The sequence below is a fragment of the Priestia sp. YIM B13486 genome, assembly GCF_042787865.1.
GTDB classification, from domain to species: Bacteria; Bacillota; Bacilli; order Bacillales; family Bacillaceae_H; genus Priestia; species Priestia megaterium.
Genome location: NZ_JBHZOZ010000002.1, coordinates 115,343 through 230,685, shown reverse-complemented (window position 1 = coordinate 230,685; position 115,343 = coordinate 115,343). Strand labels below are relative to the sequence as shown.

The 115,343-nt window shown below is 37.7% G+C and carries 126 protein-coding genes and 1 riboswitch (2 of these 127 running past the window's edge); of the genes, 26 read left to right on the top strand and 100 right to left on the bottom strand.

Features of this window, described 5'->3' with window-relative positions:
• Window positions 1-969, bottom strand: the 5' portion of a protein-coding gene (locus ACFX4G_RS05385) for a glycosyltransferase family 2 protein (RefSeq protein WP_377573178.1). It extends 135 nt beyond the left edge of the window; 969 of the gene's 1,104 nt are visible here — the first part of the coding sequence; its start codon is at window positions 967-969; its stop codon lies beyond the left edge, outside the window.
• Window positions 970-1,105: 136 nt separating this feature from the next.
• Here ACFX4G_RS05385 and ACFX4G_RS05380 point away from each other — a divergent pair, with 136 nt between their 5' ends.
• On the top strand, window positions 1,106-2,617 hold the full coding sequence (locus tag ACFX4G_RS05380) for a phytoene desaturase family protein (protein WP_377573175.1): 1,512 nt from the start codon (window positions 1,106-1,108) through the stop codon (window positions 2,615-2,617).
• 31 nt (window positions 2,618-2,648) lie between these two features.
• On the opposite strand, the gene ACFX4G_RS05375 is transcribed toward ACFX4G_RS05380, so the two are convergent.
• The gene (locus ACFX4G_RS05375) at window positions 2,649-3,401 is read right to left on the bottom strand and encodes an SDR family NAD(P)-dependent oxidoreductase (protein ID WP_013082864.1); all 753 of its coding nucleotides are present in this window, start codon (window positions 3,399-3,401) and stop codon (window positions 2,649-2,651) included.
• A 220-nt stretch (window positions 3,402-3,621) separates the two neighbouring features.
• On the opposite strand from ACFX4G_RS05375, the gene ACFX4G_RS05370 reads away from it, so the two are divergent.
• Window positions 3,622-4,995, top strand: coding sequence for an MATE family efflux transporter (locus ACFX4G_RS05370; RefSeq protein WP_377573172.1), 1,374 nt, complete (start codon window positions 3,622-3,624; stop codon window positions 4,993-4,995).
• An 86-nt stretch (window positions 4,996-5,081) separates the two neighbouring features.
• Here ACFX4G_RS05370 and ACFX4G_RS05365 read toward each other — a convergent pair whose 3' ends face one another.
• Window positions 5,082-5,360 carry an AbrB/MazE/SpoVT family DNA-binding domain-containing protein gene (locus tag ACFX4G_RS05365; RefSeq protein WP_025752053.1) on the bottom strand — a complete coding sequence of 93 codons (279 nt, stop codon included), beginning with the start codon at window positions 5,358-5,360 and terminating at the stop codon, window positions 5,082-5,084.
• A gap of 374 nt (window positions 5,361-5,734) precedes the next feature.
• On the bottom strand, window positions 5,735-6,115 hold the full coding sequence (locus tag ACFX4G_RS05360) for a replication termination protein (RefSeq protein ID WP_013056721.1): 381 nt from the start codon (window positions 6,113-6,115) through the stop codon (window positions 5,735-5,737).
• Window positions 6,116-6,343: 228 nt separating this feature from the next.
• On the opposite strand from ACFX4G_RS05360, the gene ACFX4G_RS05355 reads away from it, so the two are divergent.
• Entirely contained in the window at window positions 6,344-6,778 is a 435-nt protein-coding gene (locus ACFX4G_RS05355; protein ID WP_013082862.1) for an Hsp20/alpha crystallin family protein, read from the top strand.
• A 42-nt stretch (window positions 6,779-6,820) separates the two neighbouring features.
• Here ACFX4G_RS05355 and ACFX4G_RS05350 read toward each other — a convergent pair whose 3' ends face one another.
• Together ACFX4G_RS05350 and ACFX4G_RS05345 are read right to left on the bottom strand one after the other, a co-directional pair.
• Entirely contained in the window at window positions 6,821-7,582 is a 762-nt protein-coding gene (locus ACFX4G_RS05350; protein WP_016763846.1) for an anti-sigma factor, read from the bottom strand.
• On the bottom strand, window positions 7,579-8,145 hold the full coding sequence (locus ACFX4G_RS05345) for an RNA polymerase sigma factor (protein ID WP_162214104.1): 567 nt from the start codon (window positions 8,143-8,145) through the stop codon (window positions 7,579-7,581). Before ACFX4G_RS05345 ends, ACFX4G_RS05350 begins: the two co-directional genes overlap by 4 nt.
• Window positions 8,146-8,294: 149 nt before the next feature.
• On the opposite strand from ACFX4G_RS05345, the gene ACFX4G_RS05340 reads away from it, so the two are divergent.
• The gene (locus tag ACFX4G_RS05340; RefSeq protein ID WP_013082859.1) at window positions 8,295-8,693 is read left to right on the top strand and encodes a thiol-disulfide oxidoreductase DCC family protein; all 399 of its coding nucleotides are present in this window, start codon (window positions 8,295-8,297) and stop codon (window positions 8,691-8,693) included.
• A gap of 159 nt (window positions 8,694-8,852) precedes the next feature.
• Here ACFX4G_RS05340 and proC read toward each other — a convergent pair whose 3' ends face one another.
• Genes proC through ACFX4G_RS05320 form a run of 4 tightly spaced genes read right to left on the bottom strand, consistent with a single transcriptional unit; the run spans window position 8,853 to window position 11,627 of the window.
• A complete protein-coding gene (gene proC / locus ACFX4G_RS05335) occupies window positions 8,853-9,656 on the bottom strand; it encodes a pyrroline-5-carboxylate reductase (protein WP_377573169.1) in 804 nt (267 codons plus the stop codon).
• A gap of 3 nt (window positions 9,657-9,659) precedes the next feature.
• Window positions 9,660-10,322, bottom strand: a complete 663-nt coding sequence (gene bshB2 / locus ACFX4G_RS05330) for a bacillithiol biosynthesis deacetylase BshB2 (protein WP_013056715.1) — start codon at window positions 10,320-10,322, stop codon at window positions 9,660-9,662.
• A gap of 23 nt (window positions 10,323-10,345) precedes the next feature.
• A complete protein-coding gene (locus ACFX4G_RS05325; protein ID WP_013056714.1) occupies window positions 10,346-10,693 on the bottom strand; it encodes a YojF family protein in 348 nt (115 codons plus the stop codon).
• Window positions 10,694-10,739: 46 nt separating this feature from the next.
• Window positions 10,740-11,627, bottom strand: coding sequence for a 5'-3' exonuclease (locus ACFX4G_RS05320; protein WP_377573166.1), 888 nt, complete (start codon window positions 11,625-11,627; stop codon window positions 10,740-10,742).
• Between the two features lie 243 nt (window positions 11,628-11,870).
• Here ACFX4G_RS05320 and ACFX4G_RS05315 point away from each other — a divergent pair, with 243 nt between their 5' ends.
• On the top strand, window positions 11,871-12,182 hold the full coding sequence (locus tag ACFX4G_RS05315) for a hypothetical protein (RefSeq protein ID WP_016763842.1): 312 nt from the start codon (window positions 11,871-11,873) through the stop codon (window positions 12,180-12,182).
• 50 nt (window positions 12,183-12,232) lie between these two features.
• Here the strand turns inward: ACFX4G_RS05315 and ACFX4G_RS05310 are convergent, their stop codons facing one another.
• Both ACFX4G_RS05310 and panE read right to left on the bottom strand, forming a co-directional pair.
• On the bottom strand, window positions 12,233-13,033 hold the full coding sequence (locus ACFX4G_RS05310; RefSeq protein ID WP_043982045.1) for a GIY-YIG nuclease family protein: 801 nt from the start codon (window positions 13,031-13,033) through the stop codon (window positions 12,233-12,235).
• Complete coding sequence (panE, locus tag ACFX4G_RS05305; RefSeq protein ID WP_025752046.1) at window positions 13,033-13,962, bottom strand: 2-dehydropantoate 2-reductase; 930 nt, start codon at window positions 13,960-13,962, stop codon at window positions 13,033-13,035. Before panE ends, ACFX4G_RS05310 begins: the two co-directional genes overlap by 1 nt.
• 253 nt (window positions 13,963-14,215) lie before the next feature.
• Here panE and ACFX4G_RS05300 point away from each other — a divergent pair, with 253 nt between their 5' ends.
• Window positions 14,216-15,136 carry a CobW family GTP-binding protein gene (locus tag ACFX4G_RS05300; RefSeq protein WP_025752045.1) on the top strand — a complete coding sequence of 307 codons (921 nt, stop codon included), beginning with the start codon at window positions 14,216-14,218 and terminating at the stop codon, window positions 15,134-15,136.
• A 32-nt stretch (window positions 15,137-15,168) separates the two neighbouring features.
• On the opposite strand, the gene ACFX4G_RS05295 is transcribed toward ACFX4G_RS05300, so the two are convergent.
• Window positions 15,169-15,327 (bottom strand): hypothetical protein, encoded by a 159-nt coding sequence (locus tag ACFX4G_RS05295; protein WP_013056708.1) that lies wholly within the window; start codon window positions 15,325-15,327, stop codon window positions 15,169-15,171.
• A gap of 297 nt (window positions 15,328-15,624) precedes the next feature.
• Between ACFX4G_RS05295 and ACFX4G_RS05290 the strand changes: the two genes are divergently transcribed.
• The gene (locus ACFX4G_RS05290; protein WP_013082852.1) at window positions 15,625-15,951 is read left to right on the top strand and encodes a MerR family transcriptional regulator; all 327 of its coding nucleotides are present in this window, start codon (window positions 15,625-15,627) and stop codon (window positions 15,949-15,951) included.
• Window positions 15,952-16,042: 91 nt separating this feature from the next.
• On the opposite strand, the gene rarD is transcribed toward ACFX4G_RS05290, so the two are convergent.
• The 14 genes from rarD to ACFX4G_RS05220 form a co-directional block, all read right to left on the bottom strand.
• Window positions 16,043-16,969 carry an EamA family transporter RarD gene (rarD, locus tag ACFX4G_RS05285; RefSeq protein ID WP_377573162.1) on the bottom strand — a complete coding sequence of 309 codons (927 nt, stop codon included), beginning with the start codon at window positions 16,967-16,969 and terminating at the stop codon, window positions 16,043-16,045.
• 135 nt (window positions 16,970-17,104) lie between these two features.
• A complete protein-coding gene (locus ACFX4G_RS05280; RefSeq protein WP_013056705.1) occupies window positions 17,105-17,674 on the bottom strand; it encodes a cob(I)yrinic acid a,c-diamide adenosyltransferase in 570 nt (189 codons plus the stop codon).
• Window positions 17,671-18,096: a bifunctional adenosylcobinamide kinase/adenosylcobinamide-phosphate guanylyltransferase gene (locus ACFX4G_RS05275; RefSeq protein WP_043982040.1), complete on the bottom strand. Its 426-nt coding sequence runs from the start codon at window positions 18,094-18,096 to the stop codon at window positions 17,671-17,673. Before ACFX4G_RS05275 ends, ACFX4G_RS05280 begins: the two co-directional genes overlap by 4 nt.
• A complete protein-coding gene (locus ACFX4G_RS05270) occupies window positions 18,048-18,662 on the bottom strand; it encodes a histidine phosphatase family protein (RefSeq protein WP_013082848.1) in 615 nt (204 codons plus the stop codon). Before ACFX4G_RS05270 ends, ACFX4G_RS05275 begins: the two co-directional genes overlap by 49 nt.
• Window positions 18,620-19,393 (bottom strand): adenosylcobinamide-GDP ribazoletransferase, encoded by a 774-nt coding sequence (gene cobS / locus ACFX4G_RS05265; protein WP_097823626.1) that lies wholly within the window; start codon window positions 19,391-19,393, stop codon window positions 18,620-18,622. Before cobS ends, ACFX4G_RS05270 begins: the two co-directional genes overlap by 43 nt.
• Window positions 19,390-19,950, bottom strand: coding sequence for a bifunctional adenosylcobinamide kinase/adenosylcobinamide-phosphate guanylyltransferase (locus tag ACFX4G_RS05260; protein ID WP_043982037.1), 561 nt, complete (start codon window positions 19,948-19,950; stop codon window positions 19,390-19,392). Before ACFX4G_RS05260 ends, cobS begins: the two co-directional genes overlap by 4 nt.
• Window positions 19,947-21,026, bottom strand: coding sequence for a threonine-phosphate decarboxylase CobD (gene cobD, locus ACFX4G_RS05255; protein WP_043982036.1), 1,080 nt, complete (start codon window positions 21,024-21,026; stop codon window positions 19,947-19,949). Before cobD ends, ACFX4G_RS05260 begins: the two co-directional genes overlap by 4 nt.
• The gene (gene cbiB / locus ACFX4G_RS05250) at window positions 21,001-21,987 is read right to left on the bottom strand and encodes an adenosylcobinamide-phosphate synthase CbiB (RefSeq protein ID WP_043982034.1); all 987 of its coding nucleotides are present in this window, start codon (window positions 21,985-21,987) and stop codon (window positions 21,001-21,003) included. The genes cobD and cbiB overlap by 26 nt, the downstream gene beginning before the upstream one ends.
• Window positions 21,988-21,991: 4 nt before the next feature.
• The gene (locus ACFX4G_RS05245) at window positions 21,992-22,600 is read right to left on the bottom strand and encodes an adenosylcobinamide amidohydrolase (RefSeq protein ID WP_025752037.1); all 609 of its coding nucleotides are present in this window, start codon (window positions 22,598-22,600) and stop codon (window positions 21,992-21,994) included.
• Between the two features lie 88 nt (window positions 22,601-22,688).
• Complete coding sequence (locus ACFX4G_RS05240) at window positions 22,689-23,648, bottom strand: ABC transporter substrate-binding protein (RefSeq protein ID WP_014460464.1); 960 nt, start codon at window positions 23,646-23,648, stop codon at window positions 22,689-22,691.
• Between the two features lie 258 nt (window positions 23,649-23,906).
• Window positions 23,907-24,039: riboswitch (cobalamin riboswitch) on the bottom strand.
• A 90-nt stretch (window positions 24,040-24,129) separates the two neighbouring features.
• Window positions 24,130-24,444: a thioredoxin family protein gene (locus ACFX4G_RS05235; RefSeq protein WP_013056696.1), complete on the bottom strand. Its 315-nt coding sequence runs from the start codon at window positions 24,442-24,444 to the stop codon at window positions 24,130-24,132.
• Window positions 24,445-24,632: 188 nt separating this feature from the next.
• Complete coding sequence (locus ACFX4G_RS05230) at window positions 24,633-25,235, bottom strand: YpjP family protein (protein WP_025752035.1); 603 nt, start codon at window positions 25,233-25,235, stop codon at window positions 24,633-24,635.
• 383 nt (window positions 25,236-25,618) lie between these two features.
• Complete coding sequence (locus tag ACFX4G_RS05225) at window positions 25,619-26,395, bottom strand: class I SAM-dependent methyltransferase (RefSeq protein WP_377573803.1); 777 nt, start codon at window positions 26,393-26,395, stop codon at window positions 25,619-25,621.
• 134 nt (window positions 26,396-26,529) lie between these two features.
• Complete coding sequence (locus ACFX4G_RS05220; RefSeq protein WP_013056693.1) at window positions 26,530-26,967, bottom strand: BrxA/BrxB family bacilliredoxin; 438 nt, start codon at window positions 26,965-26,967, stop codon at window positions 26,530-26,532.
• Window positions 26,968-27,208: 241 nt separating this feature from the next.
• Between ACFX4G_RS05220 and ACFX4G_RS05215 the strand changes: the two genes are divergently transcribed.
• The gene (locus ACFX4G_RS05215) at window positions 27,209-28,093 is read left to right on the top strand and encodes a polysaccharide deacetylase family protein (protein WP_377573157.1); all 885 of its coding nucleotides are present in this window, start codon (window positions 27,209-27,211) and stop codon (window positions 28,091-28,093) included.
• Window positions 28,094-28,125: 32 nt separating this feature from the next.
• Here ACFX4G_RS05215 and ACFX4G_RS05210 read toward each other — a convergent pair whose 3' ends face one another.
• The 6 genes from ACFX4G_RS05210 to ACFX4G_RS05185 all read right to left on the bottom strand — a co-directional run bounded on the left by ACFX4G_RS05210 (window position 28,126) and on the right by ACFX4G_RS05185 (window position 34,994).
• Window positions 28,126-29,250, bottom strand: a complete 1,125-nt coding sequence (locus ACFX4G_RS05210; protein WP_377573153.1) for a conserved virulence factor C family protein — start codon at window positions 29,248-29,250, stop codon at window positions 28,126-28,128.
• A gap of 63 nt (window positions 29,251-29,313) precedes the next feature.
• Window positions 29,314-31,212, bottom strand: a complete 1,899-nt coding sequence (locus tag ACFX4G_RS05205; RefSeq protein WP_377573149.1) for an ABC-F family ATP-binding cassette domain-containing protein — start codon at window positions 31,210-31,212, stop codon at window positions 29,314-29,316.
• The gene (locus ACFX4G_RS05200) at window positions 31,193-31,846 is read right to left on the bottom strand and encodes an HD domain-containing protein (protein ID WP_043982025.1); all 654 of its coding nucleotides are present in this window, start codon (window positions 31,844-31,846) and stop codon (window positions 31,193-31,195) included. Before ACFX4G_RS05200 ends, ACFX4G_RS05205 begins: the two co-directional genes overlap by 20 nt.
• Before the next feature lie 124 nt (window positions 31,847-31,970).
• Entirely contained in the window at window positions 31,971-32,447 is a 477-nt protein-coding gene (locus tag ACFX4G_RS05195) for a glutathione peroxidase (protein WP_025752029.1), read from the bottom strand.
• Window positions 32,448-32,508: 61 nt separating this feature from the next.
• Window positions 32,509-33,027 carry a hypothetical protein gene (locus tag ACFX4G_RS05190; protein ID WP_043982023.1) on the bottom strand — a complete coding sequence of 173 codons (519 nt, stop codon included), beginning with the start codon at window positions 33,025-33,027 and terminating at the stop codon, window positions 32,509-32,511.
• A gap of 278 nt (window positions 33,028-33,305) precedes the next feature.
• Window positions 33,306-34,994 (bottom strand): formate--tetrahydrofolate ligase, encoded by a 1,689-nt coding sequence (locus ACFX4G_RS05185; protein ID WP_377573145.1) that lies wholly within the window; start codon window positions 34,992-34,994, stop codon window positions 33,306-33,308.
• Between the two features lie 352 nt (window positions 34,995-35,346).
• Between ACFX4G_RS05185 and metA the strand changes: the two genes are divergently transcribed.
• Window positions 35,347-36,258, top strand: a complete 912-nt coding sequence (gene metA / locus ACFX4G_RS05180) for a homoserine O-acetyltransferase MetA (protein ID WP_028408808.1) — start codon at window positions 35,347-35,349, stop codon at window positions 36,256-36,258.
• 184 nt (window positions 36,259-36,442) lie between these two features.
• On the opposite strand, the gene ACFX4G_RS05175 is transcribed toward metA, so the two are convergent.
• The 5 genes from ACFX4G_RS05175 to ACFX4G_RS05155 form a co-directional block, all read right to left on the bottom strand.
• Complete coding sequence (locus ACFX4G_RS05175) at window positions 36,443-36,805, bottom strand: hypothetical protein (RefSeq protein ID WP_377573142.1); 363 nt, start codon at window positions 36,803-36,805, stop codon at window positions 36,443-36,445.
• Between the two features lie 51 nt (window positions 36,806-36,856).
• Complete coding sequence (locus ACFX4G_RS05170) at window positions 36,857-37,270, bottom strand: hypothetical protein (RefSeq protein WP_377573139.1); 414 nt, start codon at window positions 37,268-37,270, stop codon at window positions 36,857-36,859.
• Between the two features lie 129 nt (window positions 37,271-37,399).
• On the bottom strand, window positions 37,400-37,984 hold the full coding sequence (locus ACFX4G_RS05165; RefSeq protein ID WP_377573136.1) for a replication-relaxation family protein: 585 nt from the start codon (window positions 37,982-37,984) through the stop codon (window positions 37,400-37,402).
• Window positions 37,920-39,281 (bottom strand): FtsK/SpoIIIE domain-containing protein, encoded by a 1,362-nt coding sequence (locus ACFX4G_RS05160; RefSeq protein ID WP_377573133.1) that lies wholly within the window; start codon window positions 39,279-39,281, stop codon window positions 37,920-37,922. The genes ACFX4G_RS05165 and ACFX4G_RS05160 overlap by 65 nt, the downstream gene beginning before the upstream one ends.
• Window positions 39,282-39,639: 358 nt before the next feature.
• Window positions 39,640-40,461: a ParM/StbA family protein gene (locus tag ACFX4G_RS05155; RefSeq protein ID WP_377573130.1), complete on the bottom strand. Its 822-nt coding sequence runs from the start codon at window positions 40,459-40,461 to the stop codon at window positions 39,640-39,642.
• Window positions 40,462-40,693: 232 nt separating this feature from the next.
• On the opposite strand from ACFX4G_RS05155, the gene ACFX4G_RS05150 reads away from it, so the two are divergent.
• Window positions 40,694-40,948 (top strand): helix-turn-helix transcriptional regulator, encoded by a 255-nt coding sequence (locus ACFX4G_RS05150; protein WP_377573127.1) that lies wholly within the window; start codon window positions 40,694-40,696, stop codon window positions 40,946-40,948.
• Between the two features lie 91 nt (window positions 40,949-41,039).
• On the opposite strand, the gene ACFX4G_RS05145 is transcribed toward ACFX4G_RS05150, so the two are convergent.
• The 15 genes from ACFX4G_RS05145 to ACFX4G_RS05075 form a co-directional block, all read right to left on the bottom strand.
• On the bottom strand, window positions 41,040-41,150 hold the full coding sequence (locus ACFX4G_RS05145) for an SHOCT domain-containing protein (protein ID WP_377573124.1): 111 nt from the start codon (window positions 41,148-41,150) through the stop codon (window positions 41,040-41,042).
• Between the two features lie 187 nt (window positions 41,151-41,337).
• Complete coding sequence (locus ACFX4G_RS05140) at window positions 41,338-42,633, bottom strand: cellulase family glycosylhydrolase (RefSeq protein ID WP_377573121.1); 1,296 nt, start codon at window positions 42,631-42,633, stop codon at window positions 41,338-41,340.
• A 142-nt stretch (window positions 42,634-42,775) separates the two neighbouring features.
• Complete coding sequence (locus tag ACFX4G_RS05135; RefSeq protein ID WP_377573119.1) at window positions 42,776-43,498, bottom strand: peptidoglycan-binding domain-containing protein; 723 nt, start codon at window positions 43,496-43,498, stop codon at window positions 42,776-42,778.
• Window positions 43,499-43,537: 39 nt separating this feature from the next.
• Complete coding sequence (locus ACFX4G_RS05130; RefSeq protein WP_377573116.1) at window positions 43,538-44,077, bottom strand: glycoside hydrolase family 25 protein; 540 nt, start codon at window positions 44,075-44,077, stop codon at window positions 43,538-43,540.
• 44 nt (window positions 44,078-44,121) lie between these two features.
• On the bottom strand, window positions 44,122-44,361 hold the full coding sequence (locus tag ACFX4G_RS05125) for a phage holin (protein WP_377573113.1): 240 nt from the start codon (window positions 44,359-44,361) through the stop codon (window positions 44,122-44,124).
• Between the two features lie 11 nt (window positions 44,362-44,372).
• Complete coding sequence (locus tag ACFX4G_RS05120) at window positions 44,373-44,651, bottom strand: hemolysin XhlA family protein (RefSeq protein WP_377573109.1); 279 nt, start codon at window positions 44,649-44,651, stop codon at window positions 44,373-44,375.
• A 162-nt stretch (window positions 44,652-44,813) separates the two neighbouring features.
• Entirely contained in the window at window positions 44,814-45,944 is a 1,131-nt protein-coding gene (locus ACFX4G_RS05115; protein WP_377573800.1) for an acyltransferase family protein, read from the bottom strand.
• A 131-nt stretch (window positions 45,945-46,075) separates the two neighbouring features.
• On the bottom strand, window positions 46,076-47,443 hold the full coding sequence (locus ACFX4G_RS05110; RefSeq protein WP_377573106.1) for an O-antigen ligase family protein: 1,368 nt from the start codon (window positions 47,441-47,443) through the stop codon (window positions 46,076-46,078).
• Window positions 47,444-48,585: 1,142 nt separating this feature from the next.
• Window positions 48,586-48,840 (bottom strand): hypothetical protein, encoded by a 255-nt coding sequence (locus tag ACFX4G_RS05105; RefSeq protein ID WP_377573103.1) that lies wholly within the window; start codon window positions 48,838-48,840, stop codon window positions 48,586-48,588.
• Window positions 48,841-48,852: 12 nt separating this feature from the next.
• Window positions 48,853-49,230, bottom strand: a complete 378-nt coding sequence (locus ACFX4G_RS05100) for a hypothetical protein (RefSeq protein WP_377573100.1) — start codon at window positions 49,228-49,230, stop codon at window positions 48,853-48,855.
• Window positions 49,231-49,397: 167 nt separating this feature from the next.
• Window positions 49,398-51,143: a phage tail protein gene (locus tag ACFX4G_RS05095; RefSeq protein ID WP_377573096.1), complete on the bottom strand. Its 1,746-nt coding sequence runs from the start codon at window positions 51,141-51,143 to the stop codon at window positions 49,398-49,400.
• 14 nt (window positions 51,144-51,157) lie between these two features.
• Window positions 51,158-51,988, bottom strand: coding sequence for a phage tail family protein (locus ACFX4G_RS05090; RefSeq protein WP_377573093.1), 831 nt, complete (start codon window positions 51,986-51,988; stop codon window positions 51,158-51,160).
• Entirely contained in the window at window positions 51,985-53,337 is a 1,353-nt protein-coding gene (locus ACFX4G_RS05085) for a VldE C-terminal domain-containing protein (protein WP_377573090.1), read from the bottom strand. Before ACFX4G_RS05085 ends, ACFX4G_RS05090 begins: the two co-directional genes overlap by 4 nt.
• Before the next feature lie 20 nt (window positions 53,338-53,357).
• Window positions 53,358-54,104, bottom strand: coding sequence for a phage tail protein (locus ACFX4G_RS05080; RefSeq protein WP_377573086.1), 747 nt, complete (start codon window positions 54,102-54,104; stop codon window positions 53,358-53,360).
• A 219-nt stretch (window positions 54,105-54,323) separates the two neighbouring features.
• Window positions 54,324-54,707, bottom strand: a complete 384-nt coding sequence (locus ACFX4G_RS05075; protein ID WP_377573083.1) for a hypothetical protein — start codon at window positions 54,705-54,707, stop codon at window positions 54,324-54,326.
• Window positions 54,708-54,788: 81 nt separating this feature from the next.
• Between ACFX4G_RS05075 and ACFX4G_RS05070 the strand changes: the two genes are divergently transcribed.
• Window positions 54,789-55,145: a tyrosine-type recombinase/integrase gene (locus ACFX4G_RS05070; protein WP_377573080.1), complete on the top strand. Its 357-nt coding sequence runs from the start codon at window positions 54,789-54,791 to the stop codon at window positions 55,143-55,145.
• A gap of 320 nt (window positions 55,146-55,465) precedes the next feature.
• Here the strand turns inward: ACFX4G_RS05070 and ACFX4G_RS05065 are convergent, their stop codons facing one another.
• Window positions 55,466-56,182 (bottom strand): hypothetical protein, encoded by a 717-nt coding sequence (locus tag ACFX4G_RS05065; protein WP_377573077.1) that lies wholly within the window; start codon window positions 56,180-56,182, stop codon window positions 55,466-55,468.
• 103 nt (window positions 56,183-56,285) lie between these two features.
• Between ACFX4G_RS05065 and ACFX4G_RS05060 the strand changes: the two genes are divergently transcribed.
• Entirely contained in the window at window positions 56,286-56,531 is a 246-nt protein-coding gene (locus tag ACFX4G_RS05060) for a hypothetical protein (RefSeq protein ID WP_043982015.1), read from the top strand.
• Window positions 56,532-56,541: 10 nt separating this feature from the next.
• Here the strand turns inward: ACFX4G_RS05060 and ACFX4G_RS05055 are convergent, their stop codons facing one another.
• The 5 genes from ACFX4G_RS05055 to ACFX4G_RS05035 all read right to left on the bottom strand — a co-directional run bounded on the left by ACFX4G_RS05055 (window position 56,542) and on the right by ACFX4G_RS05035 (window position 58,867).
• Complete coding sequence (locus tag ACFX4G_RS05055) at window positions 56,542-56,739, bottom strand: hypothetical protein (protein ID WP_028408811.1); 198 nt, start codon at window positions 56,737-56,739, stop codon at window positions 56,542-56,544.
• 345 nt (window positions 56,740-57,084) lie between these two features.
• A complete protein-coding gene (locus ACFX4G_RS05050) occupies window positions 57,085-57,336 on the bottom strand; it encodes a hypothetical protein (protein ID WP_034275938.1) in 252 nt (83 codons plus the stop codon).
• A 21-nt stretch (window positions 57,337-57,357) separates the two neighbouring features.
• Window positions 57,358-57,558: a hypothetical protein gene (locus tag ACFX4G_RS05045; protein ID WP_225049698.1), complete on the bottom strand. Its 201-nt coding sequence runs from the start codon at window positions 57,556-57,558 to the stop codon at window positions 57,358-57,360.
• Between the two features lie 625 nt (window positions 57,559-58,183).
• Window positions 58,184-58,372: a hypothetical protein gene (locus ACFX4G_RS05040; protein WP_014460480.1), complete on the bottom strand. Its 189-nt coding sequence runs from the start codon at window positions 58,370-58,372 to the stop codon at window positions 58,184-58,186.
• Window positions 58,373-58,456: 84 nt separating this feature from the next.
• Complete coding sequence (locus ACFX4G_RS05035) at window positions 58,457-58,867, bottom strand: hypothetical protein (protein ID WP_028408813.1); 411 nt, start codon at window positions 58,865-58,867, stop codon at window positions 58,457-58,459.
• Between the two features lie 160 nt (window positions 58,868-59,027).
• On the opposite strand from ACFX4G_RS05035, the gene ACFX4G_RS05030 reads away from it, so the two are divergent.
• Both ACFX4G_RS05030 and ACFX4G_RS05025 read left to right on the top strand, forming a co-directional pair.
• Window positions 59,028-59,759 carry a polysaccharide deacetylase family protein gene (locus ACFX4G_RS05030; protein ID WP_074896013.1) on the top strand — a complete coding sequence of 244 codons (732 nt, stop codon included), beginning with the start codon at window positions 59,028-59,030 and terminating at the stop codon, window positions 59,757-59,759.
• Between the two features lie 464 nt (window positions 59,760-60,223).
• Window positions 60,224-60,388: a hypothetical protein gene (locus ACFX4G_RS05025; RefSeq protein ID WP_013056680.1), complete on the top strand. Its 165-nt coding sequence runs from the start codon at window positions 60,224-60,226 to the stop codon at window positions 60,386-60,388.
• A 122-nt stretch (window positions 60,389-60,510) separates the two neighbouring features.
• Here ACFX4G_RS05025 and ACFX4G_RS05020 read toward each other — a convergent pair whose 3' ends face one another.
• Window positions 60,511-61,206 carry a peptidoglycan-binding protein gene (locus ACFX4G_RS05020; RefSeq protein WP_230185265.1) on the bottom strand — a complete coding sequence of 232 codons (696 nt, stop codon included), beginning with the start codon at window positions 61,204-61,206 and terminating at the stop codon, window positions 60,511-60,513.
• Window positions 61,207-61,328: 122 nt separating this feature from the next.
• Window positions 61,329-62,078, bottom strand: a complete 750-nt coding sequence (locus tag ACFX4G_RS05015) for a Cof-type HAD-IIB family hydrolase (protein WP_043982008.1) — start codon at window positions 62,076-62,078, stop codon at window positions 61,329-61,331.
• Window positions 62,079-62,323: 245 nt separating this feature from the next.
• On the opposite strand from ACFX4G_RS05015, the gene ACFX4G_RS05010 reads away from it, so the two are divergent.
• Window positions 62,324-63,166 (top strand): sulfurtransferase, encoded by an 843-nt coding sequence (locus ACFX4G_RS05010; RefSeq protein WP_043982006.1) that lies wholly within the window; start codon window positions 62,324-62,326, stop codon window positions 63,164-63,166.
• 75 nt (window positions 63,167-63,241) lie between these two features.
• On the opposite strand, the gene ACFX4G_RS05005 is transcribed toward ACFX4G_RS05010, so the two are convergent.
• The 4 genes from ACFX4G_RS05005 to ACFX4G_RS04990 form a co-directional block, all read right to left on the bottom strand.
• The gene (locus ACFX4G_RS05005; protein ID WP_162214088.1) at window positions 63,242-63,886 is read right to left on the bottom strand and encodes a FusB/FusC family EF-G-binding protein; all 645 of its coding nucleotides are present in this window, start codon (window positions 63,884-63,886) and stop codon (window positions 63,242-63,244) included.
• 135 nt (window positions 63,887-64,021) lie between these two features.
• Window positions 64,022-64,291 (bottom strand): CD3324 family protein, encoded by a 270-nt coding sequence (locus ACFX4G_RS05000; RefSeq protein ID WP_043982002.1) that lies wholly within the window; start codon window positions 64,289-64,291, stop codon window positions 64,022-64,024.
• 375 nt (window positions 64,292-64,666) lie between these two features.
• Window positions 64,667-64,795, bottom strand: a complete 129-nt coding sequence (locus ACFX4G_RS04995; protein ID WP_013056674.1) for a YuzL family protein — start codon at window positions 64,793-64,795, stop codon at window positions 64,667-64,669.
• 64 nt (window positions 64,796-64,859) lie between these two features.
• Window positions 64,860-65,540, bottom strand: a complete 681-nt coding sequence (locus ACFX4G_RS04990; RefSeq protein WP_162214087.1) for a class I SAM-dependent methyltransferase — start codon at window positions 65,538-65,540, stop codon at window positions 64,860-64,862.
• Window positions 65,541-65,644: 104 nt separating this feature from the next.
• Here ACFX4G_RS04990 and ACFX4G_RS04985 point away from each other — a divergent pair, with 104 nt between their 5' ends.
• Both ACFX4G_RS04985 and ACFX4G_RS04980 read left to right on the top strand, forming a co-directional pair.
• On the top strand, window positions 65,645-65,869 hold the full coding sequence (locus ACFX4G_RS04985) for a DUF3892 domain-containing protein (protein WP_043981998.1): 225 nt from the start codon (window positions 65,645-65,647) through the stop codon (window positions 65,867-65,869).
• 12 nt (window positions 65,870-65,881) lie between these two features.
• On the top strand, window positions 65,882-66,028 hold the full coding sequence (locus ACFX4G_RS04980; RefSeq protein ID WP_377573072.1) for a hypothetical protein: 147 nt from the start codon (window positions 65,882-65,884) through the stop codon (window positions 66,026-66,028).
• Between the two features lie 303 nt (window positions 66,029-66,331).
• Here the strand turns inward: ACFX4G_RS04980 and ACFX4G_RS04975 are convergent, their stop codons facing one another.
• The 3 genes from ACFX4G_RS04975 to ACFX4G_RS04965 form a co-directional block, all read right to left on the bottom strand.
• The gene (locus ACFX4G_RS04975; protein ID WP_014460489.1) at window positions 66,332-67,207 is read right to left on the bottom strand and encodes a helix-turn-helix domain-containing protein; all 876 of its coding nucleotides are present in this window, start codon (window positions 67,205-67,207) and stop codon (window positions 66,332-66,334) included.
• A 394-nt stretch (window positions 67,208-67,601) separates the two neighbouring features.
• The gene (gene ribD, locus ACFX4G_RS04970; RefSeq protein WP_237074828.1) at window positions 67,602-68,693 is read right to left on the bottom strand and encodes a bifunctional diaminohydroxyphosphoribosylaminopyrimidine deaminase/5-amino-6-(5-phosphoribosylamino)uracil reductase RibD; all 1,092 of its coding nucleotides are present in this window, start codon (window positions 68,691-68,693) and stop codon (window positions 67,602-67,604) included.
• Window positions 68,690-69,439: a GTP cyclohydrolase II gene (locus tag ACFX4G_RS04965; protein WP_170943785.1), complete on the bottom strand. Its 750-nt coding sequence runs from the start codon at window positions 69,437-69,439 to the stop codon at window positions 68,690-68,692. The genes ribD and ACFX4G_RS04965 overlap by 4 nt, the downstream gene beginning before the upstream one ends.
• A 356-nt stretch (window positions 69,440-69,795) precedes the next feature.
• On the opposite strand from ACFX4G_RS04965, the gene ACFX4G_RS04960 reads away from it, so the two are divergent.
• Window positions 69,796-70,119: a winged helix-turn-helix transcriptional regulator gene (locus ACFX4G_RS04960; protein ID WP_014460492.1), complete on the top strand. Its 324-nt coding sequence runs from the start codon at window positions 69,796-69,798 to the stop codon at window positions 70,117-70,119.
• Between the two features lie 123 nt (window positions 70,120-70,242).
• Here ACFX4G_RS04960 and ACFX4G_RS04955 read toward each other — a convergent pair whose 3' ends face one another.
• Together ACFX4G_RS04955 and ACFX4G_RS04950 are read right to left on the bottom strand one after the other, a co-directional pair.
• The gene (locus ACFX4G_RS04955; protein ID WP_162214085.1) at window positions 70,243-71,451 is read right to left on the bottom strand and encodes an MFS transporter; all 1,209 of its coding nucleotides are present in this window, start codon (window positions 71,449-71,451) and stop codon (window positions 70,243-70,245) included.
• Window positions 71,452-71,785: 334 nt separating this feature from the next.
• Complete coding sequence (locus ACFX4G_RS04950) at window positions 71,786-72,841, bottom strand: tartrate dehydrogenase (protein ID WP_043981992.1); 1,056 nt, start codon at window positions 72,839-72,841, stop codon at window positions 71,786-71,788.
• 208 nt (window positions 72,842-73,049) lie between these two features.
• On the opposite strand from ACFX4G_RS04950, the gene ACFX4G_RS04945 reads away from it, so the two are divergent.
• Complete coding sequence (locus tag ACFX4G_RS04945; RefSeq protein WP_043981990.1) at window positions 73,050-73,718, top strand: GntR family transcriptional regulator; 669 nt, start codon at window positions 73,050-73,052, stop codon at window positions 73,716-73,718.
• 150 nt (window positions 73,719-73,868) lie between these two features.
• Here ACFX4G_RS04945 and zwf read toward each other — a convergent pair whose 3' ends face one another.
• Both zwf and ACFX4G_RS04935 read right to left on the bottom strand, forming a co-directional pair.
• The gene (gene zwf / locus ACFX4G_RS04940; protein ID WP_162214084.1) at window positions 73,869-75,368 is read right to left on the bottom strand and encodes a glucose-6-phosphate dehydrogenase; all 1,500 of its coding nucleotides are present in this window, start codon (window positions 75,366-75,368) and stop codon (window positions 73,869-73,871) included.
• Between the two features lie 125 nt (window positions 75,369-75,493).
• Entirely contained in the window at window positions 75,494-76,405 is a 912-nt protein-coding gene (locus ACFX4G_RS04935) for an AEC family transporter (RefSeq protein WP_043981988.1), read from the bottom strand.
• 256 nt (window positions 76,406-76,661) lie between these two features.
• Here ACFX4G_RS04935 and ACFX4G_RS04930 point away from each other — a divergent pair, with 256 nt between their 5' ends.
• Window positions 76,662-78,179, top strand: coding sequence for an alpha/beta hydrolase (locus ACFX4G_RS04930; RefSeq protein ID WP_377569530.1), 1,518 nt, complete (start codon window positions 76,662-76,664; stop codon window positions 78,177-78,179).
• A 257-nt stretch (window positions 78,180-78,436) separates the two neighbouring features.
• Here ACFX4G_RS04930 and ACFX4G_RS04925 read toward each other — a convergent pair whose 3' ends face one another.
• Window positions 78,437-79,126: a DUF421 domain-containing protein gene (locus tag ACFX4G_RS04925; RefSeq protein WP_230184772.1), complete on the bottom strand. Its 690-nt coding sequence runs from the start codon at window positions 79,124-79,126 to the stop codon at window positions 78,437-78,439.
• A gap of 135 nt (window positions 79,127-79,261) precedes the next feature.
• Between ACFX4G_RS04925 and ACFX4G_RS04920 the strand changes: the two genes are divergently transcribed.
• Window positions 79,262-79,891 carry an NUDIX hydrolase gene (locus tag ACFX4G_RS04920; RefSeq protein WP_377573797.1) on the top strand — a complete coding sequence of 210 codons (630 nt, stop codon included), beginning with the start codon at window positions 79,262-79,264 and terminating at the stop codon, window positions 79,889-79,891.
• A gap of 4 nt (window positions 79,892-79,895) precedes the next feature.
• Here the strand turns inward: ACFX4G_RS04920 and ACFX4G_RS04915 are convergent, their stop codons facing one another.
• From ACFX4G_RS04915 to ACFX4G_RS04900, 4 genes are all read right to left on the bottom strand, one after another.
• Entirely contained in the window at window positions 79,896-80,294 is a 399-nt protein-coding gene (locus tag ACFX4G_RS04915; RefSeq protein ID WP_043981982.1) for a PaaI family thioesterase, read from the bottom strand.
• 113 nt (window positions 80,295-80,407) lie between these two features.
• The gene (locus ACFX4G_RS04910) at window positions 80,408-82,561 is read right to left on the bottom strand and encodes a DNA topoisomerase III (protein WP_377573068.1); all 2,154 of its coding nucleotides are present in this window, start codon (window positions 82,559-82,561) and stop codon (window positions 80,408-80,410) included.
• Window positions 82,562-82,820: 259 nt separating this feature from the next.
• Window positions 82,821-84,119 (bottom strand): arsenic transporter, encoded by a 1,299-nt coding sequence (locus tag ACFX4G_RS04905; protein WP_377569528.1) that lies wholly within the window; start codon window positions 84,117-84,119, stop codon window positions 82,821-82,823.
• A gap of 15 nt (window positions 84,120-84,134) precedes the next feature.
• A complete protein-coding gene (locus ACFX4G_RS04900) occupies window positions 84,135-84,485 on the bottom strand; it encodes an ArsR/SmtB family transcription factor (protein WP_013056623.1) in 351 nt (116 codons plus the stop codon).
• A 295-nt stretch (window positions 84,486-84,780) separates the two neighbouring features.
• On the opposite strand from ACFX4G_RS04900, the gene ACFX4G_RS04895 reads away from it, so the two are divergent.
• Complete coding sequence (locus ACFX4G_RS04895) at window positions 84,781-85,323, top strand: hypothetical protein (protein ID WP_322551975.1); 543 nt, start codon at window positions 84,781-84,783, stop codon at window positions 85,321-85,323.
• Between the two features lie 210 nt (window positions 85,324-85,533).
• Window positions 85,534-86,235 (top strand): hypothetical protein, encoded by a 702-nt coding sequence (locus ACFX4G_RS04890; protein WP_377573065.1) that lies wholly within the window; start codon window positions 85,534-85,536, stop codon window positions 86,233-86,235.
• Window positions 86,236-86,379: 144 nt separating this feature from the next.
• Here ACFX4G_RS04890 and ACFX4G_RS04885 read toward each other — a convergent pair whose 3' ends face one another.
• Window positions 86,380-87,156: a YibE/F family protein gene (locus tag ACFX4G_RS04885; RefSeq protein WP_043981974.1), complete on the bottom strand. Its 777-nt coding sequence runs from the start codon at window positions 87,154-87,156 to the stop codon at window positions 86,380-86,382.
• Window positions 87,153-88,145, bottom strand: coding sequence for a YibE/F family protein (locus tag ACFX4G_RS04880; protein ID WP_377569526.1), 993 nt, complete (start codon window positions 88,143-88,145; stop codon window positions 87,153-87,155). The genes ACFX4G_RS04885 and ACFX4G_RS04880 overlap by 4 nt, the downstream gene beginning before the upstream one ends.
• A gap of 551 nt (window positions 88,146-88,696) precedes the next feature.
• Between ACFX4G_RS04880 and ACFX4G_RS04875 the strand changes: the two genes are divergently transcribed.
• Window positions 88,697-89,263, top strand: a complete 567-nt coding sequence (locus ACFX4G_RS04875) for a peptidoglycan-binding domain-containing protein (protein ID WP_377573062.1) — start codon at window positions 88,697-88,699, stop codon at window positions 89,261-89,263.
• Between the two features lie 224 nt (window positions 89,264-89,487).
• Here the strand turns inward: ACFX4G_RS04875 and ACFX4G_RS04870 are convergent, their stop codons facing one another.
• From ACFX4G_RS04870 to ACFX4G_RS04855, 4 genes are all read right to left on the bottom strand, one after another.
• Window positions 89,488-89,808, bottom strand: coding sequence for a 2Fe-2S iron-sulfur cluster-binding protein (locus ACFX4G_RS04870; RefSeq protein ID WP_034264498.1), 321 nt, complete (start codon window positions 89,806-89,808; stop codon window positions 89,488-89,490).
• Between the two features lie 141 nt (window positions 89,809-89,949).
• Window positions 89,950-90,129 (bottom strand): hypothetical protein, encoded by a 180-nt coding sequence (locus tag ACFX4G_RS04865; protein WP_013082801.1) that lies wholly within the window; start codon window positions 90,127-90,129, stop codon window positions 89,950-89,952.
• A 292-nt stretch (window positions 90,130-90,421) separates the two neighbouring features.
• Window positions 90,422-91,729 (bottom strand): MFS transporter, encoded by a 1,308-nt coding sequence (locus ACFX4G_RS04860; RefSeq protein ID WP_097823661.1) that lies wholly within the window; start codon window positions 91,727-91,729, stop codon window positions 90,422-90,424.
• Window positions 91,730-92,058: 329 nt separating this feature from the next.
• Window positions 92,059-92,616 (bottom strand): YdhK family protein, encoded by a 558-nt coding sequence (locus ACFX4G_RS04855; RefSeq protein WP_034652802.1) that lies wholly within the window; start codon window positions 92,614-92,616, stop codon window positions 92,059-92,061.
• A 228-nt stretch (window positions 92,617-92,844) separates the two neighbouring features.
• On the opposite strand from ACFX4G_RS04855, the gene ACFX4G_RS04850 reads away from it, so the two are divergent.
• A complete protein-coding gene (locus ACFX4G_RS04850) occupies window positions 92,845-93,273 on the top strand; it encodes a hypothetical protein (protein WP_097823663.1) in 429 nt (142 codons plus the stop codon).
• Window positions 93,274-93,411: 138 nt separating this feature from the next.
• Here the strand turns inward: ACFX4G_RS04850 and ACFX4G_RS04845 are convergent, their stop codons facing one another.
• The 17 genes from ACFX4G_RS04845 to uxaC form a co-directional block, all read right to left on the bottom strand.
• Window positions 93,412-95,829 carry a heavy metal translocating P-type ATPase gene (locus ACFX4G_RS04845; protein ID WP_097823664.1) on the bottom strand — a complete coding sequence of 806 codons (2,418 nt, stop codon included), beginning with the start codon at window positions 95,827-95,829 and terminating at the stop codon, window positions 93,412-93,414.
• 85 nt (window positions 95,830-95,914) lie between these two features.
• Window positions 95,915-96,121 (bottom strand): copper chaperone CopZ, encoded by a 207-nt coding sequence (copZ, locus tag ACFX4G_RS04840; RefSeq protein ID WP_013082796.1) that lies wholly within the window; start codon window positions 96,119-96,121, stop codon window positions 95,915-95,917.
• A 14-nt stretch (window positions 96,122-96,135) separates the two neighbouring features.
• Window positions 96,136-96,468 carry a metal-sensitive transcriptional regulator gene (locus tag ACFX4G_RS04835; RefSeq protein WP_097823665.1) on the bottom strand — a complete coding sequence of 111 codons (333 nt, stop codon included), beginning with the start codon at window positions 96,466-96,468 and terminating at the stop codon, window positions 96,136-96,138.
• Between the two features lie 113 nt (window positions 96,469-96,581).
• Window positions 96,582-97,262: a response regulator transcription factor gene (locus ACFX4G_RS04830; protein WP_097823666.1), complete on the bottom strand. Its 681-nt coding sequence runs from the start codon at window positions 97,260-97,262 to the stop codon at window positions 96,582-96,584.
• A 1-nt stretch (window position 97,263) separates the two neighbouring features.
• Complete coding sequence (locus ACFX4G_RS04825) at window positions 97,264-98,640, bottom strand: sensor histidine kinase (RefSeq protein WP_097823667.1); 1,377 nt, start codon at window positions 98,638-98,640, stop codon at window positions 97,264-97,266.
• A 377-nt stretch (window positions 98,641-99,017) separates the two neighbouring features.
• A complete protein-coding gene (locus ACFX4G_RS04820) occupies window positions 99,018-99,437 on the bottom strand; it encodes a universal stress protein (protein ID WP_097823668.1) in 420 nt (139 codons plus the stop codon).
• Between the two features lie 226 nt (window positions 99,438-99,663).
• On the bottom strand, window positions 99,664-99,861 hold the full coding sequence (locus tag ACFX4G_RS04815; RefSeq protein WP_013056608.1) for an IDEAL domain-containing protein: 198 nt from the start codon (window positions 99,859-99,861) through the stop codon (window positions 99,664-99,666).
• Window positions 99,862-100,211: 350 nt separating this feature from the next.
• On the bottom strand, window positions 100,212-101,708 hold the full coding sequence (locus ACFX4G_RS04810; RefSeq protein WP_377573055.1) for a CoA transferase: 1,497 nt from the start codon (window positions 101,706-101,708) through the stop codon (window positions 100,212-100,214).
• A gap of 243 nt (window positions 101,709-101,951) precedes the next feature.
• A complete protein-coding gene (locus ACFX4G_RS04805) occupies window positions 101,952-102,197 on the bottom strand; it encodes a DUF2164 domain-containing protein (protein ID WP_013082790.1) in 246 nt (81 codons plus the stop codon).
• Window positions 102,198-102,314: 117 nt separating this feature from the next.
• Entirely contained in the window at window positions 102,315-103,679 is a 1,365-nt protein-coding gene (locus ACFX4G_RS04800) for a glycoside-pentoside-hexuronide (GPH):cation symporter (protein WP_043981959.1), read from the bottom strand.
• Window positions 103,680-103,774: 95 nt separating this feature from the next.
• On the bottom strand, window positions 103,775-105,724 hold the full coding sequence (locus ACFX4G_RS04795) for a beta-galactosidase (RefSeq protein WP_377573052.1): 1,950 nt from the start codon (window positions 105,722-105,724) through the stop codon (window positions 103,775-103,777).
• A 610-nt stretch (window positions 105,725-106,334) separates the two neighbouring features.
• Window positions 106,335-107,732 carry a glycoside hydrolase family 28 protein gene (locus ACFX4G_RS04790; RefSeq protein WP_377573049.1) on the bottom strand — a complete coding sequence of 466 codons (1,398 nt, stop codon included), beginning with the start codon at window positions 107,730-107,732 and terminating at the stop codon, window positions 106,335-106,337.
• Between the two features lie 42 nt (window positions 107,733-107,774).
• A complete protein-coding gene (locus ACFX4G_RS04785; RefSeq protein ID WP_043981957.1) occupies window positions 107,775-109,265 on the bottom strand; it encodes a UxaA family hydrolase in 1,491 nt (496 codons plus the stop codon).
• Window positions 109,266-109,277: 12 nt separating this feature from the next.
• The gene (locus ACFX4G_RS04780) at window positions 109,278-110,741 is read right to left on the bottom strand and encodes a tagaturonate reductase (protein WP_237074816.1); all 1,464 of its coding nucleotides are present in this window, start codon (window positions 110,739-110,741) and stop codon (window positions 109,278-109,280) included.
• 116 nt (window positions 110,742-110,857) lie between these two features.
• Entirely contained in the window at window positions 110,858-111,871 is a 1,014-nt protein-coding gene (locus ACFX4G_RS04775) for a LacI family DNA-binding transcriptional regulator (RefSeq protein WP_377573045.1), read from the bottom strand.
• A gap of 102 nt (window positions 111,872-111,973) precedes the next feature.
• Window positions 111,974-113,356 (bottom strand): glycoside-pentoside-hexuronide (GPH):cation symporter, encoded by a 1,383-nt coding sequence (locus ACFX4G_RS04770; protein ID WP_043981954.1) that lies wholly within the window; start codon window positions 113,354-113,356, stop codon window positions 111,974-111,976.
• A gap of 47 nt (window positions 113,357-113,403) precedes the next feature.
• Entirely contained in the window at window positions 113,404-114,825 is a 1,422-nt protein-coding gene (uxaC, locus tag ACFX4G_RS04765) for a glucuronate isomerase (RefSeq protein WP_323618776.1), read from the bottom strand.
• A 509-nt stretch (window positions 114,826-115,334) separates the two neighbouring features.
• Between uxaC and ACFX4G_RS04760 the strand changes: the two genes are divergently transcribed.
• Window positions 115,335-115,343, top strand: partial view of a twin-arginine translocase TatA/TatE family subunit gene (locus ACFX4G_RS04760; RefSeq protein ID WP_162214069.1) — the 5' end (the start) only. Its footprint extends 186 nt past the window's final position; 9 of the gene's 195 nt are visible here — the first part of the coding sequence; the start codon lies at window positions 115,335-115,337; its stop codon lies beyond the right edge, outside the window.

Below are 115,343 nucleotides of genomic sequence, written 5' to 3'. Positions count from 1 at the left end.
TAAGCACAAAGAAAAAAAAGTAAACGAACCTATTTTCCTTAAGCTATTAAATAAGAGGCTTACATAGCAAATATAGCTGCTAATTGCCAAGCCTGCATGTTGATTCCATAGAGTAGGTAAAAAAAGGATATAATTAATCATACTAGTAAGCCACAAGCTTACTAGAAATAAATAAATGGCTTCCGTTTTCCCCGCACCTGAAGCAAAACTTTTACTCCACCCTCTTATAAGGCTTTTCATACCATTTGGATACATGCGCATGGAAAGAGCTCCCTGTCCACTCATACACGTAATAAATTCACCTTGTTTGTTCATTTTCTCAACCAGCGCCATATTTTCAACCACTTCTTTTTTTATCCCTTCGTGGCCTCCGCTTTGAAAGTAGGAGGCTGCGCTGCAAAGCAAGCACTGCCCGAAACCGACAGAAGGACTTTTCCAATTTTTAAAGGGGTGAAACGCGCCAATCGATGCAAACGTAACATAGTGAAATAAAGCAGAAAGCATTTCATAAGGCCTCTTAACAAGGTGATAAGGATGAACCGACAGCACACCCCCTTGCTGTTGATAATAGAAAAATACTTTTTCAATTCCGTCTTTCTCTACTGTAATATCAGCATCTAAAAACAAAAGCACCGAGCCTTTTGCTTCTCGTGCTCCATTCCAGCATGCCCATGACTTTCCTAGCCACCCAGCTGGAAGTGCGCCCGGTTGCACTACTTTTACGCCAAATGCTTTGGCTACCCTCTCAGTATTATCTGTTGAGTTGTCATCTACAACAATCACTTCAAAGTCAGCGTTCCGTAACTGGAGTGACTGCAATAAAAAGGTAAGGTTTCTTTCTTCATTTCTAGCTGGAATAATAATGGACAAACATGACATATTGTTTCTTACTATTTTTACACGTTTAAATGTAGGGATAGTGATGACAAGCGTAGCTGTCAAGACAAGAGCAACCAGTAAAAAAGACATCCTTTTCTCCTTTCCTTCACGTATGAAAATTAGCAAACTGGACAAAATAAAAAGTTGTAGACCTATTTTTATTTTGCGTGAAGTCATTTTATACACATTGTTGACAACTCGCTTTTGTTTTATAAGGAGGAAAAAGATGAAAAAGAAAGTAATTGTTGTAGGCGCAGGTTTAGGTGGTCTGTCAGCTGCTATTCGTCTGTCAGCTGATGGATATGATGTAACAATCGTTGAAAAAAGCGAGCGAATTGGCGGTAAGTTAAATATTCGCAGCGGCAAAGGATTTTCTTTCGATACGGGACCTTCTATTTTAACAATGCCGTGGGTGCTAGAGCAGCTGTTTGACAGTGCAGGCCGCAATATCCACGACTACTTAACAATAGAACGAATTGAGCCTCAGTGGAGAACTTTTTTCCAAGATGGAACACAAATTGATTTGACCAGTGACCTTCCTCGCATGCTTCAGCAGCTTCAAGAACTTGCTCCAGAAGACATTGAAGGTTTTTTTGACTATTTATCTTATGCAAATAAAATGTATGAATCAAACTTAAAAAGTTTTTATAAAAAAAGTTTATCTGGACTTCACGATTTACGAACGATGCACACGGTAAAAGAACTGCTTCAAATGGATCCAATGAGATCTATGGATGCTACTACACGCAAATATTTTTCAAACAAACATTTGCGTCAATTGTTTAATTTTTTAATTATGTACATCGGTTCTTCTCCTTATCATGCACCGGCTGTATTAACACAGCTTGCTCACGTTCAGCTAGGATTAGGTATTTATTACGTAAAAGGCGGAATGTACAAAATTGCTGAAGCGATGGATAAGCTCCTTCAAGAACTTGGCGTCACTGTGCATCTAAATACGCCGGTAAAAGAAATTACAACAAACGGAGCAAAGGCAACTGGAATTACACTAGAAAATGGCGAGAATCTATCAGCAGATATTGTGGTATCTAATCTAGAAGCAATTCCAACTTACCGCTATTTATTAAAAAATCATGCGCAAGCAGCTAAGCAAACTCAACAGCTTGCAAAATTTGAACCTACTGTTTCTGGCCTTGTTCTTTTATTAGGGGTTAACAAACAGTACAAGCAGCTTCAACATCATAATTTCTTCTTCTCAAAGGATCAGAAAGAAGAGTTTGATACAATCTTTAACAAAGGTCAAGTAGCCATGGATCCGACAATTTACATTGGCGTATCGTCTAAATCAGACCCTACGCAAGCTCCTGAAGGAAAAGAAAACCTGTTCGTTCTTACTCATGTACCTCCTTTAAAAGAAGGCGACGACTGGGCTGCATTAAAAGACCGCTATCGTGATGTCGTATTGAAAAAGCTTGAGGCAATGGGATTAGAAGACTTACGTTCAAGCATTGAGTTTGAATATACGTTTACTCCTAACGATATCCAGGAGCTTTACGGTGCTAACGGCGGGTCCATTTATGGCGTAGCAACTGACCGTAAGAAAAATGGAGGTTTTAAAATTCCGGCAAGAAGTCAGCTTCTTTCTAACCTTTATTTTGTAGGCGGATCTACACACCCTGGAGGCGGCGTGCCAATGGTGACATTATCTGGTCAGCTTACAGCGGACGCAATTAATGAAGATTTTCAGATTCCTCCTATGCAAAAAGATATTGGATAATGAAAAAGTGCAGGAAATTCCTGCACTTTTTTTAAAAGTTCATTTTTGACTGTCCACCGTCTACGTTTAACGTCGCACCAACTATCCATGAAGCTTTAGAAGATGCTAAAAAGGCAACGGCGTTTGCCACTTCTTCCGGCTCTCCAAAGCGCCCTGCTGGTATTTCGTTTTCAACAAATTGCTTAATCTTTTCCGGATTTTCATCCATTCTTTTTTTCCAATTACCCGTTTCATGCAAAATGCTTCCCGGCGCTACTCCATTTACACGAATTCCTTTAGAAATCATTTCATCTGCAAACGACTTTGTAAAGCTGATAAGTGCTGATTTTGCGTTATTGTACGTGACTTTCCCTCCACTTTCCCTTCCGAAAATAGACGTAACATTAACGATTGCCGCATCTTTTGTCATACGCGTCGCTGCTAGCTTGCTCAAGTGGACAGCTGAAAAGTAGTTAAGCTCCATTGCTTCTTTGAAAAGGGATAAATCTGTTTCCATCGCGGTGCTTCCATTACTTCCTCCAGCGTTATTAATTAAAATATCAATGCTTCCGAAGTCGTTAATGAACTTCTCAATTAATGCAACTCTGTCTGATTCGTTTGTTAGGTCTGCTGTATATGTACGCACGTTTTCTAATTCTGACTGTGCATCCTGTAACGCTTCCTCTCCTCTTGCCGCAATTCCAACGTTTGCTCCTTCTTGAATAAACAAAGCAGCAATAGCCTTCCCAATTCCTTTTGACCCGCCGGTAATAAGTACATTTTTACTTTGCAACTGTAAATCCACACGTATCCCTCCACGTTAAATGATAATTACTATACTTTCTATCATAGCTCACTGCATGTCAAAATTAAAATCATATACTGTTTTACCTTTTTACTCCTTTTAAATCACCGCGTTTTATGGATACATTCTTTGAATTTATTGTCAGAACTCTTAGCAAAAACAAGCCACGGCGTGATATAATGCTTTTTGGTGTAAATGTTTTCAAATTGGGGGTTTTTTAATGCAACAAACGTTTTCAACGTCTCAAAAAGTTAAGCAGTTCGTTTTTATTTTATTTCCGATATTGGTCACCCAGTTTGGAATGTTTTCAATGACTTTTTTTGATACGATGATGTCAGGAAGGGTAAGTGCAGATGACTTGGCAGGGGTAGCAATTGGTTCAAGCTTATGGGTACCTGTTTTTACAGGGCTAAGCGGAATTTTAATGTCTATTACGCCAATTGTTGCACAGCTTGTCGGAGCTAATCAAAAGAAAAAAGTTCCGTTCTCCGTCATTCAAGGGCTTTATGTCTCCATTTTAATGGCCGTTGTTATTATTTTAATCGGCTTTTTTGTTGTTGATCCTATTTTAAAAGGGATGAATTTAGAAGCAAACGTAATGCGCATTGCCAAACAGTATTTAATTGCTTTATCTTTTGGTATTATTCCGCTTTTTATTTATACGGTTTTACGAAACTTCATTGATGCTTTAGGGCAAACTCGTACGTCTATGCTTATCACCATTTTAGGGCTTCCCGTTAATGTAGCTTTAAACTATGTATTAATCTTCGGTAGGCTGGGCTTTCCCCACTTGGGTGGAGTAGGCTCTGGTTATGCAACTGCCGTTACGTATTGGTGCATACTCATTGTATCCATTGTAATTATTCATAAAAAAGAACCTTTTTCTAACTTCGATTTATTTAAAAGATTTCATCGTATCTCTTTTTCTACTTGGAAAGAAATATTAAAAATTGGTTTACCTATCGGTTTTTCGGTCTTTTTCGAAACAAGTATTTTTTCAGCCGTCACGCTGTTTATGAGCTCGTATAATACCATTACGATCGCTTCTCACCAAGCAGCTATTAATTTTGCCTCATTTCTCTATATGATTCCGCTGAGTATTTCTATGGCTTTAACGATTGTTGTGGGATTTGAAGCGGGTGCTAAGCGTCATCAAGATGCACGAAGCTATAGCAGGATCGGTGTAACTATCGCTGTTGGCATGGCTTTTGTTTGCGCAGGTCTTTTATTTACTCTTCGAGAATCAGTAGCTTCTTTGTATACAAAAGATGCAGAGGTACTCGCATTAACTTCTCATTTTTTGATTTATGCAATTTTCTTTCAGCTTTCTGATGCTCTTCAAGCTCCTATTCAAGGCGCTCTGCGAGGATATAAGGATGTAAATGTTACCTTTTTAATGTCCTTGGTATCTTATTGGGTAATTGGTCTACCTTTAGGCATTGTTTTAGCAAAATACACCGATTTGCAGGCGTTTGGCTATTGGATTGGACTAATTGCGGGGCTTGCTGCAGGCGCAACAGGACTTGCGTATCGTTTGATAAAAATACAAAAAAAACAGCTGCTAGAGGAGAATAAATCTTCTCGAACGGCTTAAACAAAAAAAGAACGTTCTCAAAAGAACGTTCTTTTTTTGTTTAAAGATGGATTGATACTCTTCCTTATACTAAGGCCTAAAACTTCTTATTTATTTAAGGTACGCTCTAACTCTTGTAAAAGCTGTTCCGCACCTTTTTTACTTAACACAACGTTTCCATTCCCAAAGGTTAAGTTTTCACGCGTAATTTCCCCAGTTACTAAGCAAGCACCATACGGGCTATACTTTTGTAAAATAATAATATCTTCATCAACATATATTTCTACTGGATCACCTGTGTTGATATTTAAAATGCGGCGCAATTCAATAGGAATTACTACGCGACCCAATTCATCTACTTTTCTTACAATTCCTGTAGACTTCATAAAATCCATTCCTTTCATAGTAAACAAATAATATCTTCTCGATACAAATCTAGTCAAATTCGTCAGAGTTGCTAAAACCAAAATGCTTGAATGATGGTCTGATAACGGTTTATAAGTTCTTAAAATATGGCAAATAACGCATTAAATAGATTTATATACACTTTGTATCATATCAATTCGTACACTATTTATGAATAGTGCATAATCTTTAAAATCGAATTCATCCATATATGTTAAAAGTGTGTATTTTATCCATAATATAACTATATATCCATCTTTTACACTACTTTGTACCCATTTTATAACTTTTATTCCGACATAAGACGACAAAATCAGCTATAGAAAAAACGTGTCTTTTCTACCTAAAGACACGTTCATTTGGACCCGAAGTTGTCACGAATAGCTTTTTGAATCATAGCTTCACACCGCTCCAGCTCTACTTTTAATTGTTTTTTATATAATTTAGCTTTCTCTTCTCCCTCATTTGTAAATGTATAATAAACCACTTCTTGAAGCTTCATTCCTTCTTTTTTACGCTTCACCTGTTTGAGGACACCGTCTTCAATCAAGTCATGAAGGGCTTTGTATACTTCAGAATGATTAGGCTTGAATCCAAAAGGTCGAAATTCATCTCTTAACACATCTAATAACCGAAGGCCATACAGACGCTCTTGTTCTGTCATCGTAATCATATATAATTTTAAGAAAGCACGTTGTTTTAATAGAAAACCACTGGATGTACGCTTTTCTCTCATCTCAACTTCCTCCTTCACATACTTGCTTTCATTCAGGATAATAGAAAGCTCTATACGTAATTATACTTTTTTTATTCTACATAATCCTTCTTTTTCACTCAAAATCTCTTTTTTTTCTCACATTTTTTCACTTATTTACGTGTTTTTCTCATTTTTGTAAGCAGGCATTGAATTTTCTTTTTTTCATATATATAGAAGGAATTTACGTGAATATAAGGAGGGTTTCCTTTGAGTAAAAAATATGAAGAGATTGATTGGGGTTCGATTCAGCATAAGGTAGAAGATATGCTTGGAAATCACTTTTGGAGCGATTTAAATCACATCTTGCCCAAGCGATTTCCAAACGTCGACTTATATGAAACCGATAAAGAAGGCATTATCGTCGTTGAGGTTCCTGGACTGCATTCAACTAACGACATTCAAATCAAGTTGGACGCAAATATATTAACAGTTGAAGGAAACGTTCCTTATGCTTATGAAGCATCTAAACAAAAGTTAAAGCTCAACGAACGCCATACAGGCGTATTTTCTCGCACGGTCAAACTTCCTTTTCACTACACAGACGAACCAGTTCGCGCTAAGTACAAAAATGGATTATTGGAAATTCGACTGAATAAGATAGAAAATGATCAAACCATTGCCATACAATTTGAAGATGATTAACTGCACGTAACAAAAACCCTTCTGTTAGCAGAAGGGTTTTTGTTAGAGCGCTGAACTTAACACAATGTTTCCTTTTGGCGTCTTATTATTCGCGTTCGGTTCTAAAGTAATCGCCATAACATCCCACTTTTCAGTCTGTTCTTTTTGGCTCATCGTATAGACCACTGTCCCGTTTCCATTTTTATCTGTTACAAAAGCACCTGCCGGATGAGGCTTATCACCTTTTATGAGCCACACCTGATAGACTTCATTCCCCTTTACGTTTTTCAAGTTATTCGCTTGAATAACCACATTTAGATTTCCACCTTTTTTCGTAAGAGATGCTGTTGCTTCGCCAGAAACGTTCGGCTCTGCCTGCAGCTTCATTGTTTTTTCAGATGTAAGAGGTTCGTTTTGAGGAGCAACCGAAACATTTGGCTCTTGTTTGCCTTTGTCTCCATCTTTCAACAGAAAGTAGCTGTTTCCTGCAAGGGATAAAAGAAGTGCCGCAGCTAATCCAATAATGATGGACTTTTTATTTGATTTCTTAGACGCAGCATGTTGTTTTTCATTTTTTAAAGCGATTGGTTCTCTCTTTGTCTCACCTTGTTCTTCTTCGAATACATTCGCAAGTATTCGCTGTTTCATTTCTGGCGGAGGAGATTGTTCTGGTGTCAAATACGTTAGATCTCCAAGAACTTCCTCCAGCTCTCTTAGTTCTTCTTGACAGCTTTGACAGTTTTTCAAGTGCATTTCAAACTCTTTTTTCTCATGGGAAGTCAACTGATCATTATAGTAATCAATTAGTTTATTGCACATACTCATGAATCAGCTCTCCCTTCTGCATCAGTACCTAAATATGTTTTTAATTTCCGCAACGCTAATCGCACCCTACCCTTTACTGTTCCTAATGGGATTTGCTGCTCTTCTGCTACTTTTTGCTGCGTTAATCCCTTAAAATAAACGGATTGAATAATCTTTTTTTGGTCTTCAGACAATTTTGATACAGCGTGCCGCACTCTCTGCTGTTCTTCTTTCCACTGAAGCTGCTCGTCAATCTTAGGATGATCATCTTCAATAAAATCAAAAATTTCTTCTGAGAAAATAGGATCGTTTTTTCTTTTTCTTACAATATCAATCGCGGTGTTTCTTGTAATCGTAAACAGCCATGATGAAAACTTCCCTTTTTCATCGCTGTAAACTCCTTTTCCTCTCCACAGCTTAATAAACACTTCTTGAACAGCTTCTTCAGCAATATCAGAGCTATTTGTTAACCGGTATATAAACGAATAAAGAATTCGCTCATACTTGTCATACAGCAGTTCAAGGGCTTTTTTGTCTCGTTCTTTTATTCTATTGTATAAGACAACGTCGTTTTGCTCTTTCATACCCTTCTCCTTTAACTCTTATGAGTCCTTATTATATAATCGAATTACCTTTGAATTTGGATCACTTTCACATCTTTTAAACGTACCTTTATTTTTCAAAAATGACAAGTAATTATACTTTTTTTATGGAATAGGAGCGAAATCGTCCAATGAAACATTTAATTCTTTTTGATGGTATATGTAATTTATGTAATAGCAGTGTTCAATATATTATTAAACATGATGAACAAGCTTTGTTTTCTTTCGCTTCTCTTCAATCAGATTTCGGAAAGCAGCAGCTAGCCTCTCACGGCTTACTTCCTGAGCAATTAGACAGCATTGTATATATTCATGGAAACCAAAGATATGTAAAATCAACGGCTGCTTTAAAAATCGCCAAGCGCTTAGATGGACCCGTTAAATTTTTATATGCTTTCATTATCATTCCTGCACCTATTCGAGATATAGTATACAACTGGATCGCTCGCAACCGATATAAGTGGTTTGGCAAACAGCAGCACTGCATGCTCCCAACTTCTGATATGAAAAAGCGGTTTGTTGATGACTAAAAAAGTTTGGGCCATAGAGAAAAAACAGTTCCAAAGAGGAATATATGTATGTTAAGGAAGTCTATTCATTAAAAAATCCGAACTGATTCAACATTCCAATGAAAGAATGCTGAACTATAGTTCGGATTTTCCAGCTAACATATGGTTGTACGAGCTTTTTTAGCTTCCACCCATTGCTTTTTTATTCGTTGCTTCAATTGCCTGCTTTATTATTAGGGAAAAGTCTTGTTCTTTCATCACTTTTAACCCTTCGGCAGTAGCGCCGCCTGGAGTTGTTACTTGCTCTCTTAAAGACGCAGGATCTTTGGTTTCATGCAGCATTTGTACAGAGCCATACATCATTTGAATAACTAAATCTTTGGCTGTTTTTTCGTCCACACCGTAAGCAGTAGTTGCATCAATTAACGATTCTGCAAAATAATATAAAAACGCCGGTGCACTGCCAGTTACAGCCGTTAGCTCATGTACTTCTTTCTCTGAACACTCATGCGCTTCACCAATTCCTTTTAAAATCATTTGAAGCACTTCTTTATGCTCTTTTGTGGCAGAAGTTCCAAGTGTATATAGTGACATCGATTGTCCAATCATAGCAGCTGTATTCGGCATAATCCAAGCGACAGGCGTACCCTGCGGAAGATGACTTTCTAAGTAACTCGGACCAATCCCTGCCGCTAACGTTACGACAAATTGTTGATTTAAATGAGTTGAAAGTTCCTTGAGCACGAAAGGATGGGCCTCAGGAGGCATCGCTAAAATAATAACATCCGAATTGTCAACTTCTTGGCGCCAATTTTGCGTCGTTTGTACGCCGTACGTTGTTTCAACACGCTGTAACCGCTCAATATCTCCGTTGTTTGACATCACTACTGCCTCAATACTGTCAGCGCTGCTCGTAACCAAACCAGCCGCTACAGCTTCAGCCATTCGTCCTGCTCCAATAAATAAAATTCGCTGTTTTTTCATCTGTTACTCCCAGTTATATGTCCAGAATTCTTCTCTAGTTAATAAACGTTCCATTTGCGGATAGTCAGATAAGCGATCGAAGTCAATTGCGTTCATCATTCCTTCTGTTTGAGAACGATGGGCTTTTAACGCTTCAATTTTTTTATCTTTCATCGCTGTTACATCAAAAATAACATCTGGTTCTCCAATATGTTCAATACGATCTTTCGAAAACGCATGACACCAAACAACCGGACGCTTTTCTTTTGGCATACGTTTTACCGCTTGAATCGTAGCTGCACCCGTAGCATTATGATCAGGGTGTACTGCAAAGCCAGGGTAATGTGTTAAAATGTGAGTCGGCTTTACATCGTTAATGATTTCTTCAATTTTATCTGCAAAAACATCAATATCAAGAAATTCCAGCGTTTTATCACGAAGCCCTAGCATACGCAAGTCTTGAATATCTAAAACGTTCGCTAAATCTAAAAGTTCTTTTTTTCGGATTTGAGGTAAAGTTTCACGGTTAGCAAACAGCGGTCTACCCATATTTCGTCCCATTTCACCTAGCGTAACACAGGCATATGTAACGGGCGTTCCTTTTTGTCTAGCTTGCGTGATCATTCCTGCTGCTCCATATGCTTCATCGTCAGGATGCGGAAATACAATTAATAATCTTTCTTCCATGTTCTATTCTCCTCTCTTTTCTGTTATGAAAACGGATGTTCACTTAATTGAAGGGCAACTGCTAAACGACCTTCAAAGTCATGCCCAGCTAGAAGAAGTCGGCCTTCTTCATCAATTTCCCAATCTGTTAATCCCTCTGCATAAATCCATCCTAAATCAATTTGAAGACCTACACGATAAGGACCTTCTCCAGTTATCTTTCCGTTTGAAATAGTGACTTTACCATTGCGAATAAAAGCCCCAACTGTCATTACTTTTTCATTTACGTGTGAAGCATATGCACCGTTTGTCGTTTCAAGGTGTACATATACGTCTTTATTTAAAAATGTTTGTATTTTTTTTTGGACTGTTTCTTTATGAATTGGTTGCACGCTTGTTACTCCTTTCTCATGTTCATAAATTGTATTGTACTAAAAATCATGAGCGAATCCTAATGTTTAGTTCTAGACTTTGAATTTCTTTATTCCATCGTTCATAATCATACATAAATGTTAAATATTCCCAATTTAACATACTGATTTCTTGAATGTCTATAATAATCTCAGCAAGTTCATGACTAAGCATACCTAGTTCTTTTCCTTCGGCCAGCTTTTTTTTGTAACGATTAAAAGCTGGATCTAATTGTTCAATTTGTGCATAAATTTCATGGATAGAGCCATATTGTTGAATAAGAGGCAGTGCGGCTTTTTCTCCTACACCAGGAACACCCGGAATATTGTCCGATTTGTCACCAAGCAATGCTTTTACGTCCACCCATTGACGAGGATGAATATTGTATTCTTCTTGAAAGTGCTTGAAGCCATAAACAAGATCGCCAACCTGCTTTTTGGCAATAATTTGCGAAATATGTTGATCTAGGAGCTGAAGCAAGTCTCGGTCATTGCTATAGATGTACCCTGGACTTTGCTTTTCCTTGCTCCACTTGCTTACAAGTGCTCCAATTAAATCATCTGCTTCATAAGAAGACAATGACATTTGATAAATGCCTACTGTGTCAAAAAATTGTTTTAACGTTTCATACTGCTGAATCAGCGGCTCAGGCAGCTCTGCTCTTGTTTGCTTATATAGGGCGTATGTATCTTTACGTTTTGTATCCTCACGCTTAACATCCCAAGCGACGAAAATATGGCTTGGCTCATATTGGTGAATCAATGCATGCATTTTTTGAATCGTTACTCTCAGGGCATTCGTAAATTGGCCCTTACTATTTCTTGTCAACGCTGCTTCATCTCTGCCATAAGAAGTAGCAAAATAACAGCGGCTTAATAAATTAAATCCATCAATTACTAATAGTGTTTCGTTCACATAGTCACGTCCTTTGAAAACTTTGCTCCTTTAGCTTTTAGAGCACACATACTATAGCACTTGTTCTTTGCACGCGTCAATGAAGCGTACAAAGCTCAAAACACGCCCATTTTTTTCTCCCAATGTAAATGTAGTATAAAGATGTTAAATTGTTGTTATGATTTATTCGTTTGGCTTTTAGAACTTTTGACTATCCTATAAAATGAGGATGAAAGATCAATCCTACAAATGAAGGTGAAAAAAGTGAATAAAAACACGATGATTAAAACATTAAAAGTTATATCTGTTGTGTCGCTTCTCGCTTTGTTATTTATCATTGCTTATGATCGTTCCATGTCTACATCCATGATTATTTTGTTCAGTTCGCTCATTTTCTTTGTATTTGTACTTAGCGACTTTTTTTTCGATCGCAAGCCGTGGGGATTAAAAGGCCTTCAATTATATATATCACTGATGTTATTCATCATTGCCATTTTTGAAATGCATCAAGTTGTCAGTTCACTTTGCGTTATTTCCATTATGGCTCTACCAAAAGTTATTGACGAATTAGCTTAAGTGTGAATGATAAATGATAAAATCCATGATCACAATGATCATGGATTTTATTACGTTTTGAGTAATTTTTCAGAGATGCGAAGAGCTTCTTCTATGCCAAATTTACGCACTAAACTGATGGCTTCCTTTATTTCTCGTTTTTTCAAATCATGGGTCGGATTTAAATTTAACAACACTTGAATAACAACTAAATCCCGCATGGTAAACATCATATTCTTTTTCATATCCCGCTGAAATGTATACTGCTCTTTTAAGAGCCGGTCACTTATTGCTAACACTTTCGACTCCGGAAGATGTAGCTGCGCTCCTGCTTCTTGACAAGACCATAATTTTTTCACTCGATCTTCAGCATTCATATTTGCAACTCGTGCATATGTAATATCGCTGTTTTCTTGACGAATCTCTATCTCTTTTAACGTTGGCTTTAGCACCGTTTTTCGCTTGGAGACTTTTTTCTTATCAACTCCTGTATCCCTGAGGACCCTGCCGTGAACGGTGTAAATGTCGTATTCATTTTCTCTTTTTACATCTTGTTTATTGTATTTTGGAAAATAACCATTTACAAGCATCGTTCTCAGCATATCTAATTCTTTTTTTAATCCATGCACTTCAATATATCCAACAGCACAAATCTCTTTGTGGAATTTTTTTGTGTTGCTAACGCCTTTTCCTGCAACGTGAGCTCTTACTCTTTCTAATAGAGAGCCCGTCGTTGCTCCGATATACAAAAGCCTGCCCGGTTTATCAAAGAAAAAATAAATGCCGGGAGCGGAAGGCAATTGTCCTATTTCTGCTGTACTTAGCAGCTTCTGCAGTACCTGCATGACTGCTAAATCAATTTTTGCTGTCATTATTTTTGATAACCTTTTAACATTTCTTCATACACTTTTAGATGCGTATACACAGTTTGAAGAAGCGGTACGTGTATAGACGACTTTTCAGCTAATGTCAGCAAATATCCTTGAAGGTGGTCTCCTTCAATTTGAAAACTTTTTTCCATATCACGCTGCATCGATGACTTCATGTCATACGTCATTTTGTCCATCGTATTCATATGCTGTTCAATAATCCCTTCAGCTAATGGTGCATCGTATGCCATCATAATATTTTCAACTTCTTTAAAAAGCTCTTGTACGAATTGACGCCCTCCTTTTGCCGCTAGCACTGGGCCAACAGGTGCGCGCATAAGAGTGGTCATGCCTGACATAACCGTAATAAATAAATACTTATGCCACATATCCTGTTCAATATATGAACTTTTTACAAACGAAGCTTTTGTACCACTGAACGCTTGCTCAATCAGTTGTAATCTTTCTGTTTCCTTCTGCTTAAATTCACCAAATACAAGTCTGTGAGCAGGACTCGTCTGGACGACATCTCCATCTTTGTTTAAAGTTGTTTCAATAAAGCATAGTCCTCCAATGACTTTTTCTTCCCCAAAAGCTTCTTGTAAAGGACCCACGTGAGCCATACCGTTTAGCAAAGGTACGACAACTGTCTGATTCCCCACAAAAGGACGCACATCCTCAATTGCCTGTTTAAGATGATAAGCCTTAGTTGTGAACAAAATAACATCATAAGGCTCTTTCATCTCAGATTTTGTAATAGCTTGTACAGGTGAAGTGAAGTCACCGTGTATGCTCTTGATAACAAGTCCATTTTGTTCCAGCTCTTTTTTTCTGCGATCTCTGACAAGAAAAGTCACATCCTCTCCTTTTTCCACAAGCCTGCCTCCAAAGTAACCTCCAACGCCGCCTGCGCCTAAAACTAATATTCGCATAACTTTTGCTCCCCTTTTTCTTTTTCTTTTATTGTAGCACAGCTAGTTTGAAATTTTATAATATTCTTATTTCATTGTATTTTGAGTTTTTTACAAAAGATAGCCATAGTGCTTTTAAAGTTGTTATAATGAATACAAAAAAAGCATAAAAATTTACGCTTAGACATTTATCCCCTCTTGGATATACTATTTACCAATCCGCAATCGGAAAAGTTTCGATTTAAACAATGTTATTTACATAGGAGAGACTGAAATGAAAACAGAAATCTACATTTTATCTGGATTTTTAGGCAGCGGAAAAACAACGTTGCTTAAACAGCTGCTTCAGCAAGAAAAAGATCGTAATCGCAACATTGCTGTTGTGATGAATGAGCTTGGCCAAGTTTCGATTGACTCAAATGAAGTAGAAAAAGACACGCCGTTAAAAGAATTGCTAAACGGCTGCGTGTGCTGTACGATTCAAGGTCAATTTGAAACTCAGCTTCATTCACTTCTACAGGAGAACACATTGGATGCTATCTATATAGAAACAACCGGAGTTGCACATCCCATTGAAGTGTTGGATGCCTGTATGTCTCCTCTTTTTGCGCATCAAGTCACGATTAAAAGTATTATCACCACACTCGATGCAACAAGGTGGAAAGAACGTGGGTCCTTAAGCATTCAACTTCAAAAACTTCTTCAAGAACAAGTAAAACATGGAGATGTAATTTTATTAAATAAAACGGACATGCTGTCTGAGGCAGAAAAGTCTTCCCTGCTTTTTGAGGTTCAATCAATTAACGCTCGTGCAATAACATTATTAACAACATTTTCCCGCGTGAAGCTTGACCTGATTCAAAGAGCTCAGCTGTCTCAAAAACAGCCGCACCATAAGGCTCATGTTGAAGATCATCTTCATTTGAAAACATTTGTATATGAGTTTACAAAAAAAGTGGATCTTGAATTATTTGAAAATTGGCTGCGCCAAATGCCAGATACCATCTATCGTATTAAAGGCTATATGCGCTTTACTCATTCGGATGATACGTATTCGTTTCAATATTCATACGGCATGCCTCTATATATGAAAGAAATGATGAAGCTGCCCACCACTCTTGTCTTTATAGGGGAAAACCTCGACCACACTAAGATGAAACAAGAATTATTTAATCTTGAACAGCAGTCCAATTAAAAATCCCGCCTAGAGCGGGATTTTTTTATTACTTATAAACAGGCATTTTGTACTCTGCGCAAAATTTCATATGCACGATTTCCGGCTAACTCTGTCAACTCTTCAAATTTTTCATCTCTTTTCAAATCAAGTTCAATAATTTCTTTTGCCAGCTCAATAATCTCTTCTTTTTTCAATTGTTGCACAGCCATTTAAAACGCCCTTCCCTTTTAGAATTTATGTATATTCTCACATTTGTTTTCTATTCATCATTTTGAAAGCAAGTGATTAACCACAAGGCTTTATCCTGTATGGTTAACCACTTGGGATCGAGTTAATCATTAGTTTATAGGACTCTTTTCCCTATTTCATTATTTATGTCACTTTTTCTCACATAGTAATTCAAAAATATAACATATATATGTTAGAATGTATTACATGTTATAATTTTTTGTATTTTTTTCCTTTATAATAATAACATACTACTACGTACTCAGGGGTGAGGGAGATTGTCTACGAATGAAGCGTCATATCGAGATAAAAAAGTCATGTCTATTGGGATTGTAAAAGAATTAACCGGTTTATCAGAAAGGCAAATTCGCTACTACGAGAAAAGAAGCCTGCTCTTTCCGGACCGAACCAATACGGGTATCCGGAAATATTCGTTTTCAGACGTCGAACGATTAATGGATATTGCCGATCGCATAGAAGAAGGAGTTCAAACGAGTGAAATACGCACAGAATTGGCCAAAAAAGATGAAGCGAGAAAAATGAAAGAAGTAAAAAACCAAATGCTTCAAGGTCAGTTGAACGCTCATTTCAAGCGGAAGCTATAAAGTATACATACGGTGACTTTCCCGTCTCCGTTTTTATTTCTTTACGGCAGACAAAAAAGCGCATATCTAAAGATATCCGCTTTTTTGTCCGTTAAGCTGAGCGCCCTTTAAAAAATCTCGGCTGATGAGAACTCATGAACTTAGTTTTAGATAAAATGAACATAACCGATCCGCCCCAAATGAACAAAAAGGCAATCATCTCTACGCTAGAAAACGGTTCATGATACACGAATACCCCTAATAAAAGCGTCATGGTAGGAGCAATGTACTGTAAAAAACCGACCATCGATAGCGGAATAAGAGGGGCCCCTTTAGCGAAATATAGTAGTGGCATAGCTGTAGCAACACCGCCTCCAATTAAAAGAGCACTCAGATCAAGCGATTGAAGAGAAAAACTTGAAGATCCTTTCACTAAAAGAAAAATAAAATAAATAACTGCAATAGGTGCAACCATCATCGTTTCAATCGTTAATCCTACTTTTGCTTCTAATTGAATAGTCTTTTTTACAAGTCCGTACAAACCAAAGCTAAACGCTAAGCTTAATGATACCCATGGGATATGCCCGTATGTAACTGTCATAACGATAACACCTATAGCAGCTAATCCAACAGAAGCACCCTGCCAAAAATTAAGCTTCTCTTTTAAAACGACTATACCAAGTAAAATACTAACGAGCGGGTTGATGTAGTAACCTAAACTTGTTTCAATAATATGATTATGGTTAACCGCCCAAATGTAAACGAACCAGTTGATGCTGATCAGCACTGAAGCCACAAATAAAATGACCGCTTGTTTCGTATTACGAAATAATAAACCAAGCGTCTTTTTTAAAGCACTCATTTGCTTTGTCACAAGCAAAAGTAAAAGCATAAAAACAAATGACCATATGACACGGTGAGCGAGTATTTCATTCGCATTCACCTCGCCAAGAAGCTTCCAGTAAAGCGGAAAAAGCCCCCACATAACGTAAGCGCTGGCTGTATAAACAATACCTGCTCGTTTAGAATCTTGATTCATTTCTCAACCTCTTTTCTTTATCTCTCTGTCTCTTATCATTATAGATGCATTTACCTCTTTTTTATAGCTTTATTTTACCTATCGAAATAACTCATAAAAAAAACGATCGCTTTTAGCTCGACCGTTTTTTATACCTTATTTTTTAGGCTGTTTAAATACTTTGGCACTGCGAATATACTCTACATCTTGTACATTTTCTCGCGCGTTAGCGATTCGAGCCGCAGCAAAGAAATAATCGGATAAACGATTTAAATACTGAAGCACCGCCGCATTAATTTTATACTCACGCTGCACGCCAACAACAAGCCGTTCTGCGCGGCGTGTAATCGTCCGGCAAATATGAAGCGTTGTCGCTGCAGGTGTGCCTCCAGGTAAAATAAAACGCTCAATGGCCGGCGCTTCTGACATATAGACATCAATGCGCTTTTCAAGTACTGATATCATGTCGTTTGTTACTTTGTACGGATGATCATCTTTTGCAAATGCTAAATCACTTCCACAGTCAAAAAGCTCATGTTGAATCGTAATCAGCTCTTCTTTTACATCTTTTAATGTTGTTTCATCCAGCTGATAAATCGCTTGACCTACAAAGCCATTTAGCTCATCAATCGTACCGTATGCTTCCACTCGAATATCATCTTTATTTACTCGTCCTCCAATTAAGCTTGTCTGCCCTTTGTCCCCTGTTTTTGTGTAAATGTTCATTGTATTTCCTCCTTCAATCGATTAGCAATTCCGTACCAAATGTGATCTACTTTCCGGGCATGTGCCGCTAAATGCTGATACGCATACCCGCATTCATCTCTCCACTGCCGTTCTGTTGGATCTAAAGGAACAATCCCTTTGCCGACTTCAGTTCCAATCACTATTAACTTTTCCCATACACCGCTGTCTCTCCACTTCTGTATTAACTTTTTAACAACAAGGTGCGGAGACTCCAGCTCGCTATGTATTAATTCCTTAACATAGTGCTCAAATCCTTCTAGCACTATGTAACTTTCTTCGAACTCAAGCGCTGGTAAAACAGGGTCTTCATACAAACAATGCCATTTTACCGACTCACTGGCATAATGCTGCTTCACCCATTTTCTTTTGCCGGTAAATGCACCGCCGAATACGAAATGCATGCTCTTCTCTCCTTTGCCTGTTTGTATGTACACGCTACTGAAAAACCTTCTCCATAAGAAAAAGAAACATCCCAAAGCGACGCTGTCTGTTTAAAATGAGATGCAAGTAAACGCAGTGGTCCGCCGTGCGAAACAATAGCAATGTGACGCAATTGCTGACTGGCCGCCAAATCGACCGCTTCTTCCCACGCTGCCCAAACTCGGTTTGAAAAGCTTGAGAAGCTTTCACCATTCGGAGGCGTATGTTCTGTCCAGTGATCAATCCAATTTCTATACGCCCGTATGTTTTTTAAATCTTCATACGTCTTCTCTTCCCAATCTCCAAAATGCAGTTCACGCCAATTTTTACTTTTAACCACCTGAGATTTTGGAAAAACAACTGCACTTGTTTCTAGCGCTCTTTTTAAGTCACTGGAAATAACGAGCTGAGGTTCTAGAAAAAGCTCTTTCAATTCATTTTTCCCTTCTATACTTAAAGGCGGATCACTCCACCCTATATATTTTTTCTGTTGATTTTCAAGCGTCATGCCGTGACGAATACATGTGATAACCAAAGAATTATCCATAAAAATGTTTCTCCTCCTTCAATGGTTGCCCCTATAACATCTCCTGTTACGCCACCAAACTGCGAACGATAAAATCGTATCCAGAGCCATAAAAAACCGGCAAAGAAAAGAATAATGAATTTATTGTCCATAAAAATAACGAAAATAGCAACTAAGAATAGGCTCATAATGATAAATCCGTAAATAGACCGTTTGGTGACTCCTTGTTGAAAATAAGCAGCCAGACCCGTATCTTTAGCGGGCTTATCTCTCATCAATAAAAAGGCTGCTCCAATTCTTGGAAGGGTAAAGACAATTAAGCATGCCCAAATTGATAAAGAAGAAAGAGACACTAATTCATAGATCGCACTAAAACGCAGCAGCAGCAGAACCATAAGAGAAAGAATAGCAAAAGACCCAACGTGCGGATCACTTAAAATCTGCAGTTTTTTTTCCTTTGACTGATGAGAAAAATAGGCATCGCTTACGTCCATCCAGCCGTCTAAATGAAGGCCACCCGTTAAGATAAGCGGTAAAAGCAAAACTAAAATACTATCAACAATCGTAGTGATAGGTGAAGATTGAAGCAGCTGTAAAAAGCTATAAAACATCAAGCCTAGTAACATACCAATCCAAGGCAGCACAAAAAGTGAGCGTGCCGTTCTTTTTTCAGTCCATTGAACGGTTTTAGCCAGTGGTAAGATCGTAAAAAACTGGAGAGAAATTCGTAGTATGGCTATCCATTCTTTCATATATCTACACATTCCTTTCCTTTTTTAAAACGATAGATTCCCGCTTCTACACAAATAGCCACATCTGCTTTTTCTACAATATACTGATGTAATTTCCCTAACATCTTCATATAGCTATATGTGGGCTCTTCTAACACGCCCGCTTCAAACAGTTCATTAGATACTAGCACAACCGTCTGAGACTGCGCAAACAGCTTATCGAGCGTTTCTGTCATATGACGAAAAACCGCTTGTTTCCCTTCTTTTGTTTGCCACCTTTTTTCTGTTGAAAAAAGCTCATTGGCAAGCCAGTTCGTGACACAATCCAAAAGTATAGCATCATCACTTTGAAGATTTGGCAGAATTTGTTGTAAATCTACAGACTGCTCGATCGTTACCCAAGGCGTGTTCGCTGCTTGGCGTTCTTTTTGATGAAGCTGGATGCGTTTTTGCATTTCCTTATCTGTTTGCCTGCTTGTGGCAATATAAACAGCGCGCTTTGTACAAAAAGTTTGAACCATGTTCTCCGCTGCACTTGATTTTCCGCTTCGAACGCCTCCGCTAATAAAGATGATCATATTTCATCAAGTCCTTGTTTGATTACGTTAAGTAAATAGTCATTTTCTTCTTTCGTTTTCACAGCCAAACGGATATAGCGTCCATTTAAAAATGGAAAGTTTTCAGTATGACGAGCTACCACGCCATGGCTTGCTAAATAGACAAGCCATTCGCGCGTTTTAATAGAAGACGGAACGCTGCAAAGATAATAGTTTGTTTGAGAAGGAGAAACCAAAAGCCCCCATTCCTTTAGTTGACTCAAGATTCGTTCCCGTTCTTGTTTAATATAATGGACGGTTTCTTTTACAAAATCTTTTTCATCCACACATATCATGCCTATTTGCTGCGACAAGCCATTTACACTCCAAGGAGGCTGCTTTTTAGCCATCTTGCTAATGATTTTTTCATTTGCCAAAATATAGCCAAGACGAAGCCCGGCAATATTAAACATCTTTGTCATGGAACGCACAACAATGATATGCTCATAATCCAGAATAAGAGAATCAAATGAAGGCTGATGTTCGACAAAATCAATAAATGCCTCATCAATCATTAAGTATGTACCATGATGAGCAGCAGCTTTTACTACTTTCATCCATTCCTCATGACTATACATAACGCCCGTTGGATTATTTGGATGACAAATCCACAGTACTTTTATGTCCGGAAGAATGCTCATAATCAACTCTATATCCCAGCTCCAGCCATTTTCTTCAGATAAAGGAACGTATGTCACTTCACATCCATAAGCTTTACTTGCCTGTTCATATTCAACGAAAGTCGGCTGTACAATCCCTGCTTTCTCTCCTGAAAATAACGAAGCAATAAGGAAAAACGCTTCAGCGGCGCCATTTGTAGGCAGCACTTGAGCACCTGAAACATGATGATGAGCTGCAAGTTTATTTTTCAGCTCCGTTACTTGAGGGTCAGGATAACTAAACGCTGCACCCTTGAATTCGTTCCACTTTTCGTGAAGCACAAGGGGAGCCCCTAAAGGATTTGTATTCACGCTAAAGTCTTTTATATGCGACAAATTCTCGGCCCCTATTGCTTTTAAAAAGACATTAGGATTAGCTCCATGTGTAGGTAATAGCACTAATAACTCCTCCTAACAAAAGATATAATAACCACGTAGCATAGACCGTCCTTTTCATAATGAAAACAGCTTGTTCAATATGACCGGCTTGCAGAGGAATGAGTGGTTCACCCATTTTTGCACGATTAGATTCTATGCCTTTATATGTATTAAGCCCGCCGAGTTGAATACCTAACAGAGCAGCCACTGCGCTTTCCCCGTATCCGCTATTTGGGCTGGGATGCTTCTTAGCATCACGCTTAATCAAACTCGTTACATGCCCAAGAGAATACTGGCTTTTTGCTACATTAACAGCCGTCATCACCACTGCAGTTAACCGACTTGGAATATAGTTTAATACGTCATCGGTTTTTGCACTAAAGTAGCCGAACAGAAAGTAGCGGTCATTTTTGTACCCAACCATCGAATCACATGTGTTAATAGCTCGGTAAAAAAAGGCTAGGGCTCCTCCTCCTATAAATGCATAAAAAAGCGGAGCTGTAATACCATCACTTGTATTTTCAGCCACGGTCTCTACCGTCGCTCTGGCAATTTCTCCTTCTGACAAACGATCTGTATCTCGTCCCACAATCATACTTACTTCATATCTAGCTTTCTCCATATCTCCTAGCTGAAGAGGCTTTTGTACCTTATAAGCAGCTTCGCTTAAAGAACGAGTGGATATAGTAGTCGCAATCATTACGCTCTCTACTAAAACACCTGCTATAAAATGAACTCCGTACAAAGCATGGAGGAACAAAAAGGGAACAACTCCTGCGAGCACAGCCATACTTATCACAAGAAGCAATCCTTTGAATCGTTTTCCTGCACCTTTATTTAATCTAGAATCTATCCAATAAATCCATTTACCAAACCAGCGAACGGGATGCGGCCAATTTTCGGGATCGCCTATAATTCGGTCAATTAGTAAAGCAATCGTCATGGCCGTCATGTGTGCAATTATCGCTTGTGTAATACTCATTTCTTCACCTCTTTCCCTTAAGTCCCTGCTCTAAGCTTATTTTCACCAGCTTAGCTACCGCTTGCCCTAAAGCGGTCATAGAGCCTGCATATTCATATAATGGTCCTTGCTGAGACGCTGCAACTGAGATGCTGTCCGTAGATGTTCCCGTAGCAATCGTCTTTGTAGCCGGATCTATGACGCCCAGCTGTGACAGCGTTTTTGTTTTAGCTTCTGTGGCCGCAATAAAAAGCTGTAAAAACGCTGCATCCGTAAGCGTACCTTCCACGAAAAAAAACATATTAATTGTACCAGGAGAGGAATAAAATGGGACAGCTTCGTCAGCTGTAATATCTACTGCGTTTCCTACTCCAGCCGTTATCACGGAAGCTACTCTTACTCCGTAGCCTTCATAACAGTAAACCGCTCTTTCTTTTAACCAAACGGCTGTCATCAACCCTACGATTTGCTCATGGCGCACATTTTCTTTCATCAAATATTGCTCATACTCCAAAGAAGGAGTATCTGAATAATAGTCTTTGTGAACAAATCGATTGTAAAAGGTGTCCGTTTCCGTAATGCCTGTTCCTAAAACCCCTGAGCTGTATGTTTTATAAGAAGTCTCGGTTTTCATGATTAAAAGCTCAGGCCTTTCTTCAATTTTAAGATGTGAAAAGGGACCAATCCCCTTTTCAATTCGAACTGGAATATGGTCCCTCTTCTTATTTATTGTACACCTCAGGGTATACTGCTTTTGCTAAGTCCTCTAAGCCATCTACAATACGAGGTCCTAAGCGATTGATTTTGTTTTGATCAACCTTCTCGATGTTACCCTCTTTTACAGCAGTCATGCTGCTCCAAGCGGGACGCTTCATAATCTCATTTTTGTCTGCATCATACGTTGCGATAATAACGTCAGGGTTTAACTTAACAACTTGCTCTTCAGAAAACTTAACCCAACCTTTTTCACTAGCTGCTACGTTATCAGCACCGATCATAGTAAGCATTTCGTTCATGAACGTACCTTTTCCTGTTGTATAAATCTCAGGAGCTCCTGATACCTCTATCCATACTTTTTTACGATCTTCTTTTGAAATCGTTTTTGCTTTTTTCTCAATTGAAGCTACTTTTTCTTTCATGTCTTTAATTGTTTGATTAGCTTCTTTTGTTTTACCTGTTAATTTACCGATTTGCGTAATAGAATCATAAACCGTATCAAACGTTGTTGAATCTTTTACAACAAATACCGGAATACCCGCACTTTCAATTTGTTTAAATACTTCATCCGAAACGCCCATACTTGAAGCGTGTGCCAGCACTAAATCAGGATTTAAAGCAATAACTTTTTCCGCATTAACGTTCATATCTCCTACCTGCGCTTTTTTCTTTACGCTTTTAGGATAATCATCGTTGCTTGTAACACCGACTAATTCTTTTTCAAGGCCAAGGGCATATACAATCTCCGTATTACTTGGCATTAAGGAAACAATTTTCTTAGGCTGTTTTTTCAACGTAATTTCTTTATCACGCGCGTCTTTTACCTTCACTGGAAATGCAGCTTGTGACGTTTGTGCCGTATCTTGCTTCGTTTTTTTATCACTGTTACTTTGGCTGCCTGCACCGCATGCAGCAAGTACGATGACTAACAGTGCAATAATGGAATACGAAAGCCATTTTTTCATCTAAATACTCCCCCTATATATTGTTCATTGTGAATACGAAACCTCCACGTTAAAGAAAAAGCAAATGATCATGCAAAAAGCAGCGCTATCCCGTTTTTCCGCTTTGACTATGTATACTGCTCGCCGGCAGCTTCAAAATAAAAAAGCTTTACTTTCAATTGAAAGCAAAGCAGGTAACGTCAAGATAAGCAGGAAAAGAATCCGTTCACTATACTTGATATGTATGTTCATTACCCTGCTTCACCCTTCCTCGAAGGTTTCACAGCTAACAATAAGGCAGGTCTCCTGACTTACGCACAAAGCGCTTACAGTGGCGGGACCGCGCTGGTTTTTCACCAGACTTCCCTTTTCACTCAATCTTTAAATTGAGACCTTATTGCTTTACGATTATTCACTTGTCCTAGTATACCCCACTCATGGAAAAATGGAAATAGCCATTCTCACAAAAAAAGCTGCGAGAATGCTCTCGCAGCTTAAGGGATTAAAGAGTTGCTAAAAATTCACGGACCGCTTCAGGCGTTTTAGCATTTGCACTGTGCAAGTGTGCAATTTTTTCACCGTTTTTATATACAAGAAGAGAAGGAATACCCATTACATTGTTTTCAGCAGAAAGTTCTTCAAACTCATCCTTGTCAATTTTAAACCATGCTTTATCTGTATTTTCATCAACGATTTCATCAATGAACATATCCAAACGTTTGCAATCAGGACACCACGTTGTCGTAAAAATCCCAACGCTTAGTGTTTCGTTCTTAATTTGTTCGCGAAATTGTTTTTCTTCCGTAAATTGTTTCATTGTGTTACCTCCAGCATCTATTCGTTCCTTCTCACTATTCTATGGTAAGAAGTCTGACTTCATTATAAACGATTTTTTTATCGTTGTGCTAATGTTTCAGCTTATTTAGACCCTAACGGTTTTAGACGTAAAAAAATGCTAGCTTAAAAAAGCTAACATTTCGAAATCGCAGAATGTTGTGTCTATTATCAGCTAAACCATTTAGGCGGCATGTTTCGGTTCCAATAAATTTTCCCTAAATCATAATGCTTCTGAAAATTATCTGCAGCCGCATGATAGTGAAAATTAAACCAGTATCCATCTTTTGGAGGATTTTCACGCCGTACATGAAATCGTATTAAGTCCTGACCGGTTTCCCGGTCATATACATGGAAAATCTTTTCACCGTAGCCAGCAGCAGGATGCTCGCTTATCTCGAGATTCTGAATTGACTGTTCACGTTCAGTGCCAATGTCGGTCAGCACTTCTTCAATTTTAGGTAACACTGCTTGACGAAATTCATCTTCAATGACAGGTCCAATTTTTGTTCCGAATTTTTCCACTGACTGTTTTTCAGCTGATTCCATTGCATACGTAACAAATGATGAAACGTCTTCATATTTTGGTTCTTCATATGGCAAATGAATATCTTCTATAACAGCTGTGACAGGAGTTGTTTCTCTTACATACCCTGCTTTATGTTGCTTGTCCGCTTTTGCATCATCAACGTATAAATATTCTGGTGGAGTGACAAGCCCAAATGTAAATACTGTAATAAATACAACTAGCATTCTTTTTATCCATCTAGGCATTCGTATCTTTCCTTTCTCATCTTTTCCCATATGGTCTTTTCATATCGTAAAATTCATTGTTATAACTCACTAGGTATTGTAACATACTTATTAATTTTTTACCTATATTTGCTTATTCATTTATGCTGCCTACGGGCATTCGAAGACTTTTTAGTTAGCACCTTCCTTCTTCTGTTTGAGGTTGTCACACCGAGCGGAAACCTATACAAGATATTCCTTTTTTGCTGGATGCTTAAACACAAAAGTATTTTTATGTTCAAAAATATATCATACTTTTATGAACTTTAGATGAAATTCATAAAAAAAACTTCCAAAACTTTTTAATTCCTAAAAGGTTTTGGAAGTCTTTTCAATGATCAGGATTCGTTTTACTTTTTTGTTTATTATTGTATATCAATTGTCCCGTAATGAAATTTTGATGTTTTTCGTTTTTGTACGATAAATCCATGTTCTTCAAAACGACTGCTTTTCCAATGATCTTTTAGCACGATCTTTTGTTTGGCTACTCTTTTTGCTTCTTGTATAGCCATTGGCGTTAGCGTAGTATACAGTGCTATTGCTTTAATACCGTTAATTCCATTCGATTCATCAATTTGCTCTTGAAACATAGGATCAAAGTAGACAACATCAAAAGAATTATCTTCACAACACGCCAAAAACGATTCGAAATTTTGATGAACCACGTTTATACGCTTCATTGCATCGTTCAACTCTTGTACGTCACTTTCCCAATTTAAAAGTCCTTGTTTGACTAAATAAGCTACATAGCGGTTGCCTTCTAGTCCGACAACTTTCCCGCTTTTCCCTACCGCTGCGCTCGCCATCATACTATCCGATGCAAGACCAAGTGTACAGTCAAGCACGCTCATTCCTTTTTCCAAACTAGCAGCTTCAATAAACGGATCAGGTTCTCCTCGCAGCCATCTCTTCACTCTAAACATAGCGGAATTTGGATGAAAAAAAATAGGTTCCTCTTCATTTTGGACATGCAATTCTACTCTATTCTTACCGACAATCAGCACGTCTGCAGCTTGAAGATTCTGAAGATCTGCAACGGATTTCTTCTCTCTTACTACAAAAGGTATACTTAAATCAGCGGCTACTTGTTTGGCTTTTACAATCATCTGTTCATTTGTTCGACCAGCAGTCGTAACAATCACTTTCATAACTCCCCCTACACTGTTTGGCTATTTACATAAAGAAAAAGGATGCCGATAGACATCCTTTTTCTTATAAAGTATATGCGATTTTTCTCTAAAAATCTATATACTAGATGTGACAAAAGCAGGACATTTTATGAACAGTGCTGCTTAAAGCCATTTAAAATGTTTTCAAAAATAACTTCTAAAGGCTGACCTTCAATTTCATGTCGAGGAATAAAATGAACGACTTCTTTTCCTTTTAAAAGCGCCATAGACGGTGATGAAGGCTCAATGTCACCAAAATATTCACGCATTTTAGCTGTTGCTTCCTTATCTTGGCCGGCAAAAACAGTTACCACTTGATCTGGTTTTTGCTCAGACTGTAAGTACGCTTGCGTTGCTGCAGGACGTGCTAAACCGGCAGCGCATCCACAAACTGAATTAACGACAACAAAAGTTGTTCCTTCTACGTTTTCCATAAAATCAACTACGGCTTCCTCTGTTGTTAATTCTTCATAACCAGCTTGAGTTAATTCTTGACGCATTGGTTTAACTAACTGACGCATATATTCTTCATATGCCATTGACATATTAACATTCCTCCTAACAATCATTCACGCTAAAAGCATACTATAAAAACCAGGAAAAATCTAGCTACTCACTCTTCAAATCCTTATCGTTGTCCCATTCTTCTTCTCCATTTGACAAAAAAAGATTAAAACCGGGTCATATCATCTAATTTTTTCCTATAAAAATGTCGATTTTTACTATTAATATTCCATTTTTTGTACTATAGTAGTAAATAGTAATTTAGTAGAAAGGATTTTCAAATTGAACCAGCGATTTAAACCGAACAAACGATTTAAGCCAAACAAACGATTTTATGCATTTTTGTCTTTAGTGTTAGTGATCGTCGCTTCTTTGTTTTTTATTACAGAAGTCAAAGGAAGTAAATCCGCTGCATCTCAGCAAGTATTAGCATCTACTGCGTTGCCGCTGAAAGAAACTGCATCTTCAGCACAGCCTGAGAAGCTGCTTAATACACTTCATCATAATATGTATGTAGTAAATACGGTGAACGATCAAAATCAAGCTCTTACACAGCCTGTTTACCTTACGTTTGACGATGGCCCAACACCTGATACTCTTCATATTTTAGATGCTTTGCGTCAATATAACGTAAAAGCAACTTTTTTTATGTTAAAGCATCAAATTGACGCTCACCCTGAAATTGCTAAAAAAGTAGCACAGGAAGGACATGCCATCGGCTGTCACGGCGTCTCTCATGATATTGATGTCATGTATAGTGAAGACGGCGCCGCGTTAAAAGAAATGCAGGAGTGTCAAGCGACAGTTAAGAAAGTAACCGGTGTTGACAGTAAGTTAATCCGCGTTCCTTACGGCAGCGTTCCTTATTTAAAAGAGCCCCACCGTACAGAGTTGCTAAGCCACTTTAAATTATGGGACTGGAATGTAGACAGCGAAGACTGGGCACTTCGTTCTGCACCTAGAATTATTCAGGGGCTTGAACCTCATATTCAAGGGGTTAACTCCAATGGAAGAACACCAGTCATTTTATTTCATGATAAATCCTTTACGGCACAATCCCTTCCTGCTATTTTGACTTACTTAAAGCAGTCGGGCTATCAGCCTATTAAAATTGATAACACCATGCAGCCTATGCAGTTTCCAACTCCCGCTGCAAAACAGTCGTAAAAAAAGATCATTCAAGTGAATGATCTTTTTTTTTATGCTTTTCTGCTTTCTGTCATTTGTTTCCAAACAGAACCTTTTGCTTCTTCTCCGCCTTCGATACGTTCAATTGCTAGCTTGATTTGTAAATCCACCTCAAATTCTTTATCATTCTCTGCTGCTTTTAATGCAGAAAGAGCCGTCTCGTCCCCTACCTCGTATAAATACATAGCTGCACGCCAGCGAACAAGCTTGTTTTTATCACCAAGAGCTTCACACATTGCCGGAATACCCTCTTCAAAACCTAAATCTGACATGCAGTCTCCAGCAGTACGGCGCACAGTGACTGATTTATCTTTTAATGCTTTGTATAAATAAGGCAGTACCGCTTTTGATTCAATCATTCCTAAGTAGACCGTAGCTAAGCGGCGAATAGATGCTTTTTCATCATCAAGCGCTTTATTTAAAACGTCTAAATCAGCTTCTGTTGGATCCATTTGTTCTAAATGGGCATAGCGCACTGACCAATCGTTGTCTTCTAGCATTTCTTCTGTAACTTTATAGGTTTTACGCGGCTGTACAACTTTTCCGCCTTCTTTTTCTTCTTGTGCATTAGCCACAAGGCGAGTTAATCTTTCTTGCGGATATGCTGCTGCTAACTCCTCTACAACTTCGTCTCCGATAGCAGCTAACTCTCCGTAACGAACGCCTTGTTCTTTCCATTTTCGTTCTAATACCACATTATCTGAAAAACGTTGAAGTTCTGCTACCGCTTTTGCAAATCGCTCGGGCAGACCAAAGCGCTTTTCTTCATTTCCGTCCGTTAGCTTGACTTGCATCGGTACATTTTTGAACATTTGAACTGACACATTGACTTCACCAAAATGCTCATTCATTTTGTGCTGTTCACTGCTGCTTTGCAAATCTTCACCAAACGCTGCACGAACTTGCGGCAAAATTTGCTTCCAGTCATATTTGGCATTTCGCTCTACTGCTAAGAAGTCCGCTACGTGGTAGACTCCTTTTACCCCTTCTACTTTCAAGATGTCTTGAACAACTTCAGGAGCTTCTTCAGCATTTTTTTCCGTATAGTTATTGCTTTTTCCGCCTGATAGCACTTCGTCTAAATTAATTTTCATTGTATTCGGACTTGGCGTTGGCTCAATTGATTTAATGTTCATATCGTATCGTACTCCTCTCATTAAAATTGTAGCATGTGCCTTATACTCAGTCTAACGACTTGTTTACGCGTTTTCAATTTCTTCAATCAGCTCTGAAAGCTCTGCCCAGCGATCAAGCAGTGCACTTAATTCTTCGTTTGCTTTCTCTTGTTCTAACGATAGGTTATGCGCTTTTGTATAATCGCTGCCCACCTGTTCAATTTCACTTGTTAAGCGTTCAATTTCTTCTTCTTTTGCTGCAATATTATCTTCGATTTCTTCCCATTCTTTTTGTTCTTTATACGTTAAGCGACGCTTTTTCGTTTTCTCCGGCTGTTTTGGCTTTTCTTCTTTCACTTTAGCCTGCTGAACCATTGCCTGCTTCTTCTTCATCGCTTCTTCCAATTGATCTGTATAAGCGCCAAAATAAATCGAAATGTTTCCTTCTCCTTCAAAAACTAATAAGTAATCTGCTACTTTATCTAAGAAATAGCGATCATGCGATACGGTGATCACAACACCTGGAAATTCTTCGAGATAGTCTTCAAGCACCGTTAGCGTTTGAGTATCCAAATCATTAGTCGGCTCATCTAGAAGCAAAACATTCGGCGATGTCATTAATAATTTCAACAAGTATAAACGACGGCGCTCTCCGCCGGACAACTTTTGAATGGGTGTTCCGTGCGTATGTGAAGGAAATAGAAATCTCTCAAGCATTTGCGAGGCAGAGATCATTTTCCCATCCGTCGTATGCACAACTTCTGCCGATTCTTTAATATAATCAAGCATGCGTTGATTCAAGTCCATATCATCGCTTTCTTGGGTATAGTAAGCAACTTTAACCGTTTGTCCTCTGTCAATTTCACCGCTGTCCGGCTCAATGCGTCCTGCAATCATATTCAACAGGGTGGACTTTCCGCTTCCATTTTTTCCGACAATTCCAATTCGATCTTGTTTTTTCACGATGTGCGTAAAGGCTGAAAGAATGATTTTATTTTCATACGTCTTAGACACATCTTTTAATTCAAACACTTTTTTCCCAAGGCGACTGCCTGCTAAACTTAAATCCAGTGATTCTTTTTCAGAGGAATCGATTTTCCCTTCTAATTCATCAAATCGCTGAATACGCGCTTTTTGCTTAGTCGTACGTGCTTTTGCTCCTCTGCGAATCCAAGCCAACTCATTGCGGTATAAGTTGCTTAATTTTGCTTGAGTTGCTTTTTCCTGATCTTCTCGAATCGCTTTTCCTTCTAGAAAAGCAGCATAGTTTCCTTTATAGCTATATAAATTTCCACCGTCTAATTCAAAAATTCGGTTTGTAACAGCATCCAAAAAATAGCGATCATGAGTAACAAGCAGCACGGCTCCTTGATATTTGGATAAATATTCTTCGAGCCATTTAACGGTCTCATAATCTAAGTGGTTAGTCGGCTCATCTAAGATCAGTAAATCAGGTGTTTGAATTAGACTTTGCGCAATGGAGACGCGCTTTTTCTGTCCACCTGAAAGCTCACCAATTTTTGCACTCATATTTGAAATTCCAAGCTTCGTTAAAATCGACTGTGCGTTAGAATTGGCTTCCCACGCGTTCATCGCATCCATTTTCTGTTGCAAATCATACAATGTTTGCTGATTTTTTTCGTTTGCAGAGTCTTGCTCTAACGCATACAGAGCTAGCTCATAGTTTTTTAATAAGTTAAGAAGAGGCGTATCTCCGCTGAAAACTTGCTCCAAAACCGTTAAGTCTTCATCAAAATCCGGATGCTGTGGTAAATATGTCACGCTGTAGTCTTTAGCATGAACAATATCTCCTTCGTCTCCGAGCTCTAAACCTGCGATAATTTTAAGAAGCGTTGATTTCCCTGTTCCGTTTACACCGATTAAGCCGATTCGCTCATTTTCCGTAATGGTAAATGTTAGTTGATGAAACAGCTCTTTTTCTCCATACGTTTTTGTTAAGTTTTCAACAGTCAGCATTTTCATAATGATAATTCCACTCTTTCTTAAATTGAACTAAAAATTCTTTCATATATGTATGTCGCTCTTGCGCTAGAGACCGTGCTGTTTGAGTATTCATTAACGCAGTGAGCTTTAATAACTTTTCATAAAAATGTGCAATAGCCGTTGATTTCCCGTGTCTGTATTCTTCTTCCGTCATCTCACTTCGTACAGCAATGTTTTCATCATACAAAGGCGTGCCTTTAGCACCTGCATACATAAACGTACGTGCGATACCAATTGCACCGATCGCATCTAAACGATCTGCATCTTGAACAATTTGACCTTCAAGCGTAGCCATAGCCGGACGGTTTCCGCCTTTAAATGACATCGTTTGTAAAATGTGAACGATATGCTTGCAGTTCTCTTCTTCTACCTGCTGACTCTTCAGCCACTCCCACACTTCTTCGTACGCCTTTTCAACATCTTCCACTAGCTTATCATCTACAACATCGTGTAAAAGCGCGGCTAGTTCGATAACTTCACGATTGCCGCCTTCTTTTTTATATAAAAGCACTGCATTTCGACGCACGCGATCGATATGCTGCCAGTCATGACCCGTTGTGTCATGCGCAAGCTTTGCTTGAACCCACTTTTCCGTTTCCACTATTTTATTCATTTGCTCACCTCAATTATATCCACCATTATTTTAGCACAAAGTGAGGCGCTCGTCTCACTGACAGCGGATCACCGGTTGAAAATCCTCGCTGAAAAATAAAAAACAGATGGAGATCCACCTGCTTTTACAGCAATTCTTTTATATCTTTTTGAATATCTTTTGGTGCAGTTTGAGGTGCGTATCGCTTCACGACTTCACCTTGACGATTCACTAAAAACTTTGTGAAATTCCACTTTATCCCTTTGGAACCTAGTAGACCCGGTGCTTGTTCTGTTAAGTATGTAAATAACGGGTGTGCATGCTCCCCTTTTACATCTACTTTTGCAAACATCGGAAACGAAACGCCATAGTTTAACTCACAAAATTGTTCAATATCATTTGAACTTCCTGGCTCTTGACCGCCGAACTGATTGCAAGGAAAACCTAGAACCGTTAGGCCGTTTTCTTTTTCTTCTTCGTACAGCGCCTGCAAATCTTTATATTGAGGGGTGAAGCCGCACTTGCTAGCTGTATTCACAATCAACAGCACGTCACCTTGATAGTTAGATAGCGATACGTCTTCGTCTTTAATTGTTTTTGCCGAGTATTCATACACGCTCATCAAAACGCCTCCTTTTCCCTATTGTAATTCACTTTATTTCGGAAGTACAACTGAAACGCTCTTATGATTTGTCATAAAGAACCTTTAACTGATCAGTCGTTTGCAGCATGTAATCAATCATCTCGATTAAATCTCCTACTTGGTCTTCGTAAATAAATCGGTTAAAGGTTACCTCAATATTGTTTTCGTATTCGCTGCCTCCGACTTCATGAGTAATACGCTGCTTCACAACTCTTGTTGTTCCCCAGATCCGCTCACACATTTCCTGTATATTTTGAAATTCAGCTTCTTCAAACGGTTTTTGTTTTTTTAGCTGAAAATCAATATAAACTGTACACCCTGGTTTTTCTACACGGGAAGGCGTTAATTCGGCATGAATGTTGTCTAAGTCGGTTGATAAAGTTAGCGACGCGGTACAGCAAAAATGCTGTTGAAAAGAAATGCGGTACGTTCGAGTAAACTGAGCTAAGTCTACAAAATCTTCGCGATTCGTAACAGATACTTGCCCAGACAAGTCAAGATCATAGATCTCTCCTTCTACAACAACTTTTAAATTATCAAATACAATTGGATCAAACATTTCAACTACTTCCTTTTTTATAAAATACGAACAGTCAGCTCTCCTTCTTTCTTGCCAAATTAATTCATAACATACCTGTTATTTTGTTTTATCTTGCAAGAAAGAGATTGAGACCCAACTAAGTCCACCCAATCTATATCTAGAAGCCACTACACCCATGAAACTTCTTTTTACCATAACTATGAAAAAATCCGAACGAGTTTGATTCTTCATCAAGAATCTTGCTTCATCGTTCGGATTTCCCTTCAAATAAAATACTTTTACCCTAGCCTCTTCTCTTAAAAAATCCCTAGTGCATGTCCATTCTCGTCAATATCCATATTGAGCGCAGCAGGTTTTTTTGGAAGGCCAGGCATTGTCATAATTGAACCTGTTAGCGCCACGAGAAACCCAGCTCCGAGTGAAGGACGGAATTCCCTTACCGTAATCTTAAAATCAGTTGGTCGCCCAAGCTTCGTCTGATCATCACTTAACGAATACTGCGTTTTGGCCATACAGATCGGCAGATGATCCCAACCGTTTGCTTCAAATTGCTGTATTTGCTTTAACGCTTTTGGAGCAAAATCTACGCCTTGTGCTCCGTATACGGTTTTAGCAATAGCTTCTACTTTTTCTGGAATCGAAGCCGACACATCGTAAAGAGGAGAAAACTGACTTTCTGTCTCGTTCATGACTTCAAGAATTTTTTCAGCAAGCATGACGCCGCCTTCTCCGCCTTTTTCCCATACTTCTGTTAAAGCAACTGGAACATTCTTTGAATCACACCAATTCATAAGTGCTTCTACTTCACCTTTTGAGTCCGTCACAAAACGGTTCACGGCTACAACGTAAGGAACGCCGAATGCCTGAATCGTTTCAATATGCTTTTCCAGATTTTCAATTCCCGCTTCTAAAGCCTCAATGTTTTCTTCATTTAAACCCTCTTTAGCAACGCCCCCATGCATTTTCAAAGCGCGAATTGTTGCAACGATTACCACCGTTTCTGGTTTAATATCTGCCATACGAGCTTTAATATTCAGGAATTTTTCTGCGCCTAAATCTGCCCCGAATCCCGCTTCTGTTACTACATAGTCGCCTAGTTTTGCAGCCATTTTTGTGGCAATGACGCTATTGCAGCCGTGGGCAATATTAGCAAAAGGACCTCCGTGAATGAGGGCTGGAGTATGTTCCAACGTCTGTACAAGGTTTGGTTTAATCGCATCTTTTAAAAGAAGAGTAAGCGCTCCTTGTGCACCTAAGTCTGCAACCGTTACAGGCTCATTGTCCATGTTATAAGCTACCACAATAGATGCTAAGCGACGCTTCAAGTCTTGTAAATCTGACGCTAAGCAGAAAATAGCCATAATTTCTGATGCCACTGTAATATCAAATCCATCTTCTCGAGGAACACCCTGCATCGGACCACCTAATCCAATGACGACCTGACGCAGCGCGCGGTCGTTTAAATCTACCACTCGTTTCCACGTGATTTTACGTGTATCAATACGCAATTCATTTCCTTGATGTATATGGTTATCTAAAATAGCTGCCAGCGCGTTGTTAGCTGTTGTAATGGCATGCAGGTCTCCAGTAAAGTGTAAGTTAATATCCTCCATTGGAAGCACTTGAGCATAACCGCCGCCAGCGGCACCTCCTTTAATTCCCATTACCGGACCAAGAGATGGTTCACGCATGGCGACAATCGCTTTTTTACCTAATCTATGTAATGCCTGAGCTAAGCCAACCGTCACTGTCGACTTCCCTTCTCCTGCTGGAGTTGGATTAATAGCTGTAACTAAAATCACTTTTCCATCTTGTTTTGTGTGTAAACGTTCCATAACGGACAAAGAAAGCTTGGCTTTATAATGTCCGTACGGCTCTAGCTCGGCCTCTAAAATATCCAGGTGCTCGGCAATCTCTTTAATCGGTTTAATCGTTGCCTCTTGTGCAATTTGCAAATCACTTTTTATTTGCTTCTTAGTTGTCATATAAAAACCCCTTTTCTGCTGAGAATTCTTTTCAAACACTTCATCAAAAAAGGATGAAATCCATTTTCTGGGGGAGATATGAAGTTTAATGAATACAGGAACGACTGCGCTGTAAATTTTACTGAGTTTCAGTCAAGCAAAAAAAAGCATAGCGACGCTCCAGTTTAACCTTATTGTACCATTTCATTTTAGCCATTACGCATATTAATGCTCTTTTTTTTCAAAATTCAATTGCTTAATATTCTGTATATTCCTATAATAGTATATTGTACATAAATGTTGAACCTCATTTTCACGTGAGAAAGAACATTTATACGCATCATTACTTCGAAATCGAATAGGAGGAATTTTATTGCCTATTAATATTCCACGTGATCTTCCGGCAAAAGAAATTTTAGAAAAAGAGAGAATTTTCATTATGGACGACGTGCGCGCGGTTAACCAAGAAATTCGCCCTCTTAATATTGTTATCCTAAACTTAATGCCGGAAAAAGAAAAAGCTGAAACGCAATTATTACGTTTACTCGGGAACTCGCCGCTGCAAGTGCATATTACACTTCTTTACACAGCAAGTCATAAAGCCAAAACAACGAGTAAAAATCACCTAGATCAGTTTTATAAAACGTTTGAACAAATTAAAGAACGAAAATATGACGGAATGATTATTACAGGAGCACCTGTAGAACATATACCATTTGAAGAAGTAAACTACTGGAAAGAACTTCAAGAAATTATGGATTGGTGTAAAACAAATGTGACTTCTACCCTTCATATCTGTTGGGGAGCTCAAGCTGGACTTTATCATCACTTTGGCATTGACAAGCGACCTCTTTCTGATAAATGCACGGGTGTATTTACGCATGTGGTATCGAGTGAAGAACCGATTAAGCTGCTGCGAGGATTTGATGATGTCTTTTATTCTCCTCATTCTCGTCACACCGACGTCGACATGAATGAAGTAAAAAACCATCCTGACCTTGAGCTTCTTTCCTACTCTGAAGAAGCTGGTGTTTATATGGCGATGTCTAAAGATGAAAAGTTTGTTTTCATTACAGGACACCCAGAATACGACGTTCAAACACTGCAAGAAGAATTTCTTCGAGATACAGAAAAAGGGCTAGAACCAAAGCTTCCGGAACACTATTTCCCAAACAATGATCCTGACAAAAATCCTTTAAAAACATGGCGTTCTCATGCCAACCTGCTGTTTATGAATTGGTTGAACTATTATGTTTACCAAGAGACTCCATATCTGTGGGAATGAAAGAACCGACCTGTCCTAGAATTTATTTAAAGCTATTAAAATCCCTTAATACCAACAGTTTTGAAAATGAAAGTTAATAGCTTTCACCCCTAGTTAACTTAAAATAACTTGAGTGCGTGGTCATTTTTGTGGTCATGTGGTCAAAAATGTGAGCATCGCGGACAACTTCCGCATGCTCCTTTTTTTATGCTGCAACAATTGAATTTATAGCTGTTCTGAGAAGCAAGGGTAGAAGTTCAACGATGATATAAGTAATTGTGGTTTTAGTCATCCAACTTACGCATTTTTCACGAAAACCGATAATGTACATCAGGCCCGCTATAACCATTATAATGCTGGCTACTGGATAGGAGATAATCCCGGTGATTTCTAAAAATGGATTAATAGCGTTAAATGCACTATCACCTAGCGCTTGAGTTGGATTGCTTAAAAAGTGTGTAAGTGTGGTTAATACACCTTCATGTTTTGCAGCTGCAAGCGGCACAATAGCCGCGCTTGTATCTATGAATTCTCGAATTGTACCTACTGTTTGTATTTTGTGCCACATGTTTGTTTACCTCCCTTTAAAATCCCGCTGTGATGCTAACCAACAAACGCATTAATAGCGGGCCATATTAACGATAATAAAACCAATTGCTGCACCTTGTAAGGTTTGTATTGCCTGTTCATTCCTTCTCATAATGAACAAAATACCTGCGTAGCTCAAGCTGATAAAAGTAATTGGATATGCTAACCCCTGCACTAGATCAGTAATTGGCGCAAAAGCTGAAATGATTTTATTTGAAACTTCTGCTTTTCCCATTGTTTCTACTGCTGCACCTGTTCCAGCTGCAAAAGTAGGAGCGGCGAAACCATCAAAAAAAGCAGGTGTTAAGATGAAAGGAAGGGATATTGGATAGAGGCATTTAGTATTTGAAGCTTCTACATCTACTTGAATTTCAACTTTCTTTTCTTTATTCATAAAATCCGAAATTGTACCCACCGTTTGAATTTTCTTAGATGCAAATAGCATGTTATTTTCTCCCCTTTTTAGCTGGTTTCTTTTTAGCCTTCTTTTTACTTTGCTTACGCTTTTTCATTCCATAATCTAAAGCCATAAACCCCGCCTGAATCGCAACCTTTTTCCACATGTCCATCACTCCTAATGAAAGTCTGATATGGTGCAAACTTGCCCTTTGATATCTCCCATCATTTCAAGCAGCTTCTTCTTCCTATAATTTGTTGTAGTCATCCAAATAAGCCTTATGTTTTTTAAAACGCCGTACTCAATCAGCTTACGGTATTTTTCTATCTTGGCCTTATTGGTTTGCATCTTTTGTGTATGGTCCACTTCAACAATATGTCTGATAGCATTACTTTCAAATAAAGCATCTGCTATTACATTTACATCTTTATAAAGCAGCCGCATTTCATTCTTCCAATCATCCGGACAATTATAAGCAATAAATAAATCTTTTCTCATAATGTAATGTCTTGCTGTTGTCATCTTTTTGCAGATTTTTGTACATCCCGTATATTTACGGCCTTCTGCATTTAGATAAAAAATCTTTTCTCCATCCATGAAACTAGAAACGTATTTACTTAACTGTTGCATGACTCTCTGAGCGGTTCGTTCAGATGGTATTTTATGAATGATCTGAATTTGTGAACGGCTCAAATAACTAAACCGGCTCAATGATAAGAGTATCTTTTCCTGTCTCTCTAATGTCTTCGCTAATTGGCGCATTCTCTTCATCATCCTCCCTAGCTTTAATAACAATATGAGGTCTTATAACTTTCTCAATTTGTTTATCATCTAAGAGATAACTTTGAACTTGCGCTGTACCGTCCGGTGTTCGAACAATCGCCCGGCCTTTTATAGTGATTTCTTCTGCACCAGTATGATCAAGGACCACATAACTTTGCGTTCCGGTATCTAATCTATAGCAGATCTTTGTAATTGTATTTGCTTTTACCTGACTATCTAAAATTTCAGCTGTTGGATATTGAGTTGAAAAGATCAAATAAATCCCCAATGATGCAGATTCACAAGCAATCATTTTCATCCATGCTTTACATTGCTCATAAAGCAATTTAGCTTTTTCAATATCCTTTTTTGATTCTAATTCCATCCGTCTAAAATCAAGGTTACTTGCTTCATCAATAATAATGTAATGTCTGGAAAGGGGTTGCTTAATATCCTGAATTTTTTCAATGCCTAACTGCTTAAATAATTCTTTGCGGCGCTTCATTTCTTGAATGATTTTCTTGAAACAATTGTGCGCACTTGGTAGATCTTCGGCCATGTTTATCACTTGTTTACAATCCGCGTAACGCTGAAAAGATAAACCTGATTTTAGATCAATTAAACTAAATTCCACTTCACCAGGATGGAGATTTATAAATGTGGTAATCAATAGATGCAGAAAAGTTGTTTTTCCATATCTAGTTGTACCAGCTATAACCGCATGCCCGTCATCTAATCGAATGAAATGAACACCATCTTTTGTTTCTCCAATTGGCACACACCACTTTTTACATTGGTTCCAAACTGAATCATCAAAGGCTAGATAATTCGGCAATGATCTATCATAAACCTTAATACGCAACATTCCGTCATAACTCATTTCTATATTTTTTCGGATCAGCTGCTTTTCTCCAAATATGCGTTTGAATTGTTCAGGTAAATCTTTAAATGATTTAATTTGACTTAATTTTTCCCAATCAATCTTCTTTAAATCTTTTAAGCTGAGAAAATATGAAGTTTGTTTGTTGTTCAATCCGTCCTCAAATTTATCAATGTGACTTTTGAAATCATCTAAAGATAAGCCTAAAGGGATTTGATAAATGTATTCTGTAAAGTGCTTGTTTTTCGGTCTGTATTTCCGGTGAATCCTAATTGATTTTCCGTCTTTTTTTAATCCAACAACATCAGCAATCATTTTAATTTTTTCATGATCATTTGTTGGCCCTTCTCCACTCTTCAATTTTGCTGCTAAATAAATCCCGCCAATAATTGAAGAAGAAATAACTTCAAAAATCATGCACTTTCTCCACCCCTCTTATAGTATCTACAAAGTAGATAGTGCCTTTCTAAACGCCATTTTATATTGTTCATAAGCATTGATATCATAAGCTTTTTATTGGCGTAGCAGCTGCACCCACCCGCCATTTAAACGTCATCCAAACCGTCATTAAATTACGCTGCTTATATGGCTCTTATTTGTTGAAATCGGTTCGTAATGAGGTCTTTCAACCGGTTGTATACCTTGCATATCTTTATCAATTAAACGCTTTATATAACGTGAAAATACACCTTGTTTTAAAGCATGCTACAGCAACTTAATTTCATGTGGATCTACCTGACTAAATGAAACATCTTTCTTCACTCTTTTAGACACATTATAACCCCCTTGCGATATTTAAGAATGCTAATGCATTTGCATAAACAGGATGCGCGAAATCAATTTGACCACTTTCTACATACGGAACTTTAATTGCTTTTGCTTCCTTATAATAAGAAGAGACTAAGTCTTGAACTTCTTCGGCCATGCCACCCGCAATAAGTACAACGTCTTCTTTTCTCCATTTTTTAGACGTTTGAGCTATAATGCTTTCAACCATTGAATTAACATTTTGGCTTTTAGTTGATTCAGCGCCATATTCCAGGCTAGAACTATCTTTATCAATGTAACGGCCATCTTCAATTGTTGCGTAATTAACGCTCCCGCTTCCTATGTCTATAATGCGTATTAAAGGAGCTTTTGTATTTAAAGCCCAATATACTGCACCGCCTTCTGCAGCAACTTCTACACGGTTAATAGTGAATGTTTTTGTTACACTGTTAACCGTTATAGTGTATGACCCTCTTAACATGTCTTTGATCTTTTGCTTCTCATAATCATTATGTTGGACAATTGGTTGCCCTACGACAATTTCATTTTGTGGGCCACCGTAGCGATGAATAGCTATTGACGTGCGTATTTTTGCATCTTCATGAGCTTTTGTGCTATCCATCATTCGACGTAAAAATTCACTTTCATATTTAGCAAGCGTTCCAGCAAATCCTTTTTCGCCCTGATATTCAAATTCCATATCATCTTTTCCAAAGGTAGAAGATAAATTTCTTTGTCTCCATTCACCTAAACATGAAGGAAAAGAATATACCCCTTTTTCTGTCCCTACCTTTACCGCTGAACTTCCGCTATCAATACCTAAAATCATTCTGTTGACCTCCTTTTGTCTGCTAGGCGTCTGACTCGGACAAGAAATTTAATATGATGTGTGGCGTTTGTCGCTCCTGTGTCTCACCTTTGTAATCCTAATATATTGTGCTGTGCTTGTACTTGATACCTGAAAATTAAAATATTTTTATTACTTATTAATTTATATTTATTACTCATAAATGCATCCTTGTTCAAATATGGATATGGTAATAAAATGAAAGGAGGAATATATGGATACTTTAGGAGTGTTTGCCATGCCAAAAGATAGTGTAGGTAAATTGGATTCGAAGTTGAAGGTTCGTTTTGCTCAATTGAAAATGTCTCAGATTGAAATTGCTGAGAAATTAGGAGAAACAAAACAAACGGTGAACGGTTGGGCTACTGGAAGAACAGAACCAACGTTAAAAAAAGCTTTTAGACTTGCAAAACTTCTTGATTGTACTGTTGATGAACTTTGGGAATACGTAGAGGATGACTCGGAATAAACAGATACACATAAAGAAGGTCCACAACCTCTTCCCTTAGGAACTAGGAAGAAAGTTTGTGGACCAATTAGAAAATAGATAATTATATTAATTAAGAAGTTAATAAATTTCTCTTCTGCTCTTGAAATTCTTCTTCAGTAAGAATGCCCTGTTCTTTAAATTCCACTAGTTTACTTAATTCATCTATACTCTTGAACTTCACAACGTTACAGTTGTCGCATCATTCACTAATTTTATCAGGTAGCTCAGCGTATTCATATATCTTCGTTACATCAATGTTTGCGTATTTCTCTTCTTGTTGTTCCATTACAATTCATCACATTCTTTACTTATCATTATGGGATCTGAATAATAAGATAAACGTTTGTTTTAATTAAGAATAGTCTTCATTATTCACTTATTATATATGTTGGTTCATTAGATATCTCTAAATTTAAATCATTATCGCCATTTATCTTACTTACTTCTTTTCCATACATTGTAACTATTTTATTTTTTTTACTTTTAATAGTTAAATTAATATTATGTTTTTCCTTTGAAGTCCAATAGACAATTACCTTCTTTTCTTTTCCATTAGTAAATTCAAGAATATAATCATTTTGATTACCAACATTAATTCTCCTATTTAATTTAAAATTTGATAAGTTGTAAGTTAAAGTATTAATTGCTATGTATGATTGTTTCGGGATATTAACATCCTGTTCTCTAATACCGAAATTATGTTCACTATTCAGTGGGTCGTCCCCATCATTCTTCCAATCGTACCAAACACTTACTGGAACATCAGATAACAAATTAATTAAAAACATCCTAACCAAATACTCTGCTTGTTGCTGTTCTGTCACGTTGAAATTTTTCCATTTTTCAGCTGTAGAATATCCCCATTCTCCCGCTAAAATAGGGACGTCACCTTTTTTGTATTTACTTATTAAAGATTTCAACTTCTGATAATCAGATAATACTGTTTCAGGATTCTCAGGACGATATGGATGAACAGATACTGCATCAATGTAATCTAAAGTTCCTTCTTTAAAGATACCTTCTAACCAAACCAACGATTCTGAATTTACCTTAGATAAAGCTGGAGCCACAACAATTCCTGTCGAATCATTATCTTTTATGGTTTTAGAAACTCTTTTTACTAACGAAGAATATTCTTTAATGTTTGGTTTTGGTTCCCAAAAACCAGAATTAGGTTCGTTCCATATTTCCCATATTACGCCTTCACCTTTGTATCTAGTTGTGACCTCTTTTACATATTTGACAAATGCATCTTGACCTTTTTTAGTTACAATGGATTGATTCTTTTCATACAATTTATTACTATAATCCAGTATAAAATATGGACGTATATCATTCTGAATTAATGCCGTATTCAATTCATCATAACCACTACTTTTAAAATTATATACCCCACGTTCTTTTTCTACGTTTTCCCATAAAATATCTTGTCTTACTATTTTAAAACCAGCATCTTTGATTAAATCAATATCTATAGGATTGCCTGTGAAATGTATATTAACTCCCAACCCTTTAGGAACTACGTCTGAAAACAAATTTTTCTTTTGAGCTTGCAAAGAAACTTCCTTTACTTTCATAATTCCCAGTGTGAAAATAGAAACTATAATTAATATTATTACCATTAATGTTAAGCTTTTTTTGTTTAAATATTTATATTTTTCCATTTCCTCCCCCTATACTTCCAAATATTTCTTATTACAATCACTCATTGAAACATATGCCTGCTAAAAGAATACTATTACTTGAAAGAAATTTCCATAAGTATTTTCCAAAAACCCCCCCACTCATAAGAGCAGAGGTTCTTCATTACTTGTAATACCATCCTTTAACATCAAGGAATTGTTTCACCTTAACGAGTTGTAACCCTGCTATAGTAATTTCGGCTGATGGATTACCCTTTGCGTGTATATTAAGCTCTGAGTTAATCTTCTCACCCTTTAAGAAGGAGCGGAACTCAGCCTCCATGTCTTTGCTTAACCCACCTGTTGTTAAGGTTACTAACAAAGGCTCTACATCATTAGCTTTTACAAAGCCACCAGGAACTGCCCATGCCTTCGCGCCTTCTGTATAGCCGTACACACTGAAAATGGCATTATTACTGATTGTCTTTTGCTTCTCAGCTAAGTTGGAGTATTTGTATACACCTGCAACTACTTTTGATTTCACTTGGAATGAGTATTTATCTCCTATTGATGTGACTTTCGGCAAGTCTTCTTGTTTAGGTGCGGATTTAGCTTTTAATAGCTCTGTGATTTTAGCTAACGTGTTCTCACCAGCAACCCCATTATCAAGTAAGCCGTTTACACGTTGGAAAGCTTTTACCACTTCAACACTCTCTTTACCAAAACTTCCGTCAGCACCGTATTTAGGTAACGTATACCCTAGCTTGATAAGGTTCTGCTGCAACTCTTTTACACCTAGCCCTGAATCTCCTTTACGGTACGAGCTTTGCGAGTTCGCATCACCTACAAGCGTCACACCTGAATCGATTGATTTGAAGAAATCAAGATCCATTTCATTTACGTCCACTTTCCCGTTGATTCCTTTTACTTTCCCTGAATCCGTGTATTAGAACATTGCCCACTTATTCCATATTGTAGAGGAACCCGGGCTATTCATACCGTTTACATGATTTAAACTGCTGTAACGAGCTACCCATAAAGGATACTTAGCTACAGCGCTTGAAAAGTTGCTCATAAATGAATAACCTGTATAGAGAATCGGTGTAATTCCTGTCTTTTTCTCAATATGCTCCATCCATTTTAAACCGAATGCGTTTATTTTTGCTTTGGGTAACCCTTTATTTTCTTCTAAGTCTAAGCAGTGTGGTAAGTCCACTTTCATGTTCCTGAGTTTCTCTAGAAAGAAATTCACTTCTTTAATCGGATCGTTGTTTGCATGTGCATAGTGGTAAAAACCAACGCGTAACCCTGCATTTTTCGCATGTAAATAATGTGAGTATGCTGTCTTACTAAGAAAGCTTGTACCTTCTGTTAATTTAATATATGCCCCTTTTACACCATCCATCGCTACTTTCGTCCAATTGATTGTACCGTTGTGATGAGAGACATCGATAATTTTCACGTTCTTTTGGTTTCTACTTTGCATATGATTTTCTCCTCCCAATTAGAAAAGCCACCTTGAAAGGTGACTTATTTTAATCCTTTTTGTTTTAAGACTTCCTTTTGCTCCTTCGCTTTCTCTGTGGTACCGTAGTGGTTTTGGTAAATTCGATAGAATGTATACACTAATGGAATAGCTGCTACAATCACCACCTCAAATGCGTTGATACTATCTAAGGTAAACCATTCAAACTTCACATTAATTGTTCCTAGGAAAAGGAATAGAGCTGTCAGAAAGCCTGTTATTTGTTTCGCAACATCCTTGTTCATTATTCACCCTCCTATTGTTGTAAAACGGTATAAAAAATAGCGATTGCGCCGCCAATAACTCCAGTACAAATCGCTGTAATAATCCCACCCATAATGGTACACTTAATCCAAGTGGTGTTATCTTCAATTTTGCTTAACTTTTCATTTAACGTGATGATTTGTTGATCGTGTTTGTCTAATGTTCGTTCAACGGCATATACGCGTGCAGCTAATGTATCGATTTTCCCTTTGATTTCAGTTAGTTCTTTGTGTACTGTCTCTATTGGTTGTCCCTCCGTTGATTTTGGCATCTTCCTAACCCCTTTCATATATAGAAACCTCTTCTATTTAGGCATAAAAAATAACGCTCAAGGCGTTGATTAATTGCTATCTTCACTTTTGGATATAAAACTTCTCTATTATCACCCCTTTTGTAAAACAAAAAGAGGACTAAAAATTAGTCCTCTTTATAATTAAGCTACATCATTATACTTTTTAGAAAACCTGGAGTTACTAGTTAAATACTTTCCTAACCTAATGGAATTAAGTTCAATGAAGTGGTAAGACAATGTTGCTAGTGCAGTAGATAAAACTATAGTCATTAACCACATACTCCAAAGAGGTAATACCCTATAAAAAACATTTACTATAGTAAACAGAACCATAAAATGTATTAGGTATAAACTGTAAGAAATCTTTCCTAGGAACTGTAGGACCTTTCCTTTTAATATTTTAGAAATTGACGCTGATCCTAAAGCAACAATTATTAAAATTGCCACACCAAATGAAGTAGCCCATTCTTCTAAAGCTCTATTGTGAATTATTGCAATGTTAGGAAAAAACCAACTTGAATACGTATAACTTAGAAGGCCCACTATAAGAAATAGTACTTTATTTATTTTCGATATTTTAGTAAACCCACCAATTAAAATATCTCTTTGCTTTGCTAAGGTTGCGCCTATAATGAACATAAAAATATAGTGGATACTTAAAAAATAAGTATAATCAACTCTGTTCAATCCAAATTTCATGTGGAGAATAGAACCTATGCACGAAAAAAGAAAGCCAATTCCTAAAGAATATCTCCAATTTAGCCTTAATACTAAAATCATTATAAAAGGAAAAATAATAGAAATTCTCATTTCATGCGCTAGAGTCCAAATAACTGGATTATACGCATCTGTATTGAAGCCACCTATCAGAAGGATATGTTCCCATAGTAACCCCCAGCTAAAAGGAACATTCCAAAGACGATTAAACCAGTCTGTTAAACCATCTATTCCTCCTTTTGAAAAATTCTCTTTGAGTATAACTGCGGCTATAATTGTAACTAAATAGGGTATATATATCCTTGCGATCCGACGTAAAATGAAATGAGAATATGTTTGATTTTTGCCATTTAAAGCTGGTAAAGAAAGTACGAAACCGCTTAAAACAAAAAACATTATAACTGCTTCATGACTTGCAAAGAATAAATGAAAGAACCTACTATTTGCCAGCGCAACAACTAGACCATACGCTGAAGATACAGAAATTAAATGTGCAATTACCACTGTCAAAGAGGCCAGTCCTCTAATAGAATCTAATTCTTCATATCGTTTAATAATAATCGATCTCCTTACTTTATTTTAAATAATTATTCTCTTTATAAACTTAAATATTTCTTCCTAATTAACTGCATTCGTTAAGTGAAGAAAAAATATTTCTGATAAAATTAAACACCCTGAACAGGTGTTTAATTTTTGTTATTAATACCTTTTTTATCAAATAAGACTAATCCTGTAATTAAAAACAATAACACAGAAATATTATAAAGATGAAGGAAATAATTATCGAACATTCCTTCGAAGAATACTATCCCATAAGCCCCCATTAAACTTAGATAAAGCGCATTCCCTGTATCCTTATATCTTTTCATAGACATATACATTACTCCGAATACTAATGTAGCTAACGAAATTACACCTAATATACCACTCCAAGACCAAGCTATAAGAAAATTGTTATGTGGTGGAAGTTTGCCTAATTCCGCTCCCATTTGATATGATATTTGCTCCCATCCTCCGTAGCCTAACCCTGAGAGTGGGTGAATGTGTGAAAGAGCAAATTGCCAGATTATCATACGAGGATCAGATTCTATCGCTTCTATACTTAGCCTAGAAACAATATTATCGAAAAGTCCACTGCTGACAAAAAGCATACCTAAACTCAAAATCGGAAAAGTAAAAATTAGTAATCTAAACCAAGTCTTCTTTTTCTTTATATTTAAAAGTATTAGAAGAAAAAGTGTAAAAACAAAAGCTCCTAATCCAGCACGTGAATTGGTGCTTAATAATGCAAGAAAATAAATAATTACAGGAATATTATAACTACGAACTTTACTCTTCAGCCTTAAAGATAATGATGACCAAAGTAATATCCCAAAAAACACTGCTGCCATATTAGTATTCACAAAGAATGTACCTGCTTTTCTAGGATCAAGTATATTATTGTAACCTTCATCAAATAAGACACGTAAAGCCCCAGGATCTATAAACAACTTAGCTACTGAAGTATGCAAGAAACTGATTTCCAAATCAGGGACTAACAAAAAGACTACATTTGCTATTCCAATAGGCAAGCCAAAAATTACAATATTTTTCAGAACTGACTCTACCGAGTATTTACTTGCTATTTGTTGGCCTGCGAGCATTATCAAAAATGCAAGAAGATTGTACATAGTAAGCTTTATTCCTAGATTTATATCAGGAGAATAAATTAATCCAAAACTCATTCCTAAAATATAGATAATGAAAACCCTTGTTATCTTCTGTTTCAAATGATCTTCAAAAAACCTAATAAGTGATATACCACCTAATAAACATAAAACAGTAAAGGAAACACTGAAGTTTGTTCCTCCGAAAGATATAAATAGAAGGTACAAACTGAGAAAAGGAATAGAATATACATATAACAACTTTTGTTGCACTAGAAAATAAGGTACTAAAACTATCAATGGAACTAAAACAAGGAGATGATAAACCGATACTCCAACAACATAAATCGTGGCAATTATAAATAACAACGCCTGTTTAAAGTTGTTGATACCCAACCTATGAATCATATTTTTTACACCTTTCATATCCGAATAGTATTATCATACTATCTTTCTCTGTTTTTTTTAAGTTTTTTTTCAAGTTTATAGTTATTTTAACAAATAATGCGACTAGTTCTATTGAAGTTTTGTGTCTTTTGTCTCTACGTGTTTTTTTGTATTTTATAACATTTTAAACTACCACCCCAGATGAATCTACCCAACTACTGCTATTAAACCATATAGGTTTATTTAATGTTTCATCAAAATAAAATTGACCTTTTGATGCTCGAGTAGGTCTATCAGACATAGAACCACTTGGGCTTTCTCCCCTTGAAAAAATCTCCATTTAGGAGTGCTTTCCCCACCGTTAACCAAGTAGATGGTTCATATGATCCACCTTGAACTACTATTCCTTCGAAAGTTTACTTTAAAGCATTAACATAAATAATGTTGTCTATATAGATATCCTTTGAAATGTCACTGGAATCTTTAATTTCAATCAGACGAATGGGGCGAATGATATTGCTATAGTGATTTAATATTAAGTTTTTAATTTGGACATTTTTGCGCTTTTGAAGCATTTAATCGATTGGATCGTATGATTTCTAGTACATCTGCTGTTACATCTATTACACGTATAAAAGAAATTGCTTCTTTATCTGCCTCTGTAATTTTTAACTTTTTCATTCTTACCTTTCGGGTATCTTATAAAAGAAAGCGTGATTTAAGAATCTCGATACCACCTAAATCTACATCATGTTCAGCCATGTTTACAAAAATAGGAAACGTTGTAAATACAGAGTATTCATAAACCTCAAACCTATTTTGAAACTTTAATTTATCCCTTTGATATTGGTTGGATTTCAAAATTCAGAAAACATTTTACAGTCCGCTGTGTAAACACTAACCCTAGATTGTACAGTTTCTGCAGAAGATGTATTTGAACCAATAACAAGCTCATTTACTTGCGAATAGACACTATTTGATTTTTGCACAGCAACATTGAATCGTTCAGTGCTTTCGCTGCATCTGTTTGAGTTTTATATGTGTTAGTTGTTGTTTCTTTAAAGTTGTTTTCCACATCATCAATAAACTGATTTAATATCCTTCTTCCTTCAATCCCTAACCAGTTTATTAAACATTCAAATAATAATAGTGCCTTTCACACCTCACTCTGTTGGATTTGTTGGTTCTGTCGGTGTTTCTTCTACAGCTGGTTCATCTTGTACTAGGGAAGCCTTGAAACCATTAAGGACCACTTTGTAATATTTCGCGTTCGTTTGCAGGTCTTTTCCTGTCTCTTCATCTTCTATAAAAAAGAAGTCGAAGGGTTCTGTTTGAACAATGTACCGCCCCACTTGCGCGCTTGTTACATTTCCTTCAGTATCTACCGTGACAAATACTTGATATAATTTCTCACCCATTGCTATCTCTCCTTATCCTCGTAAGTAACCGCGAATGTGTCGAACAGCTACCGCTTTTGTTGTACTGTCGCTTTTAAGACGTACATAAACAGACTTTTGACTGCCATTAGGTGAGCCTAAATCCACGACAAAAATACGACCGAAGGTAGCATAGTCATTACCGATGCTGTGGGTCGTATAAAAACTTGCGTATGTGGTTCCTGATGTTGCACCTGAACCGTCTACATAGATGTAACCGCCGTTTCCGTTATCAGCGTAGAAAGCTAGTTGCAAGTAGAGGTAACGCGCCGTATGTTGGAAGCTATAATATCCAGCATCACCCTTGTCAGTGGTCATTGTTTTATACCATCGTCCTTCTTCGTATACACCGCCTGATAGTTGAGGTGGCATAGAAAATTGAACATTAAAATCAAAGTTGGCATAAACATCTTGGATTAGTTTGAATCCATCTGTACGTTCAATCGTAATTGATCCTAATGCAGAGTATAATTGCCCAGGTGTAATACGTAGGTACTTATCCGGGTTATTAGTATCTATCGCACGAAACTCTGTTCCATCTATATAAAAAAGGGCAACTTAACACCAACAATTTGAACGTTGTTGGTGTTAAGTTGCCCTTTATAAATAACATCTGCCACGATTCCTTCTGCTGTCATGGCTGTTAAATAATCTTCACCGTTGTTTTGGCTGATTCCGATTCCATTTGAACGCGGAACTACGATTTTATTTGCATCGTTTGGATCTCGTAACACAATCCCCATATTCACTGGATACTCTACCTGTGAAAGAGAATTGTTAATGGCTTCAGAAAAAAATTTTGTTGCTTCATCCAACATATTTGGGTTAATTCGATTGGTTCTTGAATCAAATAAATCTTCAAGTAATTGCTTCGAACTATTGAATACCACTTCTCCATATGTTTCGCGACTGTTTCCTATTGTGATATCAGGTGATTTCTCAGATTCGGGATACTCAGTAATCTCCATAATACGCACATCTGGGATGGTTAAATTTAATTCCTCTACAATAAAAGGAACACTTGCCCCTATAATTGGTTTTGGAGTAGGGTAACCCGCTTTTGACAGATCCCTAAAGCTCATTTCATAACTGATTTCTAACTTATCATTTAAGTTTTCTTGTAAATATGATTGCAAGTAAGTAGGATTCGTGAAACGTTCATCAAAAATCGGGTCTTGGTGGCGAATTCCATACTTAGCAGCCAAAGGGGAAGTATATTCCGCAACTGCCATGTATTGCGCGTCACCTTTACGTGTTGTATAGACTTCAAATGTCTTTAAGTTTTCTGTATCTGAGCGCCTTACCCAACCACGCGATTTCCCCGCTCCTGTACTTGGTACATGCTGGTCATCGTCACCTTTGAATGTAGCAACGATCACATGATCTTGTTCAACTGCGTCCATAAATAGATTAACGCTTTTTAATCCTGCTGTTTTACCCCACGTTGATAAGGTAGCTGTTTGATCTCCGTCTAACTGAAATTCCCACACACCACCATCAGGACTTTGTAAATACCAAAAACGAATGCCTGTCCCATTCCATTTCATCGTGAAGGTTCGCCCAGCTTCATTCGTGTACCAATACGGATCAGTTGTATTAGCCCAACCGCTTGAACGCTCTTGGAAGTTGAGTGATTCACCTTTTAAAACATTTTGGTTTTCATAAGTTTTACCAAACCCCCTGATATACGTGCATAGATTGTTTGCTGAGCCTTTTTTGACGATATCAGATATATTATTTCTCGAACGAAATGGATAGCTTTGGGTGGGTCCTAATTGGTTGTATAAGCGTATCTCATTTCCAACTACATCAAACTCCGCTTTAAACGTAGCAAGAAGTTTCTTGAATAAATCTAACGGATTCGAACCGCCAAAGTTCTCAATTTTCTTAATCCCGAACGAATCGACAACAGAGAAGGTATAATCGCTATCCTGTGTAATAAAGCTCATATACGCACTCAGAGAGCGTGAAGCAGTTGGTAATGTAGTGTACACATAACTGCGATCAATCATCTTGGAGAAGAATTCATGCTGAGTCGTGATAACTGCTTTTGTTGTGTTTTTATACGGGCGCTTTTCTACATCAGCAACGTATCGTACACCATCATATTCAATCGGTGAATCATCTTCCAATAAATCAAACGCTGCTGCATTCACTTCATTTCGAACCACCGTAAAAGAAACAGAGTTTAAATCATTAACTTTGACACTTCTTGTTAAATCGGTGTAACCTACTAATCTCTCAGTCTTTGTTTCATCGACATTTGATACAAGCATTTTAGCCATTCATTCACCACCCATCAGAGATAATAAAAACGATTGATGAAATTAACCCTCGAAATCCCGCTGTTTCGCGAAATATCGTTGTATCCTGGTTTCAGTGTCAACAATCCATAATTTGTTTTCGAACTAACTGAGGTTCCGTCTAACAAGGTTTGAACACCAGCTAATTGATAAACTTGTCCTGCGGTTGTCGCCCCTTTGTAACTCCACCTTTCACCTGTCGTATTGTTCGTTAAACTCATCATAATGTTACTAGATGTTTGCGCTGCGGTGACTTCGATGGTTAAAGGTGCTTTTGGATCCCTTGGGTCAATCGTAATATCACCAAGATTGTATATTTTAAAACTACTTGCTGTGTTTGTATACTTAATATCATCTTCTGCTAATATCCCTTGTCCAAATTGCCATCTTTCAGCATAGAACGTTAACGGATCTTGTGTTGTTCCAATACTTTCGCTAAATGGTGAGTCAGAAAAGAATGAGATATCAAACTGACTGAATACCATTGCGATAGGTGCAGTATCATACGCACTTTCTACTCGCACCTTCCACCGTTTGCCTGACTCTCTTGTATTAACTAAGTACACGACATCAAGGCCATTCAACAGTTTAAAGATTTCATTTCGAACAAGAGGGAAATCGTATGCATCCACCGCTCGAATGTGAAAGGTAACTTGCATAGTACGACCAGCTAGGACAGTGCCTAGCGTGTTCGTACCGTACATCATATCAACATCTTCTCTCGTATGTTGAGGGGAAGACGATTCAAGTATGAAGTTTGTTGTGACTACATTAAGTGAATCTAAATCCACTTTCACCCAATCTTTTGTGTAAATGTCTACTCTCATCGTCTCTTCCTCCCTTGTTTATAAGCGTAAGCGTGCGTTGAATTAACAAGATAATCCTCAATTTTAGGCAACACAATATCCACCAAGTCATCAGCATCTTGTTGTGTTGCTGATCCGTGGAGTTCGACAGGCATATTAAGTGTGATACCACCATTGTTATTTGTTGTGTTCGTTTCTTGTGTCACAGATGCAATGCCGCTTAAATCAACAGAAGGCATGTTGCTTCCTAAGATAGAAGAAGTGCCGTTGTTGATTTGGTTCATGAAGTCTTGTACACTCTTCCATACCACTGTTCCTTTCGGTAGGTATTGGAATAGAGTAGAAATCGCAGGACTTAACCCCATTAAACCGTTAGGTAATAGGAATGGTTCACGTTTGTTTCCATCGCCCAAAATGGCATCGCCACCTAAGTGACCACGTAACCCTGTGCCGTTTTTATACTTACGATTACCTTTTGGACCCCAACCTCTGCGACCATACGGTAAATCACGTCTCCAAGTCGTATTGTTGAAGAAAGCAAGTAATTGGTCATAACCGGACATAATGTTGCCGTGTCCCTTTAATGCGTAAGCATGGAACGTTTGGGGGATATACTGTAACAATCCACGCGCAGGTTTTCCGTTACGTGTATTGATATCACGTACAGCAGATGATTGAATAATGCTTTGATTACCACCTGATTCACGTTGAACCTGAGCAATAATTCCGTTTATCTCTGAAGGTGATACGGATTCTTTCATCTGCTTGGCTGCTTGGATAATTTTAGGGCGCCATGCTAACGCGCCACCCGAAGGAGCCTTACCACCGCCGCCACCTGTCATGAAGTCTAGATGAACATGATCAACATGGGGATTTTGACCCGAATAATAGCGCCGCGGTTTACCCATTTCTGGACCTGCAATACGTCTGTTGTAAATTGCATATTGAAGGTTGTTCATGTGTGTACGCGCCCATTCAGCAATTTTAGACATGGCTTTAGCAGACCCACCAATATCAAAGGCGCGCCCGTATGAGTGCATGGACTTACTACTTCCACCACGAACATTACGGTTGTTGTAACCACCCATAAACTTCGTAGGGCCGAATTTGTCTTTCACTTTTCTGTACCATGCTTCAACGTAAGGGTACATCCCACCATATCCCCTATCTGGACCAACAGTTGAACCAGCACCGCCACCATCTGAAGTAGACATAAATGCATCTAACTTAGATTTGATGAAATCGATTGATGAATCTTTTGCTTTCTTCAAGCCACCTTTTAGAATGTCACCAGTAGCATTAGCTAGTTTCGGTAAATCAGGAATGCACTTTCCAAATACCTTCTTCATCAGCCCTTCAGGATTACTCATGTAATCCCATACATCAAGTGCTAAGCTTTACCCGCTATTTCGACTGTTTTATCCTTAGCATGTTCGTATAGCTCATGACCTTTATCAACAGCTTTGCTTCCTAAGTCCTTAACCATGTTACCGATGCCTTTTGCATACATTGGAACACCTTTTAGAATTTTTGATGTTTGTTCACCACTATAAACACGAGTTCCTTTAGGTAGGTTAACAAGTGTGTCAGTAGCAGGAGATAGCGCAAATTTACCATTCGGATATTCAATTAATTCTTTCTTTTTTCCATCACCAACAATAGCTGGACCGTCTTGTAGATGTCCTTCTGTACCTTTCGCGTATTGAGGAACAGGCCACTTCTTAATCTTCGGTGCATCAACTTTTTCTAGAACCCAGTTGACTCCGTCAATAGTTCCGTTTAATCCTTTTCCCATAGTCTTCATTAAAACATTCGCAAATGAAGTGACACCTTTTTTTACACCAGATGCCATCGACTTGATTCCGTCACCTATACGACCCGGTAATTTCTTTGCCCCACCTACAATGTCATCAAAGATAGAAGTTACTTTCTTTTTAATAGTAGTGAACATCTCAGTTGTACGGTTCTTTAATTTGTTCCACGCATTCACGACGCCATCTTTAGTACTATTCGCAATCTTAGATACCGTGTTCTTAATAACGTTCCATACATTAGTTAAGAAACTTTTCACTGCGTTAAAAATAGAAGTCGTGGTATTCTTCAGGTTATTCCATGCTGCTTTCATAAGGTTAAACACATCGTTTGCTGCTTTTTGGATTGTGTTTCTAATTGCATTTCATACGTTCGTTAGGAAAGAGTTCACTGCATTAAATACTGTTGTTGTGTTACTTTTTAATGCATTCCACTGTCCTTTTACATAGTTAACAAGAGCACTAGCCACTTTACTAACAGTGGACTTAATAGCGTTCCATACCGAAGTTAAAAATGATTTTAAAGCGTTGAATATAGATGTCGTTCAACTCTTCAAACTATTCCACTGGTTTCTAACATCAGTAACCATCGCATTGACTACGACACTTGTAATGAGTTTAATGCCGTTCCATACATCGGAAACAAATTTCTTCACCGCGTTGAATGCTGTTATCGTTGCGTTTTTGATTGCATCCCAATATTTAATGACTAATGCAACTGCTATTCCAACCGGGCCTGTCAAGAGGACTAAAATGGTTTGCCAGTTGTTTTTGAAGAAATCCAAAACAAACATAGCTCCTGTTTTAATCGCATCCCAAAGCTTATTTACAAAGTTCCTGAATGTTTCAGACTTGTTATAAGCCACAACAAAAGCTACACCTAGACCTACTAAAGCTGCGATAATTAAACCGATAGGGTTCGCCATCATGCTTAGATTCATGAGTTTGACGGGGTAAAATCTCATGCTGCAAAACGAAGTATTTCAATTGATGATTTTCTAATTCAGGAATTGCGCAAACACAGAAAAAGACAAATGGAAACAAAATTGCAATTAGGACCTGAATTTACAGACTTAGATTTAGTGATATCTACACATAAAGGAGCACCAATGAATCAAAGAAGTATTTCAAAAGATTTCTATATCGTTCGTGATCAACTAGGTTTGCCAAAAATTCGTTTTCATGATTTAAGGCACACTCATGCTACTCTTCTTCTACAATTAGGAGAGAACGTGAAAGTAATTTCAGAACGTTTAGGTCATTCAAGTGTTAATATTACCTTAGAGGTATACGCTCATGCAATGCCGGACATGCAAAAAAGCGCCGCGGATAGCTTTAGCAGCGCTTTGAATTTGAATCAACATTAAATGATGTGGGCAAAATGTGGGCAATTCCTTAGAAAAAGTCTAAGAAACCTTGTTATATCAACGTTTCTTACTTAATTGTCCATACACTCCTTATCTGTGGGAATGAAAGAACGGATCTGTCCCAGTGTTCAATTAAAGTTACGCATGCTCTTTTTGTGTTAAAACTGCAGCAAATGAGAAATAAAATAGAAAACCTGCTGCTCGTTTAGAGAAGCAGGTTTTCTATTACTAATTCTTCTTTATTCCGCAATTAAAGCTTTCTTTCAAAAATTCAGCACCAACAACACTGCTTTTGAGATCCAACACTCACATACTATTGCTCATTCTCCCTTTTCATCTTCATTTAGTTTTGTTTCATCCATTTCCTTCTTTTGTTCTTCTACCATTGTGTCCAGCCACTCAGGTGGCTTGCCGTCTTGGCTTTCATTGTATACTTCCGATATATCTTTTTCTTCCAAAGAGGATAAGATGTCATGAATGTCATTTTGATTGCCTAAAATATTGCCAAATCCTTGACTCACTTTTTTATGACTTCTGAAGTTTGTGGGAAAGTTATTACCAAAATTTACAGCTGAAGCATCTTCAATTGTGCCAATGTGGATGTCACCTATGCTAAAAGTTGATTCTAGAGCTTGATCAGGCTCCCTCATTTCTTCCGTATGGGTTAGTGTATAAGGGACACTTCTTTCATTAATTTTAACTGATATTTCAGAAGGACCCTTTTCTTTATTATTCTGACTACCCGATTTTCGATTGACATCAGATTCATTTGTTGTTTTTTTACCTTTGTTTCCCGGCGCTTGATATTGATTCGTTTGCGAAGGAAAAGTATTACCAATATTCAAAGTTCCACTAAGTTCCTTTACATCAATATGCTCTAAATAATAAGACAGTTCGTCCAAGTTTAGTGTTTGAACGTTCTCTATATCTAAATGAAAAGAATGAACCGTTTTTTTTGAAAGTTCATTCATGTTTTTTTCTAAATCTGTAAGCCTTTTTTCAATGTTTTGGAGTATATTCAGCACCTTTTCATCCATAGAGTTTGACCCCTTATTTGATTTAACACTTTTAGCCCATCTACAACATATAATAGTGTATTAGATGACTTCTATTAATGTCTCATATGTATCGGGAGGAATTATGAAAATACATCTTCGTTCTCCTCAGATCGTTTTTGATGATCTCACCGTAAATTCGGTTAAAAACAACGCAGGAGTTTTTATAGGGAAGAATGTGCAACAAAATTGGGAAACTACAATCAGCAGCAGTAATTCAGGTTTTGGAACAATTTTGGGAGATGATAATCAACTATCCTATAACACACATCTTGTTCTTGGTGAAGATGATGTAAATGATTCTTTTGAACAGGTCAGAAAGGAGGATTGACTCTACGTTTTTATTCATCATTCTTTTTAGGGATTTTCGCAATGGTGGTATTATTTAAAATTTTATTAGAATCACCAACTACTTTTCCGAAACCATCAGAAATTCGACTTTTATGATTCCACTTATATTGAATATTAACGCCGTAAAATAGGCCTGAACTATTTTGAATTTTGTTTACTTTAATCGAATGATAGTGAATATTAGCCATGGACAACACCTCACAGACAGAAGTTTGCTTCATCACATTCAATATAAAACTGAAAATACATTATCTTATGTTTAAATTCTTATCTGTTCACCTCAAATTGAACGTCTCTTTAACCATTTGAGCTTTTACGTCTTTTCTATGATACTTACTCCGTTTACGATAAAAGTATTCCTGTCATTACCTTTTAGTCTATGTTAATAGCTGCGATTACACCCTAAAATAAGCTAGCAAAAAACCATCTGTATAAAAGATGGTTTAACTCTATTACTAATCTATTCTCGCCACTCTGACAGAATAATTAATAGAGTGCTTAAACGGGTATTTGCAGAACCCGTTTTTCCTCATTTAACTTTGTGTAACAGGGGCGTTGTTGACATCTATATTTTCAGAAAAATAGGAATCAACGACATCATTATCGTTAATGATATTTACAATTTGAGAGGCAAAGTTGTTATAGCCGATTATTTCACCAAACCCCGTATTACTTTTCCAATTTACTTGCCAATCTGATTGAGTATTTTCCCCTGTGAAAATACCAGAATTAGTAGAAATATACGTAACATTAAGATTAGTAAATTTTATAATCAACTTTTTCAACTTCTTTCATCTTCTTTTTCCCTAGAATTGAGAAACGGGCTGAGGATTAATATTTTCCGGCTGGGTAATTGGAATGTCACAAACATCTTGATCATTGATGATATTCGTACTGCCCAGTATAGCTGAATTTACAGAAAATCCGTTTCCTAAGTTAAATTTACCTTGGGAATTCCAATCTGGCTGGCTATTTTGACCCGAAGCAATTACTGAATTGGAAACCATACTTACCACATTTATTTGGTTGAAAATGACGGAAACAGGCATTAGTCAATTCCTCCGTTTTCTAAAATTTTAATGTAGTATATGCTTCCTTCTAAAGTATGGTTCAATCGATTTTCTGCAATCAAAAAATGTTAGTTAGGTCTTACAGCTATTCATTTTATCTATTCTTCTTATAAATCATTTTACACTGCCCTTAATCAGCAAGCCTGAAGGGAGGAAATTATTGATTATCCTTAATAAAGAAAAGTATTTAGTTATCTTTGTGCACAGCTATGTTTTTCTTTTCAATTTGCATTTAGAACATAGTTTTATCAAATAAATAAAGAGATTGAGACATAACGAAATCAATCTACAGACAAACAAACGGGATAAATGGTCTAGTATGGATCGCTTGTTTCACCGGTGTTGATTTCGACGCAAGACGTCGCTTTCCGCGGACGGCCGATGAGCTTCCTCGCCACTTTTGCTCCTGCAGGGTCTCACCTCTTCCGCTTTTCCCCCAGAACTCTTCACCTTAGAAGCACCTACATACAGCCTACGTTCACCCTACCAATGAAAAAATCCGAACGTGTTTGATTCTTGATGGAGAATCAAACACGTTCGGATTTTCTTGTCCCAGCTTTTTTTAAAGTTCTTTAATATATTCAATGACCGAATCTGGAAATTCGTTTCGAATTCCGCAATTCCCACAATAAAATCCGCTATATTCGTCTGTCGCAACGTACTGTCTTAAAAGAAACAATGTTAACCTGTTTGGGAGACCGCATTCTGTGCAAAACGCCAGGTATTTGCTGCGCTGTCTGTTTGCTGACATACGTTTCATCCTTTCGATTAACTATAGAAAGCGTTTTCTTATTTATATGGAGCTTTCTTATTAGTTTATGACAGCAATTACGGTCTACCTCCAATTATTGTCGCGACGAGAAGGGCGGAATAAACGCAGAATTAAATTAATTATAAGCACAATAGCTAAAATGTTAATTAACAACCCAAAAATCCCGCCCAGTGCACCCATATGACCAAGCAAACCCCCAAATAACATCCCTGCCAGGCCGCCATAAAGCAGTCCACGGGCGAATCCTCCTCGTTTTGAACGGGTAACTCCTCGATTTACAGTTCCATTTCTGCGGTTTGAAAAATTAGACCTCGGCTCATTTTGTCTAACGCTTGGCTGTCTATTAAAGGACCGCTTCCCCGAACGATACGACCTTGCACTTACGTTATAGTCATCATGATAGGAAATATATTCAGCTAAGGGAGATAAACTTAGCGAAAAAATCAATGCTACGGCAATCATTATTTTTTTCATCTGCTTTTTCCTTTCTTCACCTAATAGTAACTGTTTATTATAGTACGCTGTTTCATGCATATCATACGCTTTGACACAAAAGGGAAATTCAGCTTCATACAAAATTTTTAATCGGGTATCATAACGTTATACTTTGCCCTAGAAAGGAGCGTGCATGTACATGATACGAAGAATTAGCATACTGCTTTTTACACTGTGTTTCTTATTTAATGGAGCCCTTCCTGCACTATGTAAAGCGGAACAAGTAAAAAATGTAGCTGTGCGTGACCGTTTGCTTTATCAAGGTAATAACCAACTAAAGCAAACCGCCCTAACATTTGATGATGGACCGGATCCGCGCTTTACTCCACATGTATTGGATCAATTGAAAAAGCATGGTATTAAAGCAACCTTTTTTCTTATTGGGGCAAAAGCTCACGAACACCCTGAGCTGGTGAAAAGAATGGTAGCCGAAGGTCATGCTGTTGGGATTCATACCTATTGGCACCCCAATTTACTAAAGGAATCTACTGAAAAATTTCACTGGGAAATTGCCAAAACTCAGGCTATTATTAAAAACATTACCGGTTTTGAAACACAGCTGTTTCGTCCTCCATATGGAAATTTAACGCAAGAAATGATCAACGAGCTTCCAAATGAAAATGTCTATGCGATTAACTGGTCTTCTGATTCATTAGACTGGAAGCAAATCCCAGAAACAGAAATCACCAATAATGTATTTAAGAATATGCACGCCGGAACAATTGTTTTGATGCACGACGGCGGCCATTGGACCATGGACCTTTCCAACACCGCAAAGTCGCTGGATACCATCATTCCTAGACTTAAGCAAGAAGGATATCATTTTGTGACCGTCCCAGAACTTTTGCACATCCCTTATCCAAAAAATTAAGCTCCAAAGAGTTTCTGATTTAGAAACTCTTTGGAGCTTTACGATTTCCCTTGATAGAAAGTAAATATGCCTCTCCTACAAAAAGAGCGTGTCAAAAGATCTAATTCAAATCCATCTTAACACTCAAAAATATGCCTTATTTCTTCAAAACATTATCATACTAAAGATACAAAAAGAGACATTCTTTTTTTGTTCCATCCCTCTACAATAGAGGGAATTTACGGATAACCTCTAAAATAGGTTTTAAGTTGCATGATTAGGAGTAAATATTACTATAACTACTCTCATATTTTTAGACAAGCTGCATATATATAAAATGAGAGAGTCGAACGCATTCCACATATCCCTAAATTTCTTCTTCTCACAAAAAAATTGACGAACTTTTTTTGTCAACAGGTGCGTATAGATATGATAGAATTCCTATATAATGACCTGGATTCATTTCTAAACAAGGAGTTTTGACTATGATTAATGAACAAGAGACGTTGTTATTTATTAAAGAACTTGGCCGCTTGTTGAAAGACTATCAAAACTGTTCAAACGCCTCTGTAAAAAGTGAAATATATAAAGATATCGTGTTGTTGAGCAATGTTATCCAGTTAGATCACGTGAACGTTTCTTACGCTTAGAAAATCCTTTTTATTTCTTTATAAATTTCAGTTTTTCTACTATAACTACAGAAAAGGAAGAAAGGAGACGATTTCCATCCATCTCCTTTCTTCCTTTTCTCGTTATCGGTTTTTATGGTTATTTAGAACATAGTTTTATTAAAATTATTGTAGAGTTTTTCGAGTGTTTTCGGTCCAACTATTCCATCTACCTGCAGATAAAGTGCTTGTTGAAAAGCTTTTACCGCTTTGAAAGTGGAAGACCCGAATATACCGTCTGCGCCTCCAAAAAGAGAATAACCTAAGTGAATAAGCATACGCTGAATTAACTGTACGTGATTTCCTCGATCTCCGTATTTAATTAACATGCTTGAAGCCTTTGGCGTCTGTTTTTTAGGTCCTTTTCCACTTCGAAGCTCCGACAAAGATAAACCGAATGTATATTGAAAATGAGGGTAATCTTTTAAGCTTGTCCAATCTCCTCCCCATTCCAACCCAATCCTTTTTCCTATCTCTCCCGCTTTGTTCCATCTTCGATCAATGGTCCAGTCAACTTTTCCGTCGTTATCAAGCAGCGCAATGTCAAAAGCTAGTCCATAGTTATGATAAGAATACCCGCCTTTGGCATTAGTCACAATACTTCCTGGTGTTGTTCGGCCTTGTGAATATAGTTTGTGCTGATGCTCTATCGATCTAAATCCTTCAGTGATACTAACAAATATGCTTTCTTTATATGCTTGCCCAATGAGCTCGTACGCTTTTTCCTGCACTATTTCATGTACATCTTGCAACTTATTTTCTGCTTTTTGTAACAGCTTGTCTAATGATAAATCACTCATACTCCCCACTCCTTAACTAGATGGCTTCTCCTTATATATACGTATAAGACGAACTCTAAGGGAGGCATCCAGTATCAGTTTATGCGGGAAGCAGTTAAGTTGTGCAACATGGAGAGCTGCTGTTATTTCAGCACCCAGTGGCTGATAGCCTTCGCTACTCCGTTATTGACATTTGTATCTGTCACCCAGTCCGCTGCTTCTTTTACAGCTTCCTGAGCATTTCCCATGGCGATTCCACACCCTGCCGCTTCAATCATAGCCATATCATTTAAGCTGTCTCCCATGGCAATGACTTCATCCATTGAAATGCCCAAACGTTCACATACGGTCATGATCCCTTTTGCTTTGTTAATACCAAGTGCATTAATTTCTAGATTCGTTAAACTAGAGTTGCTAATTTCAAAATCTGAAATGCCTGCTATTTGTTTCAGCACTTCTTCTCGTAAAACATCATCTGGAATATCGTAGCCAAACTTCAGCCATTCCTGTGAGGCAATATCTTCTGGAAATTCGTCTCTCCATACTTTATCCGTAGTCACCGCCCAAAAGTTAAGCTTATGCTCTTGCGTTAAATTCCACATCTTCTCGATATAAGCAGCATCAATTAACTTTCGTTCTACAAGCTCTCCAGATTCATCCCAAATTTCACTTCCGTTTACTGTAATAAGGTAAGAAGATAGCTGAAGAGACTGCGCATATTCACGGCATGTTAAAAGAGATCGCCCTGTGCTTAGCACCACATGAACACCTTGTTCTTGAGCTTTAGCAATGGCCTCACGATTTTCTTTAGAAATTTCTTGCTGATTGTTCAGCAGCGTTCCATCCATATCTAGTGCAATCAGTTTAAATTCTTTTTTTTCATTTGTTTGCATCTTTCTCTCTCCTTCTCTTCAATAGTAGGTACGACATTACGCTGAGCATTTGACTTATACTATGTAACTCTTATTATAACTGTAGCACAGGAGCATTTCGCTCTGCATCAGATAAGCGTTAAAATGGTCAATTATTCTACGGGGAATAATTGAAGGAAAACAAAATAGCTTTGCCGTAATTTACATATAACGCTTTTCATTTTTAGTTATTTCAACTAGAATTTTGGTAAAAGGATGTGAATGTTATGAATACTATTATTTCACCAGCTGACTTACATACTGCATTACAGCACCCCCAACACTCCATTGTGTTGCTTGACTGCCGATTTACCCTTGGAAATTCTGAGGCAGGCGCAAATGCTTATCAAAATGAGCACCTCCCGCATGCTCATTACTTGGATTTAGAAAAAGATTTGTCTTCTGCAGCTGCTTCTCGCGGAGGCAGACACCCGCTGCCTGACGTTCAAAAACTAGCTCAAAAGCTCGGCAGCTTAGGAATTAATGCTGATTCAAAAGTCGTCGTTTATGATGAACAAAACGGAATGATGGCTTCAAGAGCATGGTGGCTACTGCGATATATAGGAATTGAAGACGTAAAAATTTTAAATGGAGGTTTTAATAACTGGAAGCAATCGGGATATGAAACAACGAAGAACGTCCCAGAAGCTTCCCCTCAAACGTTTGTACCTTTCGTTCAACAAGATTGGGGACTTGCAGGAGTTGAATACGTAAAAGAGAATCTTCATAACCCTAATGTTGTTCTTATCGACTCTCGTGAAAAAAGGAGATATCTCGGCTTAGAAGAACCCATTGATTTTGTAGCAGGACATATCCCAGGCGCCATTCATTCTTTCTGGCAAGATGTGTTAACTTCAGAAGGTTTATGGAAAACAGATAAAGAGTGGAAGGAAATGTTTTCAGCTATTGATTCTCACGCTGAAATCATTGTATACTGCGGATCGGGTGTATCTGCTTGTCCGAACGTTTTAGCTTTAAAATCAGCAGGTTTTCCAAATGTAAAATTATATGCCGGCAGCTGGAGCGATTGGATTAGCTATCGTGACAATCCAATCGAGAAAAGCAGATAGACAAAGAAGGCTCAGTCTCACCAAAAGTATAGAGGCTGAACCTTCTCTTTTTGTATTCTTCTTATTAGCCGCATGTTATTTACTGAGCCTTAACATAAAATCATGAAGCCGCTCTAAGGTAAGCAGATTTTGATTACATGCTTCGCTATCGTGACAAATATAATTTCCTCGTTGTGTAAATGTCCCTTGAACAGTTCCTTTGATTTCAGCAGTGAACATACCGACTTCCTCGTAGCTGTGGCAAAGCGTGCATATTCCTTTCTGATTGATAGGTTTAAATGTTCCTTGAATACCTTTTAACTTCTGGGTATACGGCTCCTGCGCTACGATAAACTTTCTGTTTGAGCCTTTATCGATCCAGCTAACATAGGAAATGCTCGTTAGATCCATGCTATCAGCAGAAGGGACTTTTAACTTTTTCACTTTTGGAAACAGCTTTTTCACGCCAGCTTCTGTAAAAGATTTAAATGGAATCACGTAAGGCTTTATCGTTTCTAAAAACACCTCTGCTTGCTCCTTATTTCTAACCTCAGCAACTGACAGCAGTAATTCTTCCTGTTCCTCGCTAAGAACATCAAACACATTTAATACTTTTTCTTTTGCAAGAGCTTTTAAAGCCTGCAGCACATCAGAATTGTTTACTGTTCCATGCCCATTGATAAGAATTTGCGTTTGGCTTTTGATAAAATTATATTGATCATTTCTTATAAACGCTTCCACGTTCTTCACTCCTTCTTCATTTAATTAGCTACTTTTTACTTTACCGTACGGATTCCTTTTATGAAATGTAAAAAATAAATCAGAAATAAACTATACCTAAAAAAGCGCAGGCATTCAGTTGCCAGCGCTTGATTTCTACCGTTGCTTTTTATATACAATTTTTTTGATGGTTTCGGTTGATAAAAAGTAGTCACGGGCTAGTTCCTCAATTGAAGTTCCTTTTTCAAACAAATTCTTAATCCGTTCGTTTCGCTCGTCAATCAACTTTCTTCCACCAGAGCAAGTTCCCCATTTTCTTTTTGCCTTCTGCGGCTTTGGAATATAAATGGTTTCTCCTTGAATGTATTTTTGAATTTCACTAATCAGCTCTTCAGGTAAAATATTTGTTGCTTTTACATACGTCATTTCTGCCAGCTCCTTATGTGGTTTTGCTTATACAATAAGGGGCAAAGCCGTATATATTAGAAATGAGATATGCGCGGTTAGGCGATGTCTATTACTAAACCGTCCACCCCATGCAAAGTATCGCCTTTCTAATATCAGGCTTTGCATGAGACGCTGCAGTATCCGGTAAACATCTTTTATTTACCATTTATTACACCTCCACTTTACATCAGCTGTAAACCAAGCTTGTATAAAATTACAATTATTGGCTCAGATTTTATTATAAGCTATCTATAATCTTGCACACAATACCTTCTTATTTATAAAACTGACCCCATAAATAAAACGAACTTGCAGGGAGCTCGTTGTTCTCCCTGCAAGTTCGTTTTATTTTTGTTATGAACGCTTCTGCTTTTTGTTAGCTGAACTGCTTTGAACACCTTGTTCAGAAGTGGTCGTCCCTTGTCCTTCTACATTTGGTGAACCTAGCTCTGATTTTGAGCGGTCTTTTTTAATTTTACTCATGTCATCACCTCCAGTTTGTAGTGTACCCTTTGTACAGCTACATATAAGGAGAGGTGTGCTGTTTTTATTGTTTCTTGAGCATAAATAGCCATAGAAACGTTAAGGCTTGCTTTAATTCATTTGGAAGCTGTCCAATCAGCTTATCTGTAACATTTCGCTTATATACACCTTCGCCATCGATTACTTCCCATCCATTTTCTTTTGCAAGCTGTTCAAACTCCCACGGCATCATCGTATTGCAAATAACGTCTTCACCATATAGTCTTTGAAAACTATTAGTACGAGGCTGAGCAGTTGGTCCAAGAATACCTATACATGCATATCCTCCTGTTTTTACAACTCGGTGCAATTCCTTCAGAGCTAATCGCGGGTGCTCCGTCCATTCCAGGGCGTTGATTACCATAACCCCTTCTACTGATTCAGAAGACAGCGGGAGCTTCATAATATCAGCTTGAGCGAACGACAAATTTTCACTTTTATGCAGTTGGGATGCTTTTTGAATCATTTCTTCTGATAAATCAAGACCGATTGCTTTATATCCAGAAGCGGCTAGAAGAGACGTCCCAAACCCATCACCGCAGCCGACGTCTGCCACTATACCACCTGATTTAAGATGTTTTTGAATAAATGGAATAACTGTTTTCCGACTTCCGTTTTTCCACATTTCTTCACTTCGGCTATTCCAAAATGATACTTTTTGGTTCCACTCGTCTTGAGCTTGGTCATGCCAATTAAATGTTGTCATTTTTTATCCCCTTTGTACTCTTTTCTTTACCTTATCACTTTTTGCAATGAATAAAAACGACTTTTTCAGCAACCATATAGATGTAAAGGAAGGTGTTTATTTGTATGAAAGAACGTTTCGTTGCGGTACGTAAAAATGCAGAGGGTGACCTGCTAGAATTTCAAACGGCTTCAGGAGCTGTTTTAACCTATGAAGAAGCGTTAAAGAAAGTAGAAGCCGGAGACGTTGAGCATGTGAGTACCTTTGTAGGGAAAGACGGCGGTACGTATATTCGCAGTATTCCTGACCATGACAAAACAAATAATCTCGATGCATTGCCATCATTTTAAAGGAGAATGAAGATGACAAAAAAGAATAATAAAGGAAGCGCTAATCAAAGTAGCCCAAAAACGCAGCACCATCTTGTTGAAATGGGTGAAGAAATTTCAAGCGGGGATAATTCAAAGGGAAACAAACGCAACAAAGATCAGTCAAGTAAAACACAATAAAAAAAGCCGTGCTTCTTAGCACGGCTTTTTTTATTAATGTTGGCTTGGAAGACCTAATGTTGAAAAATCTCCTGTTGCTACGCTTGTTCCAACTGAAGCAACACCTGCTACTAATGTAAACGCTAATGCCATACCGACTAATACTTTTTTCATAATTATTTCCTCCTCTTTCTTTGATTTGACTCTAGTGTATCACAGGATAAAAGTAGATGAATTCCTTTCTATCAGCATTTATCCCCTTAAAATCATGGATTTCCTCCATTTTGATAGAAATTTCTCAAAAATTATAATGATAGGAATATTTTAAACAAATAGAGCTTCAAGTTCTTTTTCTACTAGCTTGACGAATCGCTCATTTCGTTGCAGGGTGAAAATGGTCATAGACTTTTCCATATATTCTTTACCTTGTTCAATTTTACCTAATTTGATTAAGCTCTCTCCTGCTTGGTAATGAAGTTCTCCAAATAAATACATTGATTCATTACTAATGCACAAATCGATTCCTCGGTTGCTATATATTAATGATTCATCATAGTTACTCATATCTCCAAGCGTTTTGGCAAGTGCATTTAAAATTCTAATTTTTATATTTTCGTCTTTTGTTTGGGGCAGCTCATTTAAGCTTTTGAGTGCTGTTTGATATGTATCTAGAGCCTGTTCATACTCTTTCTCTTCATAAAGAATAATTCCAATGCTATTTAAAATTTCAATTTCTCTTTCTTTATAAAACGTTGCCGATTGCTTAGTAAGCTCGATCGCTTGGTACATTTTAGACAGCGCATCTTCTTTGTTATGATGAATGTAATACACGCAAATACCTTCGTGCCACATTAAAAATTGCTTGTTCAGCGGATTTTGAAACAGCGGACTTTCTTTTTCTTTTACAATGATATTATGAATAGCATCATAATCTCTCTGACGAATATATTGACGAATTAACGATTGAACCGCATCTACGTAATCAAGTCGAGGTGATTCGACACTATCAAAAAAGTAGTTAACATCTACGCCAAGGCGCTTAGAAATTTTATAGAGGGTAATGCTTGATGGATATTCTTCACCGTTTTCAATTTTGCTGATTTGCGCTTGTGTACAAATGTCTCTTGATAATTCTTGTTGTGTCAACCCTGCCATTTTGCGAAGGTCTCTCATAACACTCCCAATTCTATACTCTCTCATCTCTTTTCTCACCCTTACTTTCACATAATATATTCTCTCTATAAACATATAGTGATTTTATTTAGATAGTCAACTGTAAACACGTTAAAAATTTATACAATGTTTCGAAATTGACCATTCCCTATAATAGCAAATTAATCTATAAGAGTAAAATAGTGTATGATTTCTCTTCTCTAAAAAATCCTGTAAAAAAATAATATTGAGACATAACGAAATCAATCCAGTCTACAGACGAACAAATAGGATGAATAAGCTAATATAGATCACTTGTTACACCGCTAAAAGCACCTGCATATATGAAACTTATGTTCACTATAACAGCAAAAAATCCGAACGATAAATCGTTCGGATCTTCTTCAACTAACATATTTTTGTTCCATTCTCATTCACATTTTTATTTATAAACAGGATATCCAACAAATTTAAAGTCTTTGCCGATTGACGTCACAGAAAGACGCTCCACGTCCACTGCGTCCCACATTTTCTCTATGCCTTTTCCTTCTAGGAAAGTAGGAGCTTCTTTTCCTCCTGAAAGCTTTGGAGCCATATACAGCACCAATTTATCAATTAAACGATTTTCCACGAATGCGGCATTCACTTCGCCCCCTCCTTCAATTAAAAGAGACGACACAAATTTCTCACCTAGTATAGAAAGCATATCTTCAAGATTTACTTTGTCCTCACCGCTTGTAACAAATACTTCGACGCCTTGCTTTTCGAGCTGTTCTTTTTTTTCTTTTGAATAGCCCTGACTTGTAAATATCCACGTTGGAGCTAAAGAATCCGTTGCTAGCTTAGATTCAAGCGGCATGCGCAGCTTTGAATCCATCACAATACGAATTGGACTGCGGCCGCCTTCAATACGAGTTGTCAGCTCAGGGTTGTCCTTAATGACCGTATTCACCCCTACTAAGATACCCGCTGTTTCATGACGCAGCTGATGTACATCCAAACGAGCTTCCTCAGACGTAATCCACTTGCTGTGAGAAGAAGCAGTTGCTATTTTACCGTCTAACGTAATCGCTGACTTTAATGAAACAAACGGCTTCTTCGTTACAATATACTTATTGAAGACCTCATTCATTTGACGTGACTCTTCTTCACATACACCTGTTATAACTTCAATGCCTGCGTTTTCTAAAATTTCGACTCCATTACCTGCTACTAAAGGATTCGGGTCTAAAGTTGCTATGACCACTTTTTTTACACCGGCTTCAACTAGCGCTTCAGCACAAGGACCTGTACGCCCGTGGTGTGAACAAGGCTCTAGCGTTACGTAAGCAGTCGCTCCTTTTGCTTGTTCGCCAGCCATTCGCAGCGCGTGAATTTCAGCGTGCGGTTCGCCAGCTTTTAAATGCGTACCAATTCCAACGATTCGATTATCGTTTACAATGACCGATCCTACAAGCGGATTTGGCTCTGTTTGTCCTTTTGTTGATTTTGCGTTTTGTAAAGCTATATTCATATAAAATTCGTGATTGATCAAAGAAGAACCTCCTCTTTTAAATGTCCTGAACGTTTAACTTTAGTATCCAAATACTTTTCATTAAACTGCGATACATCTCCCCAAAGTGGAACGCGCCCTGATAAAAGTGCGCCGTTTTTCTCAAGCGCGATTAGCTTTTTTGGATTATTGGTAATCAGCGTAACCGGTTTTTGGCGCAGCACTTTTAACACGCTGATGGCATCACTATAGCTGCGAGTATCATCTTCAAATCCTAACCCTTCATTCGCTTCTACCGTATCAAATCCGTTTTCTTGAAGAACGTATGCCATTGCTTTGCTGAATAGGCCAATGCCGCGTCCTTCATGATTTGCTAAATAAAATAGCGCTCCGCTCCCATTTTCGACGATCATTTTCATTGATTGTTTTAATTGAAAACCGCAGTCGCAGCGTTTGCTTCCGAATATATCTCCCGTATGGCAGATACTGTGCATACGAATGAGTGCCTCATGCGATTCTTGAAAATCTCCGTACACAAGAACACTAGATTGCTGCATGTCAGCTAAATTAGCTCCTTGCATTTTTTCAATAAGCTCTTCCGTACTTAAAGATCCTTCTTTTACATTATCAGAACGCAACCATGAATACCAACTAAATACTTGTGTCTCGCCATCCAGATTCACAGGGAGCGTAATAGGTCCTACTATATAAATAAAATGGTCTTCATTTTTTACTACGTTAATTTTATCTTTTAAAATTGAAACAACTTTTTGGTTAATCACAGTCATTTCCTCCTCTTATGTGTCTTTCACTTATCTACTATTTTCACATTGTGCTCAATCTCTCACATGAACAACTGTTTTTTTTAGCACTTCACTACATTTATCTTTTTTAATTGATGTATCAGCTTACTAAAAGTAAGTAACTTTACTTGCTTAAAGTATTATATGACGATACATTTATCTTGTAAAGCTTTTATGCTCTTTTTGTTACTTTTAGTAATTAACTTTTATAATTATATAAATTATATAATCAAAATATAAATACGTAAAGTAATTTATAATCTTTAAGTAATTAAATTACATAACACTAGATAAAATGCTGACTTTGTTTTATAATATAGGAAGAGAATGGAGGTAATAACATGGACGGTTTAGCACTCTGCCCACGTTTTGAAAAGGCTGTTACTATACTAACGAAACGTTGGACGAGTTTGATCATTTTTCAGCTGCTTTCCGGCTCACAGCGGTTTTCTCAAATGCAAGAAGCACTTCCAGTAAGCGGAAGGCTCTTATCCGAGCGCTTAAAAGAATTAGAACATGAAGGAATCGTCATTCGTACGGTTATTCCGGAAACTCCTGTTCGAATCGAGTATTCATTATCCGACAAAGGATTAGCACTAGCGCCGGTAATTCAGGAAATTCAGACATGGTCCAGTGAGTGGATTACAAAAGAAGAAGTGGAATAAAAGAAATCTCTAAAGAAATCAGGAGGCTTCTATATCGATATGCTCACAGCCGTTTTCGTTTTCTTTAGAGCTCCATAAATAAAAAAGGCATGCTCCCCTTGAGCACGCCTTTTTTTATTTATGTTATTTTCCTAATGATTCATTTTGAGAAATAATGCGCTGTTTCTGACTTTTTCGACCGTGCAATACAAGGTATACTGCTATAGCTAAAAGAGCAACAACAGAACAGAATACATACATTCCTTTATATCCGGCTGCTGTGGATAAAATGCCTAATAAAAAGGACCCTAAACCCATTCCAGAGTCAAAAAACACAAAAAACGTAGCTGTGGCGACACCTCGGCGATGAGGAGAAGCTTTTTTTACAGCAATGGATTGAAAACTTGATGTAATCGTTCCAAAGCCTAATCCAATAAATGCTCCAGCTAATAAAAACACCCAGCTTGTTGTCGCTTGGCTAAGTAAAAAGATACCGATAGCTAAAGATAAAATGGACGGATATACCACGCTGTTTTCTCCGTATTGATCAAACCATTTTCCAGTAAAAGGTCTAGAAGCTAATAAGCACACCGCGTATACAACAAAGAAAAAGCTTGAAGCTTGCGTAAAGCCCATTTCTTTTGCATAAATAGACACAAACGAAATAACACTTGCATATGAAAAAGCTACCACAAGGCCAGCAACAGAAATAGGCAGCGAACGGTATTCAAAAAACGCCGCAAGACCTTTAGCTGGCTGTATTTCATTTGTTGCAGAGGAAGCTTGCACCTCAGGTACACGAAGTACTAGACTGGATAATACTGCTAAAACAGAAGATACAACCGCAACGGTAAAAACCGCTGTATGACTTAAAGTATTTGTTAACGTTAAGCCTACAAACGGACCTACTACCATTGCTAAGTTCATAAACGTCGCATAGTACCCCATCCCTTCGCCTTTTCTCTGTTCTGGGATTACATTTGCAACAATTGCTCCTGTAGCAGTTGTGCTCATTCCAAAACCAATACCATGAAGCACACGCAGCAACAGCAGCGCAGATAATGAGTGAATATTCATATATAAAATAGAACCAATTAAAAAGATAAAGACACCTATTAATAGTACTTTCTTTTGTCCTAATGTTGTCATCCACTTACCGGCTAGCGGTCTGAACACAATACCGGACACTAAAAAGATTGTCACAATTAGCCCTAGGCTTTGTTTACTTGCATGAAGTTCATCTGTTGCAAACAGCGGCAATGTGACAGTTAACATATAAAAAATGACGAAAACAAAAAAGCTGGTCAATGAGACCGCTAAAAAATCTTTTGTCCATAATTTCGATTTCTGCATGATTTTCCTCCTTTTATTTGTTTATTCGTATCTATTTATTAAAACAAACTAAATCACAGTCCAGAAATAATATGTATACGAATTATCTCAACTCAAACTATTATAGGGTTCATATATGTAAGTGTCAACATGTATTTATCGATTTTGATTTCCGTCCAAGGCTTCGCTTTTCGCGGGAATCTTCGCCTTACCCTCCAACCAACTGCTAGAAAGACCTACACACATGAAACCTACGTTTACCACAAAAAAAACAAACCATGAATCCAACACTTTGATCAATGGTTCGTTTTTCACTTCGTCTAATATTCTTTTGTCCTAGCCTCTTTTAGAACCTTCACTTCTTTAAATGAGAAATAATTTGATCCGTTACTTCACTAGTAGTTGCGCTGCCTCCAACATCTGGTGTAATGATGCCCGATTCTGTCACTTGCTCGATAACCTCTAATAAATGACTGCCTAATTCTTGTTCACCAAAATGATCCAACATCATTTTAGCCGTCCAAATCTGTCCGATTGGGTTTGCAATTCCTTTTCCGACAATATCAGGAGCAGACCCGTGTACCGGTTCAAACATCGAAGGATATTTTCCGTTCACATTAATATTTGCAGCGGGAGCAACGCCAATACTTCCCATAATAGCAGCTCCGATATCTGTTAAAATATCTCCAAATAAATTGCTTGCCACAATTACATCAAAACGACTTGGATTTGTAACGAAAAAAGCCGCCAGCGCATCGATGTGCTGTGAGTCTGTTTCAATATGAGAATAACTCTTGGCAACATCTTGAAACACTTCGTCCCAAAACGGCATGGAATGAACAATTCCATTTGACTTCGTTGCGCTTGTAACTTTTGCTTTTCTTTTAGAAGCTAATTCAAAGGCGTAGCGCATTGCTCGTTCTGTTCCTTTTCGAGAAAAAACCGCATTTTGAATAGAAATTTGATCTTCTCCTTGATAAATCCGGCCTCCTACTTCACTGTATTCTCCTTCACTATTTTCACGAACAACAATTAAATCAAAATCTTTTGGGTTCGTTAGTGGAGATGCGATGCCTTTTAACCTCTTGGCTGGACGAATATTAATTACCTGCTGAAATTCTCGACGAATCTTAATGAGCAGACCCCATAAAGACACGTGATCTGGCACAAGATTTAAATTTCCTACAGCCCCTAAAAAAATTCCGTCAAAGTGTTGAAGCTGCTTTAGCCCATCTTCCGGCATCATCTGTCCGTATTTCAAATAATAATCACAGCTCCAAGGAAATTCTGTAAATTCAAATTTTAATCCCCCGTGAAGATCTGCAATCGTATGAAGGACCCTAACCGCCTCCGGCACAACTTCTTTTCCTACTCCATCTCCTGGTATGTTCGCTATTTTTAACGTTTTCATCAAAAATCCCCCTGCGTCTTTTATGTAAAAAACCTATCGGTCGACCGTCGACTGATATTATCTATTTGATTATACGTAAAAAGAACGCTTTCATCAAGAAAATTCTGAATATATTCATTTTCTTCGAAAATTCAAAATTATTATGACTCTTATGAACAAGCGTATTATAATTAGGAAATAAATGATTATAAATAAACGAGGTATATCAATGAACAATTTTGATTTACATAAGCCGTTACCATACTATCTTCAATTTTATGAAAAAATTAAGCAAATGATTGTGAACGGTGAATATAAACCGGGCCAGCGAATCAATGAAACCCAGCTAGCTAAAGCATTTGGGGTTAGCCGCTCTCCCATAAGAGAAGCAATGCGTTTATTAGAAAAAGACGGCCTTTTAGTTGCAGATCAAAAAACAGGCTTTATTGTTTATTCCCTGTCTCCTGAAGACGTAGAAGAAATTTATCAAATTCGTACGGCTTTAGAGTCTTTAGCCATTGAGCTGTGTATTACTCGCGCTTCTGATGAAGAGCTTCTTTTCATTGAGCAGCTGTTAGATAGAACCGCTGAGGAAATAAAGCAAGGAGCCGAGGATTCTCGACTTATTGAGCTAAATGAACATTTTCATCAGCTGATTCTTCAATACAGTCATAATAAACATTTAAAAAAACAGCTCGATAGCGTAAATGTATTGATTTATTTTTGTCGGGTGCTTAATTTTAAAGGTAAAGGACGCGCTGCTGAGATTTTAGATGAGCATCAGCAAGTGTTCACCTTTATGAAAAAACGCAGTTTAAAAGCTGTTGAACATATGCAAAAACATTTACATCATGATCTTGTTCATTTACAAAAACGATTAAACACCAAAAGCGATTGAGACATAACTAAACTCATTCAATCCAAAGACGAACAAATGAGATACATAAATAAAAAGATCCGAACGATGAATTGAGAGCCTCCATCAAGAATCTCAATTCATCGTTCGGATCTTTCTTCAACGAAAAAAATTTTGTCCTAGCCTCTTTTTTTAAATAGGCAAAAACACTCCAGGTGCTTCCCCATGTTCATCGTCATCGAGCCACCACTTAAAGCCTTCTTGTGCAACTAATTTTTGTGCTTTTTCAGGACCTTGTGAGCCGGATGGATATTCATAAAGCGGCAGCATATCAGCTTCAAATGCATCTAATACGGGCTGCACCCATTGCCAAGATAGCTCTACTTCTTTCCAATGAGCAAAAAATGTGGAGTCCCCGATTAATGCGTCGTAAATAATTCGTTCATATGCTTCCGGTACATTTCCTTCTTCTCTTGAAAACGTAATACGAACCGGCTCAATAACACCATTTTTTAATGGATTTTTGCTGTTAAGCTGCAAAGCGACGTTTTCGCTTGGACTAATTTCAATAATAAATAAGTTTGGTGCTACTTTGTCATAAGGAGTTTCATACAGACCTTTTAAAGAATCTTTAAATTCTACGACGATACGAGTTGATTTTTCTTTCATTCGTTTGCCCGTTCGAATATAAAAAGGAACGCCTTTCCAAAATGGATTATCGATCCATAAACGTGCTGCCACAAACGTATCATTTTTAGAGTCTGCTTCTACGCCAGGCTCTTCTTTGTATCCTCTAACAGATTTATGATCGATTTCTCCGCTTCCGTATTGCCCTCGTACAACATCCCGAGCTACTTCTTCCGCTTGAATTTTCCTCAGTGACTCCATTACTTTTTGCTTTTCTTCTAAAATGTTTTCTGAGCAAATTCGTTTTGGAAGATGCATAGCTGTCATCATGAGAACCTGCAGCATATGATTTTGAATCATGTCGCGTATGGCCCCCGTATGATCATAATACCCTGCACGATTTTCAACACCGACTGTTTCACTTGCCGTAATTTGGACATTTGCAATGTGTTTGTTATTCCACAGCGATTGCAGCACGGGGTTCGTAAATTCAAGCGCTTCTAAATTTTGCACCATCGGTTTCCCTAAATAATGATCAATTCGATAAATTTCTTCTTCTTTAAACGTACTGCTTAGCTTTTCATTAAGCTCTCTTGCTGAAACAAGATCATGTCCAAACGGCTTTTCAATCATAAGACGCTTCCAGCCGCTGGTTTGATCCAAGCCGCTTTTTTTTATATGCAGAGCAATTACATCGAAGTATTCGGGTGCTACGGACAAATAAAACAAACGATTTCCTTTACTTCCATAAGTTGTTTCTTGCTCATTCACAAGTTTCAGCAGCTGTTCGTAATCTTCTATTTTGCTTGCGTCTACTGCTTGATAATGAAACAGGGACAAAAAATCTTCTTCGTTACTTTCCATTTTCCGTCTCGAAAAATCGTTTATAGATTGCTTTACGCGCTCTTTAAAATCCTCATGAGACATCTGCTCGTACCCCGATCCAATAATAGAAATAGTATCAGGGAGCTTTTTGTCTGTAAATAAATTATAAAGAGCAGGAAAGATTTTTCTTTTTGCTAAATCACCCGTTGCGCCAAATAAAACAAAAGTTAAGGACTCCACTTTTTTTCCTCCCGTCAGGTTGTATGTATGATGGATTTTCTCTTCTCCTAGCTTACCTCTGTTTATTTGGGAATATCCTTTTTTCATCAAAAAGGACGCTCACAAGTGTGAGCGTCCTCAGTTATTTACATTAAAATGTTTGTCATTCCCCACAGCAGTAAAAAGCTCAGCAGAATCGTCATATTTGACACGGTGCCGACAAATTTTTGATCGTATTTGAATTCTACTGCGTAAGGTAAAACTGACCCCGCTACTGGTAGAATGAAACAAACTAAAATTGTATAACGAAACATATCTTCAAATGGAAGTAAGAAAAACAGCGCAATCCCTACGCCAAGTCCAATCACGTAGCGGATGCTTAAAAACATGATAATTTTTTTCAAATAGCTTTTTTGGAATGAAAAATTTAAGTATACGCCTAAAAGCAAAAGAGAAAGCGGCATATTCGCTTTCGAGATAATGCCTGAAACGTCTAATACGTATGATGGTAAATGAATGCCTATAATCGCAAGAAGACAAATGATTACATAGGTAAGAAGCGGCATTGATTTTAATACTTTATATAAAATCTTTTTAAATTCAATGTCAATATCATCCCCAGAGTAGTAGCTGCCAATCACATAGCATAAAACAAAAATAACAAAGGCATTTCCGACATCAAACATACCAAAGTATTTAAGTCCTTCTTTTCCCCAGATACCTTCTACTAGTGGATAAGCAAACATTCCAATATTAAATCCTGGAATCATCATCGTCAGCATGCCTTTCACTTTTCGCTCATCTTTTCGAAAAACAAAAACCCCTACAGCAGCTAACAGCAAGCCATAGACAATCCCAATAACTAATAGTAAGATAAGCGATCCATCAATTTTAATACTGCTGAATGTGACAATAATCAAGCAAGGCATTGTAATATTAAAAATAATTCTGGCTAAAGCTTCCCCGTCTTTTTGCTGAAGGAGGTTTGTTCGTTTTAGTATGTATCCTAATAGAATGATTGTAACGGAATACAAAAACTGACTGTTAAAGCTGCTCATAGACCTACTCCCTTGCCCTCTTTTATACTTATTTAATCGATTGTTTTACCCTGTCTTTTTTAATCCTTGTTTCATTATAATATAAGCAGCCTAAAAAGAAACTAGAGAATTGGATGCAGTTTACCTGTTTGTTAGACAAAAACAGCTTAGAAACAAATGAAAAAACTTTCCTCCAAACTAATTTTAAAACAGGACATTTTTCTTTTTTATGGAATTTACTTAAAAGGTATGAGTATTTTTATGAGGAGGAAGAAATGTGAAACGAAAAATGATAGCGCTTACTTTTTCTGCTGCTCTTTGTTTTTCAGCTTCAGGATCTCTTGCTGAAGCTTCTACCAACACAGATGTAATCCCAAATGCTGATCAGTCAGCAGAAACCTATTTTGACGGAGCGAACGGAAATTGGCTCACCACTAAAAACCCCGCTCAATATCAGCAGGCTACGCTCTATGGCAATATTGGGCTTACTCCTTATAACTGGGGGAAACCTGAAGATGGATCGGGCTGGTATCGAATCAATCAGCCCGCTGCGGTCAAAGGAACCCAAGTAAATGGCATTTTTGAAGACGCTCAGTTCGTCATCCGTGTTCCTGATAACTGGAACGGAAAACTTGTAGTAGCCGGCATTCCTGCCACGCGCAACGAAACGTCCACCGATTTATTATTCAGCGATTACGTTCTTAAAAAAGGCTATGCGTTTGCAGCCACCGATAAAGGAACACAAGGAGAAAGTGATCCTAACGATCCTTTTGCTAAAGTAAAAAATGCACTCGCTAACGATGACGACAGCGTAGCAGAATGGAATATGCGCTATCGTCAGCTGACAAAAGCTGCCCAGCAATACTTGACTACTCATTATTCAGACAAGCTAATCAACCCGTCCAATCAAAAAAATCCTGCAAGCGATTTGATTCGAAACGATCATAAAGTACCAACGTATGCAATTGGCATTTCAAACGGTGGATACGTCGTCAGATACGCACTTGAACACGATGATCCAAAACAAACAAAAGAGCCTCGTTTATTTGATGGAGGCGTCGATTGGGAAGGCGTATTATGGAGTGCAAAAGCGCCAAATTTAATTAGCTCACTAACACCTGTTGTCAACAACGCAGAAGAAGCGCTGTACGGAACGGGAAAAGAACAGAAAAAAGCCATGAAACAAATGTACAAAGCAGGTCTTCCGAAAGGATCAGAAAAATTGTGGAATTATCATGATCAAGTGTACTGGGCGGTCACATTAAACATTTACCGTGATCACTTTGATCCAACTGCTCCAGGAAGAACAAACTGGCACAACTATTTAAACTTTACTTCAGCAGGTCTACGTGATCGCTCATGGGATTATATCTTTGAAAATTATCGCTATCAAACCCGTCCAAAAAGCGTAAAAGAAAATGTAGCAAAAGTAGAAAATACGGGCGATATCGATGTACCTCTTATCAGTATGGCTGGCTCTCTCGATTCACTTATCTTCCCGTCTATTCACGCGGAAGGCTATGAAAAACTCGTTAAAAAAGCTGGCAAGGCAAACCTTCATCGTCTCTATACCGTTAAAAACGGAAATCACGTTGACAGCTTAGTATGGAATAAACAAACGGATCCAAATCAAGAGCTTCAGCCTCTGCTTCCATATGCTCATCAATCTTTTGATTTGTTAGTAGACTGGGTGGAAAATAAAAAAGCAGCGCCTGCAAGCAAAGATATTAAAGCACCTCAAAATAACCTTAAAGTAATCGACATAAAATCTGGGCAAGAAGTAGATCCTCGCTGAGGTTGAGACATAACTAAATGAATCCAACCTAAAGACAAATCAATGAGATACATGAGCTGGACTGCTTATTACACCGCAGTTGATTTCCGTGCAAGGCTTCGCTTTCCGCAGGAGTCTTCGGCTTGCCCTCCAATCAACTGCTAGAAGGAACGAAACAGATAATACTATGTTCACAATCACAAAAAAACGAACCACTAATCAGACATGTTGATTAATGGTTCGTTTTTCACTTGGGCTAAAATACTTTTCTCTCAGCCTTAGTCTTCATAATAATCAAGATACAGATGACCTGCTGAGTCTGCTTGGCCTAAAAATACCTTATCGACTGCAGCATCTTTCTTTTTGAGCTGTTCTTTAACCCACGCTACGCTATATCCTAGCTCATGAACCGCTTCTTTCATTATATTTCCGTCCATGATAATCGTTTGAGGTAATCGTGTCGCCTCTCCTTTTATTAATAAATCTTCTCTCGTAACGTTTTGCTTTTCTTTTTTTAACAGCACGCTTAATTCCCCGTTGGTTTCGAGCATAGCAAAAGCTACGTCTTCCACGTAAAAGATGTCTTTTTTCCGAAGCTGCTCCATGAGCTCATCTACTGTATATTTTTCTTTTTTTACATTTCCCTCAAGAATTTTTCCTTCTTTAATGAGGATCGTTGTCGTCCCTTCCACCGCTTTTCGAAAGCTTATACTTTTTAACGATACGTTTGATACAAAAATAAGAAAGGATGCCCACACTAAAATCGCGACTCCCCCGTGACTTGCCTGTAAATCTACATCCATTGAAATTGTTCCTGCAATATCTCCAATTGTAATGCCAACGATATATTCAAAAAAAGAAAGTTTGGATAACTGTTTTTTCCCCAACAGCTTTGTAATAAAAAACAAGCCAAGTAAAATCAGCACTGAACGAAGTACTACTTCCATCCAATGATTCAACGCATGCACCTTCTTTACTAAAATTGATGTATCCTTTATCTTGTACTTATTTTTATGTATGAACACGTTTTTTCACCTTCCATTATTTACATCAACTTCACGACGGGTTAGAGTAGAAAGAAGTCGGAAAGAAATGGGGAACTTATCATGAACGATGAAATGTTAATGGTATTTAACGATCAACAGGAGCGCATAGGAACAGCGTCTCGCAAAAAAGTGCACGAAAAAGGCTATTGGCACGAAGCGTTTCACTGCTGGTTTGTCAGCCGTGAAAATGATATAGACTATATTTATTTTCAAATTCGCAGCGAACAAAAACAAGATTATCCGGGTGCGCTCGATATTACAGCTGCCGGACATTTGCTTCATACAGAAACCGCTGTGGACGGTGTAAGAGAAATTCACGAAGAGCTCGGCGTCAACATTTCATTTGATGAATTGCTTCCTTTAGATGTATTTAAATATGAAGTATCTCAGCCGCACTATATTGACAAAGAATTCGCACACATATTTTTATATTACAGCTCTCATCCGCTCACTGCTTTTACGTTGCAGCAAGAAGAAGTATCAGGGCTTGTAAAAGCGCCGTTTTCTCACTTTTGCGAACTGTGGCTTGGAAATCAAACAGAACTGATCATTGAAGGGATAACAAATAAAAAAGAGCCCATTCACCGTACAGCACACAAAAGTGAATTTGCTCCTCATCCCAAAGCTTACTATGAAACAATTATTTCATTCATTAGCCAGCAGCTGCATTCAGCAGAAAAAGCTTAAAATCCTAAGCTTTTTCTGCTGAAAAAATCATATATGTTGCACTGCCAAGCGCAACAAGCTTGCCGCTGCTGTCTTCAATTTTCACTTCTCCAACAGCAAGCGTTTTGCCGCGATGAGACAGTGTGGATTTAGCAACTAAATAATCACCTATACCCGGCCTTGTGTAATTTACTTTTAATTCAACTGTACTGGCACTTTCCTCCTCAGAAAGAGAAGACCGCACAGCTGAACCAACCGCCGCGTCGATAAGCGTAGCAATAACGCCTCCATGAACCGTTCCTCTTCCTTGCAGAAGCTGCGGCTGAATCGTGATTTTTAACTCCGCATATCCTTTTTCAAGCAGCGTTTCTTCAATGCCAATATAATCCCAAAACGGAATCATCCCTTTACTCATTCGTTTCATCAATCTCATCCTTTAGATAAATAAGCTATGTAAGAACTTCTAGAAAAGCTGGAGAAATCCTGTTTCTTCGCATGTAAAAAGCGCCTGCTCTTTAGCAAACGCTTTTTATCCCTCTATTTTTCAAATAAAAACTGCACTTTATTTTCTTTCCATTCTAACTTGGCATTAAAGGTTTTATCGCCTTTTTTAAAGCCTTCAATCAAATCTGTCTGTCCTTCACTTAACAGTTTTTTTAAATTAGCTTGGGTGACTGTTTTACCTAAAATCTTTTTCGATACGGTAAACGTGCATTTGGTTTTTGCATAGTTTGAGCATCCGTAAAATGAACCTTTATCGACTACTTTTCCGTCGCAAAGCTTACACGAACCAAACGATTTAGAAGAGAAGCTTTTACCTTTTCCTTTTCCTTTTCGCTGAATGGATTCAGTGTCGTATCCGCTGAAGTTCCACTTACTTTCTGCTTCGACAGCGTCTTCGATAATTTTAGCTGACAGCTTTTTTGTTTGTTCCATAAAAGCAGCGGCCGATGCTGCTCCTTCTCCAATTTCAGCTAAACGCTGCTCCCACTTAGCCGTCATTTCTGGTGAAGCTAAAATTTTATCGCCAATCGCGTCAATCAATACCTTTCCTTTATCAGTCGCAAACACTTGGTTTTTTTTCACATCAATATATTTACGGTCTTTAAGCATTGTAATGATTCCCGCACGCGTAGCTTCAGTCCCTAACCCTTCTGACTTTGCTAAAATTTTCTCCAGCTCATCATTATCCAAATGCTTACCCGCTGTCTTCATCAGCGTAATCAACTGACCTTCCGTGTAGCGTTTTGGAGGCTGTGTTTTACCTTCTTTTACGTCTACTTTAACAACTTTTCCTTCTTCCCCTTCTTGGACATTCGGAAGAATAACGTCGTCGTCTTTCTCGTTTTGAAAAATTACTTTGCGCCAGCCTTCTTGAATTTGCTGCTTTCCTTTTGAAATAAAAGCTGCTCGCTTTTCCACGAGTGTCGTAATCGTTGTATAGTCGAAAATCGCTTTTTCATAGTGTGCCGCAATTAGACGTCTTACGACTAGGTCGTAAATTTTCTGTTCGTCTCCTGACAGTTTGCTGGGGTCCTTCACTTGTTCCGTTGGAATAATCGCATAGTGATCGCTCACTTTTTTTGCATTTACATAGCGTTTATTTCCCAGGACTGAAGAGTAAGGAAGCGGAAATAAATGTTCGTATTCAGAAAAAGCACTCAGTTTTTCTAAAATCTCAGGAAACGTTTCCGCTTCTCCTTCTGTTACATAGTTTGAGTCTGATCTTGGATAAGAAACAATTCCTTTCTGATACAGCCCTTGCAGCACATCAAGCGTCTTTTTAGGAGAAAACTTAAACGCTTTATTGGCGGTTGCTTGAAGTGATGATAGGTTAAATAATAAAGGCGGCTGGAACTCTTTTCGCTCCGTTACGAGTTCATGAACTTCCGCGTCTTTTCCTTCGCAAAACTGAGCAATTTTATAGGCCATTTCTTTTTCTTTAAGACGCGATTCTCCGTCTTGATGCCATTTGCCTTCATACTTCTTTCCTTCAATATCAAACTTAGCAAGCACTTCCCAAAAAGGCTCTGATTTAAAGTTATCAATTTCTTTTTCACGCTTCACGATCAAAGCAAGAGTTGGCGTCTGCACGCGCCCTGCCGAAAAAACATCTGACATACCATGCTTTTTTAACAAAATGCTATACACCCGTGAAGCATTCATCCCAACGACCCAATCCGCACATGCTCTTGTATATGCTTCATAATAAAGGTTACGCGTATCGCTTTCGTCTTTTAACTGTTGAAACCCATCATAAATGGCCTTTGGCGTTAAAGAAGAAATCCACAATCGCTTCATCGGCTTATGCACACCTGAAAGCTGAATGATATTACGAACAATCAATTCTCCTTCACGCCCCGCATCTCCCGCATGAATAATTTCTGTGACCGTCGGCTTTTTAAGCAGTTTTTTTACCACTTGAAACTGCTTAGCTTTTGAGCGCGTCACTTCATATTGAAAGCGGTCTGGAATCATCGGCAGCGTGTCAATTGACCACTTTTTCCACTCCGGCTTATAATCTTCCGGACTTACAAGCTGACATAAATGCCCCACTGCCCACGTCACATACGCTCCGTCTGTAAACACTTCATTCGGTGGAATCTCTAAATAGCCGTCGTGACGCTTCGGCTTAAACTGTGAAGCTAGAGTCAATCCTTGATCCGGCTTTTCTGCAATAATTAACTTCATGTATTTAATCACCTTACATTTCAAATTTCCATGTGAAACTTAGTCAGTTTTATTATTTTATCATAGAAAGAGCTGTTGGAGTATGAATGAGGAGAAAAGTAGTTTAGATGAGAGATACCTATCTCATTTTAAAAACGCGTCGCTGTCCGTTATAGCTTTTCAATAAAAAAGCTGTAGATCATTTTCTACAGCTTTGATACATATCTGAATTTTTCTGGCAACAGCCATTATCATATCGACTAAAACAAATCTGGACGTGTTATGAAATAATCAATAACCAAACATACAAACCAACAAGCGTAATAAACAATGTCGGAATCGTTAAGATAATACCCGTTTTAAGATACGTTCCCCATGAAATTTTCACGCCTTTTGTTGAAAGAACATGAAGCCATAAAAGCGTCGCTAAAGAACCAATCGGGGTAATTTTCGGACCTAAATCCGATCCAATAACGTTTGCATAAATCAACGCTGCCTTGATTGTTCCAGCCGCGTGTGTTGCATCGATTGCTAGTGCATCAATCATAACGGTTGGCATATTGTTCATAATCGATGAAAGAATAGCCGCAGTGAATCCCATGCCAATTGTTGCTGCAAACAGTCCATGACTAGCCGTTGCTTGGATCACGTCAGCCAGAATTTCTGTTAAACCAGCATTACGCAAGCCGTATACAACAACATACATGCCGATAGAGAAAAAGACAATCGCCCATGGAGCTCCCCGTAACACTTTTTTTGTATGAACCGCTCGGCTTTTTTTAGCCATCATCAAAAACAGAATAGCAATAATACCTGCAATAATCGAAACAGGGACGCTAAAGAATTCTCCAATTAAATAGCCTAGCACTAACAAAACTAAGACAATTCCAGATAATCGAAACATCTTTTCATCTTTGATGGCATCCACTGGCTTCTGTAAATCTGCTACATTGTATTTCTTAGGAATTCTTTTGCGGAAATACAGATATAAGACCATAATACTTGCAAACAGAGAAACCAAATCTGGAACAATCATGCGTGATGCAAATTCAGAAAAGCTAATACCGAAGAAGTCGGCTGATACGATATTTACTAAGTTACTAACAACAAGGGGCAGCGACGTTGTATCTGCAATAAATCCACTTGCGATAATAAACGGAAAAACCATTTTATCGTCGAACTTTAATGCCCGAACCATGGCTAGTACAATGGGTGTTAAAATCAACGCTGCTCCGTCATTAGCAAATAGCGCTGCTACAACGGCTCCAAGAAGAGACACGTACACAAACATACGCACGCCGTTCCCTCCTGCAGCTCTAGCCATATGAAGCGCTGCCCATTCAAAGAAACCAATTTCATCTAAAATTAAAGAAATAATAATAATAGCAATAAACGTAAGAGTCGCATTCCACACAATGCTGGTTACCTCAAGAACGTCTTGAAAATCAACAACGCCTGCCAGTAAAGCAATCATAGCTCCCCCGCAAGCCGACCAGCCGATTGATAAATTTTTCGGCTGCCAAATGACAAAAATTAATGTTACTAAAAAAATCAATGATGCTAGTACAACTGATGCCACTTTTTAAACCTCCAATTATTCACAACAACTAATACGCAGTCCTTGTTTTTCCAGCTCTTTTAAACGTTCGTCCTGACTTGGTACAGATTCAAGTATGCCCAGAACAAACTCATAGTACTGGCTTTCTTTATTAAGAGAATAAAAAACCCATTGCCCTTTTCTTCTTTCCTTCACAAGTTCAGCATCTCTTAATTTTCGTAAATGCTGACTAATTGAAGGTTGGCTAGCTTGATAGATATCTACGAACTCACAAACACAGCATTCATTGTTCTCTATTAATTTAACCATCGAAAGCCTTGTTTTATCTCCCAATAATTTTAAGATTTGGGCTGCTTTTTCAATACTATCTATAGATTTTGTGCTCATTAATGAATACCTCCTACTCCCTTTCAGTTGATAGATAATAATGTGCTTATGTATTAATGCTCATTACTATAATTGATTTCTAAATGCTTTACAATTTTTTAGTAAACTAAAAGTGATTTAGTAGTTGTCTAAGGATTTAAAGAAGTTATTTTTCCCCTACTAATCTAAACAAAATCTAGCACATAATACTATAGGTATATTTTCTCGTAAAAATGCTCCTAATGTCCTTGGACAAACATACATACTTATTTTGTCGATCCGCATAAAATATAGAGAAAAATAAGAAAAGATGATTATGATAAAAAAACATTATTCCTATTATAACCCTCAAGATGGTAAATATTATGTAGACAAGCCTTACTCTCTTAGAGACAATAAAGTATCGCCCTCTGCTTCCCCTAAAATTCCTTTGAAAAATACAGCCGACAGAGCTTTTAAAATCCCTGTATTCCTCAGCCACCCTTCTATGCTTAATACTACTCAAACAAGATTTCTTAATCGTTTAATTGATGAAATTGAACGTGCTCTTCTTTTCCCTCGTACACTGCCTGATACAGAGCAATATCCTAATAAAACAATAACAAGCGTTCGCCGAATGATACTCTCTAGCTATGGGTTGATCGCGGTGAATATGCAGCAAGTCTTTGCCAATTATACCATGACGAATATTCCCGGCGGTACACCTCCGCCACCATCATGGGAAGGTGCTCCGTTTTTACAAATAGAGCCAAGCATGGGTTACCAACGAGGCCTGCCTTTACTTCTTATCAAAGAATCAGGTGTCAATAGTATAGGCGTTTGGAATCCATCAGTAGTTCCTTTCTTTATTATTGAATGAGATTCTACAAAACCGCTTGATGAGTTTTTTAACCGTGTTGAATGGAGAGAAATATTTCAAAACTGGGTGGCTCAAGTACGAAATGGCTACTTTATTCAAACACAGCCTTCCTATCGATACGGCCCGGATGATCTATAGAAAGAGTTTCAACCGAAGAGCACTTTCGAAAGCTGTTTCTATAAAACAAGTTGGAATGCGAGGTGAATATAATTGACTTTAATTAATAGTGGGACATGCGTAGGAGTTCTATATCGAGCTAATGCCGGTGCCTCTTGCAGAAACGGGTACTGTGTTCATAATGGAAGATTAGTAGTCGGCGTCATAAGCTCAAATGCTGGTACCTTAACGGTTACAAGAAGCATCGATAACACAAAGTTACAGACTTATAATGGTATTCTTCTTAGCCACCGAGCCGTAAACCGAACGACAGGCCAAGTCACGCAGCAGTATTTGTATTTTAGAAAAAATCAGTTAGAAAAAGTAGAAGTTACGCCTTATACACAATATAGTGACCCTAGCTGTCAAAGAGAGAATCATTATAATATCCCTGATATTATCTATCCTGGTGAATGTGTAGGAATCAGATATCGGATAGGAGATGAATGGCATATAGGAAATGGGCGATATCTATATTGGACAGGCCAAGTGAATCACTGTATATTTGATGAACGTTCGCAAAGTACAAATAGACAATTTTTACGGCAGATTTGGTACGCACATTGGGTACTCGATCCAAAAAATGAACGAAATATTATACACCAAAAAACCTCCAGAGGACCTGGATCTCCAAGAGGTGAGCGTAGAATTTATGTGTTTAAAAATCTGCTTCCAGCAAACGGTGAGACCGTCCTTGTAAAAGCTGCTTCTCCTGTAAATTCTGCTTCCTGGCCTTTTCGTATTATCTATCAGTAAGAAAAATAGAGAATAATCCTTCGTTCAACTATAACTTCCAGCCTACATTAAGTTTCTTTTCAACATTCCACCAATAATGTGAATGCCCATCCAAATATTACTGACTACCAGTTGGATGGGCATTTTCTTAAATTTTTTCTTTTTTTATTTGTACATATGGTTCGCTTTTTCTCTTTTTTGTAAAAAAATAGAGGCACTAATCCACGAAGTAATTGGAATAATAATGGCTACACCAATGCCTCCGCTTAAGATAGAAATGACTTCTGCACAAAAGGTTTTTGAATTGATAATATCTCCAAACGAATACGACAATCTCTTAAACCATATAATTAAAGTCAAATATCCCCCTACAAATGCAAAATACAGTGTATTGGTTGTAGTGCCTAAAATATCTCTTCCAATTTTCAGTCCTGAATTGAAGAGATTTTTTTTAGTTACGGACGGGTCATGAACAAATAATTCATTCATAGAAGATGAAATAGATAGCGAAATATCAATGATCGCTCCTATGGCTCCCATAATAATTGTACAAATGGCTATTTTAGCAAAGTCAATTCCAACGTAAAGTGAAAAAGCGTTAATTTCTTCTTCTTGTTCTTCTCCAAACCCTTGAATCATGGCATGATGTTCAATGATAAAAATAAAGAGTACTAAAACGGCTAAGGTAATAATCGTTGAAACAAACGCAGCAAGCGTTTTATGATTGAATTTATTAATATAAAATAAATTAATACAGCTAATGATTGTACAAGCGATCAACGTAACAATAATCGTATTTTTTATAGACAGCATAAAGAGAATGGTTAGAAAAATAACGCCAAAATTCAAGAACAAAGCAAGGAAAGATCTAATTCCTTTTTTTCCGCCCACCATACTCATCAAAATAAATAAAATAAGAGCAAGCAACAGTAAAACGTTCACTTTCTGTTCCCCTTCCTAAAAATAAAAAGAATCGAAAGATAGAGTGTAATTGGAATCGCTAGCACAATGCCAATGCTGCCAGTAAGAGCACGGATTAACTCTAACGAGAAATTCATTGAAAACGTGTATCCTAAAGGAGAACCGTTTTTTAAATAAAGAAGGACCATTGGAATTGTTCCACTTATATATGAAAAAAATAAAATATTCGTCATGGCTCCCATAATGTCTCCGCCAATTTCCTTGCCCGATTTCAGTAAGTCTTTGTGCGCTATCTCTTTATTCTTTTCATATAGTTCATAAACAGAAGAAGTAATGGTAATAGCTACATCCATCACAGCTCCTAATGATCCTATTAGTACCTCACTCATAAATATTTTTTGAGGAGGAATCGTCACAAACTCCATTCCTTCATAATGAAGACCGTTCGAATCTGTTAGCTGCATGACGATGTACGCAATTAATAGAGAAACAAACGTACCTATTAAAGTTGAAATAATTGCTACATGCGTTTTTTCTTGATTACCGCTTACTAATAATAAAGAAATAACTGTAAAAAGAACGACCGCAACAATACATACAGCTAGCAAGCTCACATTCCCTAGTGCTAAATATACATTGAGAGCCCCGATTAAAAGTACAATATTAATAAATAAGCTAATGATTGAATAAAAACCTTGTTTTTTTCCAATCGCCAGCAAAATTAATATAAATAAACCCGCGACAGCGGTAACCTGCGTGTCCCGCTTCACTCCTTCAATCGTGCCGCTTAAAGCATGCTGTGAATTCTTTTCTAAGGAGACAAAAAGATCTGTTCCGACAGTGTACTTTTGATCATAAGCACCTGAGTATGAGTACGTATTCTCTAAATGAATAAGCTTCCCTTTGTATTTTCCGTTCATGATTTTAGCAACAATTTTTTGAGAATATACGGTATCTTTGTTGTGATTTAAATCAGTAGATTTATTTTGTTCTACAACATTCGTCTTCACTACCTCCGCTATCGGTTTTTTATAAAGCGAATAATTGTGGTTTGTTACTATTAGCGCTATACACAAACAGCAAATTCCTAGTATATAGAGAAAGATTTGTTTACGCGATAATTTATTAAACTTTTGCTTCGAAAAAAGATTCCTTATATGCTGGGAATACAGAGGTGACATCACATAATTCCTTTCTAGTTATTATTTGAACGCAGAGCTCTTGAACATGAAGAGACTGCAAAGAGATCTAAGACACTTTGCAGTCTCTTCATTCGTTTATTTATTATGGGTGCTATACAGCAAAACACACTATGATCATGCAAGACACTCCACCTGCTATTTTTCATTCCGTACTGTATCAGAGAAAAGTGAAATTATAGTGAAAACATAGAACGATTTATCTACTTCACTAGTTTTTTATGACTATCTTATATAATCATAGGAATATAAAAACAAATAGAAAACTGTCTGCGCTATAATAAATTGACTTTATAGCTACTGATTAGTTATAAAACTCATGAAAAGCGACAAATAGTTGCTAAAAACAAGGAGGTTATTTCATGTTAACGAAAAAAACACTTGTCATGCTTTCTACTCTCACCCTTGTAACAACATGCGTAGCATTCAGCACTCCAACTACTGAAGCAGCTGCTAAAGATACCTACTCACAAAAAATTGAAACTAAAGCAGAAACAAGGCCTACGCTTCGTAAAGGTTCTCACTCTAGCTACGTAAAGGACTTACAGCAAAGCTTAAAAGATGTGAAGTATAACACATCAGTTGATGGAATTTTCGGTACGCAAACACAAAATGCAGTAAAAGAATTTCAAACCGATCACAGCTTGTCTCCAGATGGTATTGTTGGCCCCTTAACATGGGCAGCTTTAGATGAGAACAAGGTAGAAAGAAAGCAATTTCCTGTCAGCACGGCTATTGCATTCGGTAAAAAAGAACTAGGTGACAACATTGTCTTCAGTACAGACGACCGCTTACGGAAAGATAACAACGATAAAGCTTACTATAGATTCGTAGCAAAAAATAAAGACTGGATGGATCAAGGGGGATCAGGTACCATAGGCTGGTATCATATTTACAAAAGTGGAGATGTGATTGAAGAATCCAATTAAATCTATTTGCAGATAACCGTTCGAAAAAAGCCTTTATAATCACTCTTTTGAGTGATTTACTGCCCGCCTTACAGAATGCTAAAATTTAAAGGAATCATTCCGTAGGTATTTTACTTGAACAAGAACAGCTGCTACTCCCCGTAGCTGTTCTTGTTATTTTTTTAAGTAAACATACAAAAAGCAGCATGTAAACATTCCACACGCTGCTTTTTGCAATTACATGACTACTCTGCGGGTCGAGGTCCTGCTTCTCGTCCTGAGCTTTCTACCGTTAGTATTGGCCGAACGGTGACATCTTCATTTACACGAATTTGGCACGATAAGCGCAAATGATCTTCAATTGAACTTTCTGAGTATGCATTTTTCTCCGCGTGTGTTAAATCACAATATTCACCTTCGAGCACTTCTACCCTGCAAGTCGTGCATTTGGCTTTCCCGCCGCACCGATGAAGAATATTTATACCGTTGTCTTCAAGTGCCAAGACAAGCTTTTTTCCTTTTGCCACTTCAAAACTTCCGTATCCTAAAACGGTTACTCTTGGCATATATCTCCCTCTTTCCCTCTACTGTATCCAAGCGATTTGAATTACACTCTATGCAGTTTTTTTGTTGCATGCCTAAGTTGCAATCCATTATTTCTACTGATTGCGATGTCTGTTTGTACGTTACAGACCCCTTTTACATGCCTAAATCCAATTAAGAAGACCATCATTTTGTAATACGGCAACTAAAACGACAATCCCCAGTATAATAACAGGTATCAGTGCTTTTAAAATTTGATACTTAGATAATTCTATACGTTGAGGCTCCTTTAACAAATGACTTTGATTTAACTCAGTATTGTTTTCACTTTCTTTATGATTCATGTTCCTCTGCCTTTCTATTTTTTATAGTGCGGTTCATATCTACTTCTGCTGAAATCACAAAAATAGACACAGAATTTCTTCATAAAAACCATCTTAACCTTTTTAAGAACATGCTATACCAACAATGCTATTTTAAAACAAGCCCCTAGCACATGTTTCAAATAAACAAATTCATCTTGTTTCTCCTTTTAATAGCGTCAGATCAGAAGACTAGACTTTTCACATCACTAAGTGCATGAGCAAGGTCGTTATTTATAATCAAAAGTAAAACCCCATAGCGAGTCATGGGGTTTTACTTCGTACGTTGGTTTTTTGGAATTTTAATTTGTTTAATATCTCCCAACACATAAATATAAAAAATTAAGCCTAGCAACAATACAATTCCCGCTACAATAAAGCTTAGATTAAAAGAACCGGTTTTATCCAAAAGATATCCCGTTAAAGCTGTAGCTATAATTCCACCAAACAAATTATTAGCTAAATTAACAATAGAACTGAGAAGAGAAATGGAGCCTGCAGGCGCAATTTCAGCAGAAATTGACCAGCCGATTGGTGCCGTTGCAGATATACCTGCCAGTCCAATCGAGATACAAATCATCGCTACTACAACACTATTGGTGAAAATAGAACCTAAAAAAACAAACCCTAAGCATAATCCTACAACAATGATCGTGCGATATACTTTTTGACTGTTATATCCTTTTTTTATGAGGTAATCAACAAGCCAACCGCCAACTAAAATGCCAGCAAATGTAGCAATTAGCCAAGGGACTGCCGTAAGCAGACCCGATGACATGATATCCATACCGTATTTTTCTTTTAAAAAAGTTGGCAGCCACGTTAACAGTAAATTAAACGTATATCCATAGCCTGTAAACCCAATCATTAGCCCCCAAACTTTTCGATTCGTAAATAATACTTTTAAGGTATGTAAAAATTTTGATGTTTGTTCATCGTTCGCATTTAAATTATTTTCTTGAATATACTTCAGCTCATCATCTGATATGCGTCTATGCTTTTCTGGTTTTTCGTAATAAAACCAAAACAGCAGCGTAAACAGCACGTTTATAATTCCAATGGATAAAAATGCTGTGCGCCAATCAAATTTAGTGATGAGAAATGCTACAAGAGGCGCGCCAAGTACATTTGAAAATTTGGCTGCTGAATCAAACAAAGAATTTGGCAAGCTTCTTTCGTTTGGAGGAAACCATAGAGATGTAGCTTTTGACGCTGCTGGAAAAGCTGAAGCACTCATTATTCCTATTAAAAATCGCACGATATAGAGAAGAAGTTTTCCTTGCAAAAATGCCATCGACATCGTTAATAAACTCCAAATCACCATACCCACTCTTGTTACCCATGCTACTCCGAACCGATCAAGCAAGCTTCCGGCAGGTATTTGCATGATCGTATAAGAATACGTATAAATAGAAAAGACAATTCCGAGCTCTGTTCCCGTTAAGTGAAATGCATCTTGTATTGCAGGAGCGGCCACTGACACCGCTACACGATCAAAATAATTTAAAATAATCATACTGCTTAACAAAGATGAAATGAACCATCGTGTGCGTCCTGTTCGCTTTACTGTATGTTCACTCATAGCTAGCTCCTTTCATCAGTAGTTTGTTCGTTTTATTACCGTAGCATTCTACTTAATACCACAACTTCTTTTGAAAGAAACATACGTTTTCTTCATCCATCATGCAAGAAATCCCTCATGATAAAACATAAAACAAGAAGTAAACAAAAAGAGATTAAGTCATAACTAAATCAATCCAAACTACAGCTAGAAGCAACGACCTACATTCACCATAACAACGAAAAAATCCAAACGATGAATCGAGATTCTCAATCAAGAATCTCGATTCATCGTTCGGATCTTCCTTCACCTAAAATACTTTTGTACCAGCCTCTTTTTTCGCTAACAGTCTATTTGGCTGAAAGTTCACTTTCGGTTACCCACTTGTGATTTTTTACTTTCTCTCCGCCTGTAGTCGGTGCGTAGTCTACCATGTATACCGTTGTTTTTTCGGCTGAATCAATCGTTGCTTTTGCCCCTTTCATACCTTTCATATGATCTGCTTCAAGCGTTACTTCGCTACCTGGCTTTAACTGCTCGTTACCCGCACCTTTTATTTCTTCTTGAATAACCCACTTATGATTTTTTACTTTTTTCCCGCCAGTCTTTGGCGTATACGAAACGGTATAGGCCGTAGTGTCGTAAGCACCAACAATCGTTGCTTCAGCCCCGTTCATGCCTTTCATATGATCTGCTTTTATAACGGCTTTATCTCCAACTTTATATGTTGGATTCTCTGCTTTTTTTAATCCTTTTGGAACCTCTCCTGAACTAGAGTGATTCATCTCTGAGTGATCGTGCATGGATTCGTTTTTGTCAGCTGAAGGCTTTTCATGACTAGAATCGTTTCCGCATCCGCTTAGTCCAATAATGACAGATGCCCCAAGAATAAATAGCTGTTTTTTCATAACAGTCCCTCTTTTCCACATAATAAACTTTAAAATAAAAATCATTTAATCATTAGAAACAACTTATCTTTGCCTACTCTTCTTCTTTTCTTTATTGTAGCCAGAATTTGTGCAGATTTTGTGAAGATGAAGGTAATTGGGCACGAATAATTCCTGTGCCTAAAAAAGGCCCTCGTATGAATCACTTACCACAAGGAAAAAATATAAAAATAAAAGGAGGAAAGAAACATGCTAAAAATACGCTTTGCTCTGTCCTCACTGTTACTTGCGTTTAGCTTGGTGATTGGAGCCCCTTTTGCTTCCGCACACTCCACTCTCTCATCTAGCGTACAAAAAATAGAAGTAACGTCCATTAAAATGAAAACGCTCAAAACATTTATCGATGAACAAGATATGAATGCATTCACTAACAGTATTAAAAAAGCGCAGCATATGAAACTTCTCTTAGATGAAGAATCTGCTGGGAGCATCGATTGCAAAATGACCATTACCTATGGAAATGGTTCTAGCCGTCATTATTTCATTTGGATTATGGATGATGGACGTGATGTGCTAATTGCTCAGCAAAAACACCCAGAAGACCTTCATCTTAAAGGGTATGAATTGAATCAAAAAAATTCCTTGCACCTAACAAAGCTGCTAAAGAATATTCTTTAGCAGCTTTGCTTTTAGATCACTTTCACCGAGAATGACTCGATGACTCTAATATTTTTTAGTTTATATTGCCCACATAGCATATACTGCTATGACTGCGAGCACGTACAAAATAGCTGAGACGATCCACTTTTTCATATCTTATAGCCTCACTCTCTGCAATCGCAGTGCATTTAATACAACCGATACAGAACTAAAGGCCATCGCGGCTCCAGCGACCCAAGGGGCTAACAGCCCAACTGCTGCAATTGGAATACCAAGCGTGTTGTAGCCCATTGCCCAGAATAAATTTTGCTTAATATTAGAAATCGTTTTTCTACTCATTTCAATCGCATCTGCAATGCTCATCAAGTCTCCTCGCATCAGCGTAATATCAGCGGCTTCCATCGCTACATCCGTTCCTGTTCCGATGGCCATTCCAATATCAGCTAACGCAAGTGCAGGAGCATCATTAATACCGTCTCCTACCATTGCGACTTTTTTACCTTGCTGCTGAAGCTTTTTTACTTCTTCTGCTTTGCCTTCTGGCAACACTTCTGCTATAACGTGCTCAATACCCGCTTGCATCGCAATAGCCTGAGCTGTTTGACGATTATCACCTGTAATCATCATCACTTCTAAACCCATTTCTTTTAACCTGGAAACTGCTTCTTTAGAAGTCACTTTAATGGTATCTGCAACAGCAAGCATGCCGGCATATTTTCCGTCAAGAGCAACGAGCATAACCGTTTTTCCTTCTCGTTCTAAATTTGTCATTTCTTCTAAGGCTGTATCAATATTCACTTTATGTTGGTTCATAAGCTTTCTTGTTCCCACTAACAGCTCTCGCTCTTGTACAGTTGCTTTCACTCCATACCCTGGAATAGCTTCAAAAGATAACGGATCTTGAATCTCTATACCTTTATTTTTTATACCTGCTACGAGTGCTTGAGCGAGAGGATGCTCCGACAAACGCTCAGCCGATGCAACTAACTGCAATAGCTCATTTTCTTCGTAGTCTTGTGCAATACGTACATCGGTTAACTCGGGAGTTCCATTTGTAACAGTTCCCGTTTTATCTAAAAGAATCGTATCGATTTTATGCGTTGCTTCTAAATGCTCCCCGCCTTTAAACAAAATACCAAATTCTGCTGCGCGGCCCGACCCCGCCATAATGGAAGTTGGAGTAGCTAAGCCTAACGCGCATGGACATGCAATCACTAGTACGGCAATGAGCTTTTCTAAAGCCGGTGCAAATTCGCCAGGCGCAATCCAAATATACCAAACAAAGAAAGTAAGAAGTGCAATTCCGACTACAATTGGCACGAATATACCTGAGATATAATCAGCTAATCGCTGAATAGGCGCTTTAGAACCCTGCGCTTCTTCTACTACTTTAATAATTTGCGCAAGCGCCGTCTCCCTGCCAACGTTTGTAGCTTTTATTTTTAGAAAACCATTTTTATTAAGTGTGGCCCCAATGACTTTATCTCCAATGTTTTTATCTACCGGTACGCTTTCACCTGTCAGCATGGACTCATCTAAGGCCGATTGCCCTTCAATAATCTCTCCGTCTACAGGCACTTTTTCACCAGGCTTAATAAAAATAACTTCGCCTTTTTGGACTTCTTCCACTGGAATTTCAACTTCCGCTCCGTCTCTTATGACAACGGCCGTTTTAGCCTGTAAGCCCATCATCTTTTTAATCGCTTCTGAAGAACGGCCTTTGGCATTGGCTTCAAATAATTTCCCTAAAAGAATCAGCGTAATTAATATAGCGCTCGTTTCATAGTAAAGCTGAGCTGTATGAACAGATGAGCCAAGCGATTTAAGAGAAGAGTATAAACTATAGAAATAAGCTGCGCTTGTGCCTAGTGCTACTAAAACATCCATGTTGGCACTTTTGTTACGCAGAGCTTTAAATGCACCTACATAAAATTGTTTCCCTACCACGAATTGAACAGGCGTAGCTAAAGCGAGCTGAACCCATGGATTCATCAGCATATGAGGTAAAGGAATAAACGACGTAAACGTAAAATGACTAACCATTGCCCATAATAACGGTACGCTTAAAATAAACGAAAACCAAAACTTTCCTCTTTGTTTACTCAGTTCTTTTTCTCGGTAGCTTTGCTCTTCTTCTCTTTCTTCCGACTTTAGCTTTGCTCCGTATCCAAGTTTTTCAACTCGCTGCGTTATATCTTGCGGAGCTATTTGAGAAGGGCTGTATTCAACAGAAGCCGTTTCTAAAGCAAGGTTAACACTTGCCTTTGTCACGCCTTCTAATTTGTTTAACCCTTTTTCAATACGAGTCGAACAAGCGGCGCACGTCATACCAGTAATAGCAAATTCGGCTTTTTCATTTACAACTCCGTATCCAAGCTTTTCGATTTTTTCTTCAAAGGCCTGTGGACTTGTTTTAGACGGATCAAATATGATAGTAGATCTTTCTAAAGCCAAATTCACGTTTGCTTCTTTTACACCTTCTATTTTTTTTAATCCTTTTTCAATTCGATTTGAACACGCTGCACATGTCATACCCGTAATTTGCAAGGTGGATTCTTTTTGTTTGTCACTCACCGCGTTTCGCCTCCTATTATATACCTACAAGGGGTATATTTTTCTCCTAAATCAAGCGTGCGAAGGTATTCGCACGCGATGCTGTTTATGCTACGTCATAACCTTGGTCATCAATAGCCTCTTTAATATCTTCGACCGTTACTTGACTTGGATCAAATGCAACTGTTACTTTTGCATCTTCTAAGCTTACTTCTACGCTTTTAACGCCATTAAGTTCGCCTACACCGCCTTCAACAGCTTTGACGCAATGACCGCAAGACATTCCTTGTACTGATAATGTTACGTTTTCCATTTCTAGCATCTCCTTTATTTCATTAATCGTTTAATGGTTGTTAATAATTCATCTACTACTTCTTCATCACCATCTTGCACACGTTCTACAATGCAATGCTTCAAGTGACCTTCAAGCAAAATTTTACTTACACTATTTAAGGCAGACTGCGCAGCTGCGATTTGAGTAATCACGTCGTCACAATACGTATCTTTCTCGATTAATCCTTTAATTCCTCGAATTTGTCCTTCAATTCGATTTAATCGGCTTGTTAGATTTTTTTTCACTTCTGGAGAATGGTGACTTTTTCTTTCACTATTTATCATACAACATTTTTCTTCACTGTTCATGTGATTCGCTTCGACCATCTAACATCCTCCCTTCATGACTTCATCATACTATACCCCCCTACCCTATGTAAAGGGAAAAGGTCGCTTACTTTATCTTTCCACCAATTCCGATAGCTATGCTCATATCATTTTCAACTAACATCAACCCACTTATAGCCTATTCCCCATACGGTTTGCAGGTATTCGTCTACAGGAAAACCCGCTTTTCTAAGCTTATCCCGAACATTTCGCACATGGGAGTCAATAGTACGGTCTCCAATCTCAGCCTCATATCCCCACACTAACACAAGCAAGTCGTCTCGGCTGAACACACGATTTAAATGCTGAAGAAGTAATCCCACTAATTCAAACTCTTTAGGGGTCACTTGAATGTAATGATTTTTATATTGTAATACGTGGTCTTCCTTGCTCCATACTAAGCCTTTATAGGTGATTTCATTCTTTTCTTTTAAGGAACGTCTAAGAACCGCGCCGATGCGTGCAACCAATTCTTCTTCGCTAAACGGTTTAGTAATATAGTCGTCTGCTCCTATATTTAATCCTTTTACTACATCTAACGTTTGGCTGCGGGCTGTGAGCATAATGACCGGTAGATCAGACATTTTTCTTACTTTTTGACAAATCTCCCACCCATCTTCGCTTGGCATCATAATATCTAATAACATCAAATCTGCTTTGTTACCTTCATAAAGATAGCGCAGCGCTTCTGTGCCTTTTTCAAATTTTATACATGTAAATCCGTTTGGCAGCAGATAAAGCTCTAGTAAATCCAGCATCCTTGCTTCATCATCTACTAATAAAATAGTGGCCATCCTATCCATCCTCTCTTAATGCAATCTCTACAGCCGTTCCTTTTCCCCTCTCGCTTATGATTGTTATTTCTCCTCCATGAGCTTCTACAATCTCTTTTACAATTGATAAGCCTAATCCGTATCCTCCGCTTTTTCTCGAGCGAGATTTTTCTACTCGATACAGCTTGTCAAATACGTAAGGCAGATCTTGTTCTGGAATGCCTATTCCTTGATCTTTAAGGGTTATTGTCAATGATTCAACTGATTTTTTTACAATTACCTCAATTTTAGTTCCTTCTTTTGAATATTTCATTGCGTTATCAAGTAAATTGATAATCACTTGCTGAAATCTTTCAGGATCTAGTGAAATGTAAAGACTTTGAGGGCAGCTTATGTCAAGCTCCATCTCTTTTTCTTTTAAAGCTAAATGAAAATGCGCGCATATGGTGTGCAAATACGTAGCCAGTTCTACTTTTTGTTTTTGAATAAAAAACGTGTGCTGATCCAGCTGCGCCAGCTGAAACAAATCTTTGACTAACTGTGAAATTCTTTCCGCTTCTTCTTCCACAATAGCAAGATATTTATCACGTTCTTGCGGTGTATTAGCAGGCCTTCTCGCAACGTCTGCATATCCCTTTAAATACATCAAAGGAGTCTGAAGTTCATGTGAAATGCTGCTTAAAAATTCATTTCTCTCTTTTCGTAACCGCTGCAGCTCATTTGCTAGCGACTGAATGGACATTCCCAATTGTCCAAGTTCATCTCTTGAATGAGCACCAAGCTTTACAGACAAATCCCCTTGACTCAGCTTCTCTGTTGCTTTTTTCATCTTGATTAAAGGAGCGGTTATAAATTTAGACAGAGCAAAAATAGTCACAATCGAAAATAAAATGGAAACAGCTCCCGCTACGTAAAAATGATGCTGTAGCCTCGCAATCATTTCGTGAATATCATTTGTGTTTTTGAACATATAAACCGTTCCGAACTGCTGACGGCCTTTTTCAATAGGTGATGCTGTGGCGATATAAGGTTTTCTTTTCCAGTCGCCTTGCATAATTTCACCTTTGTATGTAAGAGACTTCCCTTTCCATTTCTCTACTGCTTTTCTTGCACCTTGAATTAAAGGCCTAGACGAACTGATAATTTTTCCTGTTTTATCTGTTATGACAACATCAGTTTCTGCTTCAGATTCCATCAGTGCAACATGGTTAAGCGTAGCCGAATCATGATGCTTCTCTAATACTTCCCGGTGACTATTTCCTCTTAAACGCAAACTCTCTAATTCCTCCGAAATTCGTGTGTTGGCAAGACCGCTATATAAGTAAAAAAAGAGAGCCGCTTCAATTAGTAAAATGAACATTAAAAATAAGAGTCCAAGCTTAATAGAAATTCGATTCATTTATTCACATCCTTTGCTTTCATTATAAAAGTAATAATTGAAGAAACTGTGCAGAATAAAGCATATATGATTGAATAACTATTATTCTCTGACAGTTTACCACAGGTATCTGACAGCTTAGCGTATAAAGTACGTTTATCATACCGTAAATTTCGAGCTCACTAAGCACGCAGCACTACATAATCCAAACGCAAAAAAAGTGGAGACATAACGAAATCCCTCCAATCCACAGTTAGAAGCACCTATATACAGGAAACCTACGTTCACCATATCAATAAAATCCACAAAAAATCCGAACGAGTTGGATTCTCCATCAAGAATCTCACTTCATCGTTCGGATTTTCCTTTAACTAAAATATTTTTGTCCCAGTCTCTTTTTATTTAACAATGATAACAGGACATTCTGCAGATTGAGCAACTTCGTGACTTACACTTCCTAAAAATGTCTCTTTCACAAAGCCCTTTCCTTGACTTCCTATTACAATGACGTCTTGTTGATTGCCATGTGCGTATTCGATAATTTTCTTTGAAGCGGTGCCCTCTAAACCGTATGCCTCATATGGAATACCTGATTGAGTTAAATGATTATGAGCTTCAGATAAAATATCGCGGTTTTCTTCTTCTATCAGTGCGTCTAAGTCAACGCTAAAAACAGGCTGCTGCAAGTGAATTCTTTCCTTAATATGTACAATTGTCAGCTTATTAGCATTTACGCTTTTAGCTAGTTTACTTGCATGTTGAATAGCACGAATAGAAGGTGCCGAACCGTCAAAGGCGACTAAAATTTTGTTATACATATAAAGAACCCTCTCTCTTTTTGTTCTTTCGTGATGCGATGTCATCTAGATGCTTTAGATGATAAAGCAAAAAATAATAAAGTAAGAGACTTCTTGATTTTTGCTTTATCACCCATACTATACTTTTACCGCTTTCAGAAAAAACAAAACATTTATCCGTTTTTTTCCATATAAAAAGCCTTTGCTCACTAGAAGCAAAGGCTGATTGTTTATGTTAGTAGGTTATTTAACAAACTTCTTTTAACTCTTCAGTTAAACGTAAAAAAGTTTCTTTATCTCTTTTTTCTAAAGACTGATCAATTTGCAGTAAAAGCTGTGCTTTTTTAAAGTCACGAAGAGATTTGTTTAGCACTAGTTGAGCTGCTGTAGCGTCTGATACTTTTACTTCTTCTTGTGTCATTTTGCGGGACGTATAGTTTTCCATTACAAGTCAACTCCTCATCCTTTTCGCTATTATATAAGAAATCATATAATTATTCAAATATTTTTTCTTATTTTTCATTTTAAATGTGCTTCTCATAATGAGGTTTGGACATAACTAAATCATTTTAATCCAAAGGCGAGCGAATTGAATTGATTTCCGTGCAGGGCTTTGCTTTCCGCGGGCGTCTTCGCCTTGCCCTCCAATCAACAGCTAGAAGCAACAGAAGATACAAAATCCACGTTCACCATCACCATGAAAAAACCCGAACGAGTTAGATCCTTTATCAAGAATCTCGATTCATCGTTCGGATTTTCCTTCAACTAAAATACTTTTGTCTCAGCCTCTTGATATCACAACCACTCTGGACATGAAGAACCTCGAGGAACCAGAACCGTCTTATATTCCCCTGGAGTTTCGGACATTTCGATTTGTTCTGTAAGCCCTTGGTACAATCCTAAAGGTGTTTGGGCTGTAAAGAGATCCGGTGCAATGTACTCGTGCTTTTCTGATGAACCAGCTGTTTGATGAACGTACGCTTTGTCATAGATGCCCATTGATAAAATCCATAAAGATACGCGATCCAATGATACACGCACGCGGTAGCTGCCTCCTTCTTTTGCTCTTCTTTCCAGTGCCATTAAAGCACCGACTTCAAGCAGCCAAGAAACCGCATAATCATTGACAACTACAATAGGAGGCAGCTTAGGATTTTCTGGCGATCCTTCTAACGCCATGACTCCCGTTACGCTTCCCGCTGTTTGGTCAAATCCATTTCTTTTTGCCCACTCTCCTTGCGTTCCATGCAGGTTAACGGTGCAGTGGACGATTCCTGGTTTTAATTTTGCACACTCTTCAGCGGTTAGACCGTATCTCTCTAGGAATCCGTATCGACGGTTCGCAAAAAAGATATCTGCTCCTTGTAGAAGTTCAACCATTTTTTCTTTTCCTTCTTTTTCACCAATATCCAGCGTTGAAGAGCGCATACCGACATTAGACGTAGCGTAAATCGTATCATGCTCCCAGTCCGTTGGCTTCCAAATATTTAACACGTCCGCACCGTGTAAAGCGAGCGCTCTACCAAATCCTGCTCCTGCAATAACATGACCAAGGCCTAATGCTCGAACACCATCTAGCGGCGTTTTAGGATTCTTTGAAAAAGGAATCGGCTCACTTTCTCCAATCTTTTCAATTTCAATTAAAGGAAGCTGCGCTATTTCTTCATACACGGACTCATTCATAAACTCTTCAATTGTCCGCACAACAGGCATGATAACTCCTCGCTCCGCTGCAGCTTTCTCTAATTCTTCTGCATTCCAACCGCGAATTGCTTTTGCCACTACATCAGGGTCTTCTATACAATTTAACAACTTTAGCGTTTCATGCTTAGAGCGTGGATATGGATTCAGCGGCATCACCCATTTGTCATCTTTTGTTTGATAAAAGCGAAAGCCTAATGGGTTATATGGATCATTTGCTTTACTTGGTGCGTACCCATTAAGCTTTTCCCATTTTTTATCGTAAAAAGGTGATAATCTTCGGATCGCTTTTCGTAAATCCATATGAATATCTTGACCTTTTCCTCCGCGTATTCTCCAAATTTTTGAGACAGCTACTGATTTAGCAACTAGTGCAATTGCTGCTGCTGAGGCAAGACGCAGCGTACTAGGAACAACCGGATCTTCTCCGTAAAACGTAATGCTTCCTCCGCTGTCTTTTGCTGATAAGCCGACCCCTTGAAGCACATTTTCCAGCTCTTGATAGATATCAAAATCACTATTATCTGTTAAACGATTTTCATTTGCTTTCACAATAGATTTTGTTAGCTGATCTTTCGTAATGTTGCTCACGTATAGTCCCTTCTTTCCTCTTATAATTACCTCATTATGTCCCTGCTTGCTGAAGTTATGCCCTCGTCGAGTTAAATTAAAACACTCCAAATATAACCTTTACGTTAACGTTAATATTATCTTAAAACGAATGTATCATATATCACTTATGCGAACAAATAATTTGTTTCATAGACAAACAAAAGCGCTGTATGTTTTTGTACATAAAGCGCTTTTGTTCTACTTCATATTTTCTTTTTTGAACTACTTTTCAATCGGTTTTTTTAATGCATGTAAATTTTCTTCTGCAGAAAGCATGACTTGGTTCATAATATCTTCTGCATCTTTAATTGCTTGGTTATAAAAGTGGGGACCGATATGTTCTTTAATAAACTCTAATACATTTTCCGCTGCAAATTCACTGATTTCTTCATCTCGTTCGTTATAAAAAAACGTTTGAATTTCATTCAGCATTTTATCTTTGTCTTCTTTTGAAAAATTAATAAACATAAACAAAACTCCTCTTTACACTGATATCTGTCTACCTGACATCATAGCAAGAGGAGCTGAGAAAATGCAGTCTTTTTTTCTTGTTGTTTTTGTGTACAATGCTTGTGCTGATTTGAATTAGCTAGACACTTTCATAGCCGGTTTTTCTTTTATGCGGCTTGAGCGCTTTTTCATATCTTGTAAAATTTCTAAATATCTCTTTTCCGTCAACTCATATTTTACGAGTGGGACAAGTGATAACAAGCAAAGGATGCCTGGAATGATCGTAAAGATTAAAGCAATCCAAATGAGTGTGCTGTGTGACTGAATTTGATTTGGCACATACCCTACCGCTGAAAGGATGTACCCGCCTACTGCTCCACCCACTGCTGAAGCAACCTTTGTTTTGAAAATATTCGTAGAAAACACCATTCCTTCCGCTCGGTTCCCTGTTTTCCATTCGCCGTATTCTACACAGTCAGCGAGCATAGATGTTTGAGCAATGTTGCTAACTCCACCGCCGAAAGAAGCTAAAAAACTTAAAATCATCACCGGCATAACGTGAAAACCGGTTGCAAACATTGTAAGAGTAGCTACAGCATTTAGGGCAATTCCCCCTATTGCTGCGCGTTTCTTTCCAAATTTATTTGAAATGAAAGGAGACGCGATCGCTCCTACAATTTGTGCTGTGAAAAATAAGGTTAAATAAAGAGACGCGATATTCTCTGCATTTAAATTGTATTTAAAATAGTAAATAGAAAACGTAGTGCGAATTGTTAAAATCGTTTCAACTAAAAGCATCGAGAAAATTAGATAACGCAACGGTTTATTTTGAATAAATAAGTTCCAAACTGCTTTTGGCGTCTGCTTTTCCTGTCTTTTTACGGTATAGTTTTCTTTTACTCCTGAAAATGTAATAATCATTGTAATCATTAAGATACACGCATAAATAAGACTCAGCATAAACCAGTTCCCAAAATAATGAGCTAGTGGAAGAGTTAATAAACTAGCAAATAAAGACCCTACTGCTGCAATGGTTCTAGGAAACGCCACTACTTTATTTCGTTCTTTTACATCTTGTGTAATCGTTGCTGAAAGCGACCAGTAGGGAATATCCATAATAGCAAAGCTTGTTCCCCATGCGATATAGGTGATATAAGCGTAAATTAATTTTCCTGTATGAGAAAGATCAGGACTAATAAAACACGCGACTGTAGCAACAGCTGCAAAAAATCCGCCTATTAAAAGATAAGGCCTAAACTTACCAAATCTCGTTTCTGTATTATCAACAATCATTCCGATAATAATGTCTGCAATCCCATCCCATATCCTAGCAATAAGAAATAAAGTTCCTACAGCTGCGGCATTTAATCCTACGCTGTCCGTATAAAAAATCATTAAATATGTACTTGTTAATGCATAAATAATATTGTTTCCAAAGCTTCCCATTCCATATGATAGTACGGTTTTCAGAGAAACTTTTGACTGTACCCCCATGCTCATATACCCTAACTCCCTTCTCCTATAAAACGCTTTCATATCATATTATAAGTGGCTAGAATCTCATTGCTTTATGAGATTCTAGTCTCCTGTTGCTACTACATGTTTTCTACAACTCGACTTTCGTAAGGCTGCAGAACAATATCTTTAAATACTTTTACTTCTGGCGTATGGTTCATAAGGAAGTAATAACTTTTCTCTCCAAGCTTGCGAGGATATACTTCAATCCCCTCTTCACTTTCCGTATGCTCAATATGCTGCTGTTTTACAATATCAAGCGCAATTTTTTCAAACGTTTGCCCTTCAATTCCACAGCCTACATAATAAACCGTTCCGCGACCAAACTGATTTTTTGTTACAGCGGCTTGACTATAAAATGGATCATCATACTCATACAGCACTTCAGCTGTTACAGGTGTGACAATGTCTCTCCAGACGGACGCACTTGACTGCTCTCCTTCATACGGTCCTACCCCTTTAATAGCTGCTTTTTGAGTAGAAGACAGTGCTTCGACTTCCTGAATTTCAATTCCCGTTATTTCTTTTACATATCCGGGCAGCGTCTGTTTAAAGTGAATATTATTTTGTTTGTCTTTAATGCCGGTTCTAAACGTAAAAATGATGACGCCGCCGTTTTCAGTAAATTCAGTAAATCTTTTACCTAGTTCTTCATCAATGATCTGCAAAGCCGGAACAACCAGTACTTTATAGCTTGAAAAATCTCTCGAAGCAGGAATAACATCAATAGGTGTATTCAACTTATAAAACGGGGTATATCCTCGAAGCAGCTCTTGCGTAAAGTCAAATCCTTCACTTTGCTGCTGAAAGCGCCATGACCATATATTTTCATAGTCATATAAAACGGCAATATCCGATTTAATATCAGACTTCAGTACATGTTCGTAATGAACGATTTCACTAAATAACGACTGAACTTCTTTGTAGCGTCTTCCATAATGATTATCGTGACCTACAACTCCATAGCAGTACTGCTCGGCTCCTCTTGTCATTCCGCGCCAACGGAAATACAGCATATTCGTACCTCCATGAGCAAACGCCTGATAAGACCACATTTTTGCTTGGTTAGGTCGCGGAAGATAACCGATGATATCATGACCTTGGGCGCCCATTAATTCCTCTACAATCCAGAAGTTTTTATGTAGCAAACCTCTATTAAAATCATGCCCTAGTGCAATATGAGCCGGAGTAATGGGCTCTGTTTGACCGCCCCATACCGGATAATTGTCATAAGATACAAAGTCCATTACTTCTAGATTTTCTTCATGATCAAACCATTTATCAAAAAAGCCCCCTGATACGTTCGTTGTCAACAGCTGGTGATCACCTTTATATTTCTTCACAATCGCCGTTTGTTCGTGAGCGTATCTGTTTAACGAAAAAGAACGAAAGCGCGCCCAGTCAAGCTTTAGCGAAGGGCTGTGTGTCGTAATTGTTTTTACGGGCATAGGCACTTCAGTAAACTCGTTATATGTTTGTCCCCAGAAAATAGTGCCATACTTTTCATTTAGCTCATTGATATCTTTATATTTTCTTTCCAAAAACTGCTGAAACTCTTTATGACATTGTTCGCAGTAACACATGTCACTGCCTTCATGGCCGAATTCATTGTCAACTTGCCATGCTACGATTGCTTCTTCTGAGCAGTAGTGCTTTACGAGTTGTTCTGTAATCTGAGCGCTATACTTCCGATAAAGAGGCGAATTAAAACAATATTGACGTCTTCCTCCAAAGGCTCTGACCGCCCCGTTTTCATCTTTCGATAAAATAGAAGGATGCTGCTTCGCAAGCCAAGCCGGAAAAGTGGCGGTAGGCGTACCAAACATAACATCAATATTCTGTTTTTTAAGCTTATTGATAACGCTATCAAAAAAGGAAAAGTCATATTCACCTTCTTTAGGCTCCATTAGATGCCAAGCAAACTCTCCTATTCTTACCATGTTTGATCCTAGCTCTTTAATGCCTTGGATATCTTCTTCTATCATATTCTCTGGCCAATGTTCAGGGTAATAATCGACACCGATGTACATTTTTCTCTACTCCTATCTATTTCTTTATTTCATTAAATGAACGATTTGCTGCTACTTGTTAAGCTCTACTCGGAAACGGTGATCAAAAGCAAAAAAATCATATTTATTTTCTTCATAAATAAATTTCTATTCAACTTTCAAGATACATACTTCCTAATCTTTTAAAACGCTTACAAGTTTATTTTATGAACTTTATTCAAAATATTCAATGGTAAAAATTTAGAGAAAAACATCCTTTTTTTGCTCTTTATTAAAATAAAGAATAAAACGCTTACAAAGACAAATGTTTTTATAATTCTTATATATATCTTCCCTCACACTTTCCATATCCACATTTAGGTAATAAATTGCTCGGAAAACAAGCGTCAAAAGTTATTTCTTTCATCCATGTTATCTATCAATTAGTAAGAATCATTTGACCTATCTATAAAATAGTAAAAATTACAGAGCAGGTTTTTACCATTATTAACACATTAAACCTACGTTCACCATCCCAACAAAAAAAAGACCGCACAATTAATCAATAATCTCGATTAATTGTGCGGATACTTCTTGGGCTAAAATATTTTTTGTTCCGCCTTTTACTTGCAGCTGATTATAAACACACCTTTTACCGGTTTGTGTTCATGCAGCTTCCATTTATACAAAGTTCTTCAAACACAGGATCCTTTACATTTTCCATTAATAATAGTGTTGCAACATGCTGGAAATTAGAATGACGAATCGTTAGGTTGGTGACAGGAGAACGTTCATAGGCTCGAATCCATAAGCCGTATTTGCCTCCGTTGCTTTGCAAGTTTTCTATGTTGATATTCCGAACGACGGGCGTAAAATTCCCTGTGTCTCCTTCTTCATAGTACATGTCTATTTGAATCACTTCACTGCCTACGCTTTTGACCGTATTGTTGCTAAAGTCGATATCTTCAATCTTTCCGCCGCGAACTGAATTTGTTTTAATCCGCAACGCCCGGTCTAGATTGGGACTGTCCATAACATTATGCTGAGCAAATACGTTCCGGACGCTTCCTGATATTTCGCTGCCGATCACAACGCCCCCGTGGCCATCTTTCATTTCGTTTCCTTCAATAACAATATTTTCACTTGGTACGTTGATTCTTCTCCCATCTGCATTACGCCCCGACTTAATCGCAATACAATCATCTCCATTGTCAAAATAAGAATCTTTAATAAGCACATTTTTACTCGATTCAGGGTCTACTCCATCATTATTAGGACCGTGACCTATAATTTTTACATCATCAATTAAAATGTTCTCGCTTAAGACGGGATTGATTTGCCACATTGGCGAATTTAAAATGGTTACACCTTTTATCATGATATTTTTACTGTGATAAGGCTGAATAAAACTAGGTCTCAAATAGTGTCCTTTACCAAATACGCGCTCTTTAACAGGAACTTTCTCTTCTGCCATTTTAAACAGCAAATCGCGATCTTGCTGCTGACTCGGCTCGCCTTCTTTCCATCCAAACTCCTTTTTTCCTTTCCAGGGCCACCAATGTTCGTTATCCCCCTGTCCATCTAACGTACCTTCTCCTGTAATCGCAATATTTTTTTCGTTATACGCATAGATAAGCGGTGAATAATTATATAGCTCCACGCCTTCCCATCTTGTTAAAACAGCAGGTAAGTATTTTTCAGGATTTTGACTAAACTTAATCGTAGCTTTTTTCATTATATGAAGATTTACATTGCTTTTTAAATAAATCGCACCGGTAACATAAGTTCCTGGTGGGACAACAACGCGCCCTCCTCCTGCTTTGTTAGCCGCTTCGATTGCTTTTTTAAAAGCAGCCGTTGAATCAGACTTTCCATTTCCTGCTGCTCCGTACTGCTTAACATTAAACGTACGGTTTGGAAATGAAAGAGGCTGAATTTGTTCTTTAACTGCTGTTATTTTTTCACTTGCTGAAAAAGATTTCCCTTGGGCAGAAAACGGTAAAATAAGCATAAGAGTCATCACAAACAAACAAAGCACATATTTTTTCACTAGCTTTTCTCCTTTCGTTTAACAATCTAGTAACCGACTTATTTATAAAGTAACGCCTGTTTTAAAAATGGCCATTTCTCTAAAATCATTTTTTTCATTATTTACAAGCTCTCCGCTAGAAACTCTAATCATGTACTCAATAAAGCTTTCTAACGTATCTTCTTCTGTGTCACCTTCAACCAGCACTCCTCCGTTAAAATCAATCCAGTGCGGTTTTTTGTTATAAAGAGCGGTGTTTGTGGAAATTTTCATAGTGGGCACAAACGTTCCAAACGGCGTTCCTCTTCCCGTTGTAAACAGTACAATATGACACCCTGAAGCGGCTAAAGCAGTTGAGGCAACTAAATCATTTCCAGGAGCACTTAGTAAATTTAAACCGTTAATTTGTAAACTGCCTCCGTACTTTAACACGTCTACGACTGGGGCCGTGCCTGCTTTTTGAGTGCAGCCAAGTGATTTATCCTCTAATGTTGTAATACCGCCTGCTTTATTACCGGGAGAAGGATTTTCATACACCGGCTGATTGTGATTGAGAAAGTACGTTTTAAAATCGTTAACAAGATCAACAATTTTGTTAAATGTTTCTTCATCAACGGCTCTTTCCATGAGCAAGGTTTCTGCTCCAAACATTTCAGGCACTTCCGTCAAAACCGTTGTGCCTCCTTGAGCAATGAGCCAGTCGGAGAATTTGCCGAGCAGCGGATTTGCTGTAATACCTGATAACCCATCTGAGCCACCGCATTTAAGACCTACTTTCAGCCTTGAAATATCAACGTCTTCTCTTTTATCGTCTTTAGCAGCATCATAAATTTCTTTTAGCAAAGCGACTCCTGCCTCAATTTCATCCTCGACGTCTTGAGATTGTAAAAACTTCACTCTGCTTTCATCAATTGTACCTAGCGCTTGTTTAAATTCTGTTAAGCTATTATTCTCACATCCAAGTCCTAACACTAAAACTCCTCCAGCGTTTGGATGCTGTACCATTCTCGTAAGCATGGTTCTTGTATTACGGTGATCGTCACCGAGCTGAGAACATCCGTAATTGTGTTTTAGAACGGTTACATGCTCAAAAGGCGAGAGATCCCCTATTTCTTTTTGAAACTGTTTAATCATTTGTTCGGCTATACCGTTGACGCACCCTACCGTTGGAACAATCCAAAGCTCATTTCTAATTCCAACATCTCCGTTTTTGCGGCGATATCCTTTAAACGTTAGCGATTGTTTTTTTTGTTTAGGAACTGCTAATTTTTGATGAAACTTATATTCATTAACGTCGTTTAAATTTGTTTTTGCGTTATGCGTATGCACCCATTCACCAGGTGAAATAGAATAAGTCGCATGCCCGATTGGAAAGCCATATTTTATAATGTTGCCGCCCGCTGAAATTGGCGTAAGAGCTATTTTATGGCCCCGTTTTACTTCTTCTTTTAGAGAAATTTCTTTTCCATCAACCATAAGGTTCTCTTGTGCTAAAAAATCTCGTAAAGCTACTGCTACATTATCTCCCTGATGAATACGAATTACTTCTTTCATATGCTTCACCTCTTACTGTTTAGTTGCGGTTACATAGAGAATTTCTTTCATCGCCTGTTTCATTCCGACAGTTTCAATAGCTAAGACTCCATTTGTTACGGCTTCTGTTAAGCTAGGAATCATATTTAAATCCTCTCCCCAATGCTCTTTATATCCCAGCACTTCTTTTACAATGTAAGAAATGCTTTTTTCAGTACCGTCATACGTATTCCAAAGAGATTCATACATTTCTAGAACTGCGGGGTCATCTGATAGTTCAATTTTTTCTCCTTCTCTTTTTCCTTTATAAAAAGAAATGAGGGCACTGAGAGAAAATGTAAGCAAAGTAGGTAACGCTCCGTGCTTTTCAACGTACTCTTTAAGAGTTGGGATGTTTCGCATTTTAAACTTTGTCATGCTGTTCAAAGAGATGCTCATTAATTCGTGATGAATAAACGGATTTTGAAACCGTTCTAATGCAGATTTAGCAAATGACAAGGACTCTTCTTCCGCAACTGGTAAACTAGGAATAATTTCTTCATATAGACACTTTCGAATAAACGTTCCAATTACTTCATCTTCGACTGCTTCTCTGACCGTATTTAGTTGCGCTAAATACGCAACAGGCATCGTTGCAGTATGAATACCGTTTAAAATTCTGACTTTCTGCAGCGCATACGGTGCAATATCGTTCACAAATTTCACATGTAAACCAGCTTCTTCCGCGGGAAACTCCTCTTTTACCCACTCTGGTCCCTCAATAACCCATAAGTAAAATGGCTCTGCAATCACAAAAAACTCATCTTCATAACTCAGTTCATTGAGCGTATTTTCATCATTTGGATAACCTGGCACAATTCGATCAACAAGCGTGCAGCAAAAAGCGTTTGCTTCGTGTATCCACTCGGTAAACTTCTTTTCTAAATTCCATTTGTCGGCATAACGTAATACCATTTTCTTTAACAAATCCCCGTTTCGCTCTACTAATTCACAAGGAAAGATAATAAGCCCCTTTGTGGGGTCTCCTTGAAAAGCTTTAAAGCGCTTATATAGAAATGCTGTGACTTTACCTGGAAAACTCTTTTGCGGTGCATGTTCCAAGCGGTCTTCTTCTAAAAATGCGATGCCTGCTTCTGTTGTATTAGAAATAAGAAATCTTAGCTCTTCTTTCTCCGCTAATTGCATATAAGCCTCATAATCTTCATATGGATTTAGACCGCGGCTAATAGATTCAATTACTTCATGTTCTTTGAGTGCTTTACCGTCTTGAATTCCTTGAAGAGAAACCGTAAACAAACCGTCTTGCTTATTCAATTTACCTGCATTTCCGGTGATTCTCGGATTGACAGCTACTATACTGCCTTTAAATGCAGTGCGTTTGTTCATTTGATGAATTTGCCAATCAGCAAACCCTCTTAGAAATACGCCTTCTCCAAACTGCAGAACTTTTTCTGGGTATATACGTGTGTTAGCTTGCATCTGGCGGTTTAACTTCATGTTAGCATCTCCTTCTTTGCACACATTAACATTGTTATTTTTATAGATTTTTATATTATTTTAACTCCAAAAATGTTAACGTTAACATTTTTGGGCCGGTTATACTAAATAACCGGCTACATAGATGAGCGTGACTTCACAGACTGGCGAACCATTAATTCGGTATTAATTAAAACTTTATTTTGCAGCATATTTTTGTCATCTTTGTTCATTAATGATAAAACTGCTTCTGCTCCGGTCATGCTGATTTTCTCGATTGGTCTTTTAACGGTTGTTAGTGAAGGAGTGGTGTATTTGGCTAATTCAATATCATCAAATCCAATAATTGATATATCATTGGGTACGTTTAGCCCAGACTCGAATGCGGCATTCATAGCACCGATTGCCATATCATCATTTGAACAAAAAACAGCAGTAGGCGGTTGCTTCAACCTTAACAGTGCTTTCATTCCTTCATATCCGCTTTGCATATCGTAATTTCCTTGAATCATATACTCTTGGCGAATGGAAACATTATGATCAATTAACGAGTTAAGAAATCCTTCCTTACGCTGTTGAGTTGATTTAAAGCCTTCTATTCCTTCTATGATTGCGATATGTCTGTGACCTAATTCAATCAAATACCCGCCAGCTTTGTAAGCTCCTTCTTTGTCATTAGACAAAATATTAATAATTGATGAATCATCAACTTGGCGATTGAGCACAATCAACGGGATGCCTTTCTCTACTACGTTATATATAAAAGTGTTATCACGATCGCTTTGACTCATTAAAATAATCGCATCAAAGCGTTTATTATTGATGTACGTATAATCATCGTAATCGTCAATGCCTCTTACAAATAAATTATACTGAACATCAATTACTTTACTTACCCCTCTAATACTATCCACTAAAAAACTTGGTGATGTACCGTTTGCCATGCTCGTAAAAAACAGTCCAATTGTATGAGATTTTTGAAGAACTAAATTTTTCGCATGGTAGTCAGGAATATAGTTAAGCGTATTTGCAATATCTAAAATTTTCTTTTTTGTTTTTTCTTTAATAAGCGGACTATTGTTTAATGCACGTGAAACCGTTGTATGTGATACGTTTGCTAGTTTTGCAATATCCTTAATTGTAACACCCATTTCATTTACCTTCCTTTAATGAATCAGTATCGATTTTTATTATAAGGATATCACAACTTAGTAGGAATAATAAGCAAATGGTGAATGTTATGACAGTTTTGACTAAGACCTAGCATGAATATCTTGGACAATCTCCGCGTGTTTTTTATCCGTTAGCTTATACATAAAACCAATAATCACTGCAGCAATGGATAAAGCAATAGCAGGATATAGTAACAGTAAACTTTTAATCCCCACTAATGTACCTGCCTTTTGTGCCACGTTTGGGATATACCCAACTAACCCTAAACCAATACCTGATAAGAAGCCGGATAGCGACTGAGCGAGCTTTCGAGAAAAGTTAAACAGTGAATACGTTGTGCCTTCTTTTCTTTCGCCTGTTTTCCATTCACCATAATCAATGATATCTGATACAAATGCCCATGTAATCCCGTTAGGAATGCTGATACCTATAAAAGCAATACTTGCTAAAATCGTAAAAATTACGACGTTAGAAGGCATAAAGAAATTTACTGTGTCCGCTGCAATACTGATTCCTAAGCCAATCATTGCCGCCTGCTTTTTTCCAAATCGGCTAACAAGCTTTGGCAGCATAATGACTCCTAGAAAGGATGAACCAATAATAATAAAGTTCATGTAAGCCATCAATTTAACATTTCCTAAATTATATTGTGCAAAGTAAATAAGCATAGCTGATTTAATATTGTAAGCTGAAATGGTAAATACCGTCATAAATACTAAAATTAAAAGAGGTTTGTTACTTACAAACGTTTTAAAAATAGACTTGACTGATAATTTTTCTTTTGGACTCTCTTTTACGACAATGCGTTCTTTGCAGTTGCGATAACATACATAAAAAGCGATTATTCCAATGACCGACATAATCCCCATGACAACGGGATAACCGATTTTTTCATTTGGAAATAACAGAATGAGCGGTACAACAGCAATGCTGGTTACAAACAGTGCACCTAATGATCCTGTTTGACGAAAAGCAGCAAGAGACGTGCGATCAGAAGTATTTTGAGTCATGGATGCGCCTAGCGATCCGTATGGAATATTGACAAATGAATAGCCAATTCCCCAGATCATATAAGAAGCGTACGCATAAATTAATTTACCCGCCGGTGAAAGGTTTGGAGAAATAAAAGTGAGTACGGTTAAAATGGCCAACACCATACTTCCGAATAGTAAATACGGTCGGAATTTCCCTTTAGCACCTATGTTTTTTCGGTAATCAATAGACGAACCAACAATTGGGTCACAAACTGCCGCAAATAACTTACTTACTAGAAAAATCCCTCCCGCAGCTGCGGCAGGGATGCCTGCCACATCTGTAAAGAACTTCAACAAATACAACTGCCCTAAATCAAACATGAAACCGTTACCAAAATCACCCATACCATAAGATATTTTTTCTTTTACACTAAGATTTTTCTCTTCTACTTTTATTTCAATCTTTCTTTCAGTTGCCACAACACTCATGGTAATCCCCCTTCTCCCCTTGCAATTCTTTAAACTATTTTGCGTGTTTATTTTTGCAGCGTATAGGCAGGAAAGCTAAAGTAGTCTTTAGCATTTTCATAACATATTCCTTTTACAATTTGCTCAAGCAGCTGTTGGTCATTAGGCATTTCTCCTTCTTCTACCCACGTACCGATTAAGCTGCATACTAGTCTTCTGAAATATTCATGCCTTGTATATGAAAGAAAACTTCGGGAATCCGTTAACATACCAATGAAACGACTAAACAACCCAATATTTGATAACGCTTTCATTTGTTCTAACATACCTTCTCTTTGATCATTAAACCACCAAGCCGTGCCGAGCTGCAGTTTGCCAGGGATGCCGTCTCCTTGAAAGCTTCCAATTATACTTGCTAATACATAATTATCTTTTGGATTTAACGAATATAAAATCGTCTTTGGCAAACTATTTTGTACGTCCATTTGATCGAGAAGCTGTACGAGAGGCTCTGCCACTTGTCCATCATACATCGAGTCATACCCTGTATCCGGCCCTAACTGGTGAAACATTTTTGTGTTATTGTTTCTAAGAGCATGAAGGTGAAATTGCATTGCCCAACCTAGCTCATTATACAGCTTCCCTAAAAAGATTAACGTATATGACTTGTATTTACTTTCTTCTTCAGTACTTACACCTTCACCTTTTAAGGCTTTTAAGAAAATCTCTGAAACTTCTTCTTTTGAAGTCTTCGTATATACCATTTTGTTTAGTGCGTGATCAGATAGACGTCCTCCCATGGAATGGAAAAAACGAGCTCGACTTTCAAGAGCTTTTAACAAATCATCATAGGTGTGAATGGAATGATGTGAACAATCTTGCAGCTTTGCAATCCAGTTCTTAAACCCTTCTTGATTGATTTCAAGCCCTTTATCCGGACGAAAGCTTGGAAGTACTTGGGTCTCAAACTCTTGCACATCTCTTAGTTTCATATGATACTCTAATGAATCTGTTGGATCATCCGTTGTACAAATAACTTTTACGTTAGAACGTGTAATAAGATCTCTTGCACCGAACTCACCGCTGCGTAATTTCTCATTTGCTTTTTCCCAAATAAACGGTGCCGTATGTTCATTTAATATTTCATCAATATCAAAGAAACGCTTTAACTCTAGATGCGTCCAATGATATAGCGGATTCCCAATTGTCATCGGAACTGTTTTAGCCCACGCGAGAAATTTTTCATAGTCACTCGCTGATCCTGTTATCTTTTCTTCTTCAATTCCGTTGGCTCTCATCAGTCTCCATTTATAGTGATCTCCATCTAGCCAAACGTTAATTAACGTTTCAAACTGTTTATTCTCATAAATTTCCTGTGGGTTTAAGTGGCAGTGATAATCAATAATGGGCATATCTTTTGCATAAGTATTATACAAGTGTGCGGCTGTTTCATTTGTTAATAAAAAATTGTCATCCATAAACTTTTTCATTCCCATTCACTCCTTCATTTTTTGTTAACGTTAACAAATTTACATAAATTGATGAATAATCTTATTTATAGATAACTATATTAATAAGATTTAATCTTCAACACTATAAATGTTAACGTTAACATTTTATTTAATTCTATTACTTCTTTCTAAATTTTACAACAATTTATCTTTATATTTTTCAATTTTTTTCTCTCTTTATTTTCATATGCTGATTCTTCATTTTTAAAAAAACAGGATTTATGACATGTTTCCATAAGAATTAAAGCATGTTGTTTCACATAAAGGTTATACAGGGTTAATAAGGCGAACAGGCTGTCTTTAATGCTATAATTAACTTCGTATGCATCACTACTAGCATTTAAATCATACATAGCCGCTGCACCTTATTTTCGTATCATTTAAAATAAAGGAATTTTAAAGAGAAAAGTGAATAGTATAAACATGCACTTTATTTACTATCTCTTTTTAATTTTCATATATTCATTGCTTTTAAAGGAGAGGATATCATGCCAGGA

Coding starts and splice junctions, on each gene's coding strand:
- ACFX4G_RS04955 (WP_162214085.1), bottom strand. CDS start 71,451: ATGCAGAAATCGAAATTATGGACAAAAGATTTTTTAGCGGTCTCATTG.
- ACFX4G_RS04915 (WP_043981982.1), bottom strand. CDS start 80,294: ATGAAACGAATGAGTAAAGGGATGATTCCGTTTTGGGATTATATTGGC.
- ACFX4G_RS05155 (WP_377573130.1), bottom strand. CDS start 40,461: ATGATTTTAGGTATTGATAGCGGAAGTTCAGCGGTAAAGGTAGGGACA.
- ACFX4G_RS05260 (WP_043982037.1), bottom strand. CDS start 19,950: ATGATCATCTTTATTAGCGGAGGCGTTCGAAGCGGAAAATCAAGTGCA.
- ACFX4G_RS05245 (WP_025752037.1), bottom strand. CDS start 22,600: ATGAAAACCGAGACTTCTTATAAAACATACAGCTCAGGGGTTTTAGGA.
- cobS (WP_097823626.1), bottom strand. CDS start 19,393: ATGAAAGAATGGATAGCCATACTACGAATTTCTCTCCAGTTTTTTACG.
- ACFX4G_RS04825 (WP_097823667.1), bottom strand. CDS start 98,640: ATGAATCGAATTTCTATTAAGCTTGGACTCTTATTTTTAATGTTCATT.
- ACFX4G_RS04900 (WP_013056623.1), bottom strand. CDS start 84,485: ATGAGCACAAAATCTATAGATAGTATTGAAAAAGCAGCCCAAATCTTA.
- ACFX4G_RS04800 (WP_043981959.1), bottom strand. CDS start 103,679: ATGAGCATGGGGGTACAGTCAAAAGTTTCTCTGAAAACCGTACTATCA.
- ACFX4G_RS04820 (WP_097823668.1), bottom strand. CDS start 99,437: ATGTATAACAAAATTTTAGTCGCCTTTGACGGTTCGGCACCTTCTATT.
- ACFX4G_RS04865 (WP_013082801.1), bottom strand. CDS start 90,129: ATGAATCATAAAGAAAGTGAAAACAATACTGAGTTAAATCAAAGTCAT.
- ACFX4G_RS05205 (WP_377573149.1), bottom strand. CDS start 31,212: ATGAAAATGCTGACTGTTGAAAACTTAACAAAAACGTATGGAGAAAAA.
- ACFX4G_RS05105 (WP_377573103.1), bottom strand. CDS start 48,840: ATGGGTGAGAAATTATATCAAGTATTTGTCACGGTAGATACTGAAGGA.
- ACFX4G_RS05185 (WP_377573145.1), bottom strand. CDS start 34,994: ATGACAACTAAGAAGCAAATAAAAAGTGATTTGCAAATTGCACAAGAG.
- ACFX4G_RS05060 (WP_043982015.1), top strand. CDS start 56,286: ATGAAAATACATCTTCGTTCTCCTCAGATCGTTTTTGATGATCTCACC.
- ACFX4G_RS05015 (WP_043982008.1), bottom strand. CDS start 62,078: ATGCAAACAAATGAAAAAAAAGAATTTAAACTGATTGCACTAGATATG.
- proC (WP_377573169.1), bottom strand. CDS start 9,656: ATGAAAAAACAGCGAATTTTATTTATTGGAGCAGGACGAATGGCTGAA.
- ACFX4G_RS05095 (WP_377573096.1), bottom strand. CDS start 51,143: ATGGCTAAAATGCTTGTATCAAATGTCGATGAAACAAAGACTGAGAGA.
- ACFX4G_RS05035 (WP_028408813.1), bottom strand. CDS start 58,867: ATGAAAAAAATAATGATTGCCGTAGCATTGATTTTTTCGCTAAGTTTA.
- ACFX4G_RS05140 (WP_377573121.1), bottom strand. CDS start 42,633: ATGGAAAAATATAAATATTTAAACAAAAAAAGCTTAACATTAATGGTA.
- ACFX4G_RS05365 (WP_025752053.1), bottom strand. CDS start 5,360: ATGAAGTCTACAGGAATTGTAAGAAAAGTAGATGAATTGGGTCGCGTA.
- ACFX4G_RS04990 (WP_162214087.1), bottom strand. CDS start 65,540: ATGACAACATTTAATTGGCATGACCAAGCTCAAGACGAGTGGAACCAA.
- ACFX4G_RS05175 (WP_377573142.1), bottom strand. CDS start 36,805: ATGTGGCACAAAATACAAACAGTAGGTACAATTCGAGAATTCATAGAT.
- ACFX4G_RS05270 (WP_013082848.1), bottom strand. CDS start 18,662: ATGGATAATTCTTTGGTTATCACATGTATTCGTCACGGCATGACGCTT.
- uxaC (WP_323618776.1), bottom strand. CDS start 114,825: ATGAAAAAGTTTATGGATGACAATTTTTTATTAACAAATGAAACAGCC.
- ACFX4G_RS05150 (WP_377573127.1), top strand. CDS start 40,694: ATGGATACTTTAGGAGTGTTTGCCATGCCAAAAGATAGTGTAGGTAAA.
- ACFX4G_RS04855 (WP_034652802.1), bottom strand. CDS start 92,616: ATGAAAAAACAGCTATTTATTCTTGGGGCATCTGTCATTATTGGACTA.
- ACFX4G_RS04785 (WP_043981957.1), bottom strand. CDS start 109,265: ATGAAAGAAGTAATTCGTATTCATCAGGGAGATAATGTAGCAGTAGCT.
- ACFX4G_RS05045 (WP_225049698.1), bottom strand. CDS start 57,558: ATGGTTTCCAATTCAGTAATTGCTTCGGGTCAAAATAGCCAGCCAGAT.
- ACFX4G_RS05040 (WP_014460480.1), bottom strand. CDS start 58,372: ATGTCAGCAAACAGACAGCGCAGCAAATACCTGGCGTTTTGCACAGAA.
- ACFX4G_RS05130 (WP_377573116.1), bottom strand. CDS start 44,077: ATGCAAAGTAGAAACCAAAAGAACGTGAAAATTATCGATGTCTCTCAT.
- ACFX4G_RS04770 (WP_043981954.1), bottom strand. CDS start 113,356: ATGAGTGTTGTGGCAACTGAAAGAAAGATTGAAATAAAAGTAGAAGAG.
- ACFX4G_RS05120 (WP_377573109.1), bottom strand. CDS start 44,651: ATGCCAAAATCAACGGAGGGACAACCAATAGAGACAGTACACAAAGAA.
- rarD (WP_377573162.1), bottom strand. CDS start 16,969: ATGAATCAAGATTCTAAACGAGCAGGTATTGTTTATACAGCCAGCGCT.
- ACFX4G_RS05055 (WP_028408811.1), bottom strand. CDS start 56,739: ATGGCTAATATTCACTATCATTCGATTAAAGTAAACAAAATTCAAAAT.
- ACFX4G_RS05075 (WP_377573083.1), bottom strand. CDS start 54,707: ATGATGGCGAACCCTATCGGTTTAATTATCGCAGCTTTAGTAGGTCTA.
- ACFX4G_RS05010 (WP_043982006.1), top strand. CDS start 62,324: ATGAATACTATTATTTCACCAGCTGACTTACATACTGCATTACAGCAC.
- copZ (WP_013082796.1), bottom strand. CDS start 96,121: ATGGAAAACGTAACATTATCAGTACAAGGAATGTCTTGCGGTCATTGC.
- ACFX4G_RS04895 (WP_322551975.1), top strand. CDS start 84,781: ATGATAAAAAAACATTATTCCTATTATAACCCTCAAGATGGTAAATAT.
- panE (WP_025752046.1), bottom strand. CDS start 13,962: ATGCGAATATTAGTTTTAGGCGCAGGCGGCGTTGGAGGTTACTTTGGA.
- ACFX4G_RS05090 (WP_377573093.1), bottom strand. CDS start 51,988: ATGAGAGTAGACATTTACACAAAAGATTGGGTGAAAGTGGATTTAGAT.
- ACFX4G_RS05275 (WP_043982040.1), bottom strand. CDS start 18,096: ATGCATTTCGTATTCGGCGGTGCATTTACCGGCAAAAGAAAATGGGTG.
- ACFX4G_RS05125 (WP_377573113.1), bottom strand. CDS start 44,361: ATGAACAAGGATGTTGCGAAACAAATAACAGGCTTTCTGACAGCTCTA.
- ACFX4G_RS04980 (WP_377573072.1), top strand. CDS start 65,882: ATGACAAAAAAGAATAATAAAGGAAGCGCTAATCAAAGTAGCCCAAAA.
- ACFX4G_RS04835 (WP_097823665.1), bottom strand. CDS start 96,468: ATGGTCGAAGCGAATCACATGAACAGTGAAGAAAAATGTTGTATGATA.
- ACFX4G_RS05340 (WP_013082859.1), top strand. CDS start 8,295: ATGAAACATTTAATTCTTTTTGATGGTATATGTAATTTATGTAATAGC.
- ACFX4G_RS05300 (WP_025752045.1), top strand. CDS start 14,216: ATGAAAACAGAAATCTACATTTTATCTGGATTTTTAGGCAGCGGAAAA.
- ACFX4G_RS05370 (WP_377573172.1), top strand. CDS start 3,622: ATGCAACAAACGTTTTCAACGTCTCAAAAAGTTAAGCAGTTCGTTTTT.
- ACFX4G_RS05280 (WP_013056705.1), bottom strand. CDS start 17,674: ATGAACATTTACACAAAAACAGGGGACAAAGGGCAGACAAGCTTAATT.
- ACFX4G_RS05220 (WP_013056693.1), bottom strand. CDS start 26,967: ATGTCAATGGCATATGAAGAATATATGCGTCAGTTAGTTAAACCAATG.
- cbiB (WP_043982034.1), bottom strand. CDS start 21,987: ATGAGTATTACACAAGCGATAATTGCACACATGACGGCCATGACGATT.
- ACFX4G_RS05200 (WP_043982025.1), bottom strand. CDS start 31,846: ATGAATAAAATAGTGGAAACGGAAAAGTGGGTTCAAGCAAAGCTTGCG.
- ACFX4G_RS04910 (WP_377573068.1), bottom strand. CDS start 82,561: ATGAAGTTAATTATTGCAGAAAAGCCGGATCAAGGATTGACTCTAGCT.
- ACFX4G_RS05160 (WP_377573133.1), bottom strand. CDS start 39,281: ATGATTTTTGAAGTTATTTCTTCTTCAATTATTGGCGGGATTTATTTA.
- ACFX4G_RS04960 (WP_014460492.1), top strand. CDS start 69,796: ATGGACGGTTTAGCACTCTGCCCACGTTTTGAAAAGGCTGTTACTATA.
- ACFX4G_RS04950 (WP_043981992.1), bottom strand. CDS start 72,841: ATGAAAACGTTAAAAATAGCGAACATACCAGGAGATGGAGTAGGAAAA.
- ACFX4G_RS04805 (WP_013082790.1), bottom strand. CDS start 102,197: ATGTTTATTAATTTTTCAAAAGAAGACAAAGATAAAATGCTGAATGAA.
- ACFX4G_RS05210 (WP_377573153.1), bottom strand. CDS start 29,250: ATGAACATTAAATCAATTGAGCCAACGCCAAGTCCGAATACAATGAAA.
- ACFX4G_RS05195 (WP_025752029.1), bottom strand. CDS start 32,447: ATGAGCGTGTATGAATACTCGGCAAAAACAATTAAAGACGAAGACGTA.
- ACFX4G_RS04870 (WP_034264498.1), bottom strand. CDS start 89,808: ATGCCAAGAGTAACCGTTTTAGGATACGGAAGTTTTGAAGTGGCAAAA.
- ACFX4G_RS05240 (WP_014460464.1), bottom strand. CDS start 23,648: ATGAAAAAATGGCTTTCGTATTCCATTATTGCACTGTTAGTCATCGTA.
- ACFX4G_RS04795 (WP_377573052.1), bottom strand. CDS start 105,724: ATGTACATCGGTGTCGATTATTACCCTGAACATTGGCCAGAGAATATG.
- ACFX4G_RS05350 (WP_016763846.1), bottom strand. CDS start 7,582: ATGAGTATGTGCAATAAACTAATTGATTACTATAATGATCAGTTGACT.
- ACFX4G_RS05100 (WP_377573100.1), bottom strand. CDS start 49,230: ATGCCACCTCAACTATCAGGCGGTGTATACGAAGAAGGACGATGGTAT.
- ACFX4G_RS05310 (WP_043982045.1), bottom strand. CDS start 13,033: ATGACAGCAAAAATTGATTTAGCAGTCATGCAGGTACTGCAGAAGCTG.
- ACFX4G_RS04995 (WP_013056674.1), bottom strand. CDS start 64,795: ATGAGTAAAATTAAAAAAGACCGCTCAAAATCAGAGCTAGGTTCACCA.
- ACFX4G_RS05020 (WP_230185265.1), bottom strand. CDS start 61,206: ATGAGTGATTTATCATTAGACAAGCTGTTACAAAAAGCAGAAAATAAG.
- ACFX4G_RS05380 (WP_377573175.1), top strand. CDS start 1,106: ATGAAAAAGAAAGTAATTGTTGTAGGCGCAGGTTTAGGTGGTCTGTCA.
- ACFX4G_RS05235 (WP_013056696.1), bottom strand. CDS start 24,444: ATGAAACAATTTACGGAAGAAAAACAATTTCGCGAACAAATTAAGAAC.
- ACFX4G_RS05165 (WP_377573136.1), bottom strand. CDS start 37,984: ATGCGCCAATTAGCGAAGACATTAGAGAGACAGGAAAAGATACTCTTA.
- ACFX4G_RS04945 (WP_043981990.1), top strand. CDS start 73,050: ATGAACAATTTTGATTTACATAAGCCGTTACCATACTATCTTCAATTT.
- ACFX4G_RS05110 (WP_377573106.1), bottom strand. CDS start 47,443: ATGATTCATAGGTTGGGTATCAACAACTTTAAACAGGCGTTGTTATTT.
- ACFX4G_RS05345 (WP_162214104.1), bottom strand. CDS start 8,145: ATGAAAGAGCAAAACGACGTTGTCTTATACAATAGAATAAAAGAACGA.
- ACFX4G_RS04875 (WP_377573062.1), top strand. CDS start 88,697: ATGTTAACGAAAAAAACACTTGTCATGCTTTCTACTCTCACCCTTGTA.
- ACFX4G_RS05025 (WP_013056680.1), top strand. CDS start 60,224: ATGATTAATGAACAAGAGACGTTGTTATTTATTAAAGAACTTGGCCGC.
- ACFX4G_RS05190 (WP_043982023.1), bottom strand. CDS start 33,027: ATGTTTGATCCAATTGTATTTGATAATTTAAAAGTTGTTGTAGAAGGA.
- ACFX4G_RS05030 (WP_074896013.1), top strand. CDS start 59,028: ATGATACGAAGAATTAGCATACTGCTTTTTACACTGTGTTTCTTATTT.
- ACFX4G_RS04815 (WP_013056608.1), bottom strand. CDS start 99,861: ATGGAAAACTATACGTCCCGCAAAATGACACAAGAAGAAGTAAAAGTA.
- ACFX4G_RS05360 (WP_013056721.1), bottom strand. CDS start 6,115: ATGAGAGAAAAGCGTACATCCAGTGGTTTTCTATTAAAACAACGTGCT.
- ACFX4G_RS05085 (WP_377573090.1), bottom strand. CDS start 53,337: ATGAGTAATCCTGAAGGGCTGATGAAGAAGGTATTTGGAAAGTGCATT.
- ACFX4G_RS04850 (WP_097823663.1), top strand. CDS start 92,845: ATGCTAAAAATACGCTTTGCTCTGTCCTCACTGTTACTTGCGTTTAGC.
- ACFX4G_RS04965 (WP_170943785.1), bottom strand. CDS start 69,439: ATGACTGTGATTAACCAAAAAGTTGTTTCAATTTTAAAAGATAAAATT.
- ACFX4G_RS05230 (WP_025752035.1), bottom strand. CDS start 25,235: ATGCCTAGATGGATAAAAAGAATGCTAGTTGTATTTATTACAGTATTT.
- ACFX4G_RS04860 (WP_097823661.1), bottom strand. CDS start 91,729: ATGAGTGAACATACAGTAAAGCGAACAGGACGCACACGATGGTTCATT.
- ACFX4G_RS04935 (WP_043981988.1), bottom strand. CDS start 76,405: ATGAGCAGCTTTAACAGTCAGTTTTTGTATTCCGTTACAATCATTCTA.
- ACFX4G_RS04775 (WP_377573045.1), bottom strand. CDS start 111,871: ATGGGTGTTACAATTAAGGATATTGCAAAACTAGCAAACGTATCACAT.
- ACFX4G_RS04780 (WP_237074816.1), bottom strand. CDS start 110,741: ATGAAGTTAAACCGCCAGATGCAAGCTAACACACGTATATACCCAGAA.
- ACFX4G_RS05295 (WP_013056708.1), bottom strand. CDS start 15,327: ATGGCTGTGCAACAATTGAAAAAAGAAGAGATTATTGAGCTGGCAAAA.
- ACFX4G_RS05000 (WP_043982002.1), bottom strand. CDS start 64,291: ATGACGTATGTAAAAGCAACAAATATTTTACCTGAAGAGCTGATTAGT.
- ACFX4G_RS04830 (WP_097823666.1), bottom strand. CDS start 97,262: ATGGCCACTATTTTATTAGTAGATGATGAAGCAAGGATGCTGGATTTA.
- ACFX4G_RS05065 (WP_377573077.1), bottom strand. CDS start 56,182: ATGGATGAAAAGGTGCTGAATATACTCCAAAACATTGAAAAAAGGCTT.
- ACFX4G_RS05170 (WP_377573139.1), bottom strand. CDS start 37,270: ATGCTATTTGCATCTAAGAAAATTCAAACGGTGGGTACAATTTCGGAT.
- ACFX4G_RS04975 (WP_014460489.1), bottom strand. CDS start 67,207: ATGAGAGAGTATAGAATTGGGAGTGTTATGAGAGACCTTCGCAAAATG.
- ACFX4G_RS04985 (WP_043981998.1), top strand. CDS start 65,645: ATGAAAGAACGTTTCGTTGCGGTACGTAAAAATGCAGAGGGTGACCTG.
- bshB2 (WP_013056715.1), bottom strand. CDS start 10,322: ATGGAAGAAAGATTATTAATTGTATTTCCGCATCCTGACGATGAAGCA.